At 71.2% G+C, this 104752-nt stretch carries 92 protein-coding genes, 4 tRNA genes and 3 pseudogenes; 54 read left to right on the forward strand and 45 right to left on the reverse strand.

The window, feature by feature from the left end; all coding sequences use genetic code 11:
• From IH44_RS47835 to IH44_RS0110495, 3 genes and pseudogenes are all read right to left on the reverse strand, one after another.
• Window positions 1–271: pseudogene (locus IH44_RS47835) on the reverse strand (hypothetical protein); the annotation flags it as partial.
• Between the two features lie 218 nt (window positions 272–489).
• A pseudogene (locus tag IH44_RS47840) lies at window positions 490–672 on the reverse strand (DNA polymerase beta superfamily protein); the annotation flags it as partial.
• A gap of 198 nt (window positions 673–870) precedes the next feature.
• On the reverse strand, window positions 871–1485 hold the full coding sequence (locus tag IH44_RS0110495; RefSeq protein WP_051816742.1) for a transglutaminase family protein: 615 nt from the start codon (window positions 1483–1485) through the stop codon (window positions 871–873).
• 115 nt (window positions 1486–1600) lie between these two features.
• On the opposite strand from IH44_RS0110495, the gene IH44_RS0110500 reads away from it, so the two are divergent.
• From IH44_RS0110500 to IH44_RS0110515, 4 genes are all read left to right on the forward strand, one after another.
• Complete coding sequence (locus IH44_RS0110500) at window positions 1601–2353, forward strand: SDR family oxidoreductase (protein WP_035954672.1); 753 nt, start codon at window positions 1601–1603, stop codon at window positions 2351–2353.
• Window positions 2354–2487: 134 nt separating this feature from the next.
• Entirely contained in the window at window positions 2488–3186 is a 699-nt protein-coding gene (locus IH44_RS0110505; protein ID WP_030459190.1) for a tyrosine-protein phosphatase, read from the forward strand.
• Window positions 3183–4118, forward strand: coding sequence for a phosphorothioated DNA-binding restriction endonuclease (locus IH44_RS0110510; RefSeq protein ID WP_030459191.1), 936 nt, complete (start codon window positions 3183–3185; stop codon window positions 4116–4118). The genes IH44_RS0110505 and IH44_RS0110510 overlap by 4 nt, the downstream gene beginning before the upstream one ends.
• Before the next feature lie 244 nt (window positions 4119–4362).
• Entirely contained in the window at window positions 4363–4662 is a 300-nt protein-coding gene (locus IH44_RS0110515; RefSeq protein ID WP_030459192.1) for a hypothetical protein, read from the forward strand.
• Between the two features lie 23 nt (window positions 4663–4685).
• Here the strand turns inward: IH44_RS0110515 and IH44_RS0110520 are convergent, their stop codons facing one another.
• The 4 genes from IH44_RS0110520 to crcB (IH44_RS0110540) all read right to left on the reverse strand — a co-directional run bounded on the left by IH44_RS0110520 (window position 4686) and on the right by crcB (IH44_RS0110540) (window position 9651).
• Window positions 4686–5504, reverse strand: a complete 819-nt coding sequence (locus tag IH44_RS0110520; RefSeq protein WP_030459193.1) for a TIGR02452 family protein — start codon at window positions 5502–5504, stop codon at window positions 4686–4688.
• A gap of 116 nt (window positions 5505–5620) precedes the next feature.
• Window positions 5621–7909 carry a DEAD/DEAH box helicase gene (locus IH44_RS0110525; protein WP_030459194.1) on the reverse strand — a complete coding sequence of 763 codons (2289 nt, stop codon included), beginning with the start codon at window positions 7907–7909 and terminating at the stop codon, window positions 5621–5623.
• A gap of 954 nt (window positions 7910–8863) precedes the next feature.
• Window positions 8864–9223: a fluoride efflux transporter CrcB gene (gene crcB / locus IH44_RS0110535; RefSeq protein ID WP_030459196.1), complete on the reverse strand. Its 360-nt coding sequence runs from the start codon at window positions 9221–9223 to the stop codon at window positions 8864–8866.
• A complete protein-coding gene (gene crcB / locus IH44_RS0110540) occupies window positions 9220–9651 on the reverse strand; it encodes a fluoride efflux transporter CrcB (RefSeq protein ID WP_030459197.1) in 432 nt (143 codons plus the stop codon). The genes crcB (IH44_RS0110535) and crcB (IH44_RS0110540) overlap by 4 nt, the downstream gene beginning before the upstream one ends.
• A 94-nt stretch (window positions 9652–9745) precedes the next feature.
• Here crcB (IH44_RS0110540) and IH44_RS0110545 point away from each other — a divergent pair, with 94 nt between their 5' ends.
• The 8 genes from IH44_RS0110545 (at window position 9746) to IH44_RS0110580 (ending at window position 17612) form a co-directional block, all read left to right on the forward strand.
• Window positions 9746–10087, forward strand: coding sequence for a metallopeptidase family protein (locus IH44_RS0110545; protein ID WP_030459198.1), 342 nt, complete (start codon window positions 9746–9748; stop codon window positions 10085–10087).
• Between the two features lie 108 nt (window positions 10088–10195).
• A tRNA-Glu gene (locus IH44_RS0110550) sits at window positions 10196–10268 on the forward strand.
• Between the two features lie 42 nt (window positions 10269–10310).
• Window positions 10311–10384: transfer RNA gene (locus IH44_RS0110555), tRNA-Asp, on the forward strand.
• A gap of 27 nt (window positions 10385–10411) precedes the next feature.
• A tRNA-Phe gene (locus IH44_RS0110560) sits at window positions 10412–10485 on the forward strand.
• 482 nt (window positions 10486–10967) lie between these two features.
• Entirely contained in the window at window positions 10968–12437 is a 1470-nt protein-coding gene (locus IH44_RS0110565) for a DUF3375 domain-containing protein (protein WP_035954658.1), read from the forward strand.
• 23 nt (window positions 12438–12460) lie between these two features.
• A complete protein-coding gene (locus IH44_RS0110570) occupies window positions 12461–13021 on the forward strand; it encodes a DUF4194 domain-containing protein (protein WP_232794891.1) in 561 nt (186 codons plus the stop codon).
• The gene (locus IH44_RS0110575; protein WP_051816743.1) at window positions 13018–16443 is read left to right on the forward strand and encodes an ATP-binding protein; all 3426 of its coding nucleotides are present in this window, start codon (window positions 13018–13020) and stop codon (window positions 16441–16443) included. The genes IH44_RS0110570 and IH44_RS0110575 overlap by 4 nt, the downstream gene beginning before the upstream one ends.
• The gene (locus IH44_RS0110580) at window positions 16440–17612 is read left to right on the forward strand and encodes a Wadjet anti-phage system protein JetD domain-containing protein (RefSeq protein WP_030459202.1); all 1173 of its coding nucleotides are present in this window, start codon (window positions 16440–16442) and stop codon (window positions 17610–17612) included. Before IH44_RS0110575 ends, IH44_RS0110580 begins: the two co-directional genes overlap by 4 nt.
• 94 nt (window positions 17613–17706) lie before the next feature.
• Here the strand turns inward: IH44_RS0110580 and IH44_RS0110585 are convergent, their stop codons facing one another.
• The 3 genes from IH44_RS0110585 to IH44_RS42585 all read right to left on the reverse strand — a co-directional run bounded on the left by IH44_RS0110585 (window position 17707) and on the right by IH44_RS42585 (window position 20402).
• Window positions 17707–18915: a site-specific integrase gene (locus tag IH44_RS0110585; protein ID WP_030459203.1), complete on the reverse strand. Its 1209-nt coding sequence runs from the start codon at window positions 18913–18915 to the stop codon at window positions 17707–17709.
• A complete protein-coding gene (locus IH44_RS0110590) occupies window positions 18915–19103 on the reverse strand; it encodes a helix-turn-helix domain-containing protein (RefSeq protein ID WP_030459204.1) in 189 nt (62 codons plus the stop codon). The genes IH44_RS0110585 and IH44_RS0110590 overlap by 1 nt, the downstream gene beginning before the upstream one ends.
• A gap of 708 nt (window positions 19104–19811) precedes the next feature.
• Complete coding sequence (locus IH44_RS42585) at window positions 19812–20402, reverse strand: helix-turn-helix domain-containing protein (protein WP_051816744.1); 591 nt, start codon at window positions 20400–20402, stop codon at window positions 19812–19814.
• A 324-nt stretch (window positions 20403–20726) separates the two neighbouring features.
• Between IH44_RS42585 and IH44_RS0110600 the strand changes: the two genes are divergently transcribed.
• From IH44_RS0110600 to IH44_RS0110630, 7 genes are all read left to right on the forward strand, one after another.
• The gene (locus IH44_RS0110600; RefSeq protein ID WP_030459206.1) at window positions 20727–21713 is read left to right on the forward strand and encodes a hypothetical protein; all 987 of its coding nucleotides are present in this window, start codon (window positions 20727–20729) and stop codon (window positions 21711–21713) included.
• A gap of 80 nt (window positions 21714–21793) precedes the next feature.
• A complete protein-coding gene (locus IH44_RS0110605; RefSeq protein WP_051816759.1) occupies window positions 21794–22423 on the forward strand; it encodes an ATP-binding protein in 630 nt (209 codons plus the stop codon).
• Window positions 22424–22643: 220 nt separating this feature from the next.
• The gene (locus IH44_RS0110610; RefSeq protein WP_051816745.1) at window positions 22644–23531 is read left to right on the forward strand and encodes a DUF2637 domain-containing protein; all 888 of its coding nucleotides are present in this window, start codon (window positions 22644–22646) and stop codon (window positions 23529–23531) included.
• 426 nt (window positions 23532–23957) lie between these two features.
• On the forward strand, window positions 23958–24506 hold the full coding sequence (locus IH44_RS0110615) for a hypothetical protein (protein WP_157852254.1): 549 nt from the start codon (window positions 23958–23960) through the stop codon (window positions 24504–24506).
• On the forward strand, window positions 24503–26299 hold the full coding sequence (locus IH44_RS0110620; protein ID WP_063759584.1) for a hypothetical protein: 1797 nt from the start codon (window positions 24503–24505) through the stop codon (window positions 26297–26299). Before IH44_RS0110615 ends, IH44_RS0110620 begins: the two co-directional genes overlap by 4 nt.
• 76 nt (window positions 26300–26375) lie before the next feature.
• Window positions 26376–27101, forward strand: coding sequence for a hypothetical protein (locus tag IH44_RS40855; protein ID WP_035954661.1), 726 nt, complete (start codon window positions 26376–26378; stop codon window positions 27099–27101).
• A 138-nt stretch (window positions 27102–27239) separates the two neighbouring features.
• The gene (locus tag IH44_RS0110630; protein WP_051816746.1) at window positions 27240–27569 is read left to right on the forward strand and encodes a hypothetical protein; all 330 of its coding nucleotides are present in this window, start codon (window positions 27240–27242) and stop codon (window positions 27567–27569) included.
• A 54-nt stretch (window positions 27570–27623) separates the two neighbouring features.
• On the opposite strand, the gene IH44_RS0110635 is transcribed toward IH44_RS0110630, so the two are convergent.
• On the reverse strand, window positions 27624–28781 hold the full coding sequence (locus IH44_RS0110635; protein WP_030459213.1) for a hypothetical protein: 1158 nt from the start codon (window positions 28779–28781) through the stop codon (window positions 27624–27626).
• Between the two features lie 135 nt (window positions 28782–28916).
• On the opposite strand from IH44_RS0110635, the gene IH44_RS0110640 reads away from it, so the two are divergent.
• Window positions 28917–29939: a tryptophan--tRNA ligase gene (locus IH44_RS0110640; protein ID WP_030459214.1), complete on the forward strand. Its 1023-nt coding sequence runs from the start codon at window positions 28917–28919 to the stop codon at window positions 29937–29939.
• Between the two features lie 12 nt (window positions 29940–29951).
• Here IH44_RS0110640 and IH44_RS0110645 read toward each other — a convergent pair whose 3' ends face one another.
• Genes IH44_RS0110645 through IH44_RS0110660 form a run of 4 tightly spaced genes read right to left on the reverse strand, consistent with a single transcriptional unit; the run spans window position 29952 to window position 33892 of the window.
• Window positions 29952–30995 (reverse strand): FAD-binding oxidoreductase, encoded by a 1044-nt coding sequence (locus IH44_RS0110645; RefSeq protein WP_035954664.1) that lies wholly within the window; start codon window positions 30993–30995, stop codon window positions 29952–29954.
• Window positions 30979–31890 (reverse strand): NAD(P)-dependent oxidoreductase, encoded by a 912-nt coding sequence (locus tag IH44_RS47195; protein ID WP_198544977.1) that lies wholly within the window; start codon window positions 31888–31890, stop codon window positions 30979–30981. Before IH44_RS47195 ends, IH44_RS0110645 begins: the two co-directional genes overlap by 17 nt.
• Window positions 31887–32888 (reverse strand): hypothetical protein, encoded by a 1002-nt coding sequence (locus IH44_RS0110655; protein ID WP_030459217.1) that lies wholly within the window; start codon window positions 32886–32888, stop codon window positions 31887–31889. Before IH44_RS0110655 ends, IH44_RS47195 begins: the two co-directional genes overlap by 4 nt.
• Window positions 32885–33892: a hypothetical protein gene (locus IH44_RS0110660; RefSeq protein ID WP_030459218.1), complete on the reverse strand. Its 1008-nt coding sequence runs from the start codon at window positions 33890–33892 to the stop codon at window positions 32885–32887. The genes IH44_RS0110655 and IH44_RS0110660 overlap by 4 nt, the downstream gene beginning before the upstream one ends.
• A gap of 355 nt (window positions 33893–34247) precedes the next feature.
• Here IH44_RS0110660 and IH44_RS0110665 point away from each other — a divergent pair, with 355 nt between their 5' ends.
• Together IH44_RS0110665 and IH44_RS0110670 are read left to right on the forward strand one after the other, a co-directional pair.
• Window positions 34248–35213 (forward strand): AAA family ATPase, encoded by a 966-nt coding sequence (locus IH44_RS0110665; protein WP_232794892.1) that lies wholly within the window; start codon window positions 34248–34250, stop codon window positions 35211–35213.
• Complete coding sequence (locus IH44_RS0110670) at window positions 35210–35773, forward strand: guanylate kinase (RefSeq protein ID WP_030459220.1); 564 nt, start codon at window positions 35210–35212, stop codon at window positions 35771–35773. Before IH44_RS0110665 ends, IH44_RS0110670 begins: the two co-directional genes overlap by 4 nt.
• On the opposite strand, the gene IH44_RS0110675 is transcribed toward IH44_RS0110670, so the two are convergent.
• Complete coding sequence (locus tag IH44_RS0110675; RefSeq protein WP_030459221.1) at window positions 35770–36612, reverse strand: NAD(P)-dependent oxidoreductase; 843 nt, start codon at window positions 36610–36612, stop codon at window positions 35770–35772. The genes IH44_RS0110670 and IH44_RS0110675 overlap by 4 nt on opposite strands.
• On the reverse strand, window positions 36609–37259 hold the full coding sequence (locus IH44_RS0110680; protein WP_030459222.1) for an HAD family hydrolase: 651 nt from the start codon (window positions 37257–37259) through the stop codon (window positions 36609–36611). Before IH44_RS0110680 ends, IH44_RS0110675 begins: the two co-directional genes overlap by 4 nt.
• Before the next feature lie 50 nt (window positions 37260–37309).
• Between IH44_RS0110680 and IH44_RS0110685 the strand changes: the two genes are divergently transcribed.
• Both IH44_RS0110685 and IH44_RS0110690 read left to right on the forward strand, forming a co-directional pair.
• Window positions 37310–38239 (forward strand): hypothetical protein, encoded by a 930-nt coding sequence (locus IH44_RS0110685; protein ID WP_051816747.1) that lies wholly within the window; start codon window positions 37310–37312, stop codon window positions 38237–38239.
• A gap of 28 nt (window positions 38240–38267) precedes the next feature.
• Window positions 38268–38741 (forward strand): NUDIX hydrolase, encoded by a 474-nt coding sequence (locus tag IH44_RS0110690; RefSeq protein ID WP_030459224.1) that lies wholly within the window; start codon window positions 38268–38270, stop codon window positions 38739–38741.
• Between the two features lie 253 nt (window positions 38742–38994).
• Here the strand turns inward: IH44_RS0110690 and IH44_RS0110695 are convergent, their stop codons facing one another.
• Window positions 38995–39534 (reverse strand): hypothetical protein, encoded by a 540-nt coding sequence (locus tag IH44_RS0110695; RefSeq protein ID WP_030459225.1) that lies wholly within the window; start codon window positions 39532–39534, stop codon window positions 38995–38997.
• Window positions 39531–40634 (reverse strand): ImmA/IrrE family metallo-endopeptidase, encoded by a 1104-nt coding sequence (locus tag IH44_RS0110700; protein WP_030459226.1) that lies wholly within the window; start codon window positions 40632–40634, stop codon window positions 39531–39533. The genes IH44_RS0110695 and IH44_RS0110700 overlap by 4 nt, the downstream gene beginning before the upstream one ends.
• A gap of 158 nt (window positions 40635–40792) precedes the next feature.
• Between IH44_RS0110700 and drmD the strand changes: the two genes are divergently transcribed.
• Genes drmD through drmC form a run of 5 tightly spaced genes read left to right on the forward strand, consistent with a single transcriptional unit; the run spans window position 40793 to window position 54575 of the window.
• Window positions 40793–43996 (forward strand): DISARM system SNF2-like helicase DrmD, encoded by a 3204-nt coding sequence (gene drmD / locus IH44_RS0110705; protein ID WP_030459227.1) that lies wholly within the window; start codon window positions 40793–40795, stop codon window positions 43994–43996.
• A complete protein-coding gene (locus IH44_RS0110710; protein ID WP_035954667.1) occupies window positions 43993–48078 on the forward strand; it encodes a DNA methyltransferase in 4086 nt (1361 codons plus the stop codon). Before drmD ends, IH44_RS0110710 begins: the two co-directional genes overlap by 4 nt.
• Window positions 48075–51815 (forward strand): DISARM system helicase DrmA, encoded by a 3741-nt coding sequence (drmA, locus tag IH44_RS0110715; protein WP_232794893.1) that lies wholly within the window; start codon window positions 48075–48077, stop codon window positions 51813–51815. Before IH44_RS0110710 ends, drmA begins: the two co-directional genes overlap by 4 nt.
• Window positions 51812–53848 (forward strand): DUF1998 domain-containing protein, encoded by a 2037-nt coding sequence (gene drmB / locus IH44_RS0110720; RefSeq protein WP_030459230.1) that lies wholly within the window; start codon window positions 51812–51814, stop codon window positions 53846–53848. Before drmA ends, drmB begins: the two co-directional genes overlap by 4 nt.
• Window positions 53823–54575, forward strand: coding sequence for a DISARM system phospholipase D-like protein DrmC (drmC, locus tag IH44_RS0110725; RefSeq protein ID WP_030459231.1), 753 nt, complete (start codon window positions 53823–53825; stop codon window positions 54573–54575). Before drmB ends, drmC begins: the two co-directional genes overlap by 26 nt.
• 48 nt (window positions 54576–54623) lie before the next feature.
• Here the strand turns inward: drmC and IH44_RS0110730 are convergent, their stop codons facing one another.
• The 3 genes from IH44_RS0110730 to IH44_RS0110740 form a co-directional block, all read right to left on the reverse strand.
• Window positions 54624–55103 carry an ASCH domain-containing protein gene (locus tag IH44_RS0110730; protein WP_232794894.1) on the reverse strand — a complete coding sequence of 160 codons (480 nt, stop codon included), beginning with the start codon at window positions 55101–55103 and terminating at the stop codon, window positions 54624–54626.
• Window positions 55100–57157 carry a GNAT family N-acetyltransferase gene (locus IH44_RS0110735; protein WP_030459233.1) on the reverse strand — a complete coding sequence of 686 codons (2058 nt, stop codon included), beginning with the start codon at window positions 57155–57157 and terminating at the stop codon, window positions 55100–55102. The genes IH44_RS0110730 and IH44_RS0110735 overlap by 4 nt, the downstream gene beginning before the upstream one ends.
• Before the next feature lie 188 nt (window positions 57158–57345).
• Window positions 57346–58320 (reverse strand): hypothetical protein, encoded by a 975-nt coding sequence (locus IH44_RS0110740; RefSeq protein WP_051816748.1) that lies wholly within the window; start codon window positions 58318–58320, stop codon window positions 57346–57348.
• 554 nt (window positions 58321–58874) lie between these two features.
• Between IH44_RS0110740 and IH44_RS47850 the strand changes: the two genes are divergently transcribed.
• Both IH44_RS47850 and IH44_RS0110750 read left to right on the forward strand, forming a co-directional pair.
• The gene (locus IH44_RS47850; protein ID WP_030459235.1) at window positions 58875–59204 is read left to right on the forward strand and encodes a hypothetical protein; all 330 of its coding nucleotides are present in this window, start codon (window positions 58875–58877) and stop codon (window positions 59202–59204) included.
• Window positions 59205–59388: 184 nt separating this feature from the next.
• Entirely contained in the window at window positions 59389–59934 is a 546-nt protein-coding gene (locus IH44_RS0110750) for a Uma2 family endonuclease (protein WP_030459236.1), read from the forward strand.
• A gap of 180 nt (window positions 59935–60114) precedes the next feature.
• Here IH44_RS0110750 and IH44_RS0110755 read toward each other — a convergent pair whose 3' ends face one another.
• Window positions 60115–60885, reverse strand: coding sequence for a TetR/AcrR family transcriptional regulator (locus IH44_RS0110755; RefSeq protein WP_030459237.1), 771 nt, complete (start codon window positions 60883–60885; stop codon window positions 60115–60117).
• A 146-nt stretch (window positions 60886–61031) separates the two neighbouring features.
• Between IH44_RS0110755 and IH44_RS0110760 the strand changes: the two genes are divergently transcribed.
• A complete protein-coding gene (locus tag IH44_RS0110760) occupies window positions 61032–61433 on the forward strand; it encodes a VOC family protein (protein WP_030459238.1) in 402 nt (133 codons plus the stop codon).
• A 42-nt stretch (window positions 61434–61475) separates the two neighbouring features.
• Here IH44_RS0110760 and IH44_RS0110765 read toward each other — a convergent pair whose 3' ends face one another.
• Window positions 61476–62513 (reverse strand): glycosyltransferase, encoded by a 1038-nt coding sequence (locus IH44_RS0110765; RefSeq protein ID WP_030459239.1) that lies wholly within the window; start codon window positions 62511–62513, stop codon window positions 61476–61478.
• Between the two features lie 436 nt (window positions 62514–62949).
• Between IH44_RS0110765 and IH44_RS0110770 the strand changes: the two genes are divergently transcribed.
• The 4 genes from IH44_RS0110770 to IH44_RS0110785 are packed head-to-tail and all read left to right on the forward strand — an operon-like array spanning window position 62950 to window position 65861.
• Window positions 62950–63387, forward strand: a complete 438-nt coding sequence (locus tag IH44_RS0110770; protein WP_063759586.1) for a helix-turn-helix transcriptional regulator — start codon at window positions 62950–62952, stop codon at window positions 63385–63387.
• Window positions 63384–63959 carry a hypothetical protein gene (locus tag IH44_RS42590; protein ID WP_051816750.1) on the forward strand — a complete coding sequence of 192 codons (576 nt, stop codon included), beginning with the start codon at window positions 63384–63386 and terminating at the stop codon, window positions 63957–63959. Before IH44_RS0110770 ends, IH44_RS42590 begins: the two co-directional genes overlap by 4 nt.
• Window positions 63952–65184: an MAB_1171c family putative transporter gene (locus IH44_RS0110780; protein ID WP_030459242.1), complete on the forward strand. Its 1233-nt coding sequence runs from the start codon at window positions 63952–63954 to the stop codon at window positions 65182–65184. The genes IH44_RS42590 and IH44_RS0110780 overlap by 8 nt, the downstream gene beginning before the upstream one ends.
• Window positions 65181–65861 carry a DUF2236 domain-containing protein gene (locus IH44_RS0110785; RefSeq protein WP_051816751.1) on the forward strand — a complete coding sequence of 227 codons (681 nt, stop codon included), beginning with the start codon at window positions 65181–65183 and terminating at the stop codon, window positions 65859–65861. The genes IH44_RS0110780 and IH44_RS0110785 overlap by 4 nt, the downstream gene beginning before the upstream one ends.
• 68 nt (window positions 65862–65929) lie before the next feature.
• Here IH44_RS0110785 and IH44_RS0110790 read toward each other — a convergent pair whose 3' ends face one another.
• The 3 genes from IH44_RS0110790 to IH44_RS0110800 all read right to left on the reverse strand — a co-directional run bounded on the left by IH44_RS0110790 (window position 65930) and on the right by IH44_RS0110800 (window position 68116).
• Window positions 65930–66367: a PGPGW domain-containing protein gene (locus IH44_RS0110790; RefSeq protein ID WP_051816752.1), complete on the reverse strand. Its 438-nt coding sequence runs from the start codon at window positions 66365–66367 to the stop codon at window positions 65930–65932.
• 164 nt (window positions 66368–66531) lie between these two features.
• Window positions 66532–67662, reverse strand: coding sequence for a hypothetical protein (locus tag IH44_RS46405; protein WP_051816753.1), 1131 nt, complete (start codon window positions 67660–67662; stop codon window positions 66532–66534).
• A 109-nt stretch (window positions 67663–67771) separates the two neighbouring features.
• The gene (locus IH44_RS0110800; protein WP_051816754.1) at window positions 67772–68116 is read right to left on the reverse strand and encodes a hypothetical protein; all 345 of its coding nucleotides are present in this window, start codon (window positions 68114–68116) and stop codon (window positions 67772–67774) included.
• A 228-nt stretch (window positions 68117–68344) separates the two neighbouring features.
• On the opposite strand from IH44_RS0110800, the gene hrpA reads away from it, so the two are divergent.
• Window positions 68345–72343: an ATP-dependent RNA helicase HrpA gene (hrpA, locus tag IH44_RS0110805; RefSeq protein ID WP_030459247.1), complete on the forward strand. Its 3999-nt coding sequence runs from the start codon at window positions 68345–68347 to the stop codon at window positions 72341–72343.
• 116 nt (window positions 72344–72459) lie between these two features.
• Window positions 72460–72533 (forward strand) — tRNA-Asp (locus IH44_RS0110810).
• A 353-nt stretch (window positions 72534–72886) separates the two neighbouring features.
• Here the strand turns inward: IH44_RS0110810 and bldC are convergent.
• Together bldC and IH44_RS0110820 are read right to left on the reverse strand one after the other, a co-directional pair.
• Entirely contained in the window at window positions 72887–73093 is a 207-nt protein-coding gene (bldC, locus tag IH44_RS0110815) for a developmental transcriptional regulator BldC (protein ID WP_030459248.1), read from the reverse strand.
• A 496-nt stretch (window positions 73094–73589) separates the two neighbouring features.
• Window positions 73590–74501, reverse strand: coding sequence for a hypothetical protein (locus IH44_RS0110820; protein ID WP_030459249.1), 912 nt, complete (start codon window positions 74499–74501; stop codon window positions 73590–73592).
• 161 nt (window positions 74502–74662) lie between these two features.
• Between IH44_RS0110820 and IH44_RS0110825 the strand changes: the two genes are divergently transcribed.
• Both IH44_RS0110825 and IH44_RS0110830 read left to right on the forward strand, forming a co-directional pair.
• Window positions 74663–75805: a Glu/Leu/Phe/Val dehydrogenase dimerization domain-containing protein gene (locus IH44_RS0110825; protein ID WP_030459250.1), complete on the forward strand. Its 1143-nt coding sequence runs from the start codon at window positions 74663–74665 to the stop codon at window positions 75803–75805.
• A gap of 372 nt (window positions 75806–76177) precedes the next feature.
• Window positions 76178–76420, forward strand: a complete 243-nt coding sequence (locus tag IH44_RS0110830) for a DUF3073 domain-containing protein (protein ID WP_030459251.1) — start codon at window positions 76178–76180, stop codon at window positions 76418–76420.
• A gap of 137 nt (window positions 76421–76557) precedes the next feature.
• Here IH44_RS0110830 and purM read toward each other — a convergent pair whose 3' ends face one another.
• The 3 genes from purM to IH44_RS0110845 form a co-directional block, all read right to left on the reverse strand.
• Window positions 76558–77634, reverse strand: coding sequence for a phosphoribosylformylglycinamidine cyclo-ligase (gene purM, locus IH44_RS0110835; RefSeq protein ID WP_030459252.1), 1077 nt, complete (start codon window positions 77632–77634; stop codon window positions 76558–76560).
• A gap of 68 nt (window positions 77635–77702) precedes the next feature.
• The gene (gene purF, locus IH44_RS0110840) at window positions 77703–79283 is read right to left on the reverse strand and encodes an amidophosphoribosyltransferase (RefSeq protein ID WP_030459253.1); all 1581 of its coding nucleotides are present in this window, start codon (window positions 79281–79283) and stop codon (window positions 77703–77705) included.
• Between the two features lie 192 nt (window positions 79284–79475).
• Window positions 79476–80291, reverse strand: a complete 816-nt coding sequence (locus tag IH44_RS0110845; RefSeq protein WP_030459254.1) for a hypothetical protein — start codon at window positions 80289–80291, stop codon at window positions 79476–79478.
• 126 nt (window positions 80292–80417) lie between these two features.
• On the opposite strand from IH44_RS0110845, the gene IH44_RS0110850 reads away from it, so the two are divergent.
• Together IH44_RS0110850 and IH44_RS0110855 are read left to right on the forward strand one after the other, a co-directional pair.
• Window positions 80418–81701 carry an adenylosuccinate synthase gene (locus IH44_RS0110850; protein ID WP_030459255.1) on the forward strand — a complete coding sequence of 428 codons (1284 nt, stop codon included), beginning with the start codon at window positions 80418–80420 and terminating at the stop codon, window positions 81699–81701.
• A 125-nt stretch (window positions 81702–81826) separates the two neighbouring features.
• A complete protein-coding gene (locus IH44_RS0110855) occupies window positions 81827–82420 on the forward strand; it encodes a GNAT family N-acetyltransferase (RefSeq protein WP_030459256.1) in 594 nt (197 codons plus the stop codon).
• 101 nt (window positions 82421–82521) lie between these two features.
• Here the strand turns inward: IH44_RS0110855 and IH44_RS0110860 are convergent, their stop codons facing one another.
• The 3 genes from IH44_RS0110860 to IH44_RS0110870 all read right to left on the reverse strand — a co-directional run bounded on the left by IH44_RS0110860 (window position 82522) and on the right by IH44_RS0110870 (window position 84438).
• Window positions 82522–82944: a DUF350 domain-containing protein gene (locus tag IH44_RS0110860; RefSeq protein WP_030459257.1), complete on the reverse strand. Its 423-nt coding sequence runs from the start codon at window positions 82942–82944 to the stop codon at window positions 82522–82524.
• A 141-nt stretch (window positions 82945–83085) separates the two neighbouring features.
• Complete coding sequence (locus IH44_RS0110865) at window positions 83086–83577, reverse strand: LURP-one-related/scramblase family protein (protein WP_030459258.1); 492 nt, start codon at window positions 83575–83577, stop codon at window positions 83086–83088.
• A 66-nt stretch (window positions 83578–83643) separates the two neighbouring features.
• Complete coding sequence (locus IH44_RS0110870) at window positions 83644–84438, reverse strand: aminoglycoside 3'-phosphotransferase (protein WP_030459259.1); 795 nt, start codon at window positions 84436–84438, stop codon at window positions 83644–83646.
• Window positions 84439–84594: 156 nt separating this feature from the next.
• Here IH44_RS0110870 and IH44_RS0110875 point away from each other — a divergent pair, with 156 nt between their 5' ends.
• Window positions 84595–85329 (forward strand): phosphotransferase, encoded by a 735-nt coding sequence (locus tag IH44_RS0110875; RefSeq protein ID WP_081966823.1) that lies wholly within the window; start codon window positions 84595–84597, stop codon window positions 85327–85329.
• On the opposite strand, the gene IH44_RS0110880 is transcribed toward IH44_RS0110875, so the two are convergent.
• Window positions 85326–86441, reverse strand: a complete 1116-nt coding sequence (locus IH44_RS0110880; RefSeq protein WP_030459261.1) for a hypothetical protein — start codon at window positions 86439–86441, stop codon at window positions 85326–85328. The genes IH44_RS0110875 and IH44_RS0110880 overlap by 4 nt on opposite strands.
• Window positions 86442–86668: 227 nt before the next feature.
• Here IH44_RS0110880 and IH44_RS0110885 point away from each other — a divergent pair, with 227 nt between their 5' ends.
• Entirely contained in the window at window positions 86669–88489 is a 1821-nt protein-coding gene (locus IH44_RS0110885) for an NHL domain-containing thioredoxin family protein (RefSeq protein ID WP_030459262.1), read from the forward strand.
• Window positions 88490–88532: 43 nt separating this feature from the next.
• Here IH44_RS0110885 and IH44_RS0110890 read toward each other — a convergent pair whose 3' ends face one another.
• Complete coding sequence (locus IH44_RS0110890) at window positions 88533–89834, reverse strand: M18 family aminopeptidase (protein WP_030459263.1); 1302 nt, start codon at window positions 89832–89834, stop codon at window positions 88533–88535.
• Window positions 89835–90073: 239 nt separating this feature from the next.
• Entirely contained in the window at window positions 90074–91741 is a 1668-nt protein-coding gene (locus IH44_RS0110895) for an acyl-CoA dehydrogenase (protein WP_030459264.1), read from the reverse strand.
• A gap of 213 nt (window positions 91742–91954) precedes the next feature.
• Between IH44_RS0110895 and IH44_RS0110900 the strand changes: the two genes are divergently transcribed.
• The 7 genes from IH44_RS0110900 (at window position 91955) to IH44_RS0110930 (ending at window position 97978) form a co-directional block, all read left to right on the forward strand.
• Window positions 91955–92443, forward strand: coding sequence for an SseB family protein (locus tag IH44_RS0110900; RefSeq protein WP_030459265.1), 489 nt, complete (start codon window positions 91955–91957; stop codon window positions 92441–92443).
• 141 nt (window positions 92444–92584) lie between these two features.
• On the forward strand, window positions 92585–93544 hold the full coding sequence (locus IH44_RS0110905) for a pirin family protein (RefSeq protein WP_030459266.1): 960 nt from the start codon (window positions 92585–92587) through the stop codon (window positions 93542–93544).
• Window positions 93545–93722: 178 nt separating this feature from the next.
• Complete coding sequence (locus IH44_RS47200; RefSeq protein WP_232794896.1) at window positions 93723–94289, forward strand: excalibur calcium-binding domain-containing protein; 567 nt, start codon at window positions 93723–93725, stop codon at window positions 94287–94289.
• Between the two features lie 85 nt (window positions 94290–94374).
• On the forward strand, window positions 94375–95031 hold the full coding sequence (locus tag IH44_RS42610; RefSeq protein WP_051816757.1) for a bifunctional 2-polyprenyl-6-hydroxyphenol methylase/3-demethylubiquinol 3-O-methyltransferase UbiG: 657 nt from the start codon (window positions 94375–94377) through the stop codon (window positions 95029–95031).
• A 133-nt stretch (window positions 95032–95164) separates the two neighbouring features.
• Window positions 95165–95671, forward strand: a complete 507-nt coding sequence (locus IH44_RS0110920) for a SigE family RNA polymerase sigma factor (RefSeq protein WP_030459269.1) — start codon at window positions 95165–95167, stop codon at window positions 95669–95671.
• A gap of 73 nt (window positions 95672–95744) precedes the next feature.
• Window positions 95745–96617, forward strand: a complete 873-nt coding sequence (locus IH44_RS0110925; RefSeq protein ID WP_157852258.1) for a hypothetical protein — start codon at window positions 95745–95747, stop codon at window positions 96615–96617.
• A 173-nt stretch (window positions 96618–96790) separates the two neighbouring features.
• Window positions 96791–97978, forward strand: coding sequence for a hypothetical protein (locus IH44_RS0110930; protein ID WP_030459271.1), 1188 nt, complete (start codon window positions 96791–96793; stop codon window positions 97976–97978).
• 79 nt (window positions 97979–98057) lie between these two features.
• Here IH44_RS0110930 and IH44_RS0110935 read toward each other — a convergent pair whose 3' ends face one another.
• Window positions 98058–98918 carry a hypothetical protein gene (locus IH44_RS0110935; protein WP_030459272.1) on the reverse strand — a complete coding sequence of 287 codons (861 nt, stop codon included), beginning with the start codon at window positions 98916–98918 and terminating at the stop codon, window positions 98058–98060.
• A gap of 147 nt (window positions 98919–99065) precedes the next feature.
• Here IH44_RS0110935 and IH44_RS0110940 point away from each other — a divergent pair, with 147 nt between their 5' ends.
• Window positions 99066–99614: a hypothetical protein gene (locus IH44_RS0110940; RefSeq protein ID WP_030459273.1), complete on the forward strand. Its 549-nt coding sequence runs from the start codon at window positions 99066–99068 to the stop codon at window positions 99612–99614.
• Between the two features lie 7 nt (window positions 99615–99621).
• Here the strand turns inward: IH44_RS0110940 and IH44_RS0110945 are convergent, their stop codons facing one another.
• The gene (locus tag IH44_RS0110945) at window positions 99622–100443 is read right to left on the reverse strand and encodes a hypothetical protein (protein ID WP_030459274.1); all 822 of its coding nucleotides are present in this window, start codon (window positions 100441–100443) and stop codon (window positions 99622–99624) included.
• Between the two features lie 155 nt (window positions 100444–100598).
• Here IH44_RS0110945 and IH44_RS49065 point away from each other — a divergent pair, with 155 nt between their 5' ends.
• Together IH44_RS49065 and IH44_RS0110955 are read left to right on the forward strand one after the other, a co-directional pair.
• On the forward strand, window positions 100599–100730 hold the full coding sequence (locus IH44_RS49065; protein WP_255358057.1) for a hypothetical protein: 132 nt from the start codon (window positions 100599–100601) through the stop codon (window positions 100728–100730).
• 85 nt (window positions 100731–100815) lie between these two features.
• A complete protein-coding gene (locus IH44_RS0110955) occupies window positions 100816–101049 on the forward strand; it encodes a DUF5302 domain-containing protein (RefSeq protein WP_030459275.1) in 234 nt (77 codons plus the stop codon).
• 106 nt (window positions 101050–101155) lie between these two features.
• Here the strand turns inward: IH44_RS0110955 and IH44_RS0110960 are convergent, their stop codons facing one another.
• The 5 genes and pseudogenes from IH44_RS0110960 to IH44_RS0110980 all read right to left on the reverse strand — a co-directional run.
• Window positions 101156–102064, reverse strand: a complete 909-nt coding sequence (locus tag IH44_RS0110960) for an alpha/beta hydrolase (protein WP_081966824.1) — start codon at window positions 102062–102064, stop codon at window positions 101156–101158.
• Between the two features lie 163 nt (window positions 102065–102227).
• Window positions 102228–102461 carry a hypothetical protein gene (locus tag IH44_RS0110965; RefSeq protein ID WP_030459277.1) on the reverse strand — a complete coding sequence of 78 codons (234 nt, stop codon included), beginning with the start codon at window positions 102459–102461 and terminating at the stop codon, window positions 102228–102230.
• Between the two features lie 83 nt (window positions 102462–102544).
• Window positions 102545–102940 (reverse strand): YciI family protein, encoded by a 396-nt coding sequence (locus tag IH44_RS0110970; RefSeq protein ID WP_030459278.1) that lies wholly within the window; start codon window positions 102938–102940, stop codon window positions 102545–102547.
• A 159-nt stretch (window positions 102941–103099) separates the two neighbouring features.
• Window positions 103100–104338: an MFS transporter gene (locus IH44_RS0110975; protein ID WP_030459279.1), complete on the reverse strand. Its 1239-nt coding sequence runs from the start codon at window positions 104336–104338 to the stop codon at window positions 103100–103102.
• A gap of 158 nt (window positions 104339–104496) precedes the next feature.
• Window positions 104497–104752, reverse strand: a pseudogene (locus tag IH44_RS0110980) (hypothetical protein); the annotation flags it as partial.

Genomic DNA, 104752 nt, shown 5'->3' on the forward strand with positions numbered 1-104752 from the left:
TCGTGCAGGCCGACGCCCTGGCGGACCAGCCGGACCAGGTGCCGGGCGTGCTTGGCGGCCCTGGCCCGGCCCGCCGGATCGGTGCGGTCGCGGGCGGCGGGCTTGCGCCACTGCTGGTCGGCGTAGCCCAGGTAGGGGCCGCGGGCAGGGTGCCGGGGCGGTCGAAGCGGGCCGCGGCGTCGGCGAGCAGGGCGGTGGCGTCCTCGGGGCGGTCGGCGTAGCGCTCGCCGAGGGCGCGGACGTGCTCGGGATCGGGGAGCCGGATCTCCAACTGTCCGGTCTCGTGCAGGCCGACGCCCTGGCGGACCAGCCGGACCAGGTGCCGGGCGTGCTTGGCGGCCCTGGCCCGGCCCGCCGGATCGGTGCGGTCGCGGGCGGCGCCCGCAGCCCGATCAGCTCCTCGCCAAGCTGCGTCCGCACCTCGTACAACTCCCCCGGCAGCCAGACGAGTTCGGTGGCGGTCGGGTTGCCGTTGAGCGCCAGCCGGCACCACTTGGCGGCCTCGTGCAACGTCCGGTCCGGGGCGGTGGTGACGTGCGACTCGACGGGCCGGTGCAGGCCGTGGAAGGCCACGGTGGGCGCCGCGAACAGCCCGAGCCGGTCGAGGTCGGAGCCGGCGTGCGCCAGCCCGTACGCGGTGGAGCCGACGATGCCGGAGAGCAGGACGTTCACGGGCGACGCCTCCTCGGCGGGCGCGGACGGGTACGGGCGGAAGTGGACCGGATCGGCCGGAAGCAGCCCCGGAACGGTCAGGAGCGGCCGGGAAAGGACCGCCCCCGCAGTCTCGCCCGCCGCGCCCCGCCCGCGCGAACGATTTCCACCCGCCGACCGCCCCGCCCCTCCCCCACGTCCCCCACGCGCACCGAACCCTCAGTCCCCGTCCGGCAGTTCGAGCGGCAGGTAGCCGTACCCGACCGACCCCGGCACACCGTCGCGCAGGCCGTCCAGCAGTTCCCGCGGCGGCGTCGCGTACACGGTGGTGTAGTGGTGCTCGCCGCGTGCCGGGTCGTTGGCCCAGGCGGGCCGCTCCTCGGCGGGGGTGGTGGCGAAGTGCCCGTCCGCGCCGTTCCGGTTGCCCCGGCCGTCCAGCCGGACCCACCACGAACTGCCGGGCAGCAGAACGCCGTTGAGCCCGTGCAGCACGTCGAGCTTCTGGTAGCACAGGCCGGCCGGGATGCCGTTGGCGCGCAGCAGGGCGGCGAGCAGGTGCGACTTGCCGTGGCAGATCGCGTTGCCGGCGGCGAGCACGTCGGAGGCCCGGTAGGCGGCCGACCAGTGGCCGACGTCCGCCGAGTGGTCGATCCGGTCCCGGACGTGCTCGAACACCGCCTCGGCGGTCCGCACCGGGTCGGCCCGCCGCAGTTCGGCGGCGAGGGCGACGATCGCGGGGTGGTCGTGGTCGACGACGGCGTCGGCGGCGAGGTAGGCGGCCAGGTCCGGCCGGTCGGTGCGCAGCGGGCCGTGGGGGGAGACGGAGAGGTCCATGGCAGCGATGCTCGACCGCCGACTGCACGGCCCGCAAAGGGGTTTCACCCGGTGGGATAGCGTCGGCGGCAACACCGTCGTGGACGAAGGAGCGGTCGGCATGACCCAGCAGGACATGGCGCAGGACGAGGTGCTGGTGGTCACCGGCGGCGGTCGCGGCATCGGCGCGGCCACCGCGCTGCTCGCCGCCGGACGCGGCTACAAGGTGTGCGTCAACTACCGCAGCGACCAGGAGTCGGCGGACGCCGTGGTGGCGCGGATCCGCTCCGCGGGCGGCACCGCGATCGCCGTCCGCGCGGACGTCTCGCACACCGCCGGGGTGACCGCGCTGTTCGACACCGTCGACCGCGAACTCGGCACCCTCACCGCGCTGGTGAACAACGCGGGCACGCTGGAGCAGCAGAGCCGGCTGGACGAACTCGACGAGGACCGGCTGAACCGGATCTGGGCGGCCAACATCACCGGCCCGTTCCTGTGCGCGGCCGCGGCGGTGCGCCGGATGTCCACCCGGTACGGCGGCCGGGGCGGGGCGATCGTCAACGTCGGCTCGGCGGCGTCCCGGCTGGGTTCGCCGAACGAGTACGTCGACTACGCGGCGTCCAAGGGCGCGCTGGACTCGATGACCACCGGGCTGTCGCTGGAGGTCGCGGCCGAGGGCATCCGGGTCAACGCCGTCCGCCCGGGCTTGATCCACACCGGCATCCACGCCCTGGGCGGCGAGCCCGGCCGGGTCGACCGGATCGGCCCCAACCTCCCGATGGGGCGCGGCGGACAGCCCGAGGAGATCGCCGAGGCGATCCTCTACCTGCTCTCCCCCGCCGCCTCGTACGTCACCGGCGCCTTCCTGGACGCGGCCGGCGGCCGCTGACCGCACCACCCGTCCCACCGCCGGGCCACCCCACCGCCCACCCACCCCGCCGCCGAACCGGTACCAGCCCGCTCCGGTACCGGTTCGGTGAACGCCCCGGCCCGGCGTCGGCCCCTGCCCCTACCGTGGAGCGCATGACCGAGACCGAGATCGCCGCCGCGCCGTTCCTCGACATCCCCGACGTCCCCAACCTCCGCGACGCCGGGGCCGGCGTCTACCGCCCCGGGCTGCTCTACCGCTCGGCCACCCTCAACCACCTCACCGACGAGGGCCTGCGGCGCTTCGCGGAACTCGGCATCCGCACCGTCCTGGACCTGCGCAGCACCCCCGAGGTCGCCCAGTACCCGGACCGCCTGCCCGACGGCGTCGACTACCTGCACCTGCCGATGCTGCCCGACCCGGCCACCACCGACCGGCTCTGGCCCGAGGACCAGGCCGCGCTCTACCCGTTCATGGCCGAGACCGGCGGCATCGCCCTCGCCGCCGCCGTCCGCGCCCTGGCCACCGGCGCCCCGCTGCTGGTGCACTGCGCCGTCGGCAAGGACCGCACCGGCCTGACCATCGCCGTCCTGCAGACCCTGGCCGGCCTCCCGCTCGACGCCGTCACCGCCGACTTCCTCCGCTCCAACGCCGGCCTCGGCCTCGACCGCGGCCCCGTCCCCTACACCGACGCCGCCGGAGTCGAACGCCTCTCCCGCCCCGTCGAAGCCACCCACCTGCACGCCGCCCTCGACCACGCCACCACCCGCCACGGCTCCCTCACCGCCTACCTCCGCAACCACGGCGCCACCGACCCCGACCTCACCACCCTCCGCACCCTGGGCCCGGCGTGACGACGCTCCACCAGCCGCTCACCGAACCCGAACTGCTGGCCGCCCTGCGCACGTTGAACCGGTCCGGCCTGCGCGGGGGCGGTCGCGCCCCGCACAAGCCGCTGCTGCTGCTCTGGCTGGTCGACCGGTTCGCCGCGTCCGGCAACAGCGAGACCCGGTACGAGGAGGTCGCGGAGCCGGTCGGCCGGCTGATCGCCCAGTACACCGCTGCCGTCTCGACCCCCGACGACGAACGCGCCGCCCTGCCGTTCCGGCTGCTGGAGGCCGAACTGTGGGCGGCCACCGACGCGTTCTCCCAGCCGCTGCCGGAGCAGGCGAGCCACCGCCGACTGCTCGACCTGGGCGCCCGCGGCCGCCTGCGCCCGGCGGTCGAGGAACTGCTGGGCGACCGGCGCGTCCTGGACCGGGTCCGCACCCTGCTGCTCGCCGAGGCGATCGGCAGCGACACCGGCAGCGACAGTGACCCCGGCACCGGCAGCACCCTGGAGCAGTCCGTCCGGGACGCCCTGCCGCCCGCCGAGCCCCGGTACCGGCAGGAGACCCGGCGGGTCCGCGACAGCCGGTTCGCCCGCGCGGTCCTCCCGCTGTACGGGAACGCCTGCGCCGTCTGCGGGTTCAGCGGCCGGATCGGTCCGGCCCCGGTGGGCGTGGAGGCCGCCCACGTCCACGCCCACGCCGACGGCGGGCCGGACGTGGTGCAGAACGGCATCGCCCTGTGCGCCCTGCACCACGCCCTGTTCGACCAGGGCGTGCTCGGGCTGACCGAACACCTGACGATCATGGTCTCGCCGCACTTCACCCACACCGGTGACCACCGGGGCCCCGCGGTCACCGCTCTCGCGGGCCTCCCGGTCCGGCTCCCCGCCGACCCCGGGCACCGGCTCGCCCCGCAGTACGTCGCCTGGCACACCGAGCACGTCTTCCGGCACTGACCGCGCCCGCCCCGTCCGACGCCGCCCGAGTGTCCCAACCGCCGTTCCCCGTCCGGTGGGCGGCTCGTTAGGAGCGTTACCGTGGGCAGTGCGCCCACCGGCGCGCCCACCGGCGCCCCGCCGGAACGCCCGGTCCGCTACCCGCCGTCCACCGCCCCACCGCTCACCGCCCCACAGCCCCACCGCCCCATCGCCCGTCGCCCCACCGCCACCCGCCGTGATCCGTCGTGAAGGAGTCCGTCCCATGGCCCGTTTCCCCGCCACCGCCGCCGTCGCCGCCACCGGGCTGATCGGCGGGTACGCGACCGCCCGGTTCAGTGGGCGGCGGGAGTGGGGCGGGGCCGTGCTGGCGGCGGCCGGGGCGACGGCTGCGGTGCGCTGGGGGCGGCGTTCGGGTGCGCCCGCCGCGGCGGGGCTGACCGCGCTGTACCTGGCCGCGTTCGGCGGCTCGCACCCGCTGGCGAAGAAGATCGGCGCCTGGCCGGCCGTGCTGACGGTGGCGGGCGTGGTGGCCGCCGCGTCCGCGCTGACCACCGGCGACTGAACGGGCGGCGGGCGGGGCCCGGTTCAGCTCCCGAAGCGCGCCGCGAAGGCCGTCCGGTTCGCGGAGGGCTCGCTGCGGTCCCAGACCGCGAACACCACCCGGTCGAAGGCCCCGCCCCACTCGTCCAGGGCCTGCCCGAAGGCGTCCGCCACCTCCGCCGGGTCGTTGCGGAACACGCCGCAGCCCCAGGCGCCCAGCACCAGCTCCCGCGCGCCGTGCCGGGCGGCGACGGCCAGCACCCGCCGGGCCCGTTCGGCCAGCACCGGGCCGAGGTCGAGCGGACGGCCGGGCGAACGCAGCGCCAGCTGGCCCGCGTTGGGCGCGGGCGAGGTGAGGAAGCCGACCCGGTGGGTGCGTTCGAGCAGTTCGCCCCGGTCGTCCCGGAGCACCGGCACGTCCGGCGACCAGATCACCCGGTGGCTGTAGCGCAGGTCGGTGGAGGCCCGGTGCGCCTCGTAGTAGTCGGGGGCCTCGATCAGGCAGCGGTACAGCAGCGCGGAGCGGCAGACGTCCTCCTCCTGGGCCTTCGCCCCGCGCAGGTAGCCGCCGCCGGGGTTGCGCGCGGACGCGAAGTTGAGCACCGCGACGCCCCGCCCGCCGTCGGCGACCAGCCGCCGGGCCGCCTGCATGCTGCCCTCGCCGGTCACCTCGACCACCGCCCCGGCGGCCAGCGGGCCCGGGCCGGGCCCGAACTCCGCGTCCGGCGGGTACGAGACCGTCCCGGCCCGGGCCGCGGCCAGCTCCTCGGCGATCCGCACCACCGCCCCGCCCGGGCTCCGGTACTCGCCCTGGTCGGCGATCTGCTCGTTCTGCGTGGCCACGGCCTTCTGCCTGCTGCTCATGCCCGGGACGCTAATCCCCAACTCCCGCCCCCACCAGTGATTTTCGGCCCCCGGAAACGCGGCCGGGCCCGCCCCACCGAAGTGGAGCGGGCCCGGTTCAGGCTGCCTGCGGAGCGTCAGTTCTTCCAGCGCGGCTTGCGGTCGCCGCCGCCGTTGAAGCCGCCGCGGTCGTCGCGGTTGAAGCCGCCGCGCTCACGGTCGCCACCGAAGGAGCGGCCACCACGGTCGTCACGGTTGAAGCCACCGCCCTGCGGGCGCCCACCGGAGCGGTGGTCGTCGCGCCGCGCGAACGGACGGCTGCCGCCACCGGCCTGGCCGCGGTCCCGGTCGCCGAAGGAGCGGCCGCCGCGGTCGTCACGGTTGAAACCGCCACGCTCACGGTCACCACCGAAGGAGCGGCCACCACGGTCGTCACGGTTGAAGCCACCGCGCTCGCCACGGTCCCGGTCGCCGAAGGAGCGGGCCGGACGGTCGCCACCGAAGGAGCGGCCGCCGCGGTCGTCCCGGTTGAAGCCACCGCGCTCACGGTCGCCACCGAACGAACGACCACCACGGTCGTCACGGTTGAAACCGCCACGCTCACGGTCACCGCCGAAGGAGCGGCCGCCGCGGTCATCGCGGTTGAAACCGCCACGCTCACGGTCGCCACCGAACGAACGACCACCACGGTCATCACGGTTGAAGCCACCGCGCTCACGGTCACCGCCGAACGAACGACCACCACGGTCGTCACGGTTGAAACCGCCACGCTCGCCGCGGTCCCGGTTGTTGTACGCCGGGCGCTCGCTGCGGGCCTCGCGGTAGGACGGGGCGCGCTCCTCGGTCACCGGCTGCTCGGCCTCGACGGCCACGGCGGCGGCGACGGGGGTCTCGGCGTCGGCCTCGGCGGCCGGCTCCTCGTCCTCGATGCCCAGCTCGGCACGCTCACGGGCGGCGCGGGCGGCCAGGCGGTCGGCCTCCTCGCGCAGCTCGTTGGCGCGGCGCTGGGCGCGCTCCAGCTCACGGGTGAGCTCGGCGACCTCGCGCTCGGCGGCGCCGGCGATGCCGGACGCGCTCTCGGCCTGGACCTCGACCAGCGAGCGGGCGCCGGTGATCTTGGCGACCTCGGCGTCGAAGGCGTGGTCGAGGATGTGGCGCGAGGCGTCCACGCCCGCGTCCTCCATCAGCCGGAACACGCCGCGGCGCTGGTGCGGCAGCACCAGGGTGACGACGGTGCCGGAGCGGCCGGCCCGCGCGGTGCGGCCGGAGCGGTGCAGGTAGTCCTTGTGGTCGCCGGCCGGGTCGACGTTCAGCACCAGGTCGATGCCGTCGACGTGGATGCCGCGGGCGGCGACGTCGGTGGCGACGACCACGTTCAGGTAGCCGTCCTTGAAGTCGCCGAGGACGCGGGTACGGGCGCCCTGGGTCATGCCGCCGTGCAGCGCGTCGGCCTTCACGCCGGACTCCACCAGCTGCTGGGCGACCCGGTCCGCGCCCATCTGGGTGCGGACGAAGATGATGGTGCGGCCCTTGCGGGCGGCGATCGCGCTGGTGATCGGCGCCTTGTCCTTGGGCTTCACGACCAGGATGTGGTGGGTCATGGTGGTGACCGCGCCGGCCGACGGGTCGACCTCGTGGGTGACCGGGTTCTTCAGGTAGCGCTTGACCAGGGTGTCGATCTCGTTCTCCAGGGTGGCGGAGAACAGCAGGCGCTGGCCGCCGGCCGGCACCAGGTCGAGGATCTCGGTGACCTCGGGCAGGAAGCCCATGTCGGCCATCTGGTCGGCCTCGTCGAGGACGGCGATCTCGACCTCGTCCATCTTGGCGGAGCCGCGGTTGATCAGGTCGCGCAGGCGGCCGGGGGTGGCGACCAGGACGTCGACGCCGCGCTCCAGCGCGTAGATCTGGTTCGACATCGAGGTGCCGCCGCAGACCACCTTCAGGCGCAGGCCGAGCACCGAGCCGAACGGCTCCAGCGCGTCGGCGACCTGCATGGCCAGCTCGCGGGTCGGGACCAGGATCAGGCCGCGCGGGTGCTTGGCCTTGGTGCGCTCGCCGTCGGCGAGGCGGGTCAGCAGCGGCAGGCCGAAGCTCAGGGTCTTGCCGGAGCCGGTGCGGCCGCGGCCCAGCACGTCCTTGCCAGACAGCGCGTCCGGGATGGTCGCGGCCTGGATCGGGAACGGGGTGGTGACGCCGCGCTTGGCGAGCGCCCGGACCACGTCGTCGTGCAGGCCCAGGTCACCGAAGGTGATGGTGGGCTCGGCGTCGGCGTCGGCGGCGGTGTCCGCGTCGAACTCGGCGTCGGTGTCGGCGTCGGTGAGCTCGGCGAGCTCCGCGTCCAGGGTGTCGGTGTCGAGGGAGTCGGTGTCGGCGGCGTCGGACCCGTTCGCGGGCATGGCGAAGCGGGCGTCGTCAACGAGAGACATGCAAAACCTTCCGGAAGTGGCACGCGCCAAAGTCCGGTGGGTCTGTTGAAAAACCGCCTCTATGCGGTCAGCCACGGATCGCCGGAACGCGCCAAGGGCGCTCAAAGGTGTATGAGGAGCGCCAGCCAAATAGGATCAAACGAACGATCTACCACCATAGGGGAGCCTGGGGATCAGAGGCAAATCCCCTGGTCAGCACCTCGAACGAAGGCCCGGCCCGGCCGCTCAGTGCGCCGACGGCGACTCGCTGGGACCCTCCGACCCCGAACCGCTCGGCGTGGCCGACGGCGCCGGCGAGTGCGCGGGCACCGACGGGCTGCCCTGCGGGCTCGGCGAGGCCGACGCCCCGCCCCCGCTCCCCTCGCTCCCCCCACTGCCGCCGCTGCCGCCACCGGCGGGCCGGCTGGGCGGCACCGAGGCCGGCGGGCTCGCCGTCCGCGACGGGGCCGCGCTGCCGACCGGGCCGGCCGGCACCTGCACCGGCGCGTTCGGCACCCCCTCCGACACCGGCGGCGGCGTGGACCCCGGCGCGGGCGCCCCCGCGGCCGACGACGCCCCGGGTGACGCCCCGTCAAGGCTCAACGCCCCGCCGTGCTCCCCGTGCTGGACGGTCTGCCGCGGCCCCTGCCCGCCCCCGGGCCGGACGCTCGCCGCCGCCCCCGTCCCCGACGGCCGCACCTCCGGCTTCCCGCCCGGGACGTCCGCCCCCACCGACATGCAGCCGCCCAGCCCGAGCACGGCCAGCGCCGCCGCCACCGAACCCGCCGCCGTCCGCCGCACCGACCAACCCGCCACCATCGAGCCACCTCCCGCACGGCCCGCCCGGGGACCGCCACCGTTCCCGGTGCCCAACGCGCGGCCGCCCCGCCGGGACACGGGTACCACCCCACCGGCTCCCGACCCCGTCCCCGCGCCCCTCGCCCCCGCGCACGCCCGCGCTCCCCCGCGGGCGCCTCACCCCCAGACCGCGTGCCCGATCCCCGCCCCCGCGTACACCGCCGCCAACCCGGCGCCCAGCGACAGTCCGACGTTCGCCAACGCCGCTCCGCGGGAGGCGTTCTGGGCCAGCTTCAGGGTCTCGAACGAGAACGTCGAGTACGTGGTGAGCGCCCCGCACAGCCCCGTCCCGAGCAGCAGCCGGACGTCCGCCGGGGCGACCGCCGTGAGCAGGCCGAGCAGCGCGCAGCCGCAGACGTTGACGGTGAGCGTGCCCCACGGGAACCCGAAGCCGACCCGGGAGTGCACCGCCCGGTCCGTCAGGTACCGCAGCGGGGCGCCGACCGCCGCGCCCGCCACCACCAGCAGCCAGTTCACGCCGCCGCCTCCCGCCCCAGCAGCACCGCCCGGGTCGCGCTCGCGGCCCCCCACACCGCGGCCAGCGCGGCCAGCAGCGTCCCGCCCAGGTAGAGCAGCGCCTTGCCGGGCAGCCCGTGGTCAAGCAGCTGCTGCGCGTCCACCGCGTACGTCGAGAAGGTGGTGAACCCGCCGAGGATCCCGGTGGCCAGGAACGGCCGCAGCAGCGGGTGCGGCCGGCGCCGCCCCTCGGTGAGCGCCACCAGCACCACCCCGATCACCGCGCAGCCCACGGTGTTGACCAGCAGCGTGGTCCACGGGAACGCGTCCTTCGCCGTCGGCCACAGCAGCCCGGCCCCGTACCGGGCGCTCGCCCCGAGCACCCCGCCCGCGGAGACCGCGGCCACCACCCGGCCCTGCCCGCGCAGCACCGGCTCCCTCGTCGTCATGCCGCCCAGTCAAGCACCCGCCGACCCGCGCCCCGCCACCGCGTGGATGCCCTGGCGCCCCGTCAGCGGAACTCCGACAATGGGGCACGTGGAGATGACCCGGGACGAGTTCGAGGCGCTGGTGTCCGACGCGCTGGACCAGATTCCGCCGAAGCTGGCCGCGATGATGGACAACGTCGCGGTCTTCGTCGAGGACGAACCCGACCCCGCCACCCCCGACCTGCTCGGCCTCTACGAGGGCATCCCGCTCACCGAGCGCGGCGAGTGGTACGCCGGCGTCCTCCCCGACCGGATCATGGTCTACATGGGCCCGACCCTCCGCCACTGCGACACCCGCGAGCAGGCCGTCGAGGAAGTCCGCACCACCGTGATCCACGAGGTCGCCCACCACTTCGGCTTCGACGACGACGAACTCCACGACCTCGGCTGGTCCTGAACCCCCCGCCGCGCCGACCCCCCGAAACCGTTTTGGCGTTCCCGCCCGGCATCCCATATGCTTCTCGACGTCCCCGAACGCCGGATGATCCGGCCGGAAGGGCCGCAAGCCCTCATCGTCTAGTGGCCCAGGACGCCGCCCTTTCAAGGCGGTAGCACGGGTTCGAATCCCGTTGGGGGTACGCAGTACCGCAGTAAGGTCCTGTGCGGAGCAATCCGCACGAGGTCCCGTGGAGCAGTTGGTTAGCTCGCCACCCTGTCAAGGTGGAGGTCGCGGGTTCAAGTCCCGTCGGGATCGCTCGTCTCGCAAGAGGCGGTGCAGTACGGCCAGGTAGCTCAGTTGGTACGAGCGTCCGCCTGAAAAGCGGAAGGTCGCCGGTTCGACCCCGGCCCTGGCCACATAGCCTGACCAGGCACGATGCCCTCGAAGCAGCTCGCTTCGGGGGCATTTTCGTGCCGGTTGACGCCAACGCTGACGCCAACGGCCCCGAATCGCGGCGAACCCGGGCCGCTCGTCCTCGGGCATCCGATGATCGACATCAAGTGATGTGCATCACATCCGGGGTCCGCCAGGGCCCCGCCGTCGGCATCCCCGGAGGCACACACGCCTCCAGCCCGAGTCCGGCCAATCCCGGAGCAGGCAGGGTGCAAGAGCAGAAACCATCCCTCGCCTGCGACCAGGGCAAACGGGTCACGGCTGCAGCCGACCGAGAGAACCGCGAACACGCGCTCCCGTTCAGAATGCCGCGTTCACCCCCAGTGGCATGAATTCGAAAATATATTCGCTTTCTGCTTTTTGTCGGTGGCCCCTTCTAAGGTGGGCGCTGCCCGCCTTCCGTAGGCGGGCGTGCCGAACGCGTGCGATCCAGGGTGGGGCTTGCATGGAATTCGATGACGTCACTGGTCTACTCGACCATCCGGCATGGCGGCTGCTGCGGGCGGAGAACGCCCCGCTGGTGCTGGGGTTCTGCGGCACGGTCTTCGTCGATGAGAACGTGCGAGGCGTACCCGAGAACGTGCTGGTCTCCCGCCTGGACGATCAGCTGTATGACCTCAACGAACGGGGAATGGGCTCATTCCCACGCCCTGCCGCCGCATATCTGACGGAGTGGACCAACAGTGGCTGGCTGCGTAAGTACTACCCGCCCGACGAGGACGAGGCCCATTTCGACGCGACCAGCGCCCTGGAGAAGGCCGTCGCCTGGGTCCGGGGGTTGCCCGCTCGTTCCTTCATCGGCACCGAGTCACGGCTGAGCACCATCGTCGCCCTGCTGCGGCAGATGACATTCGGCACCGAGACCGATCCGCAGGCGCGTATCGACGAACTCCGTCGCGAACGTGATCGGATCGATGAGCAGATCGCGCAGCTCCTCGCGGGCGAAGTCGATCTTCTGTCCCCGGTGGCCCTGCTGGACCGCTACCAGCAGGTCGAAAACACGGCGGTCGAGTTGCTGCGGGACTTCCGGGAGGTCGAGGCGAATCTGAGGGAACTGGATCGGCGGCTTCGTCAGGACGTGGCAACCGCGGAGGGAAGCAAGGGCGAGCTCCTGGCCTCATTCCTCATGGACCGGGAGATGATCGCCGAATCCGATCAGGGCCGCAGCTTCCAGGCGTTCTTCGATCACCTCCTCTCCCCTCAACGCCAGGAAGAGCTACGAGGCCTCCTGGAACAGGTACACCAGTTGCCGCAGTTGGGCGGCAGAGCCAACAGGAACCTGCTGAAGATCCCATTCGCATGGCTGGAAGCGGCGGAGAGCACTCAGGACACAGTGCGGCAGCTCACCGAGCAGATCCGCCGATTCCTGGCCGACCATGGCCGCGAGGAGGACCGCAGGGTCGTGGCGCTGGTTCGCTCTGTGCAGCGCCACGTGGCAGCCCTCGACGGCCGAAGTGATCTTCCCGGCATCGAGCTGGAGGTCCCCCGAGTGGAGCTGGCTCTGCCGATGGAGCGCCGGCTGTACATGCCGGTCGAACGGGTGGAGCTGGATAGCACTGCCGTCGAAGCGTTCGATGACTCGGAGGTGGATGTCTCCGAACTGTTTGCCGGCGTCCATGTGGACCACGAGGCCTTGGTCGCGCAGGTACTGGAGCTGATCCAGGCCAGCCCGAGTGGTCAGGCGAACCTGCCCACCGTCGTCGAAAAGTACCCGTTGACCCTGGGACTCGCGGAACTGCTGGCGTACTTCCAACTGGACCAGGTGGGCCTGGACATCGTGATCGACCCCAGCCACACCCACGACCTGGTCTACGAGCGAGTCCACTCTCCAGGGCACTCCATGGCCACCGTCCCGCAGGTGACGTTCGTGCTCAACGAGGGCGGCGTGACCGCCGGAGAGGTAGAGCAGGCATGAATGACGCTCTGACCGTACCCATCGTGAACCTGCTGAAGGCAGGCGTGCTCTACCAGAGCGACGTGCCCGCGATCTGGGACCAGCTCACAGCCCACCAAGCAGTCATCGGTGACTACCTGCGTGTGATCGGCCTGGACGTCGTGGTCGACCGTGCCGAAGGCTATGCCTACACGCGCCAGCTCGACCCGGATACCCGCGATGACGGCGCGGCCGTACCCCGGTTGGTGACACGCCACCGGCTCTCTTTCCCCGTCAGCTTGATGCTCGCCCTCCTGCGTGGGCGACTGGCGGAGAGCGACGCCACCTCATCGGACCCCCGTCTTCTTCTGACTCGTGACGACCTCGTGGAAATGGTCCGTAGTTTCCTTCCTCCTCGCAGCAACGAGGCACACCTGGTCGACCAGATCGACAGCAACATCAAGAAGTTGTGCGAGCTCAAGGTGCTCCGTCAGACCAAGCAGCCGGGCCTGTTCGAGGTACGGCGCCACATCAAGGCCCTCGTGGACGCCCAGGTTCTCAACGACTTCAACGAGCTGCTCGCCACCTACCGCAGCACCATCGCGACGCCGGAGGACAACGAATGAGCCTCATCTCCTCGGAACTGCCCCTCATCCCGAAGCAGTCAGGTCCAAGCGACGACACCCTCGGCATCGGCCCCGGCTTCCGGCTCACCCGCCTGGAGGTGCTGAACTGGGGGACGTTCCACCGCAGCATCTGGTCTTTCACCATCGACGGGCGAAGCGCTCTGTTGACGGGCGGCGTCGGATCCGGCAAGTCGACACTGGTGGACGCGATGACCACCCTGCTGCTCCCAGCTCACAAGATCGCGTACAACAAGGCCGCAGGCGCCGAAGCGAAGGAGCGGGATCTGCGCTCGTACGTGCTGGGCCACTACAAGAACGAGCGGGTCGAGGCGACCAACAGCACCCGTCCGGTCGGGCTGCGCAACGCCTCCTCGTACAGCGTGATCCTTGGCGTGTTCAGTAACTACGTGCTCGATACCCACGTCACACTCGCTCAGGTCTTCTGGGTTCCCGACGCCAACACCGGGCAACCCGACCGGTTCTACGTCACGGCCGACACCCCGATGTCCATCGACGCCGACTTCACCGGCTTCGGCACCGACATCGCAGATCTGCGCCGACGCCTGAAGCAGAGGAAGGCGACGGTCTATGGTCACTACCCGCAGTACGGAAAGGCCCTGCGTCGCAACCTCGGTATCCCCAGTGATCAGGCTCTCGACCTGTTCCACCAAACGGTCTCGATGAAGGCCGTCGGGAGCCTCGACGAGTTCGTGCGAGACCGGATGCTCGAGCCCTTCGACGCACGAGCAGCGGTCGACAAGATCGTCGCGCACTTCGACGCGCTGACCGCCAGCCACGCCGAGGTGGTCCGGGCCAGGGAGATGATCGACGGGCTCGGGCCGATCGTGGATGCCTGCGAGCGGTGCGACGGCATCCAGCGAGACATCGCGATGCTGCAGCAGCGCCGTGAGGTCCTACCGGTGTTCTTCGCCCAACATCGACGCCGGCTTCTGGATCTACTCAGCCAGGACCTGAAGTCGCGGATCACCGAGCTCGCCGATCAGCAGACGGGCCGTGAGTCGGAACTGGAGCGGCTCCGCGACTCCGCTGACACCTTGCGCCGCCGCATCGACGGCGCCGGCGGCGAGAAGTTGGTGGAACTGGATGCCCGGATTAAGGAACTTGGCCGCGACCGCGAGCGGCGTCGCGATCAGGCTTCCAAGTACGACGGCTGGCTTGGTCAAGCCAGCCTGGCACCCGTCATCGATGCGGTGTCGTTCCGTGAACGCTCCGACCAGATCGCCCAGGTCCGAGCTCGGATCGAGCAGCAGGAGCAGCAAGCGCGCGAGGAACTCGATGCCCTTGCCGTGCAGCGAGACAAGAACAACACGGCAACGCAGGAACTCCGGAGGGAGATCACCAGCCTGCAGAGTCAGCGCTCCAGCATCCCCTCGCGGCTGCTGAGCCTGCGCCAGGACCTCGCCGCCGCTCTTGAGGTCGTCGCCGACGAACTTCCCTTTGCCGGTGAGCTCATCCAGGTCCGCGATGACGAGGCGGCATGGGCTGGCGCCGCTGAGCGTGTCCTGCGCGGCTTCGCCCTGTCCCTCCTCGTACCCGAAGTCCACTACGAGAAGGCCTCGGCCTGGGTGAACGGCAGACACCTGGGATTGCGGCTGGTGTACTACAAGGTCCCGGCCCACACACCGGCACAGGAACCGCCGAACGATCGCGACCTGCTTCTGGGCAAGCTCGAACTCAAAGACGACTGCTGGGCCCACGACTGGCTCGCCATGCAACTGCGGAACCGAGCCGACTACCTGTGTGCTGCGGATCTGGACACATTCACCCGTTCCTCTCGCCCCGCGGTCACGAGGCAAGGTCTGGTCAAGGGCGGGGGTGGTCGCCACGAGAAGAACGACGCCTCCCGCATCGACGATCGCAGCTCCTGGGTGCTCGGCTGGTCCAACCAGGCCAAGCTGGAGGCGCTCCTTGCGGAAGCGGCCAGCTTGACCAAGGAGAGCGCGGCGATCACCACCCGCACAGCAGAGCTGAAAGAACAGCAGAAGGGTCGCGAGAGGATCAGCTCGGCCGTGACGCTCCTCGCCAACATCAGCGAGTACGTTGAACTCGACTGGCAGGCGTGTGTCACTGAACTTGAGCAGGCCGAGACGCAGAAGAAGGCGCTTGTGGCGGAGGCCGGCCTGGACAGGCTCACAGCCGAGCTGAAAGACACCAACGCCAGTATCAGCCACTACGACAAGCTCGTGCGCACTGGCCTGGAGGCACTTGGTGGCCTTCGACGTGACAGCGAGGACGTCGCATCTCAGCTGAAGCAGGCCGAGGGTTTCATTGAACGGGCCGACGTCGAAGCGGTCGCCAAGCACGAGAGCGCGCTGAGGCTCTTTCTGCCGTCCCCGGTCGCAGACGTACAAGTCCACTTGGACCTGCTGAAGACGGCGGAGACCGAGGCCCCGGCAAAGCTGAGTCGTGATCTCGATGGGCGAAGCGACGCCCTTCGGCGCGCTGCGAGCCAGGCCACCTCGAAGATGACAGCATTCCGAAGCACCTACCCCCAGTACACAAACGATCTCGACGCTTCCCTGGAGTCCGCAGCCGGATATCGCGCGCTCCACAGCCAACTGGTCAGCGACGACCTACCGCGATTCGAGGCCCAGTTCCTGCTGTACCTGCGCACCAACGTCATTCGAGACATCGCGTCCTTCCAGGCCAACCTCCTCAAGCAGGAACAGGAGATCAGCGAGCGTATCGAGCTCATCAACACCTCGCTGGCGGGCATCGACTACAACCCCGGCCGGTACGTCCGGCTCAACGCCGCGCCCACCACCAATGTGGAGATCCGCGACTTCCGCCAGAGCCTTCGCGAGTGCACGAGCGATGTGCTGGCCACCGAGACCGACGACGCTTACACCGAGGAGAAATTCCTTCAAGTGAAGCGACTCCTCGACCGCTTCAAGGGCCGGCCGGAGCACACCCGTATGGACGCCGACTGGACGGCCCGCGTCACCGACGTACGTCGCTGGTTCACCTTTTCGGCGAGCGAGCACAGCCGGGCCGACGGTGCCGAGCACGAGGTCTACTCCGACTCCGGCGGCAAGTCCGGCGGGCAGAAGGAAAAGCTCGCCTACACCATCCTCGCCGCTTCGCTCGCCTACCAGTTCCGCATCGACCCGCAGGCCAAGAAGCCCAAGACCTTCCACTTCGTCGTCATCGACGAAGCGTTCGGACGGGGAGACGACGCCTCGGCCCACTTCGCCTTGGACCTCTTCCACCGCCTCGGACTCCAACTCCTCGTGGTCACCCCTTTGCAGAAGCTGCACGTCATCGAGCCCCACGTCACGCGCGTCGGCTACGTCGACCGTCCCGACAAGATCCGTTCGCGGCTGACCACGCTCACCATCGAGGAGTTCCGCGCCCACAAATCGTCCCGCCAGCCGGCTCCTCACTCCGAGGCCCAGCAGTGACCCGAACCCAGTGGACGACCCCGGACCAGGTCGTCGAAGTACTCCGTCGTAAATGGGACGGCGGCCGGTTCCTCACCGAAGCCGCCCAAGGACTTCCGTTCGAGCCCATCCGTATTCCACTCAAAGGCCCTGCCGCAGCCGACGTCATCAGCCATTTCGACAAGGCGCTGGCCTGGGCCCAGTCCTGGGCCGCCAGCCGACATCCCCACCTGCGCATCCAGACCAAGACCGTCAGAGGACGCGGAAACACTCCGACGAATACCATCCCTGACCGGGCCTGGATCGACACCCGCGAGAACCTCTGGGCCCTTCTCAGCGTCGACACGCAGGTCGACCTGTTCCACACCCTTCACTCCCGGGCAATCGACCACGATCAGGACCTCGCCCAGTGGATGGCCACTCATCCCATGAAGGTCCTCCAAGCCCATGCCCACTGGCAGCGCGTCGTCGACACTGTCTGCTGGATCCGCGACCACGTCACCAACCCGATCTACCTGCGGCAGATCGACATCCCGGGCGTCGACACCAAGTTCATCGAGACCAACAAGGGGCTCCTCAGCGAGATCCTCGACGTCGTCCTGCCCGCGAGCCGGATCAATGCCGACGCGCCAAGGACGGATTTCGCCGCGCGCTACGGCTTCCTCAGCAAGCCCGTCTATGTACGGCTGCGCTACCTAGCCGACCAGCCGGGCCCATTCAGCGAACTCATCGTTCGGGCCGATGAGCTGACCGCCCAGCCCTCCGGCGTCCGCCGCGTCTTCGTGCTCGAAAACGAGATCACCTACCTGTCGCTTCCTCCCGTGCCGAATGCCATCGCCATCCTCGGCTCCGGCTACGCCGTCACACTCCTGCGCCATCTGCCGTGGCTTGCCGACGTCGATCTCAGGTACTGGGGGGACATCGACACGCACGGCTTCGCCATCCTGAGCCAGGTCCGCCGCCATTTCCCGCACACCCGATCGCTACTCATGGATCGGAGCACTCTGTTGACCCACAAGTCGCACTGGGGCGAGGAGAAGACCCAGACCATCGAAACGCCCGACCATCTCACGCCGGACGAGAGCGAACTGGAACGGGATCTGCGAATGGGCACCTACCAGCCGTGCCTTCGCCTCGAACAGGAGCGCATCCCGATCAGCACTGTCGAACGGGCTCTTGCGGGGCCGTGACGGAGTCGCTCCGACCTGCACCGGAGTGGTCGTGACCGACCCTGTGCCCGGCAGGACCCGTCTGCTGACGGGTCCTGCCGGGCACAGGGTATGTCTAGGAGAGCGCCTCCCCGAGGCGGCTCAGGGCCTTGAGGCGCTCGGCGAGGGAGGCGTGCGCGTAGACCTTCATGGTCACGCCGACGTCGCTGTGGCCGGCGATCTCCCGAACGATGTGCGGGGGCACGCCGAGGTCGAGCAGCAGGGTGATGCAGGTGTGGCGGAGGTCGTGGAAGCGGAGGTCGTCCAGGCCCAGGCGACCGCGGACCGCGTGCCAGCTGCGGCGCAGGTTGTCCGGCTCGTACGGGGTGCCGATCCGGGACGGGAAGACGAGGTCGTTCTCCTGCCAGTCCATGCCGGCGGCGGCGCGCTCGACGGCCTGACGCTCCCGGTGGTCCACCAGGGCGGCGAGGACCGGCGCGGGCAGCGGCAGGGTGCGCTCGGAGGACAGCGTCTTGGGCAGGACGAGTCGCAGCTCGCCGTCGACCCGCTGGAGGTTGGTGCTCACCGTGAGGGTGCCGCGCTCCAGGTCGACGGAGCTCCAGCGAAGGCCGAGCAGTTCGCCCCGGCGCAGGCCGAGCATCAGCGCGAGCACGTACAGGGTGTGCAGGCGGTGGCCGCTCAGCTCCTTGAGCACGAGCTTGGCCTGAGCGGTGGTCAGGCCCTTGCCGATCCGGTAGTCGGGTGCGGGGACCTTCACGAGCTTGGCCACGTTCTTGTGGATCAGCTCCTCTCGGACGGCGTGCTCCAGCGCGTTGCGGAGCACGGCGTGCACGGACTGGATCATCCGCGCGGACAGCAGCCGCTTGCAGCACTCGCCTGCAGCACAGCAGATCGGCTTGGGCCGCTGCGCGTCCCAGCCGCCCTTGCAGCACTGGCACTCGGCGCGCACCCGGTTCAGCCAGACGCGGACCTCCTGGGCGCGCAGGTCGCGCAGCCGCTTGGTGCCGAGGCCGGGTATGAGGTGGACGCGGACCACGCTCTCGTAGCCCTGGTAGGTCTTGGGCCGGCGGTTGGGCAGGACCTCCTCGGCGAGCCAGTAGTTGAGGTACTGGCCGACGTTGGAGTCGGTGTCGGGCAGCGGGATGCCGTTGATAGCGTCGGCCTGCAGCTCGACGAGGGCGTTGTGGACCTCGTCCCAGGTCTTGCCGTAGATGGAGACCCGCTTGCGGAGGCCGGAGGTGGTGATCACGTACGCGCGGCCGTGGTAGCGGCCGTCCTTGCGAAGGGTGATGCTGCCCGCGCCGTTGGGGTTGCGCTTGGCCATCAGGCCGCCACCTCCGCGAGCTCGGCGACGAACGTACGCACGGCGGCAGCCGGGACGCGGCGGGAACGGCCGATGGTCACCGAGGGCAGACGGCGGGTGCGGATGAGGTCGTAGACGGTGGAGCGGCCGAGCTGGAGCTGGGCCATGACGTCCGGGATAGTCAGCAGGAGTTGCTCGTGCGGGGCCATGGAGCCAGCCACATCCGCCGGAGCGGCGACGGGGATCGAGACGAGGACCGAACCGCCGAGGGCGCCAGCGGCTTCGGCGGAGGTCAGCGGGGGCTTCTTCGCCGGGACCTTCGGCGAAGTAGGGGTCGGGAGTGTCATGCTAGGAACAGGACCCTTCTGTTGACGGGCGCGCGAGCGCCCCAGGTGCTGAGGGATCTGGCCCGGCAAGGGCGAAGGTTTGGCGACCGGACGCTTCTGCCGGGAGCAGGGGGAGAAGTCCCAACCGGCCCGATGCAGGACGGCAGGTGACTGGGAAGAAGCTGTCGGCCCGAAGGCGACACCGGGAAGTAGTCACCGGCGACAGCGTTGATGGACCGTCAGATCGGTCTGTGGGCCGCGACGGCAGCGAGCACGACGGCAGCAGCGGCAAGACGGCCAGGGACCGCCTCGACTTGGGCCAGGTCGGCGGTACGGCGGAGCGTAGACAGCACGCGGTTCCTTCCTCGGTGGCTGGCGGGCTGCAACCCTGCACCGTGGTCGAGCGTCGTGGATGGGCGGTCGCGCGGTTGGTGGCCGCGTGGGGTGTGACGTTAGCTCTGGATTCCGGCCGCGCCAAATGGCCGGCGAGCTCGGTGAGCACAGTAGGAACGGTCCGGCCGTTTACCTAAAAAGATCTTGGCCGGAGCCTCGTGGGCGGTCTGCAACAGCCAGCGCAGAGACCCCGTCCGGTCACTCGTCGGTATGGACCGGCTCGGTCGGCATCTTGCCGCCCTTGAGGAACTCCTGGACCAGTGGGGTCGGGGCGTATCTGCGGTACTCGAAGGAGAGGCCGATCGCGATCTTCCCGCGCAGCCGCTTGCGGTTGTGGGGGAAGTCCTGGCAGTACTTCTCGGCGGCGGCCAGAGCCTTGGTCGTGAACTCGGCGCCCTGCGCGGTCGTCCGGTACCCGAAGATCACGTGGTCGGCGAGCTGCTGCATGATCTTCTCCTCGGGCGAGGTCGAGGGGCCGAGGAAGTCCTCCAGAGTTAGGTCGAAGACCTTGGCGAAGCCGATCGCCTCGTCGAGGTTGATCCGCCGCCGGGGTTCGCCGCTCTCGATGCGCCAGACCGAGGACTGGTTGATCGGGTAGCCGGCCTCGGTCATGCGCTTGGCCAGCTCGCCGGTGCTCCATCCGCGGAGCTCACGCTCCAGCCGGACCCGTTCGGCAGCGTTCTCCTCGCTCAGGCCGGCGACAGCGGCTTCACCGGTCGAACCGCCTTCCGGCTCCTCCCGCACCAGTGCGCCGGAGGGGGCCTCCGCGGCCTTGTCCTGCCCGGGCATTCGATTCACCTCGCATCTAGTTTCGAGGCGACTTGCATAACGGCCGCCGGGGTGCCATAGTCATGCATAGTGAAACGCATGTCAAGTCGAAGCGCATCGCGAACGGCGGCCTGCGCCTCGCCTCGAAAAGGCCGAAGGCCCCCGGTGCTACCAACACCGAGGGCCTGAAAGGTCCCAAAACCGCCCATCCATGACGATCGACCACGGTGCAGGGTTGCAGCCCATGCGCACCGAGGAAGGACCAGCGTGCTCCAGCGTACGGCGTCGCCCCTGTGCGGCGCACCTGTCTCGCGCCCGTTCGCCCCGAAGGCGGGGCGGTAGGCCATGGCGCGCATCCGCACCATCAAGCCCGAGTACCCCGTCTCCGAGGACCTCGCCTCGGTATCCCTGACCGCCGAGCGCACCTTCGTCTGCCTGCTCACCCAGGCCGACGACGAGGGACGCCAGCGCGACAACGCGGCCGTCCTCAACGGCGCGCTCTGGTCGCTGCGGCCCGAGCACACCGCGCTCGACACCGAGGACGAGCTGCGTCAGCTTGCCGAGACCGGCCTGATCTGCCGTTACACCGGCTGCGACGGCCGCCAGTACCTGCACGTCACCAAGTGGCACGAGCACCAGAAGATCTCCCACCCCACCGCCTCGCGCCTGCCCGCCTGCCCCGTCCACGAGCCCGCGGGCTGGTGCGGCAAGTGCAAGGCCAAGGGCCAGGGCTGCGCGCACCCGGCTCCGGAGAACTTCCGGAGCCTTCCGGAACCGCTCGCGACCCCGGTGGAGACCGCCCCCGCCCAGCGGCCCTTCGCGGCCGACCCCGTTCCCACCCCCGCAGCGGCCCTGCTAGTGCGCAATGCGGCAGGTCCGAGCGAAAGTGCAGGTCAGACGGTTGCTCCGGAGCCCCTCCGGAGGACTCCGGAGAACGTCGTGCCTGGACCATGGACCTTGGACCATGGACCTACCCCTGAAGGGGGCGGCTTCGCCGCGCCCACTGGCGAGCCGTCGGTGAACGCGGGCGACCTGGTGGCCGAGTACGTCGCCAGCTGCCCGAAGCCGGTACCGGCCAACGTGCGGGGCCACCTCGGCAAGGTCATCAAGGACCTGCTCGACGGCGGCACCGGCGCCGACGACATCCGGGCCGGGCTGCGGCTGTACTCGGCGAAACCGATGAGCCCGAGCGTGCTGCCGAGCATGGTCCACGAGGCGATCAACGCCCAGCCCGCCGGGGCCACCCGTACCGGGCACAGCGCTGCCCGCGCGCCCTACCAGCCCTTCGCCAACCCGGCCGACGCCCGCGCCTACTACGAGGGGGACCTGTGACCAGCCTGCCCAGCCCCCGCCGCGCGGACGAGCGCCGCGAGCCGCAGTCGGCCTCCGGTGCGGTCCTGCGCCTGGAGCGGATGCTGGCCGCCAAGGGCATCGACCCCGACCGGCCGCTGCCCGACACCGGCCAGCCGTCCACCGCGCTGGACCTCGCCGACCGCCGCATCCCGCCGCGCTACCGCCTCGCCGTTGCCGACCACCCGGAGGTCGCCACCTGGGTCCAGCAGGTCACCCTGGCCTGCCGACCCGGCCCCGGCGGCACCCCGGGCATCGCCCAGGGCCCGTCGCTCCTGATCGCCGGACCCACCGGCTCGGGCAAGACCCACCAGGCGTACGGGGCGATCCGCAGCCTGCTCGCGGCCGGTGTGCGTCTGCGGTGGGCAAAGATCACCACCACCGAGCTGTACGCCTCCCAGCGCCCCCGCCAGGGCGTCGACACCGAGCGCGAGATGCGCGAGCTGATGACCAGCCCGCTGCTGTTCCTCGACGACATCGGCGCCGCGAAGGCGTCCGAGTGGACCGAGGAGCTCACCCTGCGGCTGGTCAACCACCGCTACGAGTACATGCTCCCGACGCTCTTCACCACCAACCTGCCGCTCGGCGAGATCAAGGCCGCCCTCGGCGACCGCACCGCCTCCCGCCTCGCCGAGATGTGCGAACGCGCCATCCTCACCGGCACCGACCGCCGCCGGAGAAGCGCCGCCTGACCGGCCGACGTCCCTGACGCCCGTGCCCGCGCACCATCACCGGCGCGGGCCCAGCCGGGGCGCTTCCCTCCCACACGCTCACCCCGCCGCCGCCTCGCCGCATCGCCATGCCCGCGCGCGGCGAGGCCACCCCTGGAGCACCACCTTGACCACCGTTGCGATCCCCCCTACCCCCACGCCGTCCGTCCGTGCCACAGTCTTTGACCGCCTTGCCGTCGGTTTGCTCGGCGTCCTCGGCTTCGTCCTGTCCTACGACGCCCTGCGGCAGATGGCCGCCGCGACCCACGTCCGCGGCCCGCTCACCTACCTGTTCCCGGTCATCATCGACGGGTTCATCGCCTACGGCGTCCGGGCGCTGCTCGTGCTGCGGGACGCCCGCTGGCCCGCCCGCGCCTACGCCTGGACCCTCTTCGCCGGGGCCACCGCCACCAGCGTCTGGGCCAACGCCCTGCATGCTGTCCGCCTCAACCAGATGCCCGCCACCAGCAGCGGGCTCAGGCTCAGCGACACCGTCGTCGGCGTCCTGTCCACCCTCGCCCCGCTCGCCCTCGCCGGTGCCGTCCACCTCTACATCCTCGTCGCCCGCCACGGTGAGCAGAACGACCCGCCGAACGCCACGACCTCTACCGATGCGGTGGCCGCCGACCACGAAGCGGAGTCCTGGCCGAAGCAGGCGGAGGACCGCAGCGACGACAACGCGCTGTTGACGCTGCTGTCTGCGGCCGGCCTTCTGCCCGACGAGTGGAGCGGCGCACTCCCCGGTCCCCAGTCGGCAGAACCCGATGACCAGCCGAACGGCACTCGGGACGCCACAGCCGACGAGCAGGCCGAACCCGCCGAGCCGTCCGACGAACCCCACGTCGGGAAGTCTGCCGCCACCGCACAGGGCAAGCCGATCGGCCGCCCGCCCGGAGCACCCATGGAGCAACTGGTGGAGATCGGCCTCAAGGCTGCCATCGCCCATGGCCGACTCACCCGCGCGATCGTCGAACAGGCCATCCGGGAAGCCGACCTGCCGCTCGGCAGTACCCGCTTCACCGAGCTGATGAAGAGGCTCCGCCTCGTCTGGAACGCCGAGCACGGCCGCAAGGACCCCGGAACGGACTGACCGCCCGCCCGCGTGTCCGGCCGACCGAATCGGTCGGCCGGACACCGGCTTCTGCCGACTCGCACGCGCAGTCGGCAGAAGTCCACCACCCCGCCACCGCACCCGGCAGAACTCGCCCGCGCCGTGGACCGCCCTCCCGCGCGCCGGTCCACGCCCAGATGGTTCCGCCCGACACGCCGCCCATATCCGCGAAGTCCGGTGCGGCCGAACCGGCACCTGCCCGGAAACCTCCCGCCCGCACCGCCACCACCACCGGGGAGCACACCCGTGAACACCACCCGCCAGACCCTCAACGACCAGCCCGGCAACCCTGTAAGCTCCCTGAACCGCAACGGAGTTGACCACCTCCAGGCCAACAGCGGAGCAAGCGAGTGCGTGCGGGGCCCCTACGGGGCCACGCACGCGGGCGTCCCCGCCCAGGGGGGCGTGGACGGACCGGTGCTGCCGAGGGCGGCAGCACCGGGGCTTCACCGCGAGGGCGCGGCGAAGCAGGAGGAGACGCCCGCCGACGAGCCGACCGTGCCCGCCCGCCCTGCCGACCGTGCTGAGCGCGCGAGCGTCCGCGGTCCCAAGCGCCGCCGCCGTGACAACGAGAACCCGAAGACGAAGAAGCTCGGCTTCCGCTGCACCACGGAGCGCGCAGCGCAGATCAAGCGGATCGCGCAGGAGACCGGCCTGAACGTGGCCGACTACCTGGAGCGCCAGGCGCTGACCGTCGGTGGCGCCGGCATGGTGTCCCGGGACGAGCAGTTGGACGAGGCTGTGCGGGCGCTGGACGCGGTGCGGTTCCAGGTCGCCCGGGTGGGCGTGAACGCCAACCAGATCGCCTTCCAGCTCAACGCCCAGCTCGGCATCGAGCACGGCCCTGCGCAGGCCACCTTGGACAAGGCCACGACGCTGGTGGTCGAGGCGCGCCGGGCGGTGGCCGAGGTCGACGCCGTGGCGATGCGGGTGGCGAAGGCCGTCCGCCGGTGATCACCACGGCCCGCTCCGGCACGAACACGCTGAAGGCGCTGCAGTACCTGTACGGTCCGGGCCGACGCAACGAGCACACCGACCCGCACCTCGTCGCGTCCTGGGACGGCCTCGCGCCCGACCCCGGCCGCGACCGGGAGGCCACCCTCGCGCAGCTGCGGGACGCCCTCGACCTGCACGTCGTCCGCTACGGCAGGCCGGTCGCCAAGCACGTCTACCACCGCATGGTCCGCGCCGACCCCGACGACCGGAACCTGAGCGACGAGGAGTGGGGCCAGGTCGCCCGCCGGGTCGTGGCCGCCGCCGGCATCGCCCCCGACGGCGATCCGGACGGCTGCCGGTGGGTCGCCGTGCACCACGGGGACAACCACATCCACATCCTCGCCACCACGGTGCGCGCCGACCTGACCCAGGCCCGTCTGCGGGGCGACCAGTACCGGACGGAGACCGAGCTCACCGAGATCGAGTGCGAGTTCGGGCTCAAGGACTGGTCCGGCACCCGCACCCGCGAGTACCGGGTCGGTATCCCCAAGCGCGCCAAGAGCCCGGAGCTGCGCAAGGCGGAGCGCCTCGGCCAGGGGGAAACCGGGCGGGAGCGGCTGCGGACCGGTGTTCGCCGGGCCCTTGCCGGTGCAGCCGGGGAGGAGGAGTTCCTCGCCCGCCTCACCACGCAGGGCATCGCCTTCGAGGTCCGCCGCCTTCCCTCCGGCGACGCCAAGGGCTACAAGTTCGCCCTCCCCACCAGCGACCCAGGCCCTCTGGTGTGGTTCTCCGGCAGCCAGCTCGCCGCCGACCTCACCCTGCCCAAGATCCACGAGCGCTTCGCCGCCGGCCTCGACCAGCCCGCACCCAACCGCCCGGGCGACCAGGGTCGTCCGGGCGCGGTCCGATACCGGGTCAGCACCACCGCCGACCGCGCCACCGGCATCCTCGACGACGAGCCCCAAGCCGGGCAGGTCGCCGCGGTGGTCAGCGGCACGATCGAGACGCTCGACGCCCTCGCCCTCACCAGCCCCGTCCTGTCCAGGAAGGAGATCAACCAGGCCGCCCGCGTCCTCGAATACGCAGCCGTCGCCCGCACCCGCGCCGCCCGCAGCGACCTGCGAGCGATGCGCTCCGCCGCCCGCGAACTCCTCTACGCCGGCCCCACCGGCAGCCGAGGAGAGGAAGGCACGGCCGCCGCCACGATCCTGTCCAGCCTGATCCTGCTCGCGCTCGTGATCGCCAAGTGGCACGCCGCCCAAGGCCACCAGCACCAGGCCGACGCCGCCCGCACCGCGGCCGACCACCTGCGCACCGCCTACGGCAGGCACGCCGGACGGCCGTACGCCGTACTCGACACCCGAGGCCGCCAACTCCCGGAGCCCGACTGCGACCGGCAGGAGACCGCCGTCCGGCAGGTGCTGCCCTCCGACCAGGCTGTCCGGCTGTTCGGCGACCGGGACGGCTGGGCGGCGCTCGCTGCCACCCTCGCCGAAGCCCAAGCAGCAGGCCACGACCCCGCCGTCCTGCTTGCCCACGCCGTCGGGCGCCGGGAACTCGCCAGTGCCGACTCACCCGCCGCCGTCCTCACCTGGCGCATCCGCCGCGACGCCCGCCTCCCAGCCCCCGCACCGACCATCACGCCCGAAGACCGCCGCACGTCGGCAGCACTGTCCAGGAGCACCGCCGCCCGCACTGCCACGCCGCCCCCAACTCCCCACCCCACCAAGCCCAGCGGGCCGCCGACGCCCGGCGCAGCGGTACCAGGGCCACAGTTGCCGGCACCGCATCGGCCCGCCCACCGCCCCTGAACCCGGCTAAGGAGCCCGGAACACCCCCGCCCCGTCACGCCATCACCACGAGCCTCTCCGAAGGAGATTCACCACCTTGACCCAGCCCGACTGCCCACTCGACATCCTCCGCCTGCTCAACGACGCCGACTTCACCATCCGCCCCGACACCGGCACCTGGTCCCACCGCGACGGCCGCCCCTTCACCGAATCCGAGCAGGCCCTCGCCCACCAGGCCACCGACGAAGCGCTCGAAACCCTGATCTTCGCGTACAGGCTCGGCCTCGCCCAGGGCCTCGGCGACGACCCGGCCCGCGTTGTCCGCGTCCTCCTGCACTGGTACGCGCGCAACCTCCCCGACGGCACCGCCCGCGAGGACATCGTCGCCGCCATGACGGACGAGGACCGCGCCGATTACGGGCGCCTGAGCTACTGGGCCCGCACCGGCATCCGCCCCGAGGTCGTCGCGCTGCTGCTCGACGCCGACCTTCCCGCGTTGATCGCCACCAAGACCTGGACCCACCGCGACGGCCGCCCCTTCACCAAGGCCGAACAGACCCTCGTCAGCACCTGCACGGACCGGGAGAGGGAAGCCGTCCTCGCACAGATCAAGCTCGAACTCGACTTCGACACCGAACAGGAAGCCGATGCACCCCGCGCCCTCGACGCCCTGCTCACCAAGTACTACGGCCACCTCCCCGACGGCACCCTGATCCCCGACCCCGGCGCCGCCATGACCGACGAGGACCGCGCCGAGTACGAAAACCTCGTCTACGTCCTCGCGCCCGAACCCGGAGACACCCTCGCCCACGGAGAGGACTGACCTCCAACCACCCCCGGCCGGTCGGACAGCGGCCAGGCCAAGGTGTCGATGTGATGTCCTCAGCGGCGGTCGGGAACTTCCCGGCCACCGCAGGTCTTGTGGTCCCTTGCATCACGCCACCGTGTCGGAAGGGACCACATGACCGACTACGATCCCGACTTCCCCGCCCACGACCATCGCCCCGTCGTCCGCGCTGTCCCCCACCCCGGCGAACTCGACGCCCGCGGCATCCCCATCACCTGCGCCCACTGCCACGCCCGCCGCGACTGGCTTCTGCTCAACGTCCTCCACCAGGTTTTCGTCCGCTGCCACTGCGCACACGAGTGGGAGGAACCCGACCTCACCCGCGCCTACTTCGACCAGCACTACACCGAACCCGAATACGAGTGGGACGACTTCGACACCGCCATGCGCGCACTCGCCTTCGACGGACTCCTCGCTGGGACGATCTGGCCGACAGACTGCTGACGAGAACACGGAGGCGGGCGCTCCGGCCGACTCGCTCGTCGGCCGGAGCGCCGCCTACGCCGGTGGGAGCACCTTCGCCACGACCTCCTGAATCCGCGAGCGTACTTCGGGGTTGGCAGTTGCCAGAGCCGTCGTGCCGGAGACGATGAGGGACCACATCGCGGTCTGCGCCAAGGCGGGGTGGCGCGCGATGGGAGGAATCAGGGGGACCAGCCAGGCCGCGGCGAACCACAGGGCGGCCGGGACGACCCTGGCCCGTACACGAGACACGAGGCCAGGAGCGGCGGCAGGTGGAGGAGCCGTCGCCAGCAGCGCGGCCCGGTCACCGCGTGCGACCAGCAGCATGCCTCGCACCAGGGACTCGACCACGGCTGTCACCTCTGCTTCGGACCTCGCCCTCACCAGGTCGGCCTTCAACAGCCGGATTCCTTCGGCGATGCGGTCGGCCTCAACACGCAACTCCTTGCGAAGCTGCCCGTCCGCGGCATCGGTCCGATCGGTGAGGGCGAGACAGCGAGCGGCGTCGACCGCAAGTGTCTCCACAGCCTCGGCCCATCGGCGGCAAGCAGCCGACGAGCGCCACGTGCTGCGCTCGCTGTGGATCCGGTGGGCGACCCAAACGATCCGGACGACCAGGGCGTCGTACGAATGACACTCCTGACTGACCTTGCGCCGATGAACCATCAGGCGCCATATCAGAAGGGGAAGTTCGACGACTATGACGATCACGAGCGCGGCGCGGCCGATCTGCGGAAACAGCCACGGCGACACCCACTGCTTCGGCGCTCTGAACACCATGACCCAGGTGAAGGTGGTCAGGCCGGTGGCCAAGGCGACGGCGATCCGGGCCGTGAGAACCCGGTACCGAACGCTGGGCAGCCACAGCGCAGCTCCGAACGTCCAGACCAAGGCGACGATCAAGGCGGAGGCGCGCGGGTTGCCTCCCATCACGACGAGCAGCGGCGGCAGGGCGATAGGGACGAGCCAGGGAGACAGCCACTGGTAGTAGAGACGGTGCCCGACCGCGACACGTTTTTCGATCGCGGTTCGGACCGGGGAGAAAGCGTCCCGGTCGGAGGCCGAGGAGCCCACCAACGGGACCAGGGCCCGCGCCATCCTCATCACCGAGACCAGTTCCTGGCTGCGGCGCCGCGTCACCGCCCTCCCTGTCGCCCAGCTTTCCGTGGTTGCCCGGACAGCCGTCCAGCTCATCTGATTCTCCTTCATCCTCGAACAGCCGCATGGCTCTACGGCGTAGGTGTGCCCGGGCATTTTGGTAGACGAACTGCAGGTCGGCGCTGTCGCGAATCGCCATCCCCGTGGTGGTCTCGCCGGTAGGCTCTCTGCATGGTGACTGCTGAACCGAAGGTGTCGCTCACGGGCATCAAGCCGACCGGAGAACCGCACCTCGGCAACTACATCGGGGCCATCAAGCCGGCCCTGGAGCTGGCCGGTGGGGCCGAGTCGATCTACTTCATCGCTGACTACCACGCGCTGACGTCGGTACGCGATCCGGAGTTGCTCGGCCGCTGGACCCGTTCGGTGGCAGCCACCTGGCTCGCGGCGGGGCTGGACCCCGAGCGCACGATCTTCTACCGCCAGTCCGACGTCCCGGAGATCTTCGAACTCCACTGGGCGCTCTCGTGCTTCAGCGCCAAGGGACTGATGAACCGTGCCCACGCTTACAAGGCGGCGCGGGACCGCAACCGCGAGGCCGGGGTCGAGGATCTGGACGCCGGGGTCAACATGGGGCTGTTCAACTACCCCGTGCTGATGGCCGTGGACATCCTGATCATGGAGGCGGACCTCGTCCCGGTCGGCAAGGACCAGTTGCAGCACGTGGAGTACGCGGCGGACATCGCCGGCGCGTTCAACGCCGTCTACGGAGACGCCTTCCGGCTGAAGATCCCGAAGGCCGTCGTGCCGACCGAGGACAGCGGCCGCACCCTGCCCGGTACCGACGGCCGGAAGATGAGCAAGTCGTACGGCAACACGATCCCGCTGTTCGCGCCGGAGGCGGAGCTGCGGAAGACCGTGCGCCGGATTCCGACGGACAGCACGCCGGTTGAGGCGCCCAAGGATCCTGACGCCTCCTCGGTGTTCCAGCTGCTCTCCCACTTCGCCGATCCGGCGACGACGGCCGAGGTCCGCGCGCGGCTGGAGGCTGGCGGCATGGGCTGGGGCGAGCTGAAGGACAAGCTGTACATCGTCCTGAACGAGCAGCTGGGCCCGCTGCGCGAGCGGTACGACGCGCTGATGCAGCCGGGCAGCGAGTTGGAGGAACTGCTGGCGATCGGCGCGGCCAAGGCGCGCAGGCGGGCCCAGCCGGTGCTGGAGCAGGTGCGGAAGGCGATCGGGATCGGCGGCTGATCCCCCGGTCTGTCAGCTTCTGGAGGCCACGGTCTGAGCGACCTGGTCGGCTGCGTGCCAGGCGGTGGTCCACTTGCCCGGCAGACAGACGACCAGGTTCGCGACCTGCCCCCAGCTGGCAGGCGGATGACGGAGATCGACCACGACCGCCGACGGGTCGGGTCCGGTACCTATCGGCTCCGCGACCTGACCCCATTGCAGACGGACCCGCTCTGCGGGCAGACCCGGCCACCGCGCCGACAGGGCCGCCGCGATCCGGTAGTGCTCGACGGCGTCGTCGGCAGGACCGCCGGGACGTCCGGGAAGTGCGACACGGAGTTCGTTGCGCTGGGGGCTTACGGCGAGCAGGTCGCCGTCGAGCCAGTAGGTGAGCGGGAGTCGGGGGACCGGTCCCTCCAGGACGCCGTACGGCAGGTTGCCGATCGCCAACGGGTGCTGGATGCCTAGCAGGTCGAGCAGATGAACCGTGCGGTGGCCGGCCGCCAGTACGAGGGTGTCGGGCCGGTAGTACCCGGCATCCGCGCTCCACAGGACCACTTCGGTCCCGGAGAGGACCGGCGCGCACGACGCCGGACGGGCGAAGCCGACCCCGCGGGTCGCCGCGTGCGCGATGGTCTTGGAGTGCACGGCGGCCATGTCCACCGAGAGGTCGGGCAGGGCGAAGGCGGCGGCAGGGGCGACGGACGGCTGAACTCCGTAGCCGTCCAGTTCTGCAGCGGACAGTGGTCGTGCGGGGATCCCGATGTCGGACCACGCCTGCGCGTAGCGCTCGACTTCGCTGTGCGAGCCGAAGAGGGCCAAGCCCGGCGCAAGTCGGACGTCCTCGCCGATCAGACCGGACCAGCGGGAGCGGTGCTGCCAGCAGGCGGCCGCAACCTCGGGGAGCACGGGGGCGTAGACGGCTCCCGAGTGGAGTTGGCCGAAGTTCTGCAGGGACGCGCCGGCGGCGCCGTCGCCGTGGCAGCGGACGTGGTGCCCTTCCTCGGCCAGCCGGGTGGCGGCGGTGAGTCCGGCGAAGCCGGTGCCGAGAACGACGGTGTCAGGGGTACTGCTCATCGTCTTCCTTCGATCGGGCGGGCTGATCACCCGCGATGACGGTCCGGGCGCGGGGCATGTCCAGGTACCTCTCGAAGGCGCGGACGAGCCGTTCGGGCGCGCCGTGGTGGTCCACCCCGGCGCGGACACGGGGCGGCAGGAGCGCGAGCCGTTCGCGGCTGGCACGCCGGTGCACGGTCGGGCTGTTCCGGCCCACCGTGCGGGAGAGGACGAGCGAGCCCAGTGCGCTGGGCAAGCCGGCGATCCCGCGGCGGACGTACGGTTGCGGATCACCTCCTCGAACGACCCACAGCGAGCGTCGCGCCGGGTGGTGGCCGACGGTTTGCAGAGCTGCTGCGGCAGCCTCGTAGGTGCAGCTGTTGCCGGCGACCGCGCCCGGTTGGTCTCCGGACCGTTCGGGCTTGGCGGTGCCGACGAGTTGGGGCAGCAGAACGAGGTCGACGGCTTCCAACCGCGCGTAGTGGAGAGCCTGTTGACGCTTGGCCCTGCCGTAGGGCGTCTGGAAGCCCAGTGGTGCCAGTGCGGCCGTCGTGCCTGCGGCCAAGACCCGGACCGCATGTCCCTCAACGGCCAGCAGCCGACGGGTTCGTACCGTGAAGGTGGTGGCGGCAGAGATCGACCGTCGCATCGAGACGACGCTCGTCCGGTCGAGGACGAGATCGACGAGGACGACCTCCCCCGCACCGCCCAGCAGGTCTAGCAGCCGGTCCTGCACCGATGCCCACCGGGCGGCAGCAGTCAGGTCCGCGCAGACCCAGCCGTCCGGCGGCGAGTCGTCGGCAGGGTTTCGGGAAACGCCGATGACTCGGTGCCCCTGCGCGCGGAGCATCGTCAGGAGGTGCCGACCGAGACGGCCGGCACCTCCCAGCACGACGAACGTCTGACCTGCGGTCACCGGCCGCACTCCCGCCAGATCCTGGCGAAGGTGGAGAACGTCTCGGCGAACCGGTGCTTGGCCAGCTCCCACCCGGTGGCCTCCTGTCGCCTGCGCCGGAATGCCGCCCGCGCCTGGTCGATCTCCACCATGGTCCAGCCGCTGCTCAGTTCGATCGCCGAGAGCAGGGGACGCTGGCTGGCCTCGTCGTCGGCGAGGACACGGGCGGCGATCTCCTCGTCCGCCATGCCGAGGTGGATGCCCGAAGCGGGGATGCTCTTGGACATCTTGGGGTAGCCGCCCAGGCCCTCCAGGACGCGGAAGTAGAGCGCCCCGAGCTCGACCTGCCAGCCGAGGCTCAGCTCGCCAGCCTCCCGCTGCCGGTCGAGGACGAGTCGCGACAGCTCGGTGAAGTAGCTCTCCTCCAGACCCGAGAGCATCAACACGCGGGCGGCGCCTTCCTCAGCGGGGCCGAGGATGTCCGCGACGGTGTAGAGCGCGTCCACGGTGAGACCGACTTCGCCCCCGAGCAGACCGTGGTCCTGGTAGAGCTCGACCAGGTCCTCGTGGTGGTCGAGGAAGTCCTGGCGGCTGAGGAACCGGGCGATGCGCCCGCACCGCACGAGGTTGGCGGTGTCGGTGTGCGAGCGCATCCGGACCGGCGCGAACTCGGCTTGCGAGTCCAGGCCGATCGCCCGCATGAAGCTGAACATCTGGTCGCGGACGGCGGTGAGCTGGTTCCACGGCACGTTGCGGGAGTTCCACGCGCCCAGCTCGGAGACGACCACGGTCATCGGCACCCGCAGGTGGCGCTGCAGCTCGATCACCCCGAGCATCACCGACAGGGTGCCGGCGGTCGGGGCGTTGGTCGGTCCGAATCCGGTCACGACGGCCAGCGGGCGGTCGGAGTCGAGGGGGAGGACGTCCTGCAGCCGGTCGTGGTGGGTGAACCGGCGGGTGAGGGGGCCGAGCGTCCTGCCGACCCAGTTCTCGTTGACGGGCAGCGGTTGCGGAGTCATCGGAGGCCTTTCGAGGCGGCGGTGCGGAGACGGGGAAGGAGCCGCTCGGCGCGGCCGTCCAGGCGGGCCTCCCGGACCAGCTGGAGGGCCTCGTCGTCAGCGACTCCCGGGTGCGCGGCGGCGAGGATCGCGGCGGCGTTGCGCTCGACCAAGTCCGTGACGGCCGGGTCGCCGTCCGGGCGGAGGGACTCGACCAGGGCAGCCGCGTTGGTGGCGTGGTCGGTGCGGTGCCTCACGGCCCGCCGCCACGGACCGGTGGCACCGTCACTGTGCTGACTGACGAGTTGGACAGCTCCGTGTTGCAGTACCGCGCTGGTGCTCGTCCCGAACGAGGCGAGTTCGTCGATCCGTTGCCCGGGCCCGATCCAGGTCGTGACGACCCGGCCGCGGGCGATGTCCGGGCGCGCCGAATGGATGCCCGACGCGGCGGTCCGCACGTCGTCGTGGGCCAGCCCGTGAAGGAACGCGTCGGCCGACACGACCAGGGTCGCGGCCGGCATGAAGAAGCTCATCGGGCTGAGGAAGTCGAACCGGCCGTCGTAGCGGGCCGCGTAACGCGGGCAGAAGGACGCGTAGTCGACGAAGGCGATGCCGTACGTGGCCGTGAACTCGGGGATGCGGGCGGGATCGGTCAGCGAGGGCACGCCGAGCGCGGCCAGGACGTCGGACGCGCCCGAGACGGCCGAGACCGACGACGAGGTGCCCTTGACGACGTTCGCACCGCTGGCGGCGGCCAGCAGGGCGGCGGCCGTGGAGACGTTGAACGTCTTGAAGGTCTCCTTCCCGCTGCCCGAGACGGTCACCGTGCCGTCCGGCACGACCACCGGATCGACCAGGAACTCGGCGAGCGTGTCGTCGAACGCGACGACCTCGGCCCAGACCTGGGTGAGCAGGGCCGGGGTGAGGCCGTCGCCGTCGAGCAAGCGGCGGGCCCAGTCGCGCCAGCTCTCGTCGGCTTCGGCCCCTTCACCGCGAAGGGCCTCTGCGAACTGCTGCGTGTCCACCGAGCCGGAGCCGTCGGGGGTTCCGGGAGGCGTGGTCGTCCTGCGAACCTGACGCGGAATGAAGGGAGTTGACTGTACATCTGAGCGTGATGCGGGATGGAACATGGTGCGGCCTCCAGTTCGTTCGTACCGGTGGGCACTGTTGCCACGGACATCACAGCGGGCCTAGCGTGATCGCTGTATCACTCCGAGTTGTCGAGGCCGTTCGCCGTCCCGCTCAACGTGACTTCAACATCCGCTTACACATGGGATCGCCGACCTCGGACCTAGGCTCGGAATCATGCTGACGAACCGTGAGCTGGTGGGGGACTTGAGCAGGGACCGATCGGGCTGGCGGCCCGAGAAACTGCGGGAGATGCGAGAAGCCCACGGGCTCACCCTGGAGGCGGCCGGCGAACGGCTCCGTGAGACCGCGCGCCGCGCAGGACTCTCCGCACCCGCCGCCAACTTCCAGACGCTGTGGCAGCACGAACAGGGCGAAGTCTTTCCCGGGCCGCACTACCGGCGCGCGTACTGCCTGCTCTACCGGGCGACCGAGCCCGAGCTCGGCTTCCGCAAGGCGCTCCCGGCCGAGCAGGTCGGTCATCAAGTCGCCGACTTAAGAGAGCAGTTGGAGAGCGAGCACGTCCAGGCTGTCACCCGGGCGCTCAAGCACCTGGTGCCCACTTCGGCGAAGGGCGGCATCCAGGGCGCCCAACAACGAATCCTCGACGCCTGGCGCCGTCGGCACACCGGTGGCGACCCGAACCAGCCCTCACTCCTGCTGATCGGTGGATTCGCTGGAAGCGGTAAGTCCGAATTCGCCAAGTTCATATCCCAGTTGACCGGTTGGCCGCTCCTCGACAAGGACCCGCTCACCCGGCCGCTGGTGGAGCGCCTGCTGACCGAGCTCGGCTGCGACCCCAACGACCGGCAGTCCGAGACCTACCGGACCGAGGTCCGGCCGCTGGAGTACCAGTGCCTCATGGAGTCGATCCTCGCCAACGTCGAGTGCGGCATCTCCACCGTGGCCACCGCCCCGTTCATCAGCGAGATGACCGATCCGGTGTGGATGCGGCGCCTGACCAACCGCTGTGCGGCGCACCAGGTGGAGGTCACGCCGATCTGGCTGGAGTGCGACGCGGACTCCATGCGCGAGTACATCGCCTTCCGTTCCGCCGCCCGCGACGCCTGGAAGCTCAGCAACTGGACGAACTACGTCGACGGGATCGACCTCGACCTCCGCCCGGTCGTCCCGCACCTCGTCGTCGACAACCGCTACGGATCGGCCATCGCGGTCGCCGACCAAGCCCGATACGCCCTGGGAGTGGCACGCGCATGAAGACCGGGATCATCCTGTACGGACCGCCGGCCAGTGGCAAGGACACCATCACCGCGGCCCTCATCGAGCAGGACCCACGGCTGGCCCAGTTCGCGCGACTCAAGATCGGCGGCGGCCGCAGCCAGGGCTACCGGATGGGCACCCCCGACCAACTCCACCAGCTCGAAGCCAGCGGCGGCGTCATCTACCGCAACGACCGCTACAACAACACCTACCTGATCGATCGACCGGGCCTCGACGCCGTCTTCACCGCCGGTCGAATCCCGATCATCCACCTCGGCCAGATCGCCGGCATCGACGCCCTCACGACGGGCTACCCGGCATCCTGGCTCACCGTGCAGCTCTCGTGCCCACGGCACGTGACCGAGCAGCGGTCCGCCCTGCGCGGCGACACCGACACCCCGGCCCGCCTCGCCGCCTGGGACGCCACCGAAGCCGACGTCCTGGCCCACCCCTCCGTAGGGTGGGACCTCCGTCTGCGGACTGACCGGCAGTCGATCGAGGAGTCCGCGCAGGTCATCATCGAGGCGCTGAAGCCAGCCGATGAGCCGGTCTTCTAACGGCGTTCGTGGAGATGGTCCAGTGCGTCCACCAGGCTGAGTTCCGCATCCCGCGCACCCTCCCAACGGAGAAGTGCCTCGGCCGCGCCGCGCATCGGCTCACCCGGCAGCCCGCACTCCTCCAGCAGTTCGGCGGCCTCCACCAGCTCGGGCGCCCAACGCCAGGCCCGGCCAGCTGTCTTGGGAATGTAGCCGGTCTCCACCAGGTAGCTCCCCGAACGACCGGAGGCGATCTCCAGCAGCTCGTCCTCGACACCGTGGTCGGCCGCCAGCGCGTACGACAGCGCCGCGAGCACCCGGGACGCCTTCTGATAGCTCGTGTACGAGAGCTTGAGCGCGCTGGCCTGTCCGAGCTCGGCTCCGAGGACACGGGCGCGTACATCGGTGCCGGCGAAGAGCCGCACCATCTGGTCGACCGCCTGCTCGGGGCCGGACAGGAACAGGCGGGGCTGCTTGCCGCCACGCGGAGGCGAACCCACCACCGAGCCGTCCACGACCGTCGCTTCAGGCAGCGCCGACGCGATCCGCTTGACCCGTTCCGGGGTCACGGCGTTCGCTTCTACGTAGACCCCTCCGTAGCCGTGCTCCGCGACCTCGGCGGCAACCTGCTCGGCAGCGGCAGGTGGGCAGACGGAGAGCAGGATCTCGCACCGCGGGACCAACTCGCCGAGGCTCGGAACCTCGGTGAGGCCGGCCTCGACCGCGCGACTCCGGGTGGCCTCGCTCCGGCCCGCAGAGCACCAGAGGACAGTCGTCCCTGCCTGGCGTATCTGCGCCGCGACCGCTGCACCCATGCTGCCCGGGTGCAGCATTCCGACCACCGGCCGACCGCTGTTCATGCGTGAACCCCGTTCATCCCGAGCAACAACTCGATGGCTTCGCTGGCGTCCGAGACGACGTGATCCGCTTCGACAGCGTTGCCGTTACCACCGGACACCCAGATCGTCCTCAGACCGGCAGCCCGCCCACCGGCCACGTCCTTCTCGGGGCTGTCGCCGACCATCCACCCGCCGGAGAGCCCGTCGGCTCCCAGGAGGCGGGCCGCCTCCGTGAAGATGCCGATCTCCGGCTTGCGGATGCCCACCTCCTCCGAGACGCACACGGCGTCCACCCTCCGATCGATCCCGGTCCTCGCGAGCTTGGCCCGCTGTATGTCGCCGGCACCGTTGGTCACGACCGCCAGCCGCCAACCGGCCGCGCGCAGTTCCTCCAGGCCGGACAGAACCGCAGGTGGGCAGGTCACGGCGGCTGCCATGCCGCTGCAGTAGTGCTGCCACAACTCCTCTGTCGGAGCGGAGAGGGCGAACTCACTGCGCAGGCGGTCGAAGTCGCTCCGGTAGGCGCGCTCGTACATCGCGTCCAGCAGCCACTCCTCGATGTCCTCGGCGAAGCCGAGGTCGGAGCAGAAGCTGCGAATGCACACCCGGAACCCCTGCGTGCGATCGACGAGGGTGTCGTCCAGATCGAAGAAGGCGAGTCGCTGCACGGCGGCAACTCTACTGCGGGCAAGGACGGTTGTTCTGGCCTGGAGCAACGATGCCCTTCCCGGAGGAGCGTCGGGAATCGAGCAACCCACCCGACCTCGACATCCTGCGCGTCGAAGTCGGCTCCACCTTGTCCGCCGACAAGGACGCCAGGTACTCGCGGGCGACCAGGCTCGTCCCCGACATCCTCGCCCAGGCCCAGCGCGCTGTCCGTGCCTACGACGGCGACGACCGGCTGAAAGCCAAGGCCCTGCTCGCGATGGCGTACCAGGGCGCGGCCATGGTCCTGACGAAGATAGGGGAAGCCGATCTCGCCTGGATGGCCGCCGATCGCGGTCTGGCTGCCGCGAAGGAGTCGGGCGACCTCGTCGTCACGGGTTCGCTCTTCCGATCGGTCTCCCACTGCCTCCTTGCCAGCGGCCGTCTCACCGCAGCGCGGGATCTGGTGGCGGACTCAGCGGGCTATCTGGAGAGTGGCCTTGCGGACGCCTCGCCCGCGTACCTGTCGATCTACGGGACGCTCTTCCTCGTCGGCGCGGTGACCGCCGCCCGGCTCGACGACCGGGCCACGGTGAGCACCTTCCTCGCCGAAGCGGACCAGGCCGCACAGCGCCTCGGTCACGACGCCAACCACATGTGGACGGCCTTCGGGCCGACCAACGTCGCCATCCACCGCATCTCAACGGCCATGGAACTGGGCGATGTCCAGGTCGCGACGGACCAGGGGCCGCGCGTGGACTCCTCCACCCTGCCGCTCAAGCGGCGTGTCCGCCACACCCTCGAAGTAGCCCGCGCCTACAGCGCGCAGAACCGCACGGACGAGGCCCTCGCCCTGATACTCGACGCCGAGGAACTGGCCCCGGAGCAGGCCCGCTACCACTTCATCCCACGACACCTGGTGATCACCTGGGTCCGGCAGCAGCGCGGCAAGCCGAGCCACCAGCTTGCGGGCGTGGCCCAGCGGCTGCGCATCGTGGGGTAGTCCGGCGGGGACGGCTACAGTCATGGTCATGAGCGACTTCGACGCACCCGAGGCCGTTGCCCAGCCGCGCACCGCCGCCGGCGTGCTGTTCTTCGACGAAGCTGGCCGCGTGCTCCTAGTGAAGCCCACGTACAAGCCGGGTTGGGAGATCCCGGGCGGCTACCTCCACCCCGGCGAGACCCCGAGCGAGGGCGCGGCCCGAGAGGTCAAGGAGGAGCTCGGTATCACCCCGCCCATCGGCCGCCTCCTCGTCGCAGACTGGGCACCCCACCCGACCGAGGGCGACAAGCTGCTCTTCGTCTTCGACGGGGGCATCCTCCCCGTAGAAGAGCGAGCTCAGATCAACCTGGACGGAGTGGAGATCGGCGAGTACGCCTTCCAGACCGCTGACCAGATCGACGAGCTCCTCATCCCTCGCCTGGCCCGGCGGGTCCACGCCAGCCTTGACGCCCGATCTCGCTCGGCGACCTCCTACCTGGAGCACGGAACGCCTCGCCTCTGACCAGGCGCCCGGGGCGTCCTCAGAATGCCCAACTCGGCCTCCAACAGCCTGACCTCTCCTGGCGAACACTTCTTGAGCGCCCTGGCTACCGACCCGCACCTGACGAGTACAGCGCTGCTCCGCCGAAGCGCCACGCGAAACGCAAGTGCGGTCCCGAACATCACGATGCCAAGAGTGGCGTCCCAGGACCCGCTGGCCACGCCACCACCCGCTGGGCCAGGCCCGCATACGAGCCAGGTACACGTGCCGGTCGTCAGTTCAGAAGGTCAGCCGCGGACGAGGGCAGCCGCAAATGCCGCCCCTGGGCGGCCATTGCCCGCATTAACGCGTAGGCGTCCTGTGCACTGATATCCCCGTTCACAGCCGCGATGGCCATGAGATCAATTGTCTCGCGGGTGGTGATGCCCTTGAGTCGTGCGTATCTGAGCGCCTCGTTGTCATCCGAGATCCACCACGAGCCCGCGAACTCCCCGAGGTTCAGAATGACGTGGCAGGTCTCCGCTTCGCCGAGGTGCTTCAGCGGCTCGTCGTCGGTGCCGCCGAAGACCGTGCGGCGGATGCGGTTGATCTGTTGGACATCGACGTCACTGGTGATCTCGATTGGCTCGCCGAGCCAGCCGTCAGCTGCGACGTTGCCGAGGGAGGGCAGGACGGATGCTGACCGGTGCGCTTCGTAGGCGACTGCGGCGGTCCACCGTCCGCGATCGTCGAGTACTGCCTTGAGCAGATCGAGTCGCTCCACCGAGGCAAAATTGCACAGCACCGTGTTGTCAGGGAAGAAGTAGGCGTTCACGAGGAGCTGGAAGCCTCGCTTCCCGTTTCCAGATCGCGCCTGAGCGCGTCAACGTCCCTGCCAAGAAGGCCAGCGTACGGGCGGAGCGTGGCCTCGCCCGTCTCATAGGCTGCATAGGTGTCGCGCACGAGGAGTCCCGGGGGTCTTGTGCTGCTTGTGGTGACGGTTCGTCGGGCGAGCTCCTCACCGCGGCCAGCCAGGGCTGCCGCATTGGCCGAGCTGATGGCCTTGTAGCGCTCGCAGGCGCCGGCGTCGATCAGACGAAGGTTCAGCAGCCGATACGCGAGAGCCGAAGGGGTCACCATCCAGTCGCAGGCCAGAGCGGCAAAAGATGCCTCGGTGAGACCGGTGGTGCCGACGGCCTGGCGCATGTCCTCTTCTGGCATGAGGAAGGCTGCGGCGAAGGCGTTGGCTTGGATCTCGCTCGGCTCCTTGGCATACGCCTTGTCAAATACGTCGTTGTCGAGGTGCAGCTCTTGGTTGTCGCCTGCCAGCAAGTGACCAAGTTCGTGGGCCAGAGTGAACCGCTGCCGAGAGGGGAGGTGGCAGGTAGCGAGCACAATGATCTTCGCCTCGCTTGACGCGGCAGCAAGCCCGTCGAAGTCGGGGCCCACCTCGACGACCGCCACGTCGACTCCGAACACCTCCTCCACCAGCTTCGGGAGGTCCTCCTGTTGTACAGACAGGCCGCGGCGAGCTACAGCACCCAGTGCGTTCGTGGCCAGACGGCGACCCCGCTCCGTCCAGTTTCCTGCAGCGGGCCCCTGGAGCACAGGCTGCCACGGCTGCGGGAAACCAACAGCTGCCATGTCTGATCTGAGCGTGCTGTATCGCCTCGCGGCGCGGATCGCCTCGCCGGCGCTACCGCCGGTGGTCCGCGCTGCCAGAGCCAGCGGAGGCTCCTCCCCGGTGATCAGCCAGTCGACTGTCACGGTGCACAGCTCGGCGATACGCGCCAGGTCAAGCGACGAGAAGCGGCGACTGCCGCTCAGGGACTTGGACAGTTTGGAGTCGTCGAGCCCGATTCGGAGGCCGAAATCGCGTTGACTCAGCCCCGATGCCTGGATCAGCTCGCGTACGCGGTCGGGGGTGTTCGGCATGCAAGCCATGCTAGCAGGACTGTTTGCGAAAATCGAAAAACAGCGCGAGGATGATGGGGCACATGGGCCGTCGTACTCTTCCGCTGGTTTGCTCCAGAGATGGTCCCGGCTCGGGCATGATCAGGTGGCAAGCAGCGGTGGTAGCGAAGGGGCACCCGATGGCGGTTGTATCTGACGAGCAGGTGCAGCGGGGCCCGCGCACCGTGCAGCCTGCGGCCCTGCCGCAGGTCCCCGAACCGGGGCAGGTCGTCAATGTTCGGGGCTCCACCTGGGCTGTGACCGATGTGCGCCAGCAGGGCTTGCCGCGCAGCCCCGCCGACGAGGGCACTGCGCAGCTCACCCACGTGGTCAGTCTCCAGTCCCTCGAAGAGGACCGCCTGGGCGAGGAGCTCCCGGTGGTCTGGGAGCTGGAGGTCGGGCACACCGTCGCGCCCGATCAGGGTCTGCCGGAGACCATCGCAGTCGACGGCTTTGATGATCCGAACACGCTCGCCGCGTTCGTTGACGCCGTACGTTGGGGCGCGGTCACCTCCGCTGACGCCGACTCGTACCAGGCTCCGTTCCGCAGCGGCGCCAACGTCGAGGCGTATCAGCTGGAGCCACTGCGCCGCGCGCTCCAGTCTTCCCGCACGAACCTGCTGCTCGCCGACGACGTGGGTCTGGGCAAGACCATCGAGGCCGGCCTGGTCATTCAGGAGCTGCTGCTGCGGCACCGGGCTCGCTCGGTTGTCATCGTCTGCCCGCCGAGCCTTGCGCTGAAGTGGCGGGACGAGATGCGGGAGAAGTTCGGCCTGGACTTCGTGATCGTCAACAGCGAGCTGATGTCGCGGGTGCGGCGCAGCCACGGGCTGAACGTGAACCCGTTCCGGCTCTTCCCTCGGGTGATTGTGAGCCTGTCGTGGCTGCCGACGGTGCGTGCGCAGCGTCTGCTGCGCACGATCTACGCTGACGCACGAGACACGGCTACGGCCCGGCGATTCGCGTTCGATGTGCTCGTTGTCGATGAGGCCCACCATGTCGCGCCTGCTGGTCCGAGCGCGGCGCACGGGCATCGCGGGTACGCCGTGGACAGCCAGCGCACAGTGGCTACGCGCGAGCTGGCCGAGCGGTGCGAGCACCGCCTGTTCCTGTCGGCCACCCCGCACAACGGCTACCCGGAGTCGTTCACCGCGCTACTGGAGATGATCGACGGTCGGCGGTTCAGCCGCGGTGCCCTCCTTGACGAGAGAGCACTGCGCGAGGTGACCGTGCGTCGGCTGAAGACTGAGCTGAGGGACAAGGGCTTCAAGACCCGGCAGCTGAAGACCATCCCGTTCACTCCGGACGACGACGAGCAGCAGCAGTTCGCGGATCTGGAGCGCCTCCTCGCCGAGAGCGCCCGCGCCAACGGCAAGAAGCGCTCGGGTGACATCGTGGCGATGCTGCTGAAGAAGCGTTTCCTGTCCAGCCCATGGTCGTTCGCCCGCACGCTGGAGCTCTACGAGCAAGCCGCCGCAACGGGTCGGCTGCCGGATCTGGATGACGAGGACGACTACTACGAGGAAATCCTCGGCAGCCAGCAATCGGACGAGGAGGAGGGCCGGGAAGACCATCCGGAGTTCACTGCCCTGCGGCAGAGCAAGGGATCCGATCCGCTGATGGCCGCGAGCCCCCAGGAGATTTCCGCCCTGGTCTCGTGGGGTCGGCGTTTCGAGCACCGGCCCGATTCGCGTCTGACGGCGCTGATCGGCTTCCTCGACGCGATCTGCCGTCCGGACGGCAGCACCTGGACGAATGAGCGGGTGGTGGTGTTCACCGAGTACGCCGCCACCTTGGACTGGATCGCCGACGTGCTCACCCAACGCGGCTACGGCGAAGTGCTAGCCACCATCCAGGGATCCACGCCCACTGAGGAACGGGAGGAGATCCGCGCGCGCTTCACCGAGGACCCAAGCAAGGAGCGCGTGCGGGTGCTTGTCGCCACCGACTCGGCCGGCGAGGGCATCGACCTGCAGACGTACTGCCACCGGCTGGTCAACTTCGACGTCCCGTTCAACCCCTCCCGGCTTGAGCAGCGAATCGGGCGTATCGACCGCTACGGCCAGTACCACACGCCCGAGATCTACCACTTCGCGCCCGACTCGACCTCGGCGACCTATGCCGCGGACATGGACTTCATGCGCCGCATCGCGGAGAAGGTCGGCAACGTCGCCCACGACCTCGGCTCGGTCAACCAGATCATCGACGGCGAACTGCAGGAGCATTTCAGCCCAACCACGGCCACCCGCAAGAGCCGGGCCACCGACCGCGAGAGCGGCGACGCGATCATCACCCGAGCGCTGGCGGGCGGCATCGAGCTCAACCGCCGCCTCACCGAGCTGTCCCACACCTACGACCAGCGCAAGCTGGAAATGCACCTGACTCCCGGCAACGCCCGTCGCGTCGTGGACGCAGCTCTGGCGCTCACCGCACAGCCGCCGTTGATCGAGATCGGCGACGACCGCAGCGATGCAAGGGTGTTCGAGATCCCCTCGCTCGGGTCTGCGTGGCAACACGCCCTCGACGGGCTCGACACCCGCCTGAACCCTGGTGTCCTGCGCCCGATCACCTTCGACGACAAGGCTGCTCAGGACCGCACCGATCTGGTGCACGTGCACCTCGGCCACGCGCTGATGCAACGCTCGGCCCGGCTGCTGCGCAGCGCGCTGTTCAGCGTTGACTCCCCGGTGCACCGGGTCACCGCGGTCGTGGTCGAAGACCTGCCGCAGTCATGCGTGGCCGCCGTCTCCCGGCTGGTCCTGGTCGGGCGCGGCGGCCTGCGGCTACACGAGGAGGTTTTCCTAACCGGGATCCGCCTGCGCGGCCAGGCCATGGCCGAGGCCAAGGTGGAGGAGGTGCTCGACCAGGCCCTGGACGCGGAGCACCTGACCCTGGCTGACGAGGGCGTGCGAGTCACGCTCGCCCAGCTGTGGGACGCGGAGGACTCTCGGCTGCGGACCCGCTTGCTCAATGCTGTGGCGCGCAGGGCCGAGTCCCACCAGGAGCGGGTCACCGAGGCGCTGCGCACCCGCCAGACCTCGGATGTCTACCGTGCCCGGGAGATCTTCGCGGCCTTCCGGATCAACTTGGAAGAGTCCCGCGAGCGGCTGGCGCGGGAGATCCAGGCCCAGGAGGAATTGCTGTTCACCGACGACCAGCAGACACAGCGCCGCCGTGACCTGCTGGCCATGGAGGACCGGCTGGCAAACCTCCATGAGGAGGAGCAGCGCGAGATCGCCGCGATCGGCGAGCGCTACGCCGACGTCAAACCGCACGTGGCCGCCGCGGCCGTGGTCTTCGCGCTGACCCTGGCCGACGCCGAAGCAGGGAGGGTCAAGTCATGAGGCGCAAGTCCGCCGGACCAACGCGGTCCACCGCCGACCTCCACCGCGCGTGGCTGGAACTGGTGGACGCCGACGGGCCGTTCCTGTCCGTCCCCGCCCTCAAACGCGTTTGGCAGCAGGGGATGCCGCAGCTCGGTGCCGACCAAGCGGCTCTGCTCAAGGACGCCAAGCCGGCGTTCGAGAAGGCATGGGAAGGCTGGGACCTGCACCGGGACGACCCGTCCGCGCTCGACCGCTACCGCGAGGCCCGCGATGCCTGGGTCGAACTGGTCCTGCGGAACATCTTCGGCTGGGGCGACCACTACACCACCGACCTGACCGGGGCCGCATTCGCCGAGGTGGCCGACGGCGTGCGGTCACCCAACTACGCCGTGACGGCGACGCCCACTGGAGCGCTCGCCTACGGCGGGACGATCGGCGCGCTCGTCCTCGTGGTCGACCCGGTGGACTCGCTGCGCGACCCACTGGACGACGGCTGGGCGACCAGCCCGATCGACCGCATGGAGGAACTCCTGCGGCATGGGAAAGTCCCCATCGGCGTCGTCACCGACGGACGTTGGTGGGCGGTCGTCAGCGCCCGCAAGGACACCATAGTCGCCTCCGGCATCGTCGATGCCCAGACCTGGATCGAGGAGCCCCAGACCCGCAACGCCTTCGTCGAACTGCTCCGGCTCCGGCGGCTGCTCGGCGGGCGGCCCGAGGACCGCCTGACCGAGCTGTTCGGCGAGTCGGTCGCCGCAGCCGAAGAGATCACCGAAGCGCTCGGCGTCCAGGTGCGGCGCGCGGTCGAGCTGCTCGTCCAGGCCCTGTCGGAGGCCGGCCTGGACGCCGTCCGCCACGGCGAGCCCGACCCCCTGCCGACGGACCGCGAGGAGGTCTACGAGGCCGCCGTGACGGTGATGATGCGCGTGGTCTTCCTGCTCTTCGCCGAGGAACGCGGCCTGCTTCCGCAGAGCCGGCTGTTCGCGATGGGCTACGGGATCAGCGACGAACTGGATGCCCTCGACCGCCGCGAACGCGAAGAGGGCGGCGAAACACTTGACGGCACCCACCTGACCTGGCACCGGCTGCTGGCAACCTCGCAAGCGCTCTCACATGGCGCCTCGTTCGAGGACCTGCGCCTGCCTTCTTACGGCGGCTCGCTCTTCGACCCCGACCGGTTCCCGTTCCTCACCGCACGCAGTCCCCGCGACACGCTGGCCATCACGGTCACCGACCGGGTCATGCTGGAGGTGCTGCGCGCGGTGCAGATGGCCCAGCTGCGGGGCGAGCCGGCGCGGCGGATCTCCTTCCGCGACATCGATGTCGAGCAGATCGGCTACATCTACGAGGGCCTGCTCGGCTACTCCAGTAAGGAGGTCGACGACAACGAGGTCACCGTCGGCCTCGTCGGCAAGGCCGGCGAGGAACCGGAGATGCCGCTCGCCGAGCTGGAGGCCCTGGCCGCCCGCTACCGCGACCCGGCTAAGCTGGCCGACGCCATCCTGGCCTGGGTCAAGGACCACCAGCCCGCCGCCAAACCGCCGTCCAAAACCGCGCTGGCCAAGACGATCCGCGGGAGCGAGGAGGTCGAGGACGCCGACCGCGCTCTGCGCGCCATCACCACCGACGAGGCACTACGCGCCCGCCTGCGGCCCTTCATGGGCATCATCCGCCGGGACCTGCGCAACCGACCCTTCGTCGTGGAGCCCGGCGGCGTACTGCTCGTCGAAACCCCGTCCCGCGCCACGGCAGGCGCCCACTACACCCCGCGCAAGCTGGCCGAGGAGGTCGTCCAGCACGCCCTGGAGCCGCTGGTCTTCAACCCCGGACCGCACCAGACAGCCGACCGCGACGCCTGGCGGCCGGTGTCGTCCGACGACATCCTCGACCTCAAGGTCGCCGACATCGCCTGCGGCTCCGGCGCATTCCTCGTTGCCGCCGCGCGATACCTAGCCGCCCGGCTCGTCGAGGCGTGGCGCCGCGAGGGCGTGGCAAGCGGGACGGCGCACGACCTGTACGTCCACGCGATAAGGACAGTGGTCGCGAGGTGCCTCTACGGCGCGGACATCAACGCTATGGCCGTGGAGATGTGCAAGCTGTCGCTCTGGCTAGTCTCCCTCGACCCCAAGCTGCCATTCTCCTTCGTCGACGATAAGGTGCTGCACGGTAATTCCCTGCTCGGCCTTACCGACACCGAGCAGCTCCGGGCACTTCACATCACCCCTACCAAGGCGGCAGCGACACCACTCTTCGACCTCGGCGAGGGCACCGAGGCGATCCGCTACCTCGACATCGACGGCGTGCTCGCCCGGGCGACGAGACTGCGTCAGAACCTTGCGAGCGAGGTCAACGACGACGACCCGCAGCGCTCGGCAACTACGAAGCGACGGCAGTGGCGCGAGTACCAGGAGCTGATCCGCCAACTCGCGGGCGTCGCCGACGGGGTGATCGCTGCCGGGCTCCGGCTCGGCGGCAAGCCCGGCAAGGTCCTGACCGAGGCATATCAAGACCTCCGCATCGCCGTCGGCCTGGCCCACCCTGCGGACGGCAGCGAGCCCAACCGCACAATGCTCGACGGCATCCTCGCCGCCGGGCTCACCCCAACAGTCCAGACAGACTACGAGCGCTGGAGGCCACTGCACTGGATCCTCGCCGTGCCGGACGTGATGGACCGTGGCGGCTTCGACGCGATCATCGGGAACCCGCCGTTCCTGGGTGGGCAGAAGATCACCGGTGCGATGGGCACCAACGTGCGCGACTGGTTCGTTAACGTGCTGGCGTCCGGGCAGCGGGGCAGTGCCGACGGCGTTGCCTACTTTTTCCTGCGCGCCATGGCGCTGCTGACGCGCCGAGGCAATCTCGGCCTTATCGCAACGAACACGGTCGCCCAGGGTGCAAGCAGGGAAGTCGGGCTCGACCAGATGGTCGCTAATGGGTTCACGATTACCCGAGCAATCCAGAGCCGGTCATGGCCGGCATCCAGCGCCAACCTGGAGTACGCCGCGGTGTGGGGAACCCGCGCTCCTGTTGCCCCGAATGTGCCGCGAGTAGCGGATGATCTCGCCGTGCCGCAGATCTCTACACTCCTGGAGCCCACAGGTCGCATCAGTGGCACTCCCGTGCGACTGCGCGAGAACGTCGGCGGCGTGTTCATCGGGTGCTACGTTCTCGGGATGGGATTCGTGCTGGAACCCGAGGAGGCCGCCGCGTGGGTCGAAGCCGATCCGAAGAATGACGAAGTACTGTTCCCGTATTTGAATGGCGAAGACCTCAATTCTCGTGCAGATGCCTCTCCTTCCCGCTGGGTCATCGACTTCAATGAAATGACCCTAGATGCCGCTGCTTCGTATGAACTGCCAATGCAACGCGTTGAGAAGGCAGTCAGACCCGAACGCGCACGCAACAAGAACAAGCAACGGCGAGAGATCTGGTGGCGATTTACACGGAATGCTCCAGCTATGCGGAAAGCGATTTCGGGGCTGGATGAGATGCTCGTCATCGCCCGGATCAGCAAGACGGTGATGCCCCTGCGGATCCGCACCGGACTTGTACCGAGCGAGCTGATTGTCGTGTTCGCAACAGATTCATTCGCAGACCAGGCAGTGCTTTCGTCGACTCCGCACTGGCTATGGGCAGTCAAGAACTCGTCGACACTTGAGTCGCGAGTGAACTACTCACCTTCGAATGCTTTCACTACTTTCTCCCGCCCGAAGCCGACCGAACAGCTGGCTGAAATCGGCAAAGTCCTGGACACCGAGCGCCGCGAGATTATGCTGCGTCGTAATCTCGGCCTGACCAAGCTCTACAACCTGATCAACGACCCGGACATCGCCGACTCGGCTGATCCCAATGTGGCGCGCCTACGGCAGATCCATGTCGCGCTGGACGAGGCGGTTATGGACGCCTACGGCTGGGGTGATGTCCCACTTGAGCACGGGTTCCACGCCTACCGGCAGATGCGGCGATGGACGGTCAGCCCGGCGGCTCGAGTGGTGATCCTGGACCGGTTGCTGGAGGAGAATCACCGCCGCGCCACCGCCCAGGGCGAGGCACCACCCACGCCCGAGGGCGAGGACGAGATCGAGGGTGAGAACGAGTGAGCACACCCAGCGGGAAATCGGCGGCCGCATCCGCCGCTTCGGACGCCCCGTCCATGGACCAGCCGGAGTACCGGCTCGTATGCGAGCCGGACGGGCGCTCGTGGACGGTGCGGGAGAATCTGGTCGATGTCCTGGAGCGGGAACTGCTTGGCCCGGCGGGAGGTCCCGAGGAGGTACTGGACGCAGCGCCGGACGCTGCGTACCTCGTCGGCCGGATCGCCCCATTCAAGCTAACCGTCAGCCGCGACGACCCGCAGGACGCCGACGCGAACGAGCCGACCACCGATGTCGGTGACGCCGTAGACGCTGACGAGGGTCGCGGTGTGCCCGTCACGGCCGTCGATGAGAGCGGCTCGGGCGCCGACGAGGATGCCGGCGTGGAAGATCAGCCGCAGCAGCGCGGACTGATGATCCCCGCGTCAATGGGTCTGCGCTGCCAGATCCCGTCTGACCTCGACTCGTTCACCGTCACCGCCTCCTGGGGACTGTACGAGCCGGTCAAGGTGGAGTCCGAGGCAACTGATGGCGGGCGCGTCCGCCGCTACAAGCGCACGCCCATCGAGATCGTCACCAAGGTCGCCGTCGCCGACCTCAAAGCAGGGGCCACAACGGAGTTCCCGCTGAAGGACAAGGTCGTGCTGCGCGTCGACCAGCACGACGACGAGGCGCGGGGCTGCCTGATCGTCGAGGTGGCGTTGTGCAACGACCGGGAGACGCCGCGCAAGATCCCGGTCGAGGCGTGGCTGTACCAGACCAAGCTGGCCGTGGACGCCGGTGGCGCCGAGGTGTTCCTCCCCGTCGCCGATTTTGTGGAGGACACCCGCTATGAGCGGGTCGACGAACTGCGGCGCCTGAATCTGCAGTACCGAGACCGGCTGGAGTTCGCCGTCGGGCGCACGTGCTCGGTGGACTGGAAGGTGGCGGCGGGCGCACGCCGGGCCAGCGAGCTGTGGACGACGTGGCTGCCAACCTGTCAGACGCCGCAGACCACGGCGGAAGAGATCGGCGAGGCGCTGCTGGACATGACCATGCTTGCCACGGCGAGCCAGGAAGAACTGCGGGCCGGCTTGGAGCCGATCGTCCGCGAGTACGCAGCCTGGCTGGATGGCGAAGAGCGTCGTGCCGAGGTTCTGCCGGAACACCTGCGGGGCGAGGGGCTCGACGCGGTCAGCGAGGCGCGTAAAGTCCAGCGCCAGCTCGCCGAGGGTCTGGAGCACCTGCTCGTTGACGACGAGGCGCTGCGCTGCTTCCAGTTCATGAATCGAGTGATGGCGGATCAGCGCATCCATACCCAGGTGGCCGAGCACCGGGCAAAGCACCCGCAGGTGAGCATCGAGCAGGCCCGCGCCGCTGTGCTCGCCGACAAGGGCGCGAAGGCGCATTCGTGGCGTACGTTCCAGTTGGCCTTCATTCTCATGCAGCTGCCGCTGCTCACCGATCCGGCGGCAGAGAAGCGCTCCGGCGATCTGGCGAAGGCGCAGCTGCTGTTCTTCCCGACCGGTGGCGGCAAGACCGAGGCGTATCTGGGTCTGGCGGCCTACACCTTCGCGATCCGGCGGCGCCAGGCCACCGTCGTGACTCCGGACGGCCTGTTGGACGGCGGCTCAGGCGTGGCTGTGCTGATGCGGTACACGCTACGGCTGCTGACGGCGCAGCAGTTCCAGCGGGCGACGGCGCTGGTCTGCGCGGCGGAGCTGGCGCGCAAGGCAGAGCCGGAGACGTGGGGCGAGGAGCCGTTCCGGATCGGGCTGTGGGTGGGCACAGATGTGAGCCCGAAACGGTTCGAGGAGGCGGCAACGCAGCTGGAGAAAGCCAACAACCGCTCGGGCTATAGGTTGACGGTGCTGCAGATCCAGCGGTGTCCGTGGTGCGGCAGCAAGATCGGTGCCCGGGAGGTCAAGGCGGTCAAGGCGTCCCGTCGGGTACACGTGTACTGCGGGGACGAACTTGCGGGCTGCCCGTTTGCAGAGGGTGGCGAGGTGATTGAGGGGCTGCCGGTACTTACGGTGGACGAGGAGATCTACCGGCTCACCCCGGCGTTCGTCATCGCCACTGTGGACAAATTCGCCCGCCTGGCGCGGGAAGGGGAGGCTGCCTCCCTGTTCGGCTACGTGTCCCGGCTCTGCGGGCGGCATGGTTACGTGCACCCGGACTCCCGGTACTGCGAGCTGACCGATAACGGCAGGCATCCGGCCAAGGACGGTCTGCCTGCCACAGGACTTCGGCCAGCCGGGCGGCTGCGTCCTCCGGACCTGATCATCCAGGACGAGCTGCACCTGATCACCGGGGCGCTCGGGACGACGGTGGGCCTGTTCGAGGTGGCGATCGACGTCATGGCAGGCTGGCGAGACGCGCAGGGCCGGGCGGTCCGGCCACTGTTGGTCGCCTCCACCGCCACTGCCCGCAACGCGGATGATCAGGTGCGCGCCCTCTATGGTCGGTACGTGACGATCTTCCCGCCGCAGGTACTCGACGCCGGAAGGACGTTCTTCTCCAAGGAGGAGCCCGTCTCGGAGCACTTCCCAGGTCGGCGCTATGTGGGGATCAGCACTACAGGGGTCCGGCTGACCACAGCGGAGATCCGGGTCGCCGAGGTTCTCATGGCCGGCGCACAGCTGCTGCTCGACCGGTCTGGCTCGGCCGCCGATCCCTACATGACCCTGGTCGGCTACTTCAGCGCCACCCGCGAACTGGCCGGCATGGCCCGCTACATGGGCGACGACATCCAGACCGCGCTCTTCAAGCGGCGGCCGTGGTCGAAGCTGCCCCGCCGTACCGGTACGGACTACGGGACGCTCAACACCGCGGAGCTGACCTCACGCGTGGCCAGCGCCGACATCACCACCACGCTGGATCAGATGGCGGTGCCGTTCGACCCCGTCTTCGACTCCGCGTCCGGTAAGCGAGAGCTGCGCGCGCTGCGCGAGGCGGGCAAGCCGACGCCCAGCCGCGAGGTGAGCCCGTACGACGCGATCCTGGCCACATCGATGCTGCAGGTGGGCGTGGACGTCACCCGGCTCGGGCTGATGCTCGTGGTCGGACAGCCGAAGAACACGGCGGAGTACATCCAGGCGTCCTCGCGCGTGGGACGTTCCGGAGACAAGCCGGGGCTTGTGGTTACGCTAGGCAACTGGGCCCGGCCGCGCGATCTCGCGCACTTCGAGCAGTTCCGGCACTACCACGAGACCTTCTACGCCCGGGTGGAGGCGCTGTCGGTCACACCGTTCTCGGTCACCTCGCTGGAGCGCGGCCTGGACGGCGTTCTGGTCAGTGCGGCCCGGGTCCTCGATGCCGTCCGGCCTGACGGCTTGTCGCCCGAGCAACACGCGGGCCGGATCACGGCCGAGCGCGACTTCGCGGAGGCGCTGATCGACGCGCTGGTAGCGCGGGTGCGGCGCGCATCCGACGAGAACGCGGCCGAACGGGCGCGTCAGCGTCTGCGCAACCGGCTCGACCAGTGGGAAAACCGGCGCACGTATCTGGCGCGCCTGCGTAAGGGCCTGGTTTACGAGCGGGCTTCGGACGAAGCCCACTTCGGACCACTCATGATCAGTGCCGAGAACGCCCGCTCCGGGGCGGACAAGAAGGACGCTCCACCGTTCGTCGTGGCCAACTCGATGCGCGAGGTGCAGCCGGAGATCAACCTCCTGGTGAGCCCGATCAAGGAGAATCTGATCTTCGTGGAACCGCCCGGCACCCCAAGCTGGAACTTCGCTCCGCCCAAGGAGGACTCGTGACCACCGAACCCCTTGCCGAGACACGGTTCCTCTACGACGCGTCCAACGCCGTCGATCCGCTGGGCGACGCCGAGCGGGAGTCGGACGAGGGCCGCAAGCACAACAGGGCCAAGGTCGGCTCGGGCCGCCCGTCCTCCCTGCTGTACACCTACGGTCCGGGCGCGATCATGGACCTTCCCCAGTTCACGGTCATGCCTTCTGGTCTCGACGACTGGGACCGGATCTGGCGTCGCCGCGACGGCATCCCGCAGATCCGTGCACCTCGGCTGCGTCAGGCCGTGGCGATGCTGCTGCGCTCGCGGGACATCCAGTTGCGGCCCTTCCCCTGGCAGGCGAAGAAGATGAGCCTGTCCACCGAGGGCAACGACCTGGGTGTGCCAGCCCGCGTGTTCCCGCAGTGGCTGCGATGCACCGGCTGCGACATGCTCGGCAGCCTCGCGCAGTTCGACTACCGCAACACTCACCCCTACCGCACCGACCTAGCCTGCTTCGAGCACACCCGGTGCACCGGCCGAGCTGGTGACCGCATGCGCAGGCCGACCCGCCGCCCGGCGGTGCCGGCCCGCTACCTGCTGGCCTGCGTCGACGGTCATCTCGACGAGTTCCCCTACGAGCGTTGGGTCCATCAGGGCCAGCAATGCGACAAGGCAGAGTTCCCGGCGCTGAAGATGGTAGACCGCACCGCCGGCAAGGGTGCCTCGGCCGTGATCCACTGCGAGTCCTGCGGCGCACGGCGGCCTATGAACGAGGCCCAGGGCGAAGCCGGACGGTCCAAGCTGCCGCGCTGCCGCGGGCGCCACCCGCACCTGGACGCGTTCGAGCCGGGCGGATGCGGCAACGAGACCCGGCTGATGCTCGTCGGTGCCTCCAACCTGTGGTTCCCGGCGACTCACTCGATCATCGTGATGCCGGAGTCCTCGGAGGAGCGCAAGAGCGACCTCGCCGACCAGATCCGCGCCACCCTGGGCGAGAAGCTCGCGAAGTACCGCGACGACCTCGAGACCCTGCGGGACGTGTTGGACGGCAAGGTCGACGTCACCGATCTGTCGGACACGGAACTGGCGGAGGCGGTCGCGGCGGCTGGCGCGCCTGCGGCCTCCGAGGCGGAGCAGGAAGAGCGCATCCGCACCTGGGATCCCGTGGACCTCCTCGTTCCAGAATGGCTCTACCTGCAAAAGGATGTGCTCGGACCCGGGGTTGAGGACCCGGCCAGCGGGCTGACGCTCTCGAAACGAGAGTGCGATCCCGGCCTGCCGCCGCAGATCGCCCGCGTGCTCGCGGTCGAAAAGCTGCGCAAGGTCAACGCCTTGATCGGCTTCACCCGGATCGACGCCATGGACCGGGTCGGCGACCTGCCGCGTCGGCTCGTTCCGTTGACCCGTAGTGCCCGTCCGGCCTGGACCGTCGCCACAGAGGACCGCGGGGAGGGCATCTTCCTGCAGCTGGACGATCAAGCGGTCACCGCGTGGGAGGAGCGGATCGCGACCAGCGACATCTGGCGGGCGCACCGTGACGCCCATCGGCGCAACTTCCACCGCCGTTTCTCCGAGACGGCCGTCGAGGTCGACCCCGACACCCGGCTGAAGCCGCCGCGCTACTGGCTCGTCCACACCATCGCCCACGTGCTGATTCGCGAACTGGCCATGACCTGCGGTTACTCAGCGGCCAGCCTGAGCGAACGCCTGTACGCCTGGCCGGAATCCGAGGGACGGGCCGCCGCCGCCGGCCTGCTGATCTGCACCACCGCCTCGGACAGCGACGGCACGCTCGGCGGCCTGGTACAGCTGAGCGAGCCCCCGCACCTGCAGGGGGTCGTCTCCCGCGCTCTCTATCGAGCAACGCGGTGCTCCTCGGACCCGATCTGCGCCACGCGCACGCCGCAGGACCCCGAGGACTTCCTCCACGGCGCCGCCTGCCACTGCTGCGGCATGGCCTCCGAGACCTCCTGTGAACGGGCTAACCGCTTCCTCGACCGGCGCTTCCTCGTCGACCTACCCGGGAGCAACCTTGGCTTCTTCGACCACGCCGATTAACGCGGCGGCGGCAAGGCAGCTCGGGCAGTTCCTCACCGGCACCGAAGCCCGGGAGCTCGCCGACCGGCTCACCGACGGCGACACCCTGACGGCGGCCCTCAAGGTGATCGCCGCCGGACGCCGACCCGAGGTGCGAGCGCTGCTGGAAAGGGGTTCTGGGCCAGGATCGCCCGGCACAGGCCAGGTCGTGGCCATGCTCCGAGCCGTGGAAGGAGCGCGGTCGATCACTACCTCCCTCGACCCGCTCTGGACCATGCCCGGCCACCTCGCCCAGTCCGGTCCGCTGACCAGTTCCGTCGCACACCTCGTCGATAGCGCCCGTCAGTCCGTCACCTGTTCGACCTTCAACTTCCAACGTTCGTCAGAGCTCTGGGGAGCGCTGGGCCGAGCGGCTGGCCGTCCAGAGATCGACGTGCGGATCTATCTCGATTCCCAAGCAGCCGACCGGAACTCCAAGCCCGGGTCACCGACCACAGCAGAGGTGGCCGCACACCTTCGCCCAGGAATCGTCCTACGCACGAGGGAGTTCGATGGAGGACCAGTGCGCAACCACGCTAAGTTCCTTGCCATCGATCACCGATTTCTCCTGGTCACCAGCGCCAACTTCTCCTGGAGTGCGGAGTACGGCAACGTCGAGTTCGGAGTCCTCATCGACAACCCCAATCTGACCGAGTCCGTCGAGCGAGAGATTTATCGGGTCGAAGACCAGCTCTACGAGCGCGTTTGATCCGCCGGTCTCGCCGAATCGTGCACGTCACTGGTGCTTGGGCCTGAGTTACACAGGGACCGGGGTACCCAAAACGCCCTGCAGGACAGCCCCTGCGGCAGACGATGCTTCCACCATCTGCCGGAGCGACTCACCGTGGAGGTAGCGGTAGCTCTGCGGCGGGTGGAACGGTCCGGCAGCCCGAAGCGCGCTGAGCGGAACCGGTTCCTCGAAGGTAACCGGTTCCGTAAGTGTGAGACCGCTTGCCTGCGAAGCGCCGCTCATGTACTCGTCGAACTCGCGCCTGCTGATGCCCGTTTGCGCGCGGTGTGCTGACCAGACCTCCCGAGGAGAGCCGACATGGACAGCAGCGACCAGAGCCGCTCCGACTAGGGCCATGGTGGGAGCAGTGGCGTAGAGCACGACGGGCGTGCCCGGCGGGACGGCGACGCGCTGTCGACGCACCTCCACGGTCTTACTGCCGGCGAGAATAGCGGTGGCGAAACGGGGGTGGACGGACAGCAGCATCGCGCGCTCCGGCTCGTTCACGTCCTTCGATGCCCTTCTTCGTAGATCGCTTGGAACAGCCTGTTGTCGATCTTCGTCAGCGAGATCAGGGACAACGGTAGGCCCAGGTCACCGGCAAACGACTTCAGCTGTCGCAGCGTCACCGGTTTGGGGAAGATCTCAGTGTCCGAGAATCGCAAGGCCATCGCTCGACCTGAGCCCTCGTGGGCGATCTCGCGGACCTCGGCTCGACCATATACGCCCAGGTGTTCGAATCTAGCGAACAGGGTGTCAGCTGTGTCGATCACCACCTCGTCCAAGCGCGAACAACCGATCACCATCTGCCCGTCCTGGCCGGGCAATCCCTCGCTGACGTACCAGAGCAGGCGGCCCGGGACGCTCTCGTTCCGGTGCCCGGGTGACCGGTAGTAGACATGCTCGCGACTGATTCCCAACTCGCTGCTCCGCGGCAGCAGCATCGCGGGAACGTTGAACAGCTCCGTGGACCACCGCGGTTTGATGGGCGCCATGAAGGAGGGCATCAGAGAGTCCGTGACCTTGGCCGGCCACCAGGCCCGCTCCACAGCTCCCGTCACCTCGGCCGACAGCCCTGCCTGGAGGACTGTCGCGTTACGCCCCAGGGCACGAGCGGCCTCCGCAGCGGACTTCGTGACTGCATCGGCCGTCCCGATCACGTCGACGAGCAGGGCCGCTTGGCCTCCTTGGTGCTCGAAGAACCCATCACTGCCGGCAGCAGCCTTTGCGACGGGCGAGATGAATTCGTCCGAGATGTGTACGGCTCGAGCGCCCCGCTCACGGCCCAGGCGCTTCAGCCCGAAGAGCAACTGTCGGGCCAGGGTCTGCTCCAACCGGTGAGAAGCCGTCCGCAGGAGGGGCACGATCAACGTTCGGCCGTCCATGGCCCATGCGTACAGAGCGACCGGTCTGCCGTCTCCGTCACGGAGGAGCTCCCGGCGCCACACGACAGCATCCTCGGCGAGCGCCCGAAGGCGCCGTGCGAACACCGAGCCGTTGTCGCTGCTCGACTGGTCGAAGAAGGCGACTAGTTCGCCCTCGGTGCCCGGAGGAACCTCTCCAACGCGAAACTCGGTGCCCATGAGATCAGCCGGCCTGTAGACCTGGGCCTGGTGCAGTTCGTCCACGTGAAGCGTGACGACCGACGGATGGACGACCCGCACTCCGGCGATGTCCCATGCCACATCCGCCAACCCGGTGAGCAGCGGATCACGTGTGACGAGTACCTGGAGTCCCGCACACGAAGTCTCGGCCACGTACCTTACGCACCGCTCCAGTTCGGACCCTGCGGACAGGTCGACCCCGGCGCCGCGGGCCGCCTCGAGCAACTCACGGCTTCTGGCAGCCACGGGTTCCGAAGCAGGAGTGATCTGGCGCAGCCCAGACAGGGCAGCCCGCTGATGCTTGCGCTCCGCCGCGTCAGCGATCTCACGGACGTCACGGAACAACTGAGGGGTGAAGGCCAGCTCCACGAGATCCGCCAGCCAGCCGGCTTCCAGTGCCTCTGACTCCAGCGCTCCGGGTGAAGGAGTCAGCCCGCGCAGGTCCGCGAACACTCCATGGTCAACCACGATGGTCAGCGCATCGCTCTCGACGTCGGTGAAGAGGTCCGGATGACTGTGGTCAAGCCACCATCCGTCCAGGTCATCGCCGTTCTTGCTGCGGCCCCGCACCTCGCCACGCGGGACGAAGCCGAGACTCGTCCACATCTCCGTGAGCCCATAGTCGCGTCGGCACTTGACCTTGATCCCGAGTCGCTGCGAGTACCTGGTCCGGATGGTCTCCACCAGCAGGCGGGCCACACCTTCACCGCGGCGTTCCTCGGCGACACACAGGTGAGTCAACCGGACATGTGGGCTCCGCTTGGGAAGTCCGCAAAGCGCGTAGCCGATCACCTCGTCACCATCGACAGCGATCAGCAGGCCCCCCTCGTCTGCGGCGTTCTGGTAGACGGGTGGAGTCAACAGGCCCAGTGTCTTGGTGTAGCGATTCCCCAGCGCGATCGCCGCCTCGATCAGTTCCTCCTGCGTACCGGACGCCGGCACGATCTTGATCCCCATCAGTCCCCTCCCGAGAGATGCCACCCAGTCTCGCCTCTTCAGCGGCACCGACACGGAGATTCGTGTGAATCAAGGAGCGGTCTGTTGCCTGTTGGCGCTTCCAGCCCGCCCCGGTTGACGCCAACGCTGACGCCAACCGGCCCGAACGATGGCGTCCGACGGCAGCCTTCCACGGACGGCAGAATCACCTAAACCAGGGCATCCCGACGCTCCGGCTTGGCCTGAAAAGCGGAAGGTCGCCGGTTCGACCCCGGCCCTGGCCACATAGCCTGAACAGGCGCGATGCCCTCGAAGCAGACAGCTTCGGGGGCATCTTTGTGCTGTTTGACGCCAACGACACAGCGGGCGGTCAGGACCTCTCCGCGTCTTGCCGCAGCGGCGCCGGCCCCACCGTCACGCCGCGTCGGCGTGACGGTGGGGCACGAAGCGCATCGTCGTTCTTCCGCCCAGAGGGGCCAGCCGGATGTCCAATCCGTCTCGGAAAGCGCAGCGATCAGCGGCGCCAGCGCCTTCGTCCTGGGCCGCTTCCGAGGCTCTGGGGCGGGCGGGCCGGCCTCGGCGGCAACCGCGAGCAGGTCTGCGTCGACACGCAGGAAGTCCGCGAGCGCTCGCTGCGGTGCGGTGAGTCGGTCGAGCCCGGCCGGGACCGGGGGCTCGACTACTTCCCGGTGAGCCTCCTCGTCGTCGTCCTGCAGCGCCCAAGCGCCGACGGCGGACAGCCACGCGAGGTACAGGGCGCGGTGATCCCCGGAAGCCAGCTCGGCCCGCACCCCGGCGATAGCAGCGAGCGAGTCCTCGGCACCCTCCTCCCAGTCCCCACCCTCGTCCTCGCTGCGCAGGTCCAGAACGAGGTGGGTCTGGGTCGTCCATGCCTCGACGCACTCGTCGAAGCAGTACGGCTCCAGCGCCCGCAGCGTGAACTGCCCCTTGGGTACGCGCAGGATCACCTGGTGGGTGCCCCAGTTGGTCAGATAGAGGTGAGCGTCGTAGTACTGCTCCACCATCCGCCTCGGATCACCGCGGAAGTCGCCCCACTGATATTCGTTGGTGAAGCTGGTCGCGGTGATCCGGGCTCGGGTGGACAGCGCCCGCAGTTGTTCCTGCTCGTCGCTGGTCAGCGGCCGGTCGATCGCCAGGAACTCGTAGTACTGGTACTCGCTCATCGCTGGGACCCTAGCGGGACCCCTGACCCCCGATGATGGAATCGACCAGGCTCAAAGCGGGCAGGAAGCGACGACGGATCCCGAGCAGCCACACACCGTCGAACAGATCCGAGTCCTCGTCAGCTGGATCGGCCCGGGACGAAAACTCACCCGGACGGGAAGGTCGCTCTCGCGGATGCCCGGGCCCTGATCGCTCTCCTTGAGACCGGCGACACCATCGACCCGGCTATCGGTGACAGGACGTTCGAGACCAAGTCCAGCCAGGAGCTGTACCACCTGAACCTGCTGGTGGAATGGGCCAAGGCGGCCCGGCTGCTTCGGGTCACCGGCGGCCGTCTGGTACCCGTCAAGAAGAACGCGCGCCTGCTGGAGGACCCCGACCGCGACGTGGACCGCCTCCTCGCTGCGCTCAGAGGCCTCGGGGCCGCCCAGCAGACTGGCAAGTCCGTCACTCTCACCTCAGCCGGCCGTCAAGCCATGGCCCGGGGGCCCGGGTCCGCGGGGAGCTACGCGCTGGTGACCCGGTCTACGAACTCCGCTTCCAGCTCTCGGACGTGGATCAGCCGTCTGTCTGGCGTCTCGTCCAGGTACCGGCAGGCATCCGCCTCGACAGGCTGCACCAGGTCATCCAGGCCGCCATGGGCCGGCAGAACTGTCACCTGCACGCGTTCAGCGCGAACAGCGTCCAGTACGGACGCCGTTCCTCTGAACTCGACTTCGGCGGCCCGGGCGGGTGTGAGGGCCTCAAGCGAACCCTCCAGGACTCCGCCGACCCGGAGCACGAGGGCCTGCCTCGCCGGCTCGGCCTCAGGACAACAGCCGACTTCGACCCGGCCCACTTCGTCCTGCCCGCGATCAACCAACAACCGCGCACCCTCGACTGACGAACACAGTCCGGTCCCGAGACTCCCGTTGGCTCCAACCGCACAGCGGACGGTCCGGAGCGATCGGGGCCTCGCGGGGGGCCGGAGAACGGGCGCCGCGGCGAACACCGCGCACGAGCACTGTCGGCCCGGGCCCCGGACTACTCTGAGGGGGTTGCCCGGCGCACCCCAGGAGACACCCCTCATGAACCCGGAGCACTTCGCACTCCTCGAAGAAGCCCGACGGAGCCTGCCCGACGGGTTCAAGGTGGAGATCTCGGGCGACACCATCGTCATGATGGTCAGCCCCTCGGGGATCCACCAGCGAAACCTGCTGCTGGTCCGCCGCCAGTTCGACAGGCACGCCCCGGTCGATCTGCTGCCGAGCGAGAACACCGACCTGGTGTCACCCCACGTCGGCAAGAGCCGCAACCCGGACCTGACGTACCTTCCGAGCGAGGCACTGGAAACGACCGACAACCAGGTCCCGTCCGAGTTCGCCGCCATCGCCGTCGAGCTCGTCTCCCCCTCGAACCCGGAGAACGACTGGGTGGGGAAGGTGCGCGACTACCCGTTGATGGGCATCCCGCTGTACCTGCTGGTCGACGCCAGGCAGAAGACCGTCACCCTGTTCAGCCGGCCCGACGGTACGAAGTACCACCGCCGTGAGGACATCGAGTTCGGCGAGACGCTGCACATCCCCGAGCCGTTCGACTTCGACCTGATCACGAGCGACCTACTGCCGTACTGACCCACGCCTGCTCGCACTGCCCACCACCGGTTGACGCCAACACCGACGCCGACCGGCTCGGACAGCGGCGCTCGACAACGGCCTCTCCTGGACGGCAGAAGCGTTCGAACCGGGACACCCCGGAGCGCATGGGCGGTTTCTAGCGGTCGTTCCGCCGCCGGCCGCGCCGGGCGGCCCGGGTCAGGGTGTCCGGTCGATCAGGGCGGCCAGGCCGTCGAGGATGCGCGGGAGGCCGAACTCGTAGGCGTGGTCGGCGTTGTAGGCGCCGCCCTGGGCCTGGCCGGCGGCGGCGCCGACGCGGGTGGCGACGGGGTAGCGGGCGGGGTCGAGGACGCGGGCGAGGAGGTCGGCGTTGGCCTCCCACCACTGCTGGTCGCTCATCGCGCTGTCCTGCTGGGCGGCGCGTTCGTCGGCGGCCGCCCGGGCGCAGGTCTGGACGAAGCCGAGCAGGTGGGTGAGGGCGGCGTCGAGGCTGACGTCGTCGAGGCCGGTGTCCTCGAGGGCGGAGAGCTCGTACTCGTACTTGGCCATCAGGCCGGGGCCGAGCGGCGGGCGGGTGGTGGGGACGGCGGCGGTCCAGGGGTGGGCGGCGTACAGGGCCCGGTTGTCGTCGGCGACGGCGGTGGCGCGGGCCCGCCAGCCGGGGCCGGCGGGGGTGGTGCGGGGCATCGTGGCGTAGAGGGTGTCGAGCATCAGGTCGAGCAGTTCGGCCTTGCCGGGGACGTAGGTGTAGAGCGCCATCGGGGAGAGGCCGAGTTCCTGGGCGACCCGGCGCATGGTGACGGCGTCCAGCCCTTCGGCGTCGGCGATCCGGGTGGCGGTGGCGGCGATCGCGGCCGGTGAGTGGGCCTGCCGGGGGCCGCGCCGACCGCCGGTGGCGGCGGTGGGGACGCCCCAGAGCAGGGCGAGGGTGTGCGCGGGGTCTCCGGCGCTGCTCCGGTTGCTGGCCATGCGGGGGATTCTCCCATGCAAAAATCTCCGTACTATGTATAGTGTACTGCGTACGGAGATGATGGACCGCATCTCGCGCCGCGCATCCCGGGCCGCGCCCGCGCACGCCCGTACGCATACGCATGACCGATCCGGAAGGACTCCCCTTGAAGATCAATCGATCCGCCGTGTCCCTGACCGTCGAGGACGTCCCGGCCTCCGCCGCCTTCTTCTCCGAGCACCTCGGCTTCCGGGAGGAGATGTCCGCCGACGGCTTCGTCTCGCTCGGCCACCCGGACGCCGGGCTCAACGTGGTCCTGCTCCGCCGCGGCCTGGAGGTCCTGCCCGAGGGCTTCCGCGACCAGCACGCGGCCGGGCTGATCCTGGCCTTCACCGTGGACGACGCCGCCGGCGCCGAGGCCCGGCTGCGGGAGGCCGGGGCGCCGATCACCATGCCGCTGCGCGACGAGCCCTGGGGCGAGCGGCTGTTCCAGACCACCGACCCGAACGGCGTGGTGGTCCAGTTCGTCGAGTGGCTGACCCCCGCCGAGGCCATCGCCGGGGCGTGACGGGCAGGGGAGTCGGCCCGCCCCGGCACCGGGGCGGGCCCGTCAGCGCAGCTTGCGCCGCACCGCCTTGCGGGTGTTGCGCACCCGCCGGTGCATCCGCTGGACGTTGGCCAGGGTGTGCACCCGGCCGGCCACGGTCAGGCGGTACTTGAGGCGCAGGAAGGGCGGGAGGGCGGCGAGGCGGTCGGCCCCGATGGCGCTGACCAGCCGGGTGACGTGCCGGTGGTAGGCGTACCGGTAGTCGTGGTCGCCGTCGGGGACGGTCCAGAAGAACATCGGGATCTCCTCGACCAGGGTGTTGTGGTCGTAGGCCCGCAGGTGCTCGCGGAAGACGGGTTCGGGCCGGTCGAGCAGCCAGCCGCGGACGAGTTCGATGGAGCGGACCCGGTCGGCGAGGCCGCGCGGGTCGGTGCGGCGCTGGGTGATCGAGCTGTCGCCGTCCTCGCGGATCCGCCAGTGGTAGATCGGCTCGGACAGCACGTCGACGCTCTTCGCCAGGAAGTGGTGCGGGACGCTGACGGGGGCGTCCTCGTAGAGCATGCCCTCGGGGTAGTCCAGGCCGGCGGCGGCGTGGAAGGAGCGCCGGTAGACCTTGTTCCAGGCGGTGCGGTCGGTGACCAGCGAGGGGTGCTCGCTGACGTGGGTGCGCAGCCGGGTCTCGGCGAACGGGCGGACGTGGACGTGCGAGGGCTCCAGCCCGGCGGTGCGCAGCCGCAGCACGTTGCCGGTGGCGAAGTCGGATCCGGTGCTGTCCAGGGTCTCGACCATCAGCCGGTAGGCGTCCGGCGGCAGCACGTCGTCGCTGTCGACGAAGGCCAGGTACTCGGTGCCGGGGTCGAGGTGGCGCACGCCGGTGTTGCGGGCGGCGCCGAGGCCCTGGTTCTGCTGCCGGACCAGGCGGAACCGCGGGTCGCGCCCGGCGTACCGCTCGGCGATGGCGGCGCTGCTGTCGGTGGAGCCGTCGTCGACCATGACGCACTCGAGGTCGGCGAAGGTCTGCTCGGCGATCGAGTCCAGGCAGGCGGCGAGGTAGCGCTCGACGTTGTACACCGGGACGACGACGGAGAGGCGGGGGGCCATCGGCTGCGCGGCCTTTCGAAAGGGCACCCCGGAGGACGGCCGGGAGGGCCGCCGGGAATGCCGCCGGGCGCGAACCCGCGAAGCGTATCCAACCCCAACAACATTGCGGGAAACGGAAGATGGCGCGAAGGTAGCGGAGGAATCCGCTCCGAAGGCCCGCCGACCGGCGGGCGCGCGAACGAGCGCGAACGAGCGCGAACGAGCGCGAACAACCGAGCGCCGCTGCCCACCCCCGTGGGGCAACGGCGCCCGAGCATCCGGATGCCGATCCTGCCGACCTGGTCCACGGTGTGTCAACTATCGTGGATTTTTCAACGAAGGTCCCGATCGTCGGGCGACCGACCGCCACGTTTTGGGCACGAATCCCCCAACGATCGTGCAGAACAGGACCATCGAGGGATACGCCCGGGGGTAAGGAGCCTCTATGATCCGGCACATGCCCCAGGAAACCCCCCGCGCCGAAGCCCCGGACTTCGCCAGCCGCTTCCGGCGCCTGATAGCGGTGATCTACCCCAAGGACCTCGGCCGTCCCTGGCGGGACAGCGAGATCGCCGAAGGCACCGGGCTGAGCGGAACGTACATCGGCAACCTGCGCAAGGGCACCCAGAAGCCGAGCCTGGAGAACGCCGTCCGGATCGCCAAGTTCTTCGGCGTCCCGCTCGACTACTTCTCCGATTCGGAGACCGCCCGCGCGGTGGAGCAGGACCTGCGCAAGATCGAGGCGCTGCGGGACGCCCGGGTCGAGCGGATCGCCATGCGGGCGGCCGGGCTGCCGCCGGAGATGCAGGACGCCGCACTCACTATTGTGGAGCAGTTGCGGCGGGCCGTGGGCCTGAACGACGGGCAGCCGGACGAGGCCGGCCCGGAGACGTGACGGAGCGCCAGCAGGTGCCGCTGGGACACTGGCGGCTGCCGGAAGGGGTCGACGTGCGGGGTGTGGGAAGCGGACTGGGCCGGACCCGCCGCCGGATGCGGGCGGTTGCGCGCGACCTGCGCCTGCCGCCGCTGAGCACCGTCGAGGAGCTGTGCGCGGCGGTCTCCGCGCACCTGGACCGGCCGATCCGGATCGCCCCGCGCCGGATGCGGGTCGGCGAGCCCTCCGGCTTCGTCGAGCGCCTGCCCGCCGAGGACGTCGTCCACGTCGAGCAGGAGACCTCCGGACTGCACCGGGCGCACATCGTCTGCCACGAACTGGCCCACCTGCTGTGCGGCCACCTGACCGAGCCCGCGCTGCTCGACCCGGACACCGCCCGGGTCGAACTGCCCACCATCGACCCGGAGATGCTCCGGCTGGTGCTCGGCCGCTCGCACTACGACGACGCCGCCGAGGAGGAGGCCGAGGTGCTCGGCGCCGAACTGATGCGCATCCTGGTGCTCGCACCCGGCGCCGGCACCACCTCGCAGCTCGCCCCCGCGCTGGAGCACCGCAAAGGACAGCATGTCTGAACTGCCGTACAACCTGGTCTACTTGGGTATCGGCAGCGCTGCCTGGCTGGTCGCCGCACTGAAGCTGCGGGCCTGGCGGCGCGACCCGTCCTTCGGCCTGCTGGTGGTCGCCCTGGCGATCGCCTCCCCGGCCACCGCCTTCCTGCTGGCCTCCCCGCTGCTGTACCGGGGCATCGGGCACCTCACCGGCGTCGGCAACCTGGCCACCCTGTTCGTCTACCTCGGCATCGTCGGCTTCTCCGCCGCCGCCGTGGTCCTCGCCCTGGTCTGGACCCCGCCCGAGGAACGCGCCGGCGCCCTGATGTGGGCGCCGCTGGACGACCGGCTGCGGCAGCGGGTGCGCCGCCGCACCGCGGTGTTCGCCGCCCTCGTCCCCGTCCTGGCCGTGCTGTTCCTGGCCGGTGGCCCGTACCGGCCCGAGACCCCGCTGACCTTCGACACCACCTTCGCGCCGCGCACCGCCACCGCCCTGTTCCTGGCGCTCTACCAGGGCCTGTTCGCCTACGCGCTGATCGACATCGGCCGGGTCTGCCTCGGCCACGCCGCCCGGCTGCCCGAGGGCTGGCTGCGCCGCGGCATCCGGCTGATCGCCCTCGGCGCGCTCACCGCCTGCGGCTACGTGCTGTGCAAGATCGCCGCGATCGCCCTCGCCCACGCGGGCGTCGAAGGCACCGAGTGGCTCAGCACCGCGCTCGGCCCGGCCTTCGCCGCGCTCGGCGCGATCGGCATCACCTGCGGCTTCGCCGGCCCGGCCGGCGCCGCGTGGGCCGTGCGCCGCCGCGACTTCCGCGCCCTGCGCCCGCTCTGGGACCTGGTCTACCGGGCCGACCGCCGCCTCGCCCTGGAGGGCCCGCCCTCCCCCGCCTGGCGCGAACGCCTCGCCCTGCGCGACCTCGAATGGCGCACCACCCGGCGCGGCCTGGAGATCCGGGACGGCCAGCTGACGCTCCGTCCGTTCGTCGACCCCGCCGCCGTCCACGCCGCGCAGCGCCTGGCCGGCCGCGCCTCGCTCGCCCCCAGCCACCGCGACGCCCTGGTGGTCGCCGCCGCGATGCGCTCCGCCGTCGCCGCCCTCGCCGCCGGGACCGTCCCCCGCCCCCGCGAGGAGCAGCCCGCCCTGCCCGGCCTGGACACCGCGCCCGCCGAGGAACGCGCCCACCTCGTCCTGGTCGCCTCCTACCTGCGCTCCCCGCTGCTGGACCGCGCCCTGGAACCCCTCGCGTGAGCACCCCCGCACCGCCCCGGGACGCGTTCGCCGCCCTCGTCCTGCACCGGCGCCCGCAACGCTCCCGGGTCGGCCTGACGCTCGGCTTCGTGCGCACCTTCGCCGTCCCCGAGATCGCCGAAGTCCTGGACCGCACCGGCAAGTTGGCGTCCGCCCCGAAGGCCCGCGCGAAGGCCACCGGCGCCATGATGTTCGCCCTCATCGGCCACGGCGTGGACAGCCCGGACGGGCAGCGGATCGTCGCCGAACTCGCCGCGATGCACCGGCTCCCCGGCGTGGACGCCGAGCTGATGCGCTACGTGCTGGCCTGCTTCACCGTCTGCCCGGTCGAGTTCGCGGACGGCACCCCCGCCGAGCGCGAGGCGGCCGCCGCCTTCGCCGCCGACCTCGCCGCGGCCCTGCACCTCCCGCCGCCGCCCGGGCCCGACCTGGCCGGAACGGCCGCCTGGATGCGGGAGTTCGAGACCGCGAGGTTCGCCCCCAGCGAGGCCGGCCGCCGCCTCTGGCACACCGTCGCCCCGCTCTTCGCCGCCCGCCTCCCCCGCCGCCTCGCCCGCCACGCCCCCGCCTTCGCCGCGGCCCTGCTCGACGCCCCGCTGCGCGCCGCCTTCGCCCTCCCCCGGCCACCGCTCCCGCTGCGCGCCGCCGCCCGCCTCGCCTTCCACCTCACCCGCTGAACCGCCCGTCCGGCCGCCGGCCGGACCGCCCACCGACCGGCCGGACCGCCCGGCGGCCCCGGGAGGTCTCAGCCACGCGGCCCGTGCACCCGGCGGTGGCTCCAGGCCAGCAGGCCGAGCAGGATCAGGCCGGACAGCACCAGGCTGGTCCCGGTCGCCCAGCCGGCCATCGGGAGGGACGGGACCAGCACCGCCACGACGCCCGCGGCAATCAGCCCGAGACCGGCCAGGACCGAGCCCGCGATCCGCCAGCCCGAGGCGACGCTCGCTTCGACGCCCTGCATGGCCTTGACCCGGACCGGCTCCACGTACCGGGCGAAGGCCGGCACCGCGCGGGCGACCAGCACCATCCCGGCCAGCAGGAGCAGCATCCCGGGCCCGGGCAGCACCAGCAGCACCACGCCCACCACGATCAGGCTCGCCCCGGCCACCCCGAGGAGCACCCGCGCCACCGGATGGACCGTCGCCGGGTCCGCTTCGAATCCCGGCCGCTGCTGATCGTTCATCGATCCACCCTAACCGGACGGCCGGCGTCCCCCGGAGCCGCCGAGCCGCCGAGCCGCCGAGCCGCCGACCACCGGCCCACCGGCCACCGGCACACCGGCGCACGCGTCGGGGCCGCTCCCCCGGCGGTCCGGGAGGAACGGCCCCGACGGCGCGTCGGACCGCGCTACATCCCGTTCTTGCGGATCGGGGTGTACTCGGCCAGCTTGGACATCGGCTCCTCGTGCGAGATGCAGCCCTGGCTGCCGGAGTCCTCCAGGATGATCGCCCGGGTGTGCGCCGCGTCCGCCCAGCCGCCGAACAGCACCACGTGCTGCTCCATGTCGCCGCGGGTGTGGTGGACCACCAGCGCGTCGCCCGGCTGGAGGTCCTGGCGGGCGATGTGGTGGGCGATGCCGCCCGACTCGCTGATCAGCGAGCCGGTGACGGTGCCGGGGCCGGGCAGGCCCCAGGCCGCGGAGAGGAAGCCGGAGCAGTCGACCCGGTAGCCGTTGGTGACGGCGCCCTGGCTGTAGCCGAGCCGGCGCTGGACCCGCTCCATGGCCCGCTCCACCATGGCCTTGCGCTCGTCGGACACCCCGTCCAGCTTGGGCTGGGCCTTCACGCCGACGCCCTCGCCGTTGCGCGGGTGCCGGTGGTCGGACCAGGAGTCCCAGCCGCTGCCGTTGACGATCTTGGTCTTCCAGTCGCCGGTCGACCGGTCCTTGATCTTCGGCCCGTCGTGCTTGCCGCCGGGGCCGCTGACGATCCCGGTGCCGTCGTTCCCGCTGGTGTCGTGGCCACCGCCACCACCGCCACCGGTGTGCCCGCCACCGCCGTCAGTCCCGGTGTGGCCACCGCCACCACCGCCGCCGGTCCCGCCCGTCCCGCCGCCCTTGCCCTTGTCGACGCTGTCGATCCCGGTCCGCGGCGACTTCGGCTTCTCCTGCTCGGTGTGCTGGCGCTTGAGCTCCTCGGCGATCTTCCGCTCGACCTCCTCGTACGAGGCGATCAGCTGCTTGATCTTCGCCGCGTCCTCACCCAGCTCCTTGGTGAGCTTCTCCTTGGTCTTCGCCAGGGCCTCGGCCCGGGCGTTGATGTTCTGGACGTCCTTGGCGACCTCCGCCAGGATCTGGCCGGCCCCGAGGACACCCATGATCCAGCCCGAGAACACATCCGTGGCGGCCGCCTTGGCGACGGTCGCCTTGATCTCGCCGAGCCGGCCCGACATCTCCTCCATCCGCTGGTTGATCTGCGCGAAATCCTGCTGGATCTTCTGCAGCTCACCCGGCTGGAAGCCGAACTGATTCCCCGCCATCGTGCTGTTTCCCCCTGTGGTCGGCCCGGCCCGTACGGGCCGGGTCCGGTGTGCTGCGGTCGGTCGTCGCGCCGGCCGGCGTCCGCCGGCCGGTCGCGTCGGAGGATCGTCAGAGGACGTTGGCGAGCTGCTTGACCGAGTCGCCGAGCTGGCCGAGCTCGTCCGCGACGGAGTTCAGCTCCCGGACGCGGCCCTGGGCGTGCGCGATGAAGGCGTCCGCGGCCGCGCCGTGCCAGGTCAGGCCGCCGAGCACGGCGCTGACCTCGCGGCCCAGGCCGTCGACCTGCTTGCCCAGTTCGGCCAGCTCCTGGGCGATCTTGTTCAGTTCGGCGTCGGCGTCGCCGAACATCTTGCCGAGCGCCCAGTGCGCGATCTCGGCCGGCGCCATGACGATGTCCTCGCCGACCTTGACCACGTCACCGGCGAGGTGCTTGACGTCTCCCCACAGATCCATGGCGGTCCCCCTGTTTCCCCGTGATTTCCCCGAAAAGCTGTTCCTCCCAGGCTAGTCAGTACCGGCCCCGAGGGAAACGGGCGGGTACCGACCGCCGCTGCCGGGGAACGGGGGCGGAAGGGGCCGCGGCAGCTGTTCGCCGTCCGCCCGCCGGGCCTGTGACACTGGGGGCTCGAAACAAACAAAACCGAGGTGCGCCCCGACCCCGGCCTTATGCAACCTAGAGGGATGCCCGCAGTGAGTTCTCCCGTAGCCCCGCAGCCCGCCCCCACGTTCGCGGAGCTGGCCGCCCGGCTGCCCGGTGTGATGCTGCGCGACGCGCAGCGGCTCGGCCGCCGCCTGGAGGGCACCCGCAAGGTCAGGTCGGCCGAGGGCCGGCAGCAGGTGCTGACCGAGCTGGCGTCCGACTTCGACCGCTCCGAGGCCCGGGTGGCGTCCCGCCGGGCCGCGGTGCCGGTGATCCGGTACCCGCAGGAGCTGCCGGTCGCGCAGAAGAAGGACGAGATCCTGGCCGCCGTCCGCGACCACCAGGTGGTGATCGTGGCGGGCGAGACCGGCTCCGGCAAGACCACCCAGATCCCGAAGATCTGCCTGGAGCTGGGCCGCGGCGTGCAGGGCCTGATCGGCCACACCCAGCCGCGCCGGATCGCCGCCCGCACGGTGGCCGAGCGGGTCGCCGAGGAGCTGGACACCCCGCTGGGCGAGGCGGTCGGCTGGAAGGTCCGGTTCACCGACCAGGCCGGCCAGGACACCCTGGTGAAGCTGATGACGGACGGCATCCTGCTGGCCGAGATCCAGACCGACCGGGACCTGCGCCAGTACGACACCCTGATCATCGACGAGGCGCACGAGCGCAGCCTGAACATCGACTTCCTGCTCGGCTACCTCAAGCAGCTGCTACCCCGCCGCCCCGACCTCAAGGTCGTCATCACCTCCGCGACCATCGACCCGGAGCGCTTCGCCGCGCACTTCGACGACGCCCCGATCATCGAGGTCTCCGGCCGCACCTACCCGGTGGAGGTCCGCTACCGCCCGCTGGTCGAGGACGAAGACCTCGACGACGAGGACGGCAACGACCGGGACCGCGACCGGGACCAGATCCAGGGCATCTGCGACGCCGTCGAGGAGCTCCAGGCCGAGGGGCCGGGCGACATCCTGGTGTTCCTCTCCGGCGAGCGCGAGATCCGCGACACCGCCGACGCGCTGACCAAGCTGAAACTGAAGTTCACCGAGATCCTCCCGCTCTACGCCCGGCTCTCCTCGGCCGAGCAGCACCGGGTCTTCCAGCGGTCCAACTCCCGCCGGGTGGTGCTGGCCACCAACGTCGCCGAGACCTCGCTGACCGTCCCCGGCATCAAGTACGTGATCGACCCGGGCACCGCCCGGATCTCCCGCTACAGCCACCGCACCAAGGTGCAGCGCCTCCCGATCGAGGCCGTCTCGCAGGCCAGCGCCAACCAGCGCAAGGGCCGCTGCGGCCGCACCTCGGACGGCATCTGCATCCGGCTGTACTCGGAGGAGGACTTCCTCTCCCGCCCCGAGTTCACCGACGCCGAGATCCTGCGCACCAACCTGGCCTCGGTGATCCTGCAGATGACGGCGGCGGGCCTGGGCGACATCGCGGCCTTCCCGTTCCTCGACCCGCCGGACTCCCGGAACATCAAGGACGGCGTCAACCTGCTGCACGAGCTGGGCGCCCTCGACCCGGACGAGAAGGACCACCGCAAGCGGCTGACCCCGCTGGGCCGCAAGCTCGCCCAGCTGCCGGTCGACCCGCGGATGGCCCGGATGGTGCTGGAGGCCGACCGCCTCGGCTGCGTCCGGGACGTGATGGTGATCGCCGCCGCGCTCTCCATCCAGGACCCGCGCGAGCGCCCCGCCGAGAAGCGCCAGGCCGCCGACGACCGGCACCGCCGCTTCCAGTCGGAGACCTCCGACTTCCTGTCCTACCTGTCGATCTGGCGCTACGTGCGGGAGCAGCAGAAGGAGCTGTCCTCCTCGGCGTTCCGCCGGATGTGCAAGTCCGAGTTCCTCAACTACCTGCGGATACGGGAGTGGCAGGACGTCTACGTCCAGCTGCGCACCATCGCCAAGCAGCTCGGCGTCACCATCGACGAGCCCCTCGACGACGCCGAGCCGGACGCGGACCGGATCCACCAGGCGCTGCTGTCGGGCCTGCTCTCCCACCTGGGCCTGTTCGACGTGGAGAAGCGCGAGTACGCGGGCGCCCGCGGCGCCCGGTTCGCGGTGTTCCCGGGTTCGGGGCTGTTCAAGAAGCCGCCGCGCTGGGTGATGTCGGCGGAGCTGGTGGAGACCTCCCGGCTGTGGGCGCGGATCAACGCGAAGATCGAGCCGGAGTGGGTGGAGCCGCTGGCGGCGCACCTGATCAAGCGCACGTACAGCGAGCCGCACTGGGAGAAGAAGGCCGGCGCGGTGCTGGCGTACGAGAAGGTGACGCTGTACGGGCTGCCGATCGTCGCCCAGCGCAAGGTCAACTACGGCCGGATCGACCCGGAGCTGTGCCGGGAGCTGTTCATCCGCACCGCGCTGGTGGAGGGCGACTGGGAGACCCACCACAAGTTCTTCGCGGAGAACCGCAAGCTGCTCGACGAGGTCGAGGAGCTGGAGAACCGGGCCCGCCGCCGGGACATCCTGGTGGACGACCAGACCCTGTTCGACTTCTACGACGCCCGGCTGCCCGAGGACGTGGTCTCCGGGCGGCACTTCGACTCCTGGTGGAAGAAGACCCGCCGCGACCAGCCCGACCTGCTCAACTTCGAGAAGTCGATGCTGATCAACGACTCGGCGGACGGGGTCACCGAGGCCGACTACCCGGACTTCTGGCAGCAGGGCAAGCTGCGCTTCCCGCTGACGTACCAGTTCGAGCCGGGCAGCGACGCGGACGGCGTGACGGTGCACATCCCGCTGGCGGTGCTCAACCAGGTGGTCTCGGAGGGCTTCGACTGGCAGATCCCGGGCCTGCGCGCCGAGTTGGTGACGGCCTGGATCCGCTCGCTGCCGAAGGCGGTGCGCCGCAACTTCGTCCCGGCCCCGGACTACGCCCGGGCCGCGATGCGCGAGCTGACGGACCGCCAGGCTGTAAACGGAGTCGGCTCCGCCGAGGGGCTGCTGCCGACGCTGGAGCGGGTGCTGCACCGGATGTCGGGCCTGCCGATCCCGCCGGAGGCGTGGGACGAGGAGCGGATCCCGGACCACCTGAAGGTGACCTTCCGGGTGGTGGACGGCAAGCGGAAGCTCGCCGAGTCCAAGGACCTGGAGGAGCTGCGCCTGAAGCTCCAGCCGAAGCTGTCCGCGACGCTCTCCAGCGCCGCGTCCGGCCGCGGCATCGAGCGCACCGGCCTGACCGCCTGGCCGGCCGACCTGCCGGTCCTGCAGCGCACCTTCGAGCAGCGCTCCAAGGGCCACTCGCTGCGCGCCTACCCGGCGCTGGTGGACGAGGGCACCGGCGTGGGCATCAAGCTGTTCGACACCCCGGAGGCCCAGCAGCGCTCGATGTGGGCGGGCACCCGCCGCCTGCTGATGCTCCAGGTCAACTCCCCGGCCAAGTCGATCCAGGGCCGGCTGGGCAACCAGGCCAAACTCGCCCTGTCGTACAACCCGCACGGCTCGGTCCCGGCCCTGTTCGAGGACATCGTGGCGGCCGCGACCGACCGCCTGATGACGCTCAACGGCGGCGTGGTCTGGGACGCGGAGGCGTTCGGCGCGCTGTACGACAAGGTCCGGGCGGACCTGTACGAGCTGTCGGCGGACACCACGCTGAAGACGGCGACGGCGCTGATCGCCTTCCACAAGGCGTCGACCCGGCTGAAGTCGGTCTCCAGCCCGGTGCTGCTGTCCGCGGTGAACGACGTCCGGCTGCACCTGGCCTCGCTGGTGCACCCGGGCTTCGTGGCGGAGACCGGCTGGCAGCGGCTGGGCGACCTGAAGCGCTACCTGCTGGCGGTGGACCGCCGCCTGGAGGCGCTGCCCAACCACCCGCAGCGCGACCTGCAGCACCTGGCGAAGGTGCAGGCGGTGCAGCAGGCGTACGGGGAGCTGCTGGCGAAGGTGCCGGCGGGCCGGGAGCCGTCGCCGGAGGTGCGGGCGGTCCGCTGGATGATCGAGGAGCTGCGGGTGAGCTTCTTCGCCCAGGGCCTGGGGACGCCGAGCCCGGTGTCGGAGAAGCGGATCCTGAAGGCGATGGAGGCCGCCGCGGCGACCCTCTGAGCCGGGTCGGGAGCCGGCTCCGGGGGCCTCCGGAGCCGGTTCGACCTGGGGGGTCGCCATGCAGTACAGTCTGTCTTGTTCGCAGGCGAGAGCAGGCGGGCAAGGATCAGAACACTGGTCCCGTGGAGCAGTTGGTTAGCTCGCCACCCTGTCAAGGTGGAGGTCGCGGGTTCAAGTCCCGTCGGGATCGCAGTAGCGTGAGGCCCGGAACCGTAAGGTTCCGGGCCTTATCGCGTTTCCGGGCGCGCCACAAGATAACGCCGCTGTGATCACCGTCACTGAACGCCTTTCGAGATGCGACTTCCAGGACATCTCCGCAAAGCACCCTGATTTAATATGTAAAATTGTACTGCCATTCCCGGTAATGCCCCCCTCCCCCAGCCGCCCCAAAGGGAATCACCCGTTCCGCCCTCCGGCGCACTTCCGGACATGCCGAAGGGCCGCCCTTCCGACCCGGCGGAGTCGGAGGGAACGGCCCTCAAGGCTGTCGGCGGCGCCCCGGCCCGGCGGAGTCGGGGGGCTGCCCGGTCGAGAAACGGGGAATCAGACCTCGGTGCGCTGGGCCGGAATACCGGCCAGCAGGGCACGCACCTCCGCCTCGCGGTAGCGGCGGTGGCCGCCGAGAGTCCGGATCGACGTGAGCTTGCCTGCCTTGGCCCAGCGGGTCACGGTCTTCGGGTCCACACGGAACATCGTGGCGACCTCTGCCGGCGTCAGCAGGGGCTCGGCGTCAGGGGTACGAGCGGTCATGAGCGGCCTCCTCGGAGAACCGAACCAGGCGGTTCTATCCTTCAAATTCTGCACCTTGACCCGCGATGCCCGAAATGGCACGGACGGGCCGAGTCGGTTATAGGACGAACGGCTTGTCCTGGTGTCTACAACTACACCATCCGTCCAGCCCCATCGGCCAAACCGTCAAAATTGACCCCTCACGGGTTCAAGAGCGACGGAAGGCCCCGGACCACCCCATAGCGGACAGTCACGCAGCGGTGACGTCCGGTCACGGTGCGGCACGCCTGAGTGAGCTTGGGCTGGTTGTCCCATTTTGGCATATAGGTCTGAGTTCGCGTCAACGGTGAGTAGTATCACGTTCCATGGGGATTGACCCGATCCGGGACCATGGTCCCGGAAACCGCGGCAATGGTATGGACCATCCTCCCCCTCGGCACCGGCATTCGGCCAGTGGCAATTTTCTGACGCCCCGTCGGACGATGCCCGCCCCCGCCCCGGTCGAAGCCCCGCCCGGTCAGGACGCCTGCCGCAGCGCCAGCACCCGCCGCCAGCGCGCCGTGAGCACCTCGTAGGCCCGCAGCGCCGCCGTGGTGTCCCCGGCCCGCAAGGAGCCCAGCCCGTCCGCCAGTTCGCCCACCGAGCGCTCCTCGGCCAGCGCGCGCGGGCCCAGCAGCCGGGCCAGGCCGCCGTAGTCCAGCTCCACCAGCGAGCGCGGGTGGAACTCCTCCAGCCAGCGCCCGACCTCCTCCGCGCCGTCCACCAGCGGCCCGCCCGGCGCCCGCTCCCGCAGCACCCGGTAGGCCCGGGCCACCCGGCGGCGGGCCTGCACCATCGGCGTCAGGTAGAACAGCGCGGCCGGCTCCGGCCGCTCGCCCTCCCCCGACGAGCCGTACTCGCCGGCCGGCACGTGCCGGCGGTCCTCCTCGCCGAACGGCAGGAACCAGCGCAGCGGCACCTCCCAGCGGCTGGAGGCGATCCACGGCCGGGCGTCGGGGTGCTCCTGCTGCCACTGCGCCCGGTCCGCCTCCGCGGCCGTCCGCAGGGCCGGCGGCAGCACGGTGTCCACCAGGTGCGCGGGCAGCGTCCGCTGGAGCTCCTGGAGCGCCAGCCAGCCCCGCAGCCGGGTCGTCCAGGGGCAGACGTAGACCACCCCGTCCAGCGCCCGCACGAACGCCCGCCCGTCCTCCTGCTCGGGCAGCGGACGGGGCGTCAGGGCCGCCAGCGCGGCCAGCGCGGCCCGCTGCTCGGCCAGCGCCGCCGCGGTCACCGGCCGGGAGGGCCCCTCGGCGTCCGGCCCGTGCTCGGCGGCGTACGCCTGCCAGCGGGCGCGGTCGGGCTCGGGGAAGGCGGCCAGCGGCTCGTAGACCCGCAGCTGCGCGGTGTACGGAGGAAGCACGGTCGTGCGCCAGACGGTCACGCTCCGCATCGTCGCACGCGCCCCCCGAAAGCGTCAGGCCGTCGGGCGAAAGGCTTCGGTCGTCATGCGCCAGGGGCCTCCGGGGGGCAGATTCGAAGGCGTTCCCGGGGCTAGGCTTCGATCAGACGCCCGCACCACCGCCGCGGGCCATCCTTACTGGAGTCACCACCGTGACCGACGTACACACCACGCACCCCGCACCAGGCGTGCTGAGCCGGATCTTCGGCACCGGCCGGGACGGCGAGGGCCACGAGCAGGTCGTGCTCTGCCACGACCGCACCTCCGGCCTCAAGGCGATCATCGCCGTCCACTCCACCGCCCTCGGCCCGGCCCTGGGCGGCACCCGCTTCTTCCCGTACGGGACGGAGGAGGAGGCGCTGCAGGACGCGCTGAACCTCTCCCGCGGGATGAGCTACAAGAACGCCCTCGCCGGGCTCGACCTCGGCGGCGGCAAGGCCGTGATCATCGGCGACCCGGACAAGGACAAGAACGAGGCGATGCTGCGCGCCTACGGGCGCTTCGTGGAGTCCCTGCGCGGCCGCTACATCACCGCCTGCGACGTCGGCACCTACGTGCAGGACATGGACGTGGTGGCCCGCGAGACCTCCCACGTCACCGGCCGCTCGCCCGAGCACGGCGGCGCCGGCGACTCCTCCATCCTGACCGCCTTCGGCGTCTTCCAGGGCATGCGCGCCTCCGCCCGGGCCCGCTGGGGCCAGCCCACCCTGCGCGGCCGGCGGGTCGGTGTCTCGGGCGTCGGCAAGGTCGGCCACTACCTGGTCGGCCACCTGGTCGCGGACGGTGCCACCGTGGTCGTCACGGACGTCTCCGAGGCCGCCGTGAACCGGGTCCGGGCCGCCCACCCGGAGGTCGAGGTGGTGGCCGACACCGCCGCCCTGCTCTCCTCCGCGCTGGACGTCTACGCCCCGTGCGCGCTCGGCGGCGCGCTCACCGACGACACCGTCGCCGTGCTCGGCACGGCCGGCACCGCGGTGGTCTGCGGCGCGGCCAACAACCAGCTGGCCTACCCGGGCGTCGAGAAGGACCTCGCCGACCGCGGCATCCTGTACGCGCCCGACTACCTGGTGAACTCCGGCGGCGTGATCCAGGTCGCCGACGAGATCGAGGGCTTCAACTTCGACCGGGCCAAGAACAAGGCCACGAAGATCTTCGACACCACCCTGGAGATCTTCACCCGGGCCGCCGCCGACGGGATCCCGCCCGCGGTGGCCGCCGACCGGCTCGCCGAGAAGCGGATGCGGGAGATCAGCGCGCTGCGCTCGGTGCTCCTCCCGGCGGCCCGCCGGAGCTGACCGCGCCCGCCCGTGATGCGCGGGGCCGGCACCGCCCGGCCCCGCGCATCACGATGTGGAACCGGATTCTCAGTCCGTCCCCCGATCGGGCGATACCGCGCCCCCTTCGGGGGATAATCTCCGTAGGAACGACGGGACCGGCCCTGGGCCGGACAGCCTGCGAAAGCTCCGGAATTCCCCTCTGACCTGGGCGGACCTGGTTCGGGGGGGCTCGGGTGCGCGCCACGTCACACCGGCGACGTACCGTCCGGCGGCGGAAACAGGTACCGTTAATGCTCCAAGGGACGGTTTCCCACTTCGGGCAGGCCGGACCTGATCATCAACACGTGTCAGACTCGGGGCCGTGAGCCCCACCGTTGAGGGGGTCGACCCATGGGGCGCGGCCGGGCCAAGGCCAAGCAGACGAAGGTCGCCCGCGAGCTGAAGTACAACAGCGGCGGGTTCGACGCAAACCGTCTGTCTCACGAGCTGGGTGTATCTCCGTCCACCGCGATCGAGCCTGAGCCGATCGAGGACGACGACGAAGAGGACGACCCTTACGCGGCGTACGCGGACAGGTACAACGATGACGACGACGAGGACGAGGACACCCCTCCGGCTCGTCGCCGCGCGTAACGCACTCCGACCCGGCCGGTCCGAGCGCTCCCCGTGAGCGCCGGGCCGGTTTTCGGCGTCCGCGTGGCGTCCGGAGGGCGAGCGGGAACACGAAGGGCCCCACCGCGGTGCGGCGGGGCCCCTCGGCGTGCCTCGGATCAGAACGCCTCGTAGGCGTTGTACAGCGCGGCGCCGCCGTCGTGCTCGTCGGTGCGCTCGACCACGTCGCCGAGCAGCCAGGCCTCCACGTCGCGGTCCTCCAGGACGGCGAGCACGGTGTCGACCGACTCCGGCGGGACGACGGCGACCATGCCGACGCCCATGTTGAGGGTCTTCTCGATCTCCAGGGTCTGCATCGCGCCGACCTTGGCGACGGTGCGGAACACCGGCAGCGGCGACCAGGTGCCGCGGTCCAGGCGGGCGTGCAGGCCGTCCGGGATGACCCGGGCCAGGTTGGCGGCCAGGCCGCCGCCGGTGACGTGCGAGAAGGCGTGGACCTCGGTGGCCCGGGCCAGCGCCAGGCAGTCCAGCGAGTAGATCCTGGTGGGCTCCAGCAGCTCCTCGCCGAGGGTGCGGCCGAACTCCTCGACCCGGCGGTCCAGCGACCAGCCCGCCTGGTTCAGCAGCACGTGCCGGACCAGCGAGTAGCCGTTGGAGTGCAGGCCGGAGGCGGCCATCGCGATCACCACGTCGCCCGCCCGGACCCGGTCCGGGCCGAGCAGCGCGTCCGCCTCGACCACGCCGGTGCCGGCGCCCGCGACGTCGTAGTCGTCCGGGCCGAGCAGGCCCGGGTGCTCGGCGGTCTCGCCGCCGACCAGCGCGCAGCCGGCCAGCGTGCAGCCCTCGGCGATGCCCTTGACGATCGCGGCGACCCGCTCCGGGACGACCTTGCCGACGCAGATGTAGTCGGTCATGAACAGCGGTTCGGCGCCGCACACCACCAGGTCGTCGACGACCATGGCGACCAGGTCGTGGCCGATGGTGTCGTGCTTGTCCATGGCCTGGGCGATGGCGACCTTGGTGCCGACGCCGTCGGTGGCGGTGGCCAGCAGCGGGCGCTCGTAGCGCTTGAAGGCGGAGGCGTCGAACAGTCCGGCGAAGCCGCCGAGCCCGCCGACCACCTCGGGCCGGTTGCTCTTCTTCACCCACTGCTTCATCAGCTCGACGGCACGGTCGCCGGCCTCGATGTCGACACCCGCGGCGGCGTAGGTCGCCCCGGTCTCGTTGCTGGTCACCTGGTGTGGCCCTTTCGAAGTGGTGGTACCGCCGCCCCCGGCACCCGGGCCGGGGGCGGTGCGCACGGTTACGGGCGTCGCAGCGCGTCCGCCGCGCCGGCGCCGCCCAGCAGCGACTGCACGCCGTCGAGGTCGCTGGTCTGCTTGCCGCCGCGGACGGGCTGCTTGGCCTGGCCGCCGGCGATCTCCGCTTCCAGGAGGAGCTTGCCGAGCAGCGCCGGGTCGGGCAGCTCCATCGGGTACTCGCCGTCGAAGCAGGCCCGGCAGAGCTGGTCCTTGGGCTGCTTGGTGGCCTCGATCATCCCGTCGATCGAGATGTAGGCCAGCGAGTCGGCGCCCAGCGAGCGGCCGATCTCCTCGACCGACAGGCCGTTGGCGATCAGCTCGGCGCGGGTGGCGAAGTCGATGCCGAAGAAGCACGGCCACTTCACCGGCGGCGAGGAGATCCGGATGTGCACCTCGGCGGCGCCGGCCTCGCGGAGCATCCGGACGAGTGCGCGCTGGGTGTTGCCGCGGACGATCGAGTCGTCCACGACCACCAGGCGCTTGCCGCGGATGACTTCCTTGAGCGGGTTGAGCTTGAGCCGGATGCCGAGCTGGCGGATGGTCTGGTTCGGCTGGATGAAGGTGCGGCCCACGTAGGCGTTCTTCACCAGGCCGGAGCCGAACGGGATGCCGCTGGCCTCGGCGTAGCCGATCGCGGCGGGGGTGCCGGACTCCGGGGTCGCTATCACCAGGTCGGCCTCGACCGGGGCCTCGGCGGCCAGCTTGCGGCCCATCTCCACCCGGGAGAGGTGCACGTTGCGGCCGGCGATGGTGGTGTCCGGGCGGGCCAGGTAGACGTACTCGAAGACGCAGCCCTTGGGCTTGGCCTCGGCGAAGCGCGAGGTGCGCATGCCGTTCTCGTCGATGGCGATCAGCTCGCCGGGCTCCACCTCGCGGATGAAGCTGGCGCCGACGATGTCGAGGGCGGAGGTCTCGGAGGCCACCACCCAGCCGCGCTCGATCCGGCCCAGCACCAGCGGGCGGATGCCCTGCGGGTCGCGGGCGGCGTAGAGCGTGTGCTCGTCCATGAAGACCAGCGAGAAGGCGCCCTTGACGTCCGGCAGCACCTTGCGGGCCGTCTCCTCGATGGAGAGGTCCGGGTGGCCGGCCAGCAGGGCGGTCAGCAGGTCGGTGTCGTTGGTGGCCGCGGTCCGGCCGGAGCGGGAGACGTGCTCCTCGCCCGGCAGTTCGGCGACCATCGCCGCGAGTTCGGCGGTGTTGACCAGGTTTCCGTTGTGGCCGAGGGCCAGCGAGCCGTGAACGGTCGCGCGGAAGGTCGGCTGGGCGTTCTCCCAGACCGAGGACCCGGTGGTCGAGTAGCGGGCATGTCCGACGGCGATATGCCCGTGCAGCGACCCCAGGGAGGTCTCGTCGAAGACCTGGGAGACGAGTCCCATGTCCTTGAAGACGAGAATCTGGGAGCCGTTGCTCACTGCGATGCCCGCGGATTCCTGTCCGCGGTGCTGCAGGGCATACAGGCCGAAGTACGTGAGCTTGGCGACCTCCTCGCCGGGAGCCCAGACACCGAAGACGCCGCAAGCGTCCTGGGGGCCCTTCTCGCCGGGGAGCAGGTCGTGGTTGAGTCGTCCGTCACCACGTGGCACGTCTCCGAGTCTAGGGCAGCCCGGGCGAACGGCCTGATGGCAGCCTCCTGGTACGCGCGTAGATACCGCCGCTTACCAGCTTTTCGCACAGCGGGTGGCCGCCTTCACGCCCTTGTCATCAGGGCTTCGCACAGTGGACGGGCCACCGGAACGTGAGCCTGCTCACGCTGGGTGACCGGGGCCCGCCGCCGCTCAGGCGGCGGGCAGCAGCAGCCGCCAGGAGTCCGGGCGGACCGTCCAGGTGCGGTGCCGGACCGGGCCGACCGGGCAGCCGTCGGCCTCGTAGCCGAAGCCGCGGCCGGCCACGGTGAGCAGGCCGGCCCGGTGGCGCTGCGGGCGGCCGTCGAGGTCCAGGGCGAGTTCCATCGCGCCGTCGACCATGGCCACCCGCAGGTGGCGCACCCGCTGGTGGACGTCGGCCAGCAGGCGGCCGTCGGCCTCGATGCGCAGTTCCTCCGGCCCGGCGGGGCTCGCCTGCTCGGCCGCAGCCAATTTCGCCCATAGCGAACGCCAACCACCCGTCCGGCCCTGGCGCGGGCCGGTGAAGCGCACTTCGGCGAGCACCACGCCGCCGCCGTCGTCGAGCAGCAGGTCCAGCCGGCGGGCGGCGCCGGCCAGCACCGCGCGGGCGGCCGCGACCGGCTCGGGGGGCACGCCGAGCAGCCGGGCGGTGGCGGTGGCGACCGGGCCGCCGACCGGGACCAGCCCGACCGGGTCGGCGTCCAACTCCCGTTGCCGGTGCAGGGCCTGGAGCACCCGCTGGAGCGCCTGGTCGGACCCGATCACCACCGCCCGGCGCCTGCCCCGGTGGGCGAGCACCCGGTCGAGTTCGGACGGGCTCTCGGGCAGCGCGACCTTGACGTCGGCACCGCCGCACAGCACGTCCTTGGCGATCCGCACCGATTCGCCGTCGGCCTCCCGGGCCGACGGATCGAGCAGGACCAGCAGCGGCCCGGGGGCCCCGGCGTCGTCCGGGGGGCGGGATACGGGCGTGGACAGCGACGACACGACCGGTCCTTCCTCAGGTAATCTCTCGGTGCAAGAGCCCCTTGCGCCATTGCGCCAGGGGCTTCGTCCATCTCGGGCCAGACTGCGGTCTACGCAGGATGCCCCAACCGGAAGGGGTGTACGCCTGTGCCGGCACTCGTGCTCGTTGGTGCCCAGTGGGGAGACGAGGGCAAGGGGAAGGCCACCGACCTCCTCGGCGGCTCCGTCGACTACGTCGTCCGCTACCAGGGCGGCAACAACGCCGGTCACACGGTGGTCATCGGCGACCAGAAGTACGCCCTGCACCTGCTGCCTTCCGGCATCCTCAGCCCCAACGTCGTGCCGGTGATCGGCAACGGCGTGGTGATCGACCCGGGCGTGCTGCTCTCCGAGCTCAAGGGCCTGGACGAGCGCGGCATCGACACCTCGAAGCTGCTGATCTCGGGCAACGCCCACCTGATCACCCCGTACCACCGGACGCTGGACAAGGTCACCGAGCGCTTCCTCGGCAAGCGCCGGATCGGCACCACCGGCCGCGGCATCGGCCCGGCCTACGCCGACAAGATCAACCGCGTCGGCATCCGGGTCCAGGACCTGTTCGACGAGTCGATCCTGCGCCAGAAGATCGAGGCGGCGCTGCACGACAAGAACCAGCTGCTGGTCAAGCTCTACAACCGGCGCGCGATCCCGGCCGAGCTGGTGCTCGAGGAGTACCTGGGCTACGCCGACAAGATCAAGCCGTACCTGGCCGACACCACCCTGGTCCTGGACGAGGCGCTGAAGGCGAACAAGGTCGTCCTGCTGGAGGGCGGCCAGGGCACCCTGCTGGACGTCGACCACGGCACGTACCCGTTCGTCACCTCGTCGAACCCGACCTCCGGCGGCGCCTGCACCGGCTCCGGCATCGGCCCGACCAAGATCGACCGGGTCATCGGCATCCTGAAGGCGTACACCACCCGGGTCGGCTCGGGCCCGTTCCCGACCGAGCTGCTGGACGCCGACGGCGAGGCGCTGCGCCGGATCGGCGGCGAGCGCGGCGTCACCACCGGGCGCGACCGGCGCTGCGGCTGGTTCGACGCGGTGATCGCCCGCTACGCGACCCGGGTCAACGGCCTGACCGACTTCTTCCTCACCAAGCTGGACGTGCTGACCGGCTGGGAGCAGATCCCGGTCTGCGTGGCGTACGAGATCGACGGCAAGCGGGTCGAGGAACTCCCGTACAACCAGTCGGACTTCCACCACGCCAAGCCGATCTACGAGAACCTGCCCGGCTGGACCGAGGACATCTCGAAGGCCCAGACCTTCGGCGACCTGCCGAAGAACGCGCAGGCGTACGTGAAGGCGCTGGAGGAGATGTCGGGCGCCCCGATCTCGGCGATCGGCGTCGGCCCCGGCCGGACCGAGACCATCCAGGTCAACTCCTTCCTGTAAGGCGTCCGCGGCAGGCCCGGCGTCCCCGTCCGCGGGGGTGCCGGGCCTTTCGCACGGCTCGGGACATTTGCACTAGTGCAGATATGGCTTGCTACTGGTGCAAAGTTGGCCCTACCGTGGGGCGCATGACCGCGAAGCTGCCCGCACCCGTCGCCCTGTCCGGCCGGCACGTCCGGCTGGAGCCGCTGACCCGCGCCCACGTGTCCGACCTGTTCGCGGCCGGCGGCGGGGACGAGGAGGTGTGGCGGTGGATCCCCGTCCCGATGCCGCGCACCGAGGCGGACATGGCGGCGGTCGTCGACACCCGACTGGCCGACCCGGACTGCGTCCCGTTCGCGGTGGTGGCGGTCGGCAGCGGGCGGGCGGTCGGGATGAGCTGCTACTACGACGCCGACGCCGAGAACGAACTGCTGGAGATCGGCGGCACCTGGTACGCCCGCGCGGTGTGGCGCACCGCGGTGAACACCGAGGCCAAGCTGCTGCTGCTGACGCACGCCTTCGAGGAGCTCGGCATGGGCCGGGTGTCCTGGCAGACCGACCACCGCAACGAGCGCTCGCAGAACGCGATCCGGCGGCTCGGCGCCGTCCACGAGGGCACCTTCCGGCGGAACAAGCGGCGCCCGGACGGCAGTTGGCGCGACAGCGTGCACTTCTCGATGCTGGCCGGCGAGTGGCCCGCCGCCAAGGCCCGGCTGACCGGGCGGCTGGCGGCCGGCTGAGCCCGGCGGCCGGCTGAGTCCGGCGGTCGGCTGAGTCCGGCGGTCGGCGGTCGGCGGTCGGCTGAGTCCGGCGCGGGACGCCGGTGCGGGGCGCCGGCGCGTCAGTAGATGGCGGCGGAGACGATCGCGGCCACGGCCAGGTTGGTGGAGGCGGTCACCCAGACCGCCGGGTGCGGCTCGCTGTCGACCAGCAGCTCGCCCAGCTTCCCCGGCGTCACCAGGTCCAGCACCCAGAACGAGACGGCCATCAGCAGCAGGCCGAACACCCCGAACACGGCCGCCGCCGCCAGGCCCTTGCCGAACTCCTGGTAGGTCGACATCACCGCGGTGAACACGATCGCGCCGATCGCCAGCAGCGCCGAGCTGAGCACCACGGCGGCGTTCCGGTTGCGCTCGATCCAGATCTGCCGGCGCAGCTCACCGGGCGTCAGCACGTCGACCAGCACCACGCCGAGCAGCAGCAGGACCAGCCCGACCGCACCGTACGCGGACGCGTATCCCAGCTGGTGAAGGATGTCGCTCATGCGTCCCGCCCCTCCTGCCTGTCCGGCCGCCGGCCCCGTGCCGAGGACCGGCACAACATAGCGCACGGGGCGGGCGCGGCCGGGAACCGCGGCGGTCGCGACGACCACGGCAGTCGCGGCGGCGGTCGCAGCGGTCGCGGCTCAGTCGTTGTGCTCGACCAGGCGGTCCAGGCAGACCGCGACGGCGATCATCAGCGGGACGTCGACGCCGTCGGCGATCTCCACGCCGTAGGTGTCGCGGATCCGGAACCACTTGCGGGAGACCTCGGCGAGGTGGTGGCCGTCGCCCTTGACCGTGTACTCCTTGTCGATCAGGTCGCCGTGGATCTCGTACTCGCCGCCGTTCTCCAGCTCCACGTGGTACTTGTCGTGGAACGGGGTGAACAGCTTCTTGCGGACGGTCGCCACCACGTCCCCGTCGGCGTTCTCGATCTTCATCGCGTCGCGGACGGTCAGCACCTTCTCCCGGATGGTGGCGACCGTGTTGCCCGCCGGGTCCTGCAGCTCGAAGGTGTCGCGGATCCGCAGCACCTTGCCGTCCACCAGGAAGCACTTCTCGCCGTGCTCGTCCTCGACCCAGTAGTCGTCGCCGACCGCGAAGAGGCGCTCCTTGACCACGAACTTCCGACCCATGTCCCCGACTCCTCGTCTGCTCGCCGGCCCGCCGTCGGGCGGCACCCGCCATGGTGCCACCGAGGGCTACGTCAAGTCCCACAACAGGCGGTAGTAGGCGAGGCGTTCGGTGTCCGGCTCGACGCCGTACGCCTCCAGCAGGGGACGCTCCCAGCCCGGGCCGTAGTTCCACACGGTGCTCCAGGAGGCCACCGCCAGGTCCGCCCAGCGGTCGGCCGTCCCGAGCGCGCCCAGGTCGACGTGGCCGGAGGACCGGCCGTCGTCGCCGACCAGGGTGTTGGGCGCGCAGGCGTCCCCGTGGCAGACCACCTCGACGTCCACCGGCGGCGGGTCGGCCAGCACCGCCAGCGCCCGCTCCACGCTGCCGTGGTGGCGCAGGTCCGGGTGCCAGTGGGCCGGGTCGCGGCGCAGCTCGACGGCCCGGGCGACCCGGGCGGGCGCCGACCAGTCGTACGGGCAGCCGGCCACCGGCAGCGCCTCGTGGAAGGCCCGCAGGCCCTCGCCGATCGCCCGGACGGCCGTCGCCGGATCCCGCTTGAGCTGCTCGTCGACGGCGGAACGGCCCGGCAGGCCGGCCGTCAGCAGCCAGCGGCCGCGCTCGTCGTCGCCGCCGCCCAGGCCGAGCACCTCCGGGACGGTGGTGAACCGCCGGGCCCAGCCCAGCCGTTCGGCCTCCGCCGCGAAGTCCGCCGGGCTGCCGGGCGGCGCCCACTTCACGAACCGCCGGCCCGGGCCGTCGCCGAGCCGGAACGTCAGGCCGTGCAGCTCGTTGCGCCACACCGCGACGACCGGCTCACCGGCCGCCAACTCGGCGACGACGGGCGGAACTTCGACATCGTCCTCGGGCACGTACGCGATCATCCGGCCATTGTCGCGCGCGGGCCGGACGGCGTCATGCGGGTTTCGGCGCCCGGCCGGACGGGAGCGGGCGGAACCGGGGCGGGGCGCCGGACGTACTAGACGTACCACCGGCTGCCGGGGGACGGGAGCCGGGGAGACCGGGAGACGGAGGTCGGCATGGCCGAGGGGAACGGCGGCCCGGACGGGACGGGGGCGGAAGCGGGGACGGGGGCGGGGGCGGGCGAGTTGCTCGGCACCGGCCGTACCGCGGACGTCTTCGCGCTGCCCGACGGGCGGGTGCTGCGCCGCTACCGCGACGGGACCGACGCGCGGGGCGAGGCCGAGCTGATGGCGCACCTCGCCGGGCACGGCTACCCCGTACCGGCCGCGCAGCCCGGCGAGCGGCCCACCGACCTGCTGATGGAACGCCTGGACGGCCCCACCCTGGCGCAGGCCGTCGCCACCGGCGCGCTCGCGCCCGCCGCCGCCGGGCAGCTGCTCGCCGACCTGCTGTGCCGGCTGCACGCCGTCCCGCCGCGTACCGCCGCCCGGCCCGGCGACCGGGTGCTGCACCTCGACCTGCACCCCGAGAACGTGCTGCTCACCGCCCGCGGGCCGGTCGTCATCGACTGGAACACCGCCACCGAGGGCGACCCCGCCCTGGACACCGCGATGAGCGCCGTCGTCCTCGCCCAGGCCATGCTCGGCATGCCCGAGTTCGCCGCCCTCGCCCCCGCGATCCTGGTCCCGCTGCTGCGCGCCCTGCCGCCCGTCCCCGACCACCAGCTGGCCGCGGCCCGGGCCCGCCGCGCCGCCAACCCGACCCTCGGCCCCGCCGACCACGCCCACCTGGACGCGGCCGTCGCCCTGGTCCGCGACTGCGCGGCCCGCGCGGGGGCGGCGGGGGTCTAGGTCCGGAGTTCGGGAGCGGGTGCGGGCTCGGGCGCGGCCAGCAGGCCGGTCAGGAAGTCCAGTCGGGCGGTCGCCGGGCCGGTCCGGCGGGCCGATTCCAGTGCCGCGCGGGCCTCTTCGGGGCGTCCGGCGCGGTGGAAGGCCAGGGCCAGGGTCGCGTACGCCGCGCTGCGGCGCAGCGGGGTGCTGCCGACGGCGGCCGCCGAGCGGGCCTCGTCGATTGCCAACCCCGGGTGGTTCCGGGCGAGTTCGTACAGGGCGGGCAGGTCGCTGCCCGCGCGCAGGCTGCGCGGGGTGCGGAGGGCGGCACGGTGCAGGGCGTGGAAGGCTGCGCGGTCGGCGTCGTCGGCGGCACCGGTCTCGTCCAGGTAGGCCAGGGCCCGGGCCTGCAGCAGGTCCATGGCGCCGCCCGCCCGGGCGGTCGACTCCGCGGCCCGGTCGGCGAGTTCGCGGTAGCGGCCCTCGGCCAGCAGCACGCTCAGGCCGATCCCCCCGGCGGCGGTGCTGGGCGGCAGGGCGTCCAGCAGGCGGCGGGCCTCGGCGACGTCGCGCTGCATCGTCCGTGCCACCTCCTGCAGTTCCGGAGCCAGCCGCACGGCTGCGGACGTCGTGTGCAGCACGACCAGCATCAGCGCCGGCGCCACCGTGCCCGCCAGGCACACCACCGCGGCGGCCGGGCCGAAGTCCCCGCCCGCCAGGTCCAGCAGACACCCGCCCAGCGCGGCGACGCCCAGGTACGCCAGCAGCGCGGGCAGCAGCCGTCCCGGCCCGGACGCCGGGTCGGTGCCGAGCAGCAGCGGCCGCACCATCGGCAGTGGGAACCGCCGCAGCTGCCACCCGCCGCGCGGCCCCGGCACGGTGCGCACGGGGGCGCCGGAGCCGAACGACCAACCGTCGACCCGCAGCCCGAACCACCGGGCCGGCCCGGCCAGGTAACCCGCCCAGAGCAGGCCCGCCGCGTACAGGCCCGTCACCGCACCGGCCTCGGCCTGCAACCCGTCCGCGCCGTTGCGCAGGTACCACCAGAGCACGCCCAGCAGCGCCACCGGGCCGACCGTCCGGTGTACCCGGTCGACCAGCTTCCACCGCCGTATCAGTTGTTCGTCTTCCACGGCGGGAGATCGTCCCAGAACCGGCCGGGGGCCGGAAACCCTTCCGGAGAACGCGGCCGCCGCCCTCGCCCGCGCTCCTCGGAAGGCTCGGGAAGGCTTTGCCCAGCGGCCCGGGCCTGGGCCCGGAGCCCGCAGTGGCCTCGGCCGACGCACCTGGAGGACGTGCCGGTCGGCCTGCCGCGATCCGCGTGGAATGCCGCTCCGGTCCGATGAGGTTGACTGGGGTCATGACTTCTCGTGCACGCGTCCGCGCCCCCGAACTGGTGGGCAAGGGCGGATGGCTGAACACCGGCGGCAAGGACCTGTCGCTGGTGGACTTCCGCGGCAAGATCGTGATCGCGGACTTCTGGACCTTCTGCTGCATCAACTGCCTCCACGTCCTGGACGAGCTCCGGGAGTTGGAGGAGAAGCACCGGGACACCGTGGTGATCGTCGGCGTGCACTCGCCGAAGTTCGTCCACGAGGCGGACCACCGGGCGGTGGTGGACGCGGTGGCCCGGTACGAGGTGCACCATCCGGTGTTGGACGACCCGGAGCTGGTGACGTGGAAGCAGTACGCGGTGCGGGCCTGGCCGACGCTGGTGGTGATCGACCCGGAGGGGTACGTGGTCGCGCAGCACGCGGGCGAGGGGCACGCGCACGCGATCGCCAGGCTGGTGGAGGAGCTGGAGGCGGAGCACGCGGCGAAGGGGACGCTGCGGCGCGGCGACGGGCCGTACGTGGCGCCCGAGCCGCAGGCGGGTGACCTGCGCTTCCCGGGGAAGGCGGTGCGGCTGCCGGACGGGCACTACCTGGTGGCCGACTCGGGGCACCACGCGCTGGTGGAGCTGGACGCGGACGGCGAGACGGTGCTGCGGCGGATCGGCGACGGGGTGCGCGGGCTGGTGGACGGGGCCGCGCCGCGGTTCAGCGAGCCGCAGGGCCTGGCGCTGGTGCCGGCCGGGCTCGGCCTGGGCTACGACGTGGTGGTGGCCGACACCGTGAACCACGCGCTGCGCGGGGTGCGGCTGGCGGACGGCAGCGTGACCACGCTGGCGGGCACCGGGAAGCAGTGGTGGCAGGGTTCGCCGACCTCCGGGGCGGCCCGCGAGGTGGACCTGTCCTCGCCGTGGGACGTGGCGTTCTTCGACGGCCGGGTGTGGATCGCCATGGCGGGCGTGCACCAGCTGTGGTCCTTCGACCCGGCGGCCGGGACGGTCGCCGTCGCGGCGGGCACCACCAACGAGGGCCTGGTGGACGGCCCGGCCGACGAGGCGTGGTTCGCCCAGCCGTCCGGCCTGGCGGTGTCCGCCGACGGCGGGCGGCTGTGGGTGGCCGACTCGGAGACCTCCGCGCTGCGCTGGGTTTCACGTGGAACCCACGAGGTGCGAACCGCCGTCGGCACCGGCCTGTTCGACTTCGGGCACCGGGACGGCGCGGCCGAACAGGCGCTGCTGCAGCACCCGTTGGGTGTGACCGTGCTGCCGGACGGCTCGGTGGCGGTCAGCGACACCTACAACCACGCGCTGCGCCGCTACGACCCGGCGTCCGGCGAGGTCAGCACGCTGGCGACCGACCTGCGCGAGCCGTCCGGCGCGGTGGTGGTGGACGGCGACATCGTGGTGGTGGAGTCGGCCCGGCACCGGCTGACCAGGCTGCGGCTGCCCGAGGAGGCGGTCCGGGTCGAGGCGGTCGCGCACCGCACGCAGCGGGCCGCCACCGAGGTCGCCCCGGGGGCGCTGCAGTTGGACGTGGTGTTCTCCGCGCCGACCGGCCAGAAGCTGGACGAGCGCTACGGCCCGTCGACCCGGCTGCTGGTCAGCGCGACGCCGCCGGAGCTGCTGGTGTCGGGCGCGGGCGCGGACAGCGCGCTGAGCCGCGAGCTGGTGCTCTCCGACGAGGTGGCCGAGGGCGTGCTGCACGTCTCGGCGATGGCGGCGTCCTGCGACGACGACCCGGAGATCGAGTACCCGGCCTGCCACGTGCACCAGCAGGACTGGGGCGTGCCGGTGCGGCTGGTGGCGGGCGGCGCGAGCCGGCTGCCGCTGGTGCTGGCCGGGATGGAGTGAGCGGGCGCGGGGTGCGGGCCGCGGGCCCGCACCCCGTAGGGCCTCAGCCCTCCAGGAAGGCCTTGATCGCGCTCGCCAGGTAGTGCGGGTCCTCGGCGCCGCACAGCTCGCGGGCGGAGTGCATGGACAGCGCGGCGATGCCGCAGTCCACGGTGGTGATGCCGAGCCGGGCCGCGGTGATCGGGCCGATCGTGGTGCCGCAGGGCATCGCGTTGTTGGAGACGAAGGACTGCCACGGCACGCCGGCCTTCTCGCAGGCGGCGGCGAACACCGCCCGGCCGACCCCGTCGGTGGCGTACCGGTTGTTGACGTTGACCTTGAGGATCGGGCCGCCGTTGGGCATCGGGTGGTGGCCGGGCTCGTGCCGCTCGCTGTAGTTGGGGTGCACGGCGTGGCCCATGTCGGAGGACAGGCAGACGGTGCCGGCCAGCGCGCGGGCGCGGTCCTCCAGGGTGCCGCCGCGGGCGTGGCAGGAGCGCTCCAGCACGTTGCCGAGCAGCGGGCTCTGCGCGCCGGTGTCGGACTCGCTGCCGGTCTCCTCGTGGTCGAACGCGGCCAGCACCGGGATGTACGGCAGGTCGCCGCCGGCCTCGGCGACGGCGGCCAGCGCGGCGGTGGCGGCGTGCACGGACAGCTGGTTGTCCAGCCGGGGCCCGGCCAGCAGTTCGCGGTCGCGGCCCAGGTAGGCGGGCGGCTGCACGTCGTGCGCCATCAGGTCCCAGCCGGCGATGTCGGCGGCGGCCAGGCCGGCCTTGTCCGCGACGTACTCGAGCAGGGCGCCCTCGGTGGTGCCGCCGATTCCCCAGATCGGCGTCAGGTGGCGCTGGCGGTCGAGCTTGAGGCCGTCGTTGACCCCGCGGTCGAGGTGGATGGCCAGCTGCGGGACGCGCAGCAGCGGCTCGTCCAGGTGCACCAGCCGGGTGGTGCCGTCGCGCAGCGCGAGCCGGCCGGAGAGCCCGAGGTCCCGGTCGAGCCAGGTGTTGAGCGGGACGCCGCCGTAGATCTCCACGGCGACCTGCCGCCAGCCGGCCGAGCTGGTGTCGGGGACGGGCTTGACCCGTAGGTTCGGCGAGTCGGTGTGGGTGCCGACCACCCGGTAGGGGGTGGCGGCCGTCGCGTTCTCCGGCACGTACCAGGCGACCAGCGCGCCCCCGCGCACCAGGTAGCGGCCCCCGCTGCCGCCGTCCCAGGCGTCCGTCTCGCTGACCCGGCGGAAGCCGACCCGCTCCAGCCGCTCGGCCGCGCTCGCCACCGCGTGGTACGGCGAGGGGGAGGAGGCGAGGAAGGCGATGAGGTCGTCCGTGTGCTTCCGGTCGAAGTGGGCCGTTCGGGCGGCGGTCGACATTTTGCTCCTGGGTAGAGGGCGGGACGGGCCGGTTGGGGTTGCGGGTCCGCCCCCTGAGCATATGCCCGTACACGGACAGGGCCGCGGCAAGTCCGCAACGGTGACACAACGGTGAACGGGCCGCGACCCAACGCCACGGAGGGCGCCGCGCGGGGCCCGGAACGACACCGCGGGGCCCGGTGCAGTACCGGGCCCCGCGGGGTGAGGGTGGGTCGGGCGGTCCTGTGCCGGACGCCGGGTCAGAACGCCTCTTCGGCCAGCTCCATCAGCTCGTTGTCGACGTTCTCGGCGATCTGGCGCTGCGCGGCGGTGGTCGGCAGCACGGTGCGGGCGAAGTGCTTCGCGGCGGCGACCTTGCCCCGGTAGAACGGGACGTCCTTCTCGGAAGCGCCGGCCTCCAACTTGGCCAGCGCGACGGCGGCCTGGCGCAGCAGCAGCCAGCCGACCACCACGTCGCCGGAGACCAGCAGCAGGCGGGTGGTGTTCTGGCCCACCTTGTACATGTTCTTGACGTCGGCCTCGACGGCCGACAGGTCGGCGATCAGCTTGCCGACGATGGCCTCCAGGTCGCCCGCGGCCTTGGCCAGCAGGTCGCGCTCGGCGGCCAGTTCGGCGCCGCCCTCGCCGGTGGCGAGGAACTTGGTGATCTGCTCGTTGACGGCGGTCAGCGCCTGGCCGCCGTCCTTGACGATCTTCCGGAAGAAGAAGTCCTGGCCCTGGATGGCGGTGGTGCCCTCGTACAGGGTGTCGATCTTGCCGCGCAGGCGGGCGGCGAGCATGTCGTCCTGCACCGAGGCGGTGTAGAGGACCAGGGCGCGCATGCCCTCGGCGTACGCCTTCTGGGTGAGCAGCGAGCGGCGCACGTCGGGGTGGTGGGTGATGGTGACGCGCGGCGCGGTCTTGTCCATGAACTGCGCGAGGTCGGCGCCCTGCACGCGCTCCTTGGCGTACTCCAGCGCGTTCAGGTAGCCGGTGGACAGGGTGGCGATGGCCTTCGTGCCGACCATCATCCGGGCGAACTCGATGATCTTGAACATCTGGCGGATGCCGTCGACGGTCTCGCCGAGCAGCCAGCCCTTGGCGGGGTGCTTGGCGCCGAAGGTCATCTCGCAGGTGTTGGACGCCTTGAGGCCCATCTTGTGCTCGACGTTGGTGGCGTAGACGCCGTTGCGCTCGCCGAGCTCGCCGGTCTCCCAGTCGAAGTCGAACTTCGGCACGATGTACAGGCCCAGGCCCTTGGTGCCCGGCTTGCCGCCCTCGGGGCGGGCCAGCACCAGGTGGATGATGTTCTCGGACATGTCGTGCTCGCCCGAGGTGATGAAGCGCTTGACGCCCTCGATGTGCCAGGAGCCGTCCTCCTGCTTGACCGCCTTGGTGCGGCCGGCGCCCACGTCGGAGCCGGCGTCCGGCTCGGTCAGCACCATGGTGGCGCCCCACAGGCCCTCGACCATGCGCTGGGCGACCTTCTGCTGCTCCTCGGTGCCCTCGTCGTGGACGACGCCGGCGAAGGCCGGGCCGGAGGAGTACATCCAGATCGCCGGGTTGGAGCCGAGCACCTGCTCCGCGTACGCCCAGACCAGGGAGTTCGGGGTGACCTGGCCGCCGATGCCCTCCGGGATGCCCAGGCGCCACCACTCGGCGTCCATGAAGGTCTGGTAGCTCTTCTTGAAGGTCTCCGGGATCGGAGCGGTGTTGGTCTCCGGGTCGAACACCGGCGGGTTGCGGTCGGCGTCGACGAACGAGGCGGCGAGGTCGTTCTCGGCCAGCCGGGCGATCTCGCTGAGGATGTTCTTCGCGGTGTCGACGTCCATCTCGGCGAACGGACCGGTGCCGTACACCTGGTCGCGGCCGAACACCTCGAAGAGGTTGAACTCCACGTCCCGCAGGTTGGACTTGTAGTGACCCATGACCGTTTCTCCGGTTCGTCTGCTCCACGGGCGGCCGCTTCCGGCGCACCGCTTACCCACCAGTACGCCCCATGATGCTACCGGTTGGTAACTTGTTCAAGCCCCCGGACGTCACCAGGGTATGAACGTGGTCACGTCCCACAATGGCCCCCGGCCCGGGATTGTGCGGATCACCCGCCCCCAAGCGGGGCGCGGCCCGATAGCCTTGTCCCCGTGTACGGCTACGAGCAGAGCGCCTACCAGGACCCCTACCAGCAGCAGATGCAGCAGGGGATGTCCGGCATGCCCGGCCCCGGGTACGGCGACCCGCAGGCCGCCCAGCAGTCGCTCTACCCCGAACCCTCGCCGCCCTCGCTGGCGGACGCGGTGCGCGCCTTCACCACCGGCGCGATGCCGGTGGAGGACTTCCAGGCCATCTTCATCACCTCCAAGGTGTACTGCCCGCGCGGCGACCGCCCCGGCTTCCTGGCCCTGCACAACACCCCGACCCCGGTGATCCCGATGTTCAGCTCGCTCAAGGAGCTGAAGCGGTACGCGGGCAAGGAGTCCAAGCACTTCTCGGTCACCGGCGCCGAGGTCCTCGACCTGCTGCCCACCGGGTACGGCTTCGCCCTCGACATGGAGGGCGAGCACCGGATGGTGTTCGACGCCCGCGCGGTCGAGCAGATGGTGGACTTCACCATGCGCCGGATGTACGGCTGACCCTCCCCGCCCCCGTCCCTCCCCACCCGTCCCCTCCCGGGCGGGAATGCGGGCCAATAGTTCAACGTTCAACCTTGCGAGTGGTTGAGCATTGAACTACTGTGGTGGACACAGGCCACAGACCCGCCGAAGGAGGCCGACATGCCCGCCGTGACCGTCGAGAACCCGCTGACCCTGCCGTGCGTCACCACCCCCGACCCGGTGCACAGCACCGCCCGGCCGGTCCTCACCGTGGCCACCGCCCCCGAGGGCTACGAGGGCGAGGGCTTCCCCGTCCGCCGCGCCTTCGCCAAGATCAACACCAAGTTCCTCGACCCGTTCATCATGATGGACCAGATGGGCGAGGTGGACTACGAGGCCGGCGAGCCCAAGGGCACCCCCTGGCACCCGCACCGCGGCTTCGAGACCGTCACCTACATCATCGACGGCACCTTCATCCACCGTGACTCGCACGGCGGCGGCGGCACCATCACCGACGGCGACACCCAGTGGATGACGGCCGGCTCCGGCCTGCTGCACATCGAGACCCCGCCGGAGTCCCTGGTGATGTCCGGCGGCCTGTTCCACGGCCTGCAGCTGTGGGTCAACCTGCCCGCCTCGGACAAGATGATCACCCCCAAGTACCAGGACATCCGCGGCGGCAGCGTCAAGCTGCTCACCTCCGCGGACGGCGGCGCGCTGATCCGCGTCATCGCCGGCGAGGTCGACGGCCACCAGGGGCCCGGCGCCACCCACACGCCGATCACCATGACCCACGTCTCGCTCACCCCCGGCGCGCAGCTCACCCTGCCCTGGCGCGCGGACTTCAACGCCCTCGCGTACGGTCTGGCCGGCAGCGGCTCGGCGGGCGAGGAGCGGCGGCCGTTCCGCACCGGCCAGGCCGTGGTCTTCGGCGACGGCGACAGCCTGACCGTCCGCGCCGACGAGAAGCAGGACTCGCGCTCCGCCACCTTCGAGTTCGTCCTGCTCGGCGGCCTCCCGATCCGCGAGCCCGTCGCCTGGTACGGCCCGTTCGTGATGAACAGCCACCGCGAGCTCCAGCAGGCCATGGAGGACTTCCAGGCCGGCCGCCTCGGCACCGTCCCCGCCGACGAGAACTGACCCGTCCGGCACCACCCGCAAGCCCGCGCCGGACCCTGCCCAGAAGGGACGGCGCGGGCTTCGACGTCTCCGGAGGCGACTCCGTTCCGGTGAGACGGCTCAGGCAGGGCAGCGTGTGCCCGGTACCGCGGGTACGGGTGCAGACCCATACGCCGCCGAACCGAGCGAGGGATTACCGGTGGACCCGTACGAGACATCGCCCGAACCGGGGAAAAGAAGCGCGGGGCGCCTGTGGGGGCGGATCGCCTTGCTGGTGTTCCTGCCACCGGTCGCTCTGGTCCTGGTATGGCGCTCGCACCGGCTGCGGCGGGGCGGTCAGGTTCTGCTGACGGTACTGTGCGTGCTCTGGACGATGCTGCTGCTCGCACTGATCATCAGCCCGCTGACGGGGAAGAACGCCCCCACCCCGAGCGGGAGCACACCTTCGCCGACACCCGGCGGCAGCCCCAGCACGTCGAGCGCGCTCCCGTCACCGAGCCCGACGCCGACCCCCGGTCCGACGCCGACACCGAGCCCGGCGCCAACAGCGGGCGAGCCGACGGTCGTCGTGAGCCCGCCCGCCGTGGTGACGCCGACGCCCGAAACGACCACGCCCGAACCTGCGACCAGCAGTGCGCCGGCCGAGCCGTACTACAAGAACTGCACCGAGGCGAAGGCCGCCGGCGCCGCGCCGCTGCACCGCGGGGAGCCGGGCTACCGCTCCGCGCTCGACCGGGACGGGGACGGGATCGCCTGCGAGAAGTAGCGGGCGGAACCGGGCGGGGGGCGGGGGCGTTCGGAGGGGTGCCGGGCGGACGGTCCGGACGGGGGCAGGGGGAAGGGGCGGCGGGATGCCGGAGGACGACTACCTGAGCGGCACCATCCGGGCGTACGACCGGGATCCGGGGCGCTACGAGCGGGCGACCGCCGGGATGCTGCCGGAGGCCGAGCTGGACGCGTTCGTCGGGATGCTGCCCGACCGGGCCGGGCGGGTGCTGGACGTCGGCTGCGCGTTCGGGCGGGACACCGGGCTGCTCGCCGCGCGGGGGCTGCGGGCGCAGGGGGTGGACCTGTCGGCCGCGTTCGTGGCCCGGGCCGCCGAGCGGCACCCGGAGCTGCCGTTCCGGGTCATGGACGCCCGCCGGCTGGACTTCCCCGACGGGCACTTCGCCGGGATCTGGTGCCAGGCCACGCTGCTGCACCTGAAGGACCACGACGTGAGCGCGGCGCTGGCCGGGTTCCGCCGGGTGCTGGTGCCCGGCGGGGCGCTGTTCGCCGGGTTCAAGGAGGGCGAGGGCGAGGAGGAGGTCGTCGAGCGCTTCAGCAGCGACGCGTCCCGGTTCTACCGCTACCAGTCCGCGGCCGGCGTCACCGCCCTGCTGGAGGGCGCCGGTTTCCGGGTCGCGGCCGTCGAACGCTCCCACGAGGCGGAGCGCTACGGCCCCGGCCACCGCGACCTGACCTGGCTGCACGCCTTCGCCCACGCCCCGGGCGGCCGCGGGGCGTAGCCGCCGGCCGCGCCCGGGCCCGCCCGCACCGTCCCCGGACGGCGCGGGCGGGCTTTTCCGCGTTCCGGGCTCAACCTTCCGGCGGGCCCGCGCATTGAGAACGGGTGACAGGGGTGAGCAGCCGGAGGGGCGGATGCGCGGACACGACGAGTTGAGCTTCGAGGAGTACGCGGCCGGATCCGGGCGGCGGCTGTACCGGACGGCGTACCTGCTGTGCGGGGACACCCACCGGGCCGAGGACCTCGCCCAGACCACGCTGGCCAAACTGTTCGCGCACTGGCGGCGGGCGTCCCGGATGGAGCACCTCGACGCCTACGCCCGGACGGTGCTGACCAGGACGTTCCTGGGCGAGCAGCGCCGGCGGGCGGTGGCCCGGCGGCTCGGGATGCTGGCGTCCCGGCCCGAGGAGTCGCCCCCGGGCGGGGACACCGACCTGCGGGTGACGCTGCTCCACGCGCTGGACCTACTGCCGTCCCGGGCAAGGGCGATGGTCGTCCTGCGGTACTGGGAGGACCTGAGCGTGGAGACCGTGGCCGACCTGCTCGGGTGCAGCACCGGCACGGTCAAGAGCCAGTGCTCGCGCGCGCTGGCCCGGCTCCGCGAGCAGCTGGGCGAGCCGAGCCCGTACGCACCCGCGTGAGCCCGCCCGCGTGAGCCCGTGCGCGGGCCCGGCGGGCCGAGAACGAGACACCACACCGCGAAGGAGCATGGACGTGCAGGAGCAGGAAGGGGCGCCCGGGGCGCTCTTCGTCCGGGAGGCGATGGGCCGGGCCACCGAGGAGCTGGCCGAGCCGCCCGGGCTGACGGCAGGGGCGGTCCGGGAGGGCCGCCGGCGGCGGCTGCGGGCGCGGCTGGCGGTCGGCGGGGCGGCGGTGTGCACGGCGGCGCTGGCCGCGACGGGGCTGGCCGCCCTCCCCGGCACCGGCGGCGGGAGCGGCGGGGACGCGGGGCCCGCGCCGCTGCAGATGGCCGCGGCGCCGGCCGCCGGCCCGCGGGTCTTCCCGACCACGACGGTCGTCCCGACCGCGTCGCCCGACCCCTCGGCCTCCGGCCCGGCGGTTCCGGAGGCCGAGCGGCTGCGGATCGAGGACTTCCGGCAGCGCAGCGCCAACGTGCTGCACGACCTGCTGCCGGCGGAGGTCGGCTCGATCAGCCTGCTCAGCGACCACGTCTCCGACTACCTCGGGGAGTCCCCGCGGGGCGACCTGCTGCTGCGGCTCTCGGTGCGCCCGCACACCGGCGGGGGCCCGCCGGACGGACCCTGCACGAACACCCCGGTCGGACAGGAGGTACGGGTCAAGACCGCGGTCTGCAAGCGGGTCCGGGTGACCGACACCGTCACCGGCACCACCTGGCGGGCGGTGGACGGCGACGGCCTGACCTCCACCAGTGTGAGCTTCCGGCTCGGCAGCAGCGACGTGTACGTGGGGATCATGCCGTACGGGAAGAACCGGCTCTCGTCGCCGGTGCCGGTCGACCAGGTCGTCGCCTTCGCCCAGCAGCCCCGGGTCATGGCGCTGCTGGACGAGGGCGACCGGCACCCGGTGGAGGAAGCCCAGCTCTCCGGCCCCGCGTACGAGGAGTAGGGCTCCGCGCGCACCGCCCCGAGCGCCCGGCGGACGGCCCGCGGTGGGCGGCCCACGGCGGGCGGCCCACGGTGGGCGGCCCACGGCGGGCGGCCCACGGCGCAGCTATGTCATGCACATGCCTCACAAGGCGGGCCCACGGCCGCCGACACCCGACGAAGCAGGAGACACCGATGAAACAGCGCACCACCACGACCACCCTGCTGCTGGCCGCCGCCCTGCTGGTCGCGGCCGCCCCCGCGAACGCGCGCTCCGTGCCCCCGACGGGCGCGCAGGTCCAGAACGCCCAGACACAGGACGCGAACGCCCGGACCTGGCGGACGGACGCCTTCCCGGCCGGCGAGGGCGCCCTCAACCAGCCGGTCCGGGTCGGCGGCCACAGCACCTGGGCGCTCGGCAACCGGACGATCGGGCAGGGCCGGGAGCGGACCTCGGTCGGGATCGCCTACACCCGGGACGGCGCCGACGGCTCCTGGCGCGAACTCGCCCTCCCGGACGGCGTGCGGGGGCGGACCGCCGGCTCCGACGGCTCCGGCGGCACCTGGGTGACCGGCAGCGGACAGGGCACCACCACCCCGGTCAGCCGGTACCGCGCCGGGCAGTGGCAGACCGGGGAGGCGCCGCTGAACGCTCACGCCATGGGCGGCGGGCTCACCGGGTTCGCGACGGCCGGCGACCCGAACGACGTGTGGGCGGTCGGCTACTACCAGCCGGACGACTACCTGACCTTCTACGGCGTCATCGACCACTGGGACGGCAGGACCTGGCAGTCGGCGCCGACCCCCGACCTCGGCACCGACTACTGGACGCTCTCCGCCGTCGTCGCCAACAGCCCCACCGACATCTGGGCCTCCGGCAACGTCGGCAACGAGGACGGCTGGCCGCGCCCGCTGCTGCTGCACTACGACGGCCGCTCCTGGACCGAGGCCGCCACGCCCGACCTGGACACCCGCCCCGGCGAACTCACCGAACTGCTCGCACTCGGCCCGAACGACATCTGGGCGGCGGGCGCCGAGATCGGCCCGTCCCACCACGACAAGCCGACCGTCGCCCACTACGACGGCCACCGCTGGACGTACCAGGAGACCGGCATCGACGCGGGCCGGCTCTACGGCCTCACCCGCACCCAGGACGGGGTGGCCGTGGTCGGAGCGGCCGGCACCGGCGGCGTCTACCGGCCGACCGGCGCCCGCCTGACCCACCGCGGCTGGGAACCGCTGGACGTCCCGCAGAGCATCACCGCCGGCGGACGCCGCCCCAGCGGCATCGTGAACGTCGCGGGCCGGCTGACCGTCGTCGGCACCGACTACGACGGCCCGGCGGACGAGCGCGTGCAGCTGCCCTTCTCCGTGACCCGCTGACCGACCGGTCCCGCCGGGCCGGGGACGGCGGTGTCCACCGGCACGGCCTCCCTTGTGGTGGAAGGAAGTTGACCGGCCTTCAGATCGGATCCGCGGCGGGCGGCAGGTCGAGTTCGGCCAGCACGGTGGCGCCCGCCGCGGCCTTGTCCGGGCCGGGCCCGGACTCGGCTCCGGGGTCGGCGGCGCGCAGGCGGCGCAGCGCCTCGGTGAGGCGGTCGGTGGCGCCGCGGAGCTGGGCGGCGCGCTCGGCGTGCAGGCCGGTCATCGGGTCGTCGACGACGGTGACCGGGATGCCGCGTTCGCGGGCCGCGGCCAGCACCGCCTCGCCCGCCTCCGGGATCAGGGTGAGCGCGGAGGCCGCGAACAGGCCGCCGGCCAGGTTCTTCGGACGGCCGATCAGGTTCTTGGCGACGATCTCGCAGGGCAGCGAGCGCTCCTGCCGCTGGGCGGCGGCGGTCGCCGCCAGCGCGACGGTGAGCAGCGCCTCGGCGGCCCTGGTGACCAGCCACTTGCGGCCGGGGACGGGCGGCAGGAACTCGCGGATCCGGTCCACCTCGCGCTCGACCACCACGTCCGGCAGCAGGTCGACGGTGCTGTGGCAGCGGATCTCCAGCACCTTGCCCCAGGCCACCGACTCCCCGTCGAAGCCGAGCTCCTCGGGGCCGACCGCGACCTGGCCGAGGCCGTCCAGCAGGTGCAGCAGCCGCACCGCCGGGCCCGGGACGTGCGGGAGCCGGCCGACCAGCCCGGCCAGCGAGACCTCCCACTCCTCCGTCAGCGGCACTCCCGGCTTCGGGTGCGTCTCCAGCGCCCGCCGCGCCCAGTCCGAACCGGCCCTGGCCCGGGCCGAGGCCACCGCCCCCGTCACGGCCCCCGACACCGACCCCAGCGCGGCCCCGGCCCGCCGCCCGGCCCCCTCGCCGACCTGCTTGATCCCCACGCCGTCCTCCCCTGGTCCGTTCCGACCGCCACGCTACCGCCCGGGGGTGCGCGGATTGAGGGGGTGAGGATCGGGCGGTGGGGAATCGGGGGCGCGGGGCGGGGAGTTGGGGATGAGCGACGGTCAACTACCGAACCGGAGGACGGCATGGCGACGATTCACCGCACCACTTTGGAGCCGGGCAAGCTGGAGCTGCTCGCGGGGTGGCTGCCGGAGCAGGAGTGGTTCCGGGCGGGCGGCGGGGAGCTGGTGCGGGCCGGCGGGTTCCGGCTGGACGACCCGGCGGGCGAGGTGGGGATCGAGCTGATGGTGGTGGCGGACGGACGGGACGCCTACCTGGTGCCGATGGCGTACCGGGCGGCTCCGCTGGAGGGGGCGCCGGCGGGGGCGCTGATCGGGACGGCGGAGCACGGGGTGCTGGGCAAGCGCTGGTTCTACGACGGGGCGCAGGACCCGGTGGTGCGGGAGCAGTTGGCGCGGCTGCTGCACGGGGAGGCGGTGCCGCAGATGCAGAGCGAGAGCGACACGGTGGACGAGGGCGTGGCGGTGGCGCCGGTGGCGGCCGGGGCCGTGCCGGTGGTGCGCCGGGTGCTGGAGCCGGCCGGGGAGCCCGCGGCGGGCGAGGTGGTGGCCGGGTACACCGCGCCGGACGGGTCGGCGCGGCGGGCGGTGTTCGTGGCGGACGGCCGGGACTGACGGCCGGTCAGAGCCGGGCGTAGAGCGCGGCGGCGTCGTCGTGGGCCTTGCCGCGGGGCCAGCGCAGGCAGGCGGCGTCGCTGCGTTCGGCGGCCCGGACCTGGGCGATCAGTTCGGCGGGGCCGTCCTCCGCGAGCAGGCGGAGGGCGTCGGCCCAACTGCCGAGTTCCAGGCGGTCGGTGTAGCGGGCGGCGCCGTCGGAGAGGGCGGCCACGCCGTGCAGGTCGGTGCGGGCGACGGCGCCGGTCTCGGCGTGCTGGGCGGCGTGCGGGGTGGCGGCGGCGATCCACGGGCCGCGGCCGGTGTTGCGGGCGGCCCGGACGGCGATCGCGTACCGCAGGTAGAGCGCGGCGCGTTCGGCGGTGCCCGGGACGGTGGACCAGATCTGGCGGCGCAGCGCCTCGCCGCCGGGGAAGCGCTGGTTGTCGCCGATCACCCGGGGCGGGCCGTCCTTGAGGTGGAGCACCAGCAGGGAGTCGCCGAGCGCCAGGTACTCCAGGGTGTCGCCGCGCAGCCGGGCGGCGACCACCATGGCGGCGGGGGTGGCCGGGTTGGCGAGGTCGCAGGTGCCGCCGTGCAGGGCGGCGGTCTCGGCGATGGCGTCGGCCAGGCAGTCGGCCATCGGGCGGTCGGTGCGGTCGGTGAGCCTGGCGAGCAGGTGGACGCCGAGGCGGCGGACGTACCAGGCGATGCCGTGGGTGCAGCCGGACCGGAGGGTGTCCGGGGCGCTGGAGCCGTCCAGGAGGACCAGGGCCTCCGGGGTGGCGGCCGCGAAGTCCTCGTTGGCCCGGTCGGGGCGGCGCGCGTCGACTGCCAGCTCTACCCGCATGCCCACCAGTCTGCGGCCGGGGCCCGGCCCCGAACAGGGGGGCGACCGTGATCCCTTCGCGGATGATTCGGACATAATGGTGCAAAGGTATGCCAATCAGTCGCAGTGTCCCCGGCCCGGCCCCCGGCCGCCGGCCCCGGCAACAGGAGCACCCCATGGTCTGGCAGTTCTTCGTCCTGGTGATCGCCTCGATCGGCTTCCCGGTCCTCACCCTGCTGTTCATGATGGGCGGCCTGCAGTACCGCGACGAGCGGACGCACCCGCACGGCGCGGCGCGCCGGGGCTGACGGGGGCGATATCGGCTGACAGCACCCCCGGTCGGCATGGCAGGGTGTGCTCCTAGTACACCCGCTCCCGTCCAGGAGGTCCCGAATGAGCAGCGACACCCCCCCGGCCGCCGAGCCCGCGCCGGAGGCCGCCACCGACGCCGGCGCCGGCACCGAGGCCGCCCCGGAGGACCAGAAGGCCAAGTTCCTGGCCGCGCTGCAGCGCAAGGGCAACGGGAACCGCGGCTCGGCCGGCGGCCCCGGCGGCGACTCGAAGATCCACGGCGCCCACGGCGCGGCCGGCGGCAAGCGCACCTTCCGCCGCAAGAGCGGCGGCTGAGCGGCCGTCCGCCCGCCGGAAGTCCCGGACGGCCGGTCCCGCGCCCACCGCGCGGGGCCGGCCGTCCGGCGTTCCCGACGCCCCGTCACGTCCTTCCGACGCCCCGTCAGGCGGCCGGCGGCGCGGCGGGACCGGCCGGCACCCGGGCGAGTTCCAGCGCCGGCGGCCGCGGTGCGGTGAGGAAGGCCAGCGCGTTGTCGACCACCGCCGGTTCGACCAGCACCCGGCTGTGGCCCAGGCCCCGGGTGGTGAGCAGGCGCAGCTGCCGCTCGCCGTACGCGGCCCGCAGCAGGTGCGCCTGGCGGAGCGGGACGACGTCGTCGTCCTCGTCGTGCACCACCAGGATCGGCGCGGTGACCAGTTCGGGGCGGCGGGTGGCGTCGAAGCGCTGCCAGATGTCCCCGGCGCCGGGCAGCAGGACGCGTTCGATCCGCCGGACGAGGTCCGCCCGGAGGCGGTCGTTCAGGCCCAGGACGGTGCTGAACCCGTCCACCAGGTAGGCGAATTCGGCGACTCCGGCGACGGCGACCAGGCGCCCGACGGGGACGCCCTCGGCCATCGCCAGCAGGGTGCAGCAGGTGCCGAAGGAGTGCGCGACGGCGCCCTCGAACGGGCCGTGCCGTTCGGCGAGCCGGCCGATCAGCTCGCGGTACTCCAGGATCGTGGTGGCCCGCCCCGCGGAGTCGCCGTGGCCGGGCGCGTCGAAGGCGACCGGGCTCAGCCCGAGGTCGAGTAGCCCGCGCACGTACGGGGTGAAGCGGGACGCCCGGGAGCGCCAGCCGTGCACCAGCAGCACCGGGCGGCGGCCGTCGCCCCAGTGGTAGACCCGCGCCCGCTTGCCGTTGACCACCAGTTCCCCGGTGGTGGCGCGCTCGTGCAGGGCGCGTTCGGCGGGGCGGACCCGGCCGCGCAGGAGCGGGTTCCGGAAGAGTTCGAAGGCCACCCGGCCGGGCGGGGCGGTGGCGATCCGGGAGGTGGCGTTCAGCGCGGTGCGCACGAGTGCGGTAGCTGCCATGGGCCAGATATTAGCGCGACCGTTCGTACAGTCTTGGAGGGACGGGCGGCGGCCCGGCCCGAGGGGGGTCGGTCATCCGGTCGCGGGGCGGCCGAGCAGGCGGCGGGCGGTCCGCAGCGTCCGGCCGTGGCGGGACGGGTCGAGGCGCCCGCCGGGGCCGCCGTCAGCCGGTGTGCTCGTCCGGGAGGTACGGGGTCTCGCGGAGGAAGAGCGCCCCGCAGGTGTGGCAGTTGTGGTCGGGGTCCAGGGTCCAGCGGGCGGCGTCCTGGACGGGGGCGCCGTCGACGAGTTCCTTGCCGCACAGGGCGACGAGGTTCGCGTCGCGGACGATGTGCCAGCTGACCACGGAGTCCGTGGCACCGGTCGGGTCGGTCTCGGCGCGCATCTGGTGATTCATGATCACCATGGTCCGCCGCCCGGACCGGCCCGGCAATTCGCGCCGCGAGCGGCCCGCGGCGCGACCGGCCCGGACCGGCCCGCTCAGCCCTCGGCCGGGGGTTCCGGCAGCACCTCGCGGACCTCGACCGGCATGTTCATCGGCTTCCCGTCGGGCCCGGGCGCGGCGGAGAGCCGGGCCGCGAGCTCGACCGCCCGCTCCGGCGGGCAGTCGACCAGCCACCAGCCGAACAGGAACTCCTTGCCGTCCGGGAACGGCCCGCCGCTGACGGCGGGCGCCCCGCCGGTGGCCCGGACGATCCGGGCGGTCTCCGGCATCGCCAGGCCGCGGGCCTCCAGCAGCTCGCCGCCGGCGGTCAGTTCGGCCACCGCCCGCCGCATGTACCCGACGTGCTCGGCGACCGCCGCGGCCTCCCAGGTCGGGATCGGCGGGACGGCGGTGTCGAGTTGGCTGAAGTGCAGTTGCAGCAGGTACGCCACGGCGGGGCTCCTCACGGTGCGGTTCGCGGTCTTCCGCACCTGGGTCGGAGCCGGGCCGCCGTTCTCGACATCCCGGCTCGGTCCGGTCCGGACCCGGTCCGGACCCGCTCTGAATCCGCTCTGAATCCGTTGTGGACCCGGCCCGGACCCGGGCCCGGGTCAGTCGGCCGGGCGCAGCGCCCGCCAGGCCGCCAGGGTGGCCAGCAGCAGGGCGGCGCCGGAGAGCGAGAAGCCGATCCGGGCGTCGACGTGCTGGGCGACGAAGGTGACGGCGAGGCCGGTGAGCGGGAGGGTGCCGGTCATCGCGCTGCCCCACAGGGACATCACCCGGCCGCGCATCTCGGGGGCGGAGCGCAGCTGGGCCAGGGTGTTGGCGGTGGCGATGAACCAGATCGAGGTGAGGCCGACGGCGGCCAGGCCGACCACCGCGACGTAGATGTTCGGCGAGAGCGCGGTGGCCAGGATCGCCACCGAGGTGGCCAGCGCCAGGGTGCGCACCCGGCGCGGGGTGGGTTCGGGCGCGGCGGCGGCCAGCAGCGCGCCGGGCAGGCCGCCGACGCCGAACGCGGCCATCAGCAGGCCGTACCCGCCGCCGCCGCGGTGCAGGGCGTAGCTGACCAGCGGCGGGAGGGTGAGTCCCATGGCGAAGATCAGGCCGCTGGCGGCGGACATCGGCAGCAGGCCGCGGATGAGCGGGGAGCGCCAGGCGTAGGAGAGCCCCTCGCGGGCCTTGGCCTTCGGCCCGCCGGCCGGTTCGCGGCGCGGGGCGCCGCCGGCCGGGCGGAGCTTGATCAGGGCGATCATCGGAGCGGTGTAGGCGAGCGCGTTGAAGGCGAAGCAGAACGCGGGGCCGCTGGTGGCGAGCAGCGCGCCGGCGATGCTGGGGCCGATCACCCGGGAGGCGTTGAGCGCGACCTCCCAGAGGCCGACGGCGCTGGCCACCGCTCCGGAGCCGACCAGGTCGACCACGAAGACCTGCCGGGCCGGGGAGTCGACGGTGGTGATCAGCCCGGTGCAGGTGGCGAGCACCAGCAGCACCCACAGCCGGATCCCGCCGAAGGCGGCGATCAGTGCCAGGAGCACGCTGACGGCCATCATCAGGCTCTGGGTGACCATCAGCAGGCGGCGCCGGTCCGAGCGGTCGACCAGCGCGCCGGCCCACGGGCCGAGGAGCAGCGTCGGGCCCCAGGCGCAGGCCGTCTGGACGGTCAACCAGACGGCGTTGTGGGTGAGTTCGAGGATCATCCAGGACATGGCGACGCCCTGCGCGAGCCCGCCGGACGCGGACGTCAGCTGGCCGTAGAACCAGATGCGGAAGTCCCGCCCCTGGAGGGCGTTGCCCATCCGGGACAGCGCGCGACGGGTTGCGGAGGCCGGCTCCGCGGCTGTGGTGGTCATGGTCCCCTCCGATGGAAGGTCTAGACCTTAGCCGGAGGCGGCGGACGCTCCGCCAGCGGGTTTCGGAGCGTGAGACGCCCGGGAACGAGGCGGGGACGAGACCGGGAAGAGGCCGGGACGAGGCGGGGCCGGGCACGAACGGGCGGCCCGCCGCCGGGTCAGGAGGCGGTGCGCAGCAGCGCGGCGGCGGCCGGGCCCGGGGTGAGGACCTTGTCGAAGCTGACGGTGGCGCCGCGCAGCGGGTGGGTGCGCAGCTGGACCCGGTCGGCCAGGGCGTGGATCAGGAACAGGCCGCGGCCGCACTCGGCGTCCAGGTCGGGGAGGGTGTCGGCGGCGGGGACCGGCAGGGCGGGACGCAGCGGGGGCAGCACGTGGGTGTCGTAGGGGGCGGGGCGGTCCCTGTCTCTTTTACAC

This window comes from Kitasatospora sp. NRRL B-11411 (assembly GCF_000721345.1).
Taxonomy (GTDB): Bacteria; Actinomycetota; Actinomycetes; order Streptomycetales; family Streptomycetaceae; genus Kitasatospora; species Kitasatospora cineracea.

Bases quoted from the DNA above. Each gene is read 5' to 3' on its own strand.
- IH44_RS0110495 (WP_051816742.1), bottom strand. From the start codon at position 1,485: ATGGACCTCTCCGTCTCCCCCCACGGCCCGCTGCGCACCGACCGGCCG.
- IH44_RS0110500 (WP_035954672.1), top strand. From the start codon at position 1,601: ATGGCGCAGGACGAGGTGCTGGTGGTCACCGGCGGCGGTCGCGGCATC.
- IH44_RS0110505 (WP_030459190.1), top strand. From the start codon at position 2,488: ATGACCGAGACCGAGATCGCCGCCGCGCCGTTCCTCGACATCCCCGAC.
- IH44_RS0110515 (WP_030459192.1), top strand. From the start codon at position 4,363: ATGGCCCGTTTCCCCGCCACCGCCGCCGTCGCCGCCACCGGGCTGATC.
- IH44_RS0110520 (WP_030459193.1), bottom strand. From the start codon at position 5,504: ATGAGCAGCAGGCAGAAGGCCGTGGCCACGCAGAACGAGCAGATCGCC.
- IH44_RS0110525 (WP_030459194.1), bottom strand. From the start codon at position 7,909: ATGTCTCTCGTTGACGACGCCCGCTTCGCCATGCCCGCGAACGGGTCC.
- crcB (WP_030459197.1), bottom strand. From the start codon at position 9,651: ATGACGACGAGGGAGCCGGTGCTGCGCGGGCAGGGCCGGGTGGTGGCC.
- IH44_RS0110545 (WP_030459198.1), top strand. From the start codon at position 9,746: ATGACCCGGGACGAGTTCGAGGCGCTGGTGTCCGACGCGCTGGACCAG.
- IH44_RS0110565 (WP_035954658.1), top strand. From the start codon at position 10,968: ATGGAATTCGATGACGTCACTGGTCTACTCGACCATCCGGCATGGCGG.
- IH44_RS0110575 (WP_051816743.1), top strand. From the start codon at position 13,018: ATGAGCCTCATCTCCTCGGAACTGCCCCTCATCCCGAAGCAGTCAGGT.
- IH44_RS0110585 (WP_030459203.1), bottom strand. From the start codon at position 18,915: ATGGCCAAGCGCAACCCCAACGGCGCGGGCAGCATCACCCTTCGCAAG.
- IH44_RS0110590 (WP_030459204.1), bottom strand. From the start codon at position 19,103: ATGGCCCCGCACGAGCAACTCCTGCTGACTATCCCGGACGTCATGGCC.
- IH44_RS42585 (WP_051816744.1), bottom strand. From the start codon at position 20,402: ATGCCCGGGCAGGACAAGGCCGCGGAGGCCCCCTCCGGCGCACTGGTG.
- IH44_RS0110600 (WP_030459206.1), top strand. From the start codon at position 20,727: ATGGCGCGCATCCGCACCATCAAGCCCGAGTACCCCGTCTCCGAGGAC.
- IH44_RS0110605 (WP_051816759.1), top strand. From the start codon at position 21,794: ATGCTGGCCGCCAAGGGCATCGACCCCGACCGGCCGCTGCCCGACACC.
- IH44_RS0110630 (WP_051816746.1), top strand. From the start codon at position 27,240: ATGACCGACTACGATCCCGACTTCCCCGCCCACGACCATCGCCCCGTC.
- IH44_RS0110635 (WP_030459213.1), bottom strand. From the start codon at position 28,781: ATGAGCTGGACGGCTGTCCGGGCAACCACGGAAAGCTGGGCGACAGGG.
- IH44_RS0110640 (WP_030459214.1), top strand. From the start codon at position 28,917: ATGGTGACTGCTGAACCGAAGGTGTCGCTCACGGGCATCAAGCCGACC.
- IH44_RS0110645 (WP_035954664.1), bottom strand. From the start codon at position 30,995: ATGAGCAGTACCCCTGACACCGTCGTTCTCGGCACCGGCTTCGCCGGA.
- IH44_RS0110655 (WP_030459217.1), bottom strand. From the start codon at position 32,888: ATGACTCCGCAACCGCTGCCCGTCAACGAGAACTGGGTCGGCAGGACG.
- IH44_RS0110665 (WP_232794892.1), top strand. From the start codon at position 34,248: ATGCGAGAAGCCCACGGGCTCACCCTGGAGGCGGCCGGCGAACGGCTC.
- IH44_RS0110670 (WP_030459220.1), top strand. From the start codon at position 35,210: ATGAAGACCGGGATCATCCTGTACGGACCGCCGGCCAGTGGCAAGGAC.
- IH44_RS0110675 (WP_030459221.1), bottom strand. From the start codon at position 36,612: ATGAACAGCGGTCGGCCGGTGGTCGGAATGCTGCACCCGGGCAGCATG.
- IH44_RS0110685 (WP_051816747.1), top strand. From the start codon at position 37,310: ATGCCCTTCCCGGAGGAGCGTCGGGAATCGAGCAACCCACCCGACCTC.
- IH44_RS0110690 (WP_030459224.1), top strand. From the start codon at position 38,268: ATGAGCGACTTCGACGCACCCGAGGCCGTTGCCCAGCCGCGCACCGCC.
- IH44_RS0110700 (WP_030459226.1), bottom strand. From the start codon at position 40,634: ATGCCGAACACCCCCGACCGCGTACGCGAGCTGATCCAGGCATCGGGG.
- drmD (WP_030459227.1), top strand. From the start codon at position 40,793: ATGGCGGTTGTATCTGACGAGCAGGTGCAGCGGGGCCCGCGCACCGTG.
- IH44_RS0110710 (WP_035954667.1), top strand. From the start codon at position 43,993: ATGAGGCGCAAGTCCGCCGGACCAACGCGGTCCACCGCCGACCTCCAC.
- IH44_RS0110735 (WP_030459233.1), bottom strand. From the start codon at position 57,157: ATGGGGATCAAGATCGTGCCGGCGTCCGGTACGCAGGAGGAACTGATC.
- IH44_RS0110740 (WP_051816748.1), bottom strand. From the start codon at position 58,320: ATGAGCGAGTACCAGTACTACGAGTTCCTGGCGATCGACCGGCCGCTG.
- IH44_RS0110750 (WP_030459236.1), top strand. From the start codon at position 59,389: ATGAACCCGGAGCACTTCGCACTCCTCGAAGAAGCCCGACGGAGCCTG.
- IH44_RS0110755 (WP_030459237.1), bottom strand. From the start codon at position 60,885: ATGGCCAGCAACCGGAGCAGCGCCGGAGACCCCGCGCACACCCTCGCC.
- IH44_RS0110765 (WP_030459239.1), bottom strand. From the start codon at position 62,513: ATGGCCCCCCGCCTCTCCGTCGTCGTCCCGGTGTACAACGTCGAGCGC.
- IH44_RS0110770 (WP_063759586.1), top strand. From the start codon at position 62,950: ATGCCCCAGGAAACCCCCCGCGCCGAAGCCCCGGACTTCGCCAGCCGC.
- IH44_RS0110780 (WP_030459242.1), top strand. From the start codon at position 63,952: ATGTCTGAACTGCCGTACAACCTGGTCTACTTGGGTATCGGCAGCGCT.
- IH44_RS0110790 (WP_051816752.1), bottom strand. From the start codon at position 66,367: ATGAACGATCAGCAGCGGCCGGGATTCGAAGCGGACCCGGCGACGGTC.
- IH44_RS46405 (WP_051816753.1), bottom strand. From the start codon at position 67,662: ATGGCGGGGAATCAGTTCGGCTTCCAGCCGGGTGAGCTGCAGAAGATC.
- IH44_RS0110800 (WP_051816754.1), bottom strand. From the start codon at position 68,116: ATGGATCTGTGGGGAGACGTCAAGCACCTCGCCGGTGACGTGGTCAAG.
- hrpA (WP_030459247.1), top strand. From the start codon at position 68,345: ATGCCCGCAGTGAGTTCTCCCGTAGCCCCGCAGCCCGCCCCCACGTTC.
- bldC (WP_030459248.1), bottom strand. From the start codon at position 73,093: ATGACCGCTCGTACCCCTGACGCCGAGCCCCTGCTGACGCCGGCAGAG.
- IH44_RS0110820 (WP_030459249.1), bottom strand. From the start codon at position 74,501: ATGCGGAGCGTGACCGTCTGGCGCACGACCGTGCTTCCTCCGTACACC.
- IH44_RS0110830 (WP_030459251.1), top strand. From the start codon at position 76,178: ATGGGGCGCGGCCGGGCCAAGGCCAAGCAGACGAAGGTCGCCCGCGAG.
- IH44_RS0110855 (WP_030459256.1), top strand. From the start codon at position 81,827: ATGACCGCGAAGCTGCCCGCACCCGTCGCCCTGTCCGGCCGGCACGTC.
- IH44_RS0110860 (WP_030459257.1), bottom strand. From the start codon at position 82,944: ATGAGCGACATCCTTCACCAGCTGGGATACGCGTCCGCGTACGGTGCG.
- IH44_RS0110865 (WP_030459258.1), bottom strand. From the start codon at position 83,577: ATGGGTCGGAAGTTCGTGGTCAAGGAGCGCCTCTTCGCGGTCGGCGAC.
- IH44_RS0110870 (WP_030459259.1), bottom strand. From the start codon at position 84,438: ATGATCGCGTACGTGCCCGAGGACGATGTCGAAGTTCCGCCCGTCGTC.
- IH44_RS0110875 (WP_081966823.1), top strand. From the start codon at position 84,595: ATGGCCGAGGGGAACGGCGGCCCGGACGGGACGGGGGCGGAAGCGGGG.
- IH44_RS0110885 (WP_030459262.1), top strand. From the start codon at position 86,669: ATGACTTCTCGTGCACGCGTCCGCGCCCCCGAACTGGTGGGCAAGGGC.
- IH44_RS0110890 (WP_030459263.1), bottom strand. From the start codon at position 89,834: ATGTCGACCGCCGCCCGAACGGCCCACTTCGACCGGAAGCACACGGAC.
- IH44_RS0110895 (WP_030459264.1), bottom strand. From the start codon at position 91,741: ATGGGTCACTACAAGTCCAACCTGCGGGACGTGGAGTTCAACCTCTTC.
- IH44_RS0110905 (WP_030459266.1), top strand. From the start codon at position 92,585: ATGCCCGCCGTGACCGTCGAGAACCCGCTGACCCTGCCGTGCGTCACC.
- IH44_RS42610 (WP_051816757.1), top strand. From the start codon at position 94,375: ATGCCGGAGGACGACTACCTGAGCGGCACCATCCGGGCGTACGACCGG.
- IH44_RS0110920 (WP_030459269.1), top strand. From the start codon at position 95,165: ATGCGCGGACACGACGAGTTGAGCTTCGAGGAGTACGCGGCCGGATCC.
- IH44_RS0110930 (WP_030459271.1), top strand. From the start codon at position 96,791: ATGAAACAGCGCACCACCACGACCACCCTGCTGCTGGCCGCCGCCCTG.
- IH44_RS0110940 (WP_030459273.1), top strand. From the start codon at position 99,066: ATGGCGACGATTCACCGCACCACTTTGGAGCCGGGCAAGCTGGAGCTG.
- IH44_RS0110945 (WP_030459274.1), bottom strand. From the start codon at position 100,443: ATGCGGGTAGAGCTGGCAGTCGACGCGCGCCGCCCCGACCGGGCCAAC.
- IH44_RS49065 (WP_255358057.1), top strand. From the start codon at position 100,599: ATGGTCTGGCAGTTCTTCGTCCTGGTGATCGCCTCGATCGGCTTCCCG.
- IH44_RS0110955 (WP_030459275.1), top strand. From the start codon at position 100,816: ATGAGCAGCGACACCCCCCCGGCCGCCGAGCCCGCGCCGGAGGCCGCC.
- IH44_RS0110960 (WP_081966824.1), bottom strand. From the start codon at position 102,064: ATGGCAGCTACCGCACTCGTGCGCACCGCGCTGAACGCCACCTCCCGG.
- IH44_RS0110965 (WP_030459277.1), bottom strand. From the start codon at position 102,461: ATGAATCACCAGATGCGCGCCGAGACCGACCCGACCGGTGCCACGGAC.
- IH44_RS0110975 (WP_030459279.1), bottom strand. From the start codon at position 104,338: ATGACCACCACAGCCGCGGAGCCGGCCTCCGCAACCCGTCGCGCGCTG.